This window comes from Myxococcales bacterium, assembly GCA_016712525.1.
Taxonomy (GTDB): domain Bacteria; phylum Myxococcota_A; class Polyangia; order Polyangiales; family Polyangiaceae; genus JAAFHV01.
The window spans coordinates 288,358-403,700 of sequence record JADJQX010000008.1; the positions used below are offsets into that span (position 1 = coordinate 288,358).

The 115,343-nt window shown below is 70.0% G+C and carries 94 protein-coding genes (2 of these 94 only partly in view); 54 read left to right on the forward strand and 40 right to left on the reverse strand.

Going from position 1 to position 115,343, the window contains the following annotated elements; genetic code table 11:
• The 4 genes from IPK71_30645 to IPK71_30660 form a co-directional block, all read right to left on the reverse strand.
• On the reverse strand, positions 1-208 hold the beginning of the coding sequence (locus tag IPK71_30645) for a hypothetical protein (GenBank protein MBK8218109.1). It extends 1,553 nt beyond the left edge of the window; 208 of the gene's 1,761 nt are visible here — the first part of the coding sequence; the start codon lies at positions 206-208; its stop codon lies off the left edge, out of view.
• A 210-nt stretch (positions 209-418) separates the two neighbouring features.
• The gene (locus IPK71_30650) at positions 419-2,074 is read right to left on the reverse strand and encodes a VWA domain-containing protein (protein MBK8218110.1); all 1,656 of its coding nucleotides are present in this window, start codon (positions 2,072-2,074) and stop codon (positions 419-421) included.
• 192 nt (positions 2,075-2,266) lie between these two features.
• Positions 2,267-3,850 (reverse strand): M81 family metallopeptidase, encoded by a 1,584-nt coding sequence (locus IPK71_30655; protein MBK8218111.1) that lies wholly within the window; start codon positions 3,848-3,850, stop codon positions 2,267-2,269.
• A gap of 77 nt (positions 3,851-3,927) precedes the next feature.
• A complete protein-coding gene (locus IPK71_30660; GenBank protein MBK8218112.1) occupies positions 3,928-4,584 on the reverse strand; it encodes a TetR/AcrR family transcriptional regulator in 657 nt (218 codons plus the stop codon).
• 158 nt (positions 4,585-4,742) lie between these two features.
• Between IPK71_30660 and IPK71_30665 the strand changes: the two genes are divergently transcribed.
• Entirely contained in the window at positions 4,743-5,594 is an 852-nt protein-coding gene (locus IPK71_30665; GenBank protein ID MBK8218113.1) for an SDR family NAD(P)-dependent oxidoreductase, read from the forward strand.
• An 81-nt stretch (positions 5,595-5,675) separates the two neighbouring features.
• On the opposite strand, the gene lexA is transcribed toward IPK71_30665, so the two are convergent.
• The 8 genes from lexA to IPK71_30705 form a co-directional block, all read right to left on the reverse strand.
• Positions 5,676-6,353, reverse strand: coding sequence for a transcriptional repressor LexA (gene lexA / locus IPK71_30670; protein MBK8218114.1), 678 nt, complete (start codon positions 6,351-6,353; stop codon positions 5,676-5,678).
• A 281-nt stretch (positions 6,354-6,634) separates the two neighbouring features.
• Entirely contained in the window at positions 6,635-7,885 is a 1,251-nt protein-coding gene (locus tag IPK71_30675) for a Zn-dependent hydrolase (protein ID MBK8218115.1), read from the reverse strand.
• Between the two features lie 187 nt (positions 7,886-8,072).
• A complete protein-coding gene (locus tag IPK71_30680) occupies positions 8,073-9,698 on the reverse strand; it encodes a serine/threonine protein kinase (GenBank protein MBK8218116.1) in 1,626 nt (541 codons plus the stop codon).
• A gap of 55 nt (positions 9,699-9,753) precedes the next feature.
• A complete protein-coding gene (locus IPK71_30685) occupies positions 9,754-12,759 on the reverse strand; it encodes an FHA domain-containing protein (GenBank protein ID MBK8218117.1) in 3,006 nt (1,001 codons plus the stop codon).
• 106 nt (positions 12,760-12,865) lie between these two features.
• Positions 12,866-14,179, reverse strand: a complete 1,314-nt coding sequence (locus tag IPK71_30690) for a protein phosphatase 2C domain-containing protein (protein ID MBK8218118.1) — start codon at positions 14,177-14,179, stop codon at positions 12,866-12,868.
• The gene (locus IPK71_30695) at positions 14,176-14,625 is read right to left on the reverse strand and encodes an FHA domain-containing protein (protein MBK8218119.1); all 450 of its coding nucleotides are present in this window, start codon (positions 14,623-14,625) and stop codon (positions 14,176-14,178) included. Before IPK71_30695 ends, IPK71_30690 begins: the two co-directional genes overlap by 4 nt.
• Before the next feature lie 320 nt (positions 14,626-14,945).
• Positions 14,946-16,874, reverse strand: a complete 1,929-nt coding sequence (locus IPK71_30700; protein MBK8218120.1) for a hypothetical protein — start codon at positions 16,872-16,874, stop codon at positions 14,946-14,948.
• A gap of 64 nt (positions 16,875-16,938) precedes the next feature.
• Complete coding sequence (locus IPK71_30705; GenBank protein MBK8218121.1) at positions 16,939-17,829, reverse strand: cation transporter; 891 nt, start codon at positions 17,827-17,829, stop codon at positions 16,939-16,941.
• A gap of 54 nt (positions 17,830-17,883) precedes the next feature.
• Here IPK71_30705 and IPK71_30710 point away from each other — a divergent pair, with 54 nt between their 5' ends.
• Positions 17,884-18,066 carry a hypothetical protein gene (locus IPK71_30710; GenBank protein MBK8218122.1) on the forward strand — a complete coding sequence of 61 codons (183 nt, stop codon included), beginning with the start codon at positions 17,884-17,886 and terminating at the stop codon, positions 18,064-18,066.
• Positions 18,067-18,218: 152 nt separating this feature from the next.
• Positions 18,219-19,262, forward strand: coding sequence for a c-type cytochrome (locus IPK71_30715; protein ID MBK8218123.1), 1,044 nt, complete (start codon positions 18,219-18,221; stop codon positions 19,260-19,262).
• Between the two features lie 37 nt (positions 19,263-19,299).
• Here IPK71_30715 and IPK71_30720 read toward each other — a convergent pair whose 3' ends face one another.
• Together IPK71_30720 and nifJ are read right to left on the reverse strand one after the other, a co-directional pair.
• Positions 19,300-20,313 (reverse strand): dihydroorotate dehydrogenase-like protein, encoded by a 1,014-nt coding sequence (locus IPK71_30720; protein MBK8218124.1) that lies wholly within the window; start codon positions 20,311-20,313, stop codon positions 19,300-19,302.
• A complete protein-coding gene (nifJ, locus tag IPK71_30725; protein MBK8218125.1) occupies positions 20,306-24,109 on the reverse strand; it encodes a pyruvate:ferredoxin (flavodoxin) oxidoreductase in 3,804 nt (1,267 codons plus the stop codon). The genes IPK71_30720 and nifJ overlap by 8 nt, the downstream gene beginning before the upstream one ends.
• A 163-nt stretch (positions 24,110-24,272) precedes the next feature.
• On the opposite strand from nifJ, the gene IPK71_30730 reads away from it, so the two are divergent.
• From IPK71_30730 to IPK71_30755, 6 genes are all read left to right on the forward strand, one after another.
• On the forward strand, positions 24,273-25,268 hold the full coding sequence (locus tag IPK71_30730; protein ID MBK8218126.1) for a fasciclin domain-containing protein: 996 nt from the start codon (positions 24,273-24,275) through the stop codon (positions 25,266-25,268).
• Positions 25,269-25,395: 127 nt separating this feature from the next.
• Entirely contained in the window at positions 25,396-25,947 is a 552-nt protein-coding gene (locus tag IPK71_30735) for an RNA polymerase sigma factor (protein ID MBK8218127.1), read from the forward strand.
• The gene (locus IPK71_30740) at positions 25,944-26,543 is read left to right on the forward strand and encodes a hypothetical protein (GenBank protein ID MBK8218128.1); all 600 of its coding nucleotides are present in this window, start codon (positions 25,944-25,946) and stop codon (positions 26,541-26,543) included. The genes IPK71_30735 and IPK71_30740 overlap by 4 nt, the downstream gene beginning before the upstream one ends.
• Before the next feature lie 215 nt (positions 26,544-26,758).
• Positions 26,759-28,057, forward strand: a complete 1,299-nt coding sequence (locus tag IPK71_30745) for a protein kinase (GenBank protein MBK8218129.1) — start codon at positions 26,759-26,761, stop codon at positions 28,055-28,057.
• A 33-nt stretch (positions 28,058-28,090) separates the two neighbouring features.
• On the forward strand, positions 28,091-29,257 hold the full coding sequence (locus tag IPK71_30750; GenBank protein MBK8218130.1) for a PEGA domain-containing protein: 1,167 nt from the start codon (positions 28,091-28,093) through the stop codon (positions 29,255-29,257).
• Positions 29,254-30,168: a hypothetical protein gene (locus IPK71_30755; GenBank protein ID MBK8218131.1), complete on the forward strand. Its 915-nt coding sequence runs from the start codon at positions 29,254-29,256 to the stop codon at positions 30,166-30,168. Before IPK71_30750 ends, IPK71_30755 begins: the two co-directional genes overlap by 4 nt.
• Before the next feature lie 19 nt (positions 30,169-30,187).
• Here the strand turns inward: IPK71_30755 and IPK71_30760 are convergent, their stop codons facing one another.
• The gene (locus IPK71_30760) at positions 30,188-30,364 is read right to left on the reverse strand and encodes a hypothetical protein (GenBank protein ID MBK8218132.1); all 177 of its coding nucleotides are present in this window, start codon (positions 30,362-30,364) and stop codon (positions 30,188-30,190) included.
• Between the two features lie 246 nt (positions 30,365-30,610).
• Here IPK71_30760 and IPK71_30765 point away from each other — a divergent pair, with 246 nt between their 5' ends.
• The 6 genes from IPK71_30765 (at position 30,611) to IPK71_30790 (ending at position 38,926) form a co-directional block, all read left to right on the forward strand.
• The gene (locus IPK71_30765; protein ID MBK8218133.1) at positions 30,611-31,999 is read left to right on the forward strand and encodes a HAMP domain-containing histidine kinase; all 1,389 of its coding nucleotides are present in this window, start codon (positions 30,611-30,613) and stop codon (positions 31,997-31,999) included.
• Positions 31,996-33,366, forward strand: coding sequence for a sigma-54-dependent Fis family transcriptional regulator (locus IPK71_30770; GenBank protein MBK8218134.1), 1,371 nt, complete (start codon positions 31,996-31,998; stop codon positions 33,364-33,366). Before IPK71_30765 ends, IPK71_30770 begins: the two co-directional genes overlap by 4 nt.
• A 206-nt stretch (positions 33,367-33,572) precedes the next feature.
• Entirely contained in the window at positions 33,573-34,076 is a 504-nt protein-coding gene (locus tag IPK71_30775) for a response regulator (GenBank protein ID MBK8218135.1), read from the forward strand.
• A gap of 10 nt (positions 34,077-34,086) precedes the next feature.
• Entirely contained in the window at positions 34,087-36,186 is a 2,100-nt protein-coding gene (locus IPK71_30780; GenBank protein ID MBK8218136.1) for an ABC transporter ATP-binding protein, read from the forward strand.
• A complete protein-coding gene (locus tag IPK71_30785) occupies positions 36,183-37,514 on the forward strand; it encodes an HlyD family efflux transporter periplasmic adaptor subunit (GenBank protein ID MBK8218137.1) in 1,332 nt (443 codons plus the stop codon). Before IPK71_30780 ends, IPK71_30785 begins: the two co-directional genes overlap by 4 nt.
• On the forward strand, positions 37,511-38,926 hold the full coding sequence (locus tag IPK71_30790) for a TolC family protein (protein ID MBK8218138.1): 1,416 nt from the start codon (positions 37,511-37,513) through the stop codon (positions 38,924-38,926). Before IPK71_30785 ends, IPK71_30790 begins: the two co-directional genes overlap by 4 nt.
• Before the next feature lie 219 nt (positions 38,927-39,145).
• Here IPK71_30790 and IPK71_30795 read toward each other — a convergent pair whose 3' ends face one another.
• Together IPK71_30795 and larC are read right to left on the reverse strand one after the other, a co-directional pair.
• Positions 39,146-40,141, reverse strand: a complete 996-nt coding sequence (locus tag IPK71_30795; protein MBK8218139.1) for an FHA domain-containing protein — start codon at positions 40,139-40,141, stop codon at positions 39,146-39,148.
• A gap of 149 nt (positions 40,142-40,290) precedes the next feature.
• A complete protein-coding gene (gene larC / locus IPK71_30800) occupies positions 40,291-42,651 on the reverse strand; it encodes a nickel pincer cofactor biosynthesis protein LarC (protein MBK8218140.1) in 2,361 nt (786 codons plus the stop codon).
• Between the two features lie 204 nt (positions 42,652-42,855).
• Between larC and IPK71_30805 the strand changes: the two genes are divergently transcribed.
• Entirely contained in the window at positions 42,856-43,398 is a 543-nt protein-coding gene (locus IPK71_30805) for a hypothetical protein (GenBank protein MBK8218141.1), read from the forward strand.
• Between the two features lie 39 nt (positions 43,399-43,437).
• Positions 43,438-44,199: a hypothetical protein gene (locus IPK71_30810; GenBank protein ID MBK8218142.1), complete on the forward strand. Its 762-nt coding sequence runs from the start codon at positions 43,438-43,440 to the stop codon at positions 44,197-44,199.
• A 33-nt stretch (positions 44,200-44,232) separates the two neighbouring features.
• Here the strand turns inward: IPK71_30810 and IPK71_30815 are convergent, their stop codons facing one another.
• On the reverse strand, positions 44,233-45,213 hold the full coding sequence (locus tag IPK71_30815) for a PEGA domain-containing protein (protein ID MBK8218143.1): 981 nt from the start codon (positions 45,211-45,213) through the stop codon (positions 44,233-44,235).
• A 98-nt stretch (positions 45,214-45,311) separates the two neighbouring features.
• Between IPK71_30815 and IPK71_30820 the strand changes: the two genes are divergently transcribed.
• Positions 45,312-46,148: a trypsin-like peptidase domain-containing protein gene (locus tag IPK71_30820; GenBank protein ID MBK8218144.1), complete on the forward strand. Its 837-nt coding sequence runs from the start codon at positions 45,312-45,314 to the stop codon at positions 46,146-46,148.
• 71 nt (positions 46,149-46,219) lie between these two features.
• Here IPK71_30820 and IPK71_30825 read toward each other — a convergent pair whose 3' ends face one another.
• Complete coding sequence (locus IPK71_30825; protein MBK8218145.1) at positions 46,220-47,713, reverse strand: serine/threonine protein kinase; 1,494 nt, start codon at positions 47,711-47,713, stop codon at positions 46,220-46,222.
• 220 nt (positions 47,714-47,933) lie between these two features.
• Positions 47,934-49,790, reverse strand: coding sequence for a hypothetical protein (locus IPK71_30830; protein ID MBK8218146.1), 1,857 nt, complete (start codon positions 49,788-49,790; stop codon positions 47,934-47,936).
• A 141-nt stretch (positions 49,791-49,931) separates the two neighbouring features.
• On the opposite strand from IPK71_30830, the gene IPK71_30835 reads away from it, so the two are divergent.
• The gene (locus IPK71_30835) at positions 49,932-50,351 is read left to right on the forward strand and encodes a hypothetical protein (GenBank protein ID MBK8218147.1); all 420 of its coding nucleotides are present in this window, start codon (positions 49,932-49,934) and stop codon (positions 50,349-50,351) included.
• A 31-nt stretch (positions 50,352-50,382) separates the two neighbouring features.
• Here IPK71_30835 and IPK71_30840 read toward each other — a convergent pair whose 3' ends face one another.
• Positions 50,383-51,177 (reverse strand): endonuclease/exonuclease/phosphatase family protein, encoded by a 795-nt coding sequence (locus IPK71_30840; protein ID MBK8218148.1) that lies wholly within the window; start codon positions 51,175-51,177, stop codon positions 50,383-50,385.
• 60 nt (positions 51,178-51,237) lie between these two features.
• On the opposite strand from IPK71_30840, the gene IPK71_30845 reads away from it, so the two are divergent.
• The 5 genes from IPK71_30845 to IPK71_30865 all read left to right on the forward strand — a co-directional run bounded on the left by IPK71_30845 (position 51,238) and on the right by IPK71_30865 (position 57,011).
• The gene (locus tag IPK71_30845) at positions 51,238-52,515 is read left to right on the forward strand and encodes a hypothetical protein (GenBank protein MBK8218149.1); all 1,278 of its coding nucleotides are present in this window, start codon (positions 51,238-51,240) and stop codon (positions 52,513-52,515) included.
• Between the two features lie 10 nt (positions 52,516-52,525).
• Positions 52,526-53,176: a hypothetical protein gene (locus IPK71_30850; protein ID MBK8218150.1), complete on the forward strand. Its 651-nt coding sequence runs from the start codon at positions 52,526-52,528 to the stop codon at positions 53,174-53,176.
• A 13-nt stretch (positions 53,177-53,189) separates the two neighbouring features.
• A complete protein-coding gene (locus IPK71_30855) occupies positions 53,190-54,065 on the forward strand; it encodes a hypothetical protein (protein ID MBK8218151.1) in 876 nt (291 codons plus the stop codon).
• An 18-nt stretch (positions 54,066-54,083) separates the two neighbouring features.
• Complete coding sequence (locus IPK71_30860) at positions 54,084-55,040, forward strand: DUF882 domain-containing protein (GenBank protein MBK8218152.1); 957 nt, start codon at positions 54,084-54,086, stop codon at positions 55,038-55,040.
• An 837-nt stretch (positions 55,041-55,877) separates the two neighbouring features.
• Complete coding sequence (locus tag IPK71_30865) at positions 55,878-57,011, forward strand: protein kinase (protein ID MBK8218153.1); 1,134 nt, start codon at positions 55,878-55,880, stop codon at positions 57,009-57,011.
• Between the two features lie 11 nt (positions 57,012-57,022).
• On the opposite strand, the gene IPK71_30870 is transcribed toward IPK71_30865, so the two are convergent.
• Genes IPK71_30870 through IPK71_30880 form a run of 3 tightly spaced genes read right to left on the reverse strand, consistent with a single transcriptional unit; the run spans position 57,023 to position 59,153 of the window.
• Entirely contained in the window at positions 57,023-57,502 is a 480-nt protein-coding gene (locus IPK71_30870; protein MBK8218154.1) for a hypothetical protein, read from the reverse strand.
• A 31-nt stretch (positions 57,503-57,533) separates the two neighbouring features.
• Entirely contained in the window at positions 57,534-58,196 is a 663-nt protein-coding gene (gene tmk, locus IPK71_30875; protein ID MBK8218155.1) for a dTMP kinase, read from the reverse strand.
• 60 nt (positions 58,197-58,256) lie between these two features.
• Complete coding sequence (locus tag IPK71_30880) at positions 58,257-59,153, reverse strand: pantoate--beta-alanine ligase (protein ID MBK8218156.1); 897 nt, start codon at positions 59,151-59,153, stop codon at positions 58,257-58,259.
• A gap of 214 nt (positions 59,154-59,367) precedes the next feature.
• On the opposite strand from IPK71_30880, the gene IPK71_30885 reads away from it, so the two are divergent.
• Entirely contained in the window at positions 59,368-60,003 is a 636-nt protein-coding gene (locus IPK71_30885; GenBank protein ID MBK8218157.1) for a hypothetical protein, read from the forward strand.
• Between the two features lie 175 nt (positions 60,004-60,178).
• Here IPK71_30885 and IPK71_30890 read toward each other — a convergent pair whose 3' ends face one another.
• Both IPK71_30890 and IPK71_30895 read right to left on the reverse strand, forming a co-directional pair.
• Complete coding sequence (locus IPK71_30890; protein MBK8218158.1) at positions 60,179-62,059, reverse strand: hypothetical protein; 1,881 nt, start codon at positions 62,057-62,059, stop codon at positions 60,179-60,181.
• Positions 62,060-62,207: 148 nt separating this feature from the next.
• A complete protein-coding gene (locus IPK71_30895; protein MBK8218159.1) occupies positions 62,208-62,516 on the reverse strand; it encodes a helix-turn-helix transcriptional regulator in 309 nt (102 codons plus the stop codon).
• 62 nt (positions 62,517-62,578) lie between these two features.
• Here IPK71_30895 and IPK71_30900 point away from each other — a divergent pair, with 62 nt between their 5' ends.
• Positions 62,579-65,008: a hypothetical protein gene (locus IPK71_30900; GenBank protein ID MBK8218160.1), complete on the forward strand. Its 2,430-nt coding sequence runs from the start codon at positions 62,579-62,581 to the stop codon at positions 65,006-65,008.
• Here the strand turns inward: IPK71_30900 and IPK71_30905 are convergent.
• Together IPK71_30905 and IPK71_30910 are read right to left on the reverse strand one after the other, a co-directional pair.
• Positions 64,976-65,794, reverse strand: a complete 819-nt coding sequence (locus tag IPK71_30905) for a metal ABC transporter permease (protein ID MBK8218161.1) — start codon at positions 65,792-65,794, stop codon at positions 64,976-64,978. The genes IPK71_30900 and IPK71_30905 overlap by 33 nt on opposite strands.
• Positions 65,795-65,914: 120 nt before the next feature.
• The gene (locus tag IPK71_30910) at positions 65,915-67,624 is read right to left on the reverse strand and encodes a hypothetical protein (GenBank protein ID MBK8218162.1); all 1,710 of its coding nucleotides are present in this window, start codon (positions 67,622-67,624) and stop codon (positions 65,915-65,917) included.
• Between the two features lie 253 nt (positions 67,625-67,877).
• Here IPK71_30910 and frr point away from each other — a divergent pair, with 253 nt between their 5' ends.
• The 7 genes from frr (at position 67,878) to IPK71_30945 (ending at position 74,641) form a co-directional block, all read left to right on the forward strand.
• A complete protein-coding gene (gene frr, locus IPK71_30915; GenBank protein ID MBK8218163.1) occupies positions 67,878-68,435 on the forward strand; it encodes a ribosome recycling factor in 558 nt (185 codons plus the stop codon).
• Positions 68,436-68,699: 264 nt separating this feature from the next.
• Complete coding sequence (locus IPK71_30920; GenBank protein MBK8218164.1) at positions 68,700-69,623, forward strand: Stp1/IreP family PP2C-type Ser/Thr phosphatase; 924 nt, start codon at positions 68,700-68,702, stop codon at positions 69,621-69,623.
• 132 nt (positions 69,624-69,755) lie between these two features.
• Positions 69,756-70,445: a DedA family protein gene (locus IPK71_30925; protein ID MBK8218165.1), complete on the forward strand. Its 690-nt coding sequence runs from the start codon at positions 69,756-69,758 to the stop codon at positions 70,443-70,445.
• 101 nt (positions 70,446-70,546) lie between these two features.
• Positions 70,547-72,310, forward strand: a complete 1,764-nt coding sequence (locus IPK71_30930) for a methylmalonyl-CoA mutase family protein (protein ID MBK8218166.1) — start codon at positions 70,547-70,549, stop codon at positions 72,308-72,310.
• Positions 72,311-72,511: 201 nt separating this feature from the next.
• Complete coding sequence (locus tag IPK71_30935; protein MBK8218167.1) at positions 72,512-73,570, forward strand: L,D-transpeptidase; 1,059 nt, start codon at positions 72,512-72,514, stop codon at positions 73,568-73,570.
• Positions 73,571-73,609: 39 nt separating this feature from the next.
• Positions 73,610-74,218, forward strand: a complete 609-nt coding sequence (locus IPK71_30940) for a hypothetical protein (protein MBK8218168.1) — start codon at positions 73,610-73,612, stop codon at positions 74,216-74,218.
• 90 nt (positions 74,219-74,308) lie between these two features.
• A complete protein-coding gene (locus IPK71_30945; GenBank protein ID MBK8218169.1) occupies positions 74,309-74,641 on the forward strand; it encodes a hypothetical protein in 333 nt (110 codons plus the stop codon).
• Positions 74,642-74,651: 10 nt separating this feature from the next.
• On the opposite strand, the gene IPK71_30950 is transcribed toward IPK71_30945, so the two are convergent.
• Positions 74,652-75,437: a hypothetical protein gene (locus tag IPK71_30950; protein MBK8218170.1), complete on the reverse strand. Its 786-nt coding sequence runs from the start codon at positions 75,435-75,437 to the stop codon at positions 74,652-74,654.
• 610 nt (positions 75,438-76,047) lie between these two features.
• Here IPK71_30950 and IPK71_30955 point away from each other — a divergent pair.
• From IPK71_30955 to IPK71_30995, 9 genes are all read left to right on the forward strand, one after another.
• A complete protein-coding gene (locus tag IPK71_30955) occupies positions 76,048-76,329 on the forward strand; it encodes a hypothetical protein (GenBank protein MBK8218171.1) in 282 nt (93 codons plus the stop codon).
• A gap of 103 nt (positions 76,330-76,432) precedes the next feature.
• A complete protein-coding gene (locus tag IPK71_30960; GenBank protein ID MBK8218172.1) occupies positions 76,433-77,146 on the forward strand; it encodes a hypothetical protein in 714 nt (237 codons plus the stop codon).
• A 199-nt stretch (positions 77,147-77,345) separates the two neighbouring features.
• Positions 77,346-79,415 carry a sodium-translocating pyrophosphatase gene (locus IPK71_30965; protein MBK8218173.1) on the forward strand — a complete coding sequence of 690 codons (2,070 nt, stop codon included), beginning with the start codon at positions 77,346-77,348 and terminating at the stop codon, positions 79,413-79,415.
• Positions 79,416-79,733: 318 nt separating this feature from the next.
• Positions 79,734-81,752 (forward strand): CocE/NonD family hydrolase, encoded by a 2,019-nt coding sequence (locus tag IPK71_30970; protein MBK8218174.1) that lies wholly within the window; start codon positions 79,734-79,736, stop codon positions 81,750-81,752.
• Between the two features lie 41 nt (positions 81,753-81,793).
• Positions 81,794-82,759 carry an acetyl-CoA carboxylase carboxyltransferase subunit alpha gene (locus tag IPK71_30975; GenBank protein ID MBK8218175.1) on the forward strand — a complete coding sequence of 322 codons (966 nt, stop codon included), beginning with the start codon at positions 81,794-81,796 and terminating at the stop codon, positions 82,757-82,759.
• Positions 82,760-82,941: 182 nt separating this feature from the next.
• Positions 82,942-83,700, forward strand: coding sequence for a glucose 1-dehydrogenase (locus IPK71_30980; GenBank protein ID MBK8218176.1), 759 nt, complete (start codon positions 82,942-82,944; stop codon positions 83,698-83,700).
• 121 nt (positions 83,701-83,821) lie between these two features.
• Entirely contained in the window at positions 83,822-85,351 is a 1,530-nt protein-coding gene (locus IPK71_30985; protein ID MBK8218177.1) for a serine/threonine protein kinase, read from the forward strand.
• A 27-nt stretch (positions 85,352-85,378) separates the two neighbouring features.
• Positions 85,379-86,734 carry a hypothetical protein gene (locus IPK71_30990; protein ID MBK8218178.1) on the forward strand — a complete coding sequence of 452 codons (1,356 nt, stop codon included), beginning with the start codon at positions 85,379-85,381 and terminating at the stop codon, positions 86,732-86,734.
• Between the two features lie 79 nt (positions 86,735-86,813).
• Positions 86,814-87,728 (forward strand): DUF952 domain-containing protein, encoded by a 915-nt coding sequence (locus IPK71_30995; protein ID MBK8218179.1) that lies wholly within the window; start codon positions 86,814-86,816, stop codon positions 87,726-87,728.
• Here the strand turns inward: IPK71_30995 and serA are convergent.
• A complete protein-coding gene (serA, locus tag IPK71_31000) occupies positions 87,721-88,947 on the reverse strand; it encodes a phosphoglycerate dehydrogenase (protein ID MBK8218180.1) in 1,227 nt (408 codons plus the stop codon). The genes IPK71_30995 and serA overlap by 8 nt on opposite strands.
• A 140-nt stretch (positions 88,948-89,087) precedes the next feature.
• Between serA and IPK71_31005 the strand changes: the two genes are divergently transcribed.
• The 3 genes from IPK71_31005 (at position 89,088) to IPK71_31015 (ending at position 92,023) form a co-directional block, all read left to right on the forward strand.
• On the forward strand, positions 89,088-90,107 hold the full coding sequence (locus IPK71_31005; GenBank protein MBK8218181.1) for a hypothetical protein: 1,020 nt from the start codon (positions 89,088-89,090) through the stop codon (positions 90,105-90,107).
• 120 nt (positions 90,108-90,227) lie between these two features.
• The gene (locus tag IPK71_31010) at positions 90,228-90,875 is read left to right on the forward strand and encodes a hypothetical protein (protein ID MBK8218182.1); all 648 of its coding nucleotides are present in this window, start codon (positions 90,228-90,230) and stop codon (positions 90,873-90,875) included.
• On the forward strand, positions 90,872-92,023 hold the full coding sequence (locus IPK71_31015; GenBank protein ID MBK8218183.1) for a hypothetical protein: 1,152 nt from the start codon (positions 90,872-90,874) through the stop codon (positions 92,021-92,023). Before IPK71_31010 ends, IPK71_31015 begins: the two co-directional genes overlap by 4 nt.
• Before the next feature lie 189 nt (positions 92,024-92,212).
• Here the strand turns inward: IPK71_31015 and IPK71_31020 are convergent, their stop codons facing one another.
• Both IPK71_31020 and IPK71_31025 read right to left on the reverse strand, forming a co-directional pair.
• Entirely contained in the window at positions 92,213-93,454 is a 1,242-nt protein-coding gene (locus IPK71_31020; GenBank protein MBK8218184.1) for an MFS transporter, read from the reverse strand.
• A 101-nt stretch (positions 93,455-93,555) separates the two neighbouring features.
• A complete protein-coding gene (locus tag IPK71_31025; protein MBK8218185.1) occupies positions 93,556-93,924 on the reverse strand; it encodes a hypothetical protein in 369 nt (122 codons plus the stop codon).
• Between the two features lie 220 nt (positions 93,925-94,144).
• Between IPK71_31025 and IPK71_31030 the strand changes: the two genes are divergently transcribed.
• Both IPK71_31030 and IPK71_31035 read left to right on the forward strand, forming a co-directional pair.
• Positions 94,145-94,639, forward strand: a complete 495-nt coding sequence (locus IPK71_31030) for a hypothetical protein (GenBank protein ID MBK8218186.1) — start codon at positions 94,145-94,147, stop codon at positions 94,637-94,639.
• The gene (locus IPK71_31035) at positions 94,636-95,304 is read left to right on the forward strand and encodes a DUF1345 domain-containing protein (protein MBK8218187.1); all 669 of its coding nucleotides are present in this window, start codon (positions 94,636-94,638) and stop codon (positions 95,302-95,304) included. Before IPK71_31030 ends, IPK71_31035 begins: the two co-directional genes overlap by 4 nt.
• Before the next feature lie 40 nt (positions 95,305-95,344).
• Here IPK71_31035 and IPK71_31040 read toward each other — a convergent pair whose 3' ends face one another.
• On the reverse strand, positions 95,345-97,354 hold the full coding sequence (locus tag IPK71_31040) for a potassium transporter Kup (protein ID MBK8218188.1): 2,010 nt from the start codon (positions 97,352-97,354) through the stop codon (positions 95,345-95,347).
• A 99-nt stretch (positions 97,355-97,453) separates the two neighbouring features.
• On the opposite strand from IPK71_31040, the gene IPK71_31045 reads away from it, so the two are divergent.
• On the forward strand, positions 97,454-98,365 hold the full coding sequence (locus tag IPK71_31045) for an acyl-CoA desaturase (protein MBK8218189.1): 912 nt from the start codon (positions 97,454-97,456) through the stop codon (positions 98,363-98,365).
• A gap of 381 nt (positions 98,366-98,746) precedes the next feature.
• Positions 98,747-99,751: a fatty acid desaturase gene (locus IPK71_31050; GenBank protein ID MBK8218190.1), complete on the forward strand. Its 1,005-nt coding sequence runs from the start codon at positions 98,747-98,749 to the stop codon at positions 99,749-99,751.
• A 99-nt stretch (positions 99,752-99,850) separates the two neighbouring features.
• Here the strand turns inward: IPK71_31050 and IPK71_31055 are convergent, their stop codons facing one another.
• The 3 genes from IPK71_31055 to IPK71_31065 form a co-directional block, all read right to left on the reverse strand.
• Complete coding sequence (locus IPK71_31055) at positions 99,851-100,765, reverse strand: M20/M25/M40 family metallo-hydrolase (GenBank protein MBK8218191.1); 915 nt, start codon at positions 100,763-100,765, stop codon at positions 99,851-99,853.
• A 200-nt stretch (positions 100,766-100,965) separates the two neighbouring features.
• Entirely contained in the window at positions 100,966-101,781 is an 816-nt protein-coding gene (locus tag IPK71_31060; GenBank protein MBK8218192.1) for an alpha/beta fold hydrolase, read from the reverse strand.
• Between the two features lie 108 nt (positions 101,782-101,889).
• On the reverse strand, positions 101,890-103,743 hold the full coding sequence (locus IPK71_31065) for a DUF4091 domain-containing protein (GenBank protein ID MBK8218193.1): 1,854 nt from the start codon (positions 103,741-103,743) through the stop codon (positions 101,890-101,892).
• Positions 103,744-103,848: 105 nt separating this feature from the next.
• Here IPK71_31065 and IPK71_31070 point away from each other — a divergent pair, with 105 nt between their 5' ends.
• Entirely contained in the window at positions 103,849-104,832 is a 984-nt protein-coding gene (locus IPK71_31070) for a pyridoxal-phosphate dependent enzyme (GenBank protein MBK8218194.1), read from the forward strand.
• A 49-nt stretch (positions 104,833-104,881) separates the two neighbouring features.
• Positions 104,882-105,589 carry a crotonase/enoyl-CoA hydratase family protein gene (locus IPK71_31075; GenBank protein ID MBK8218195.1) on the forward strand — a complete coding sequence of 236 codons (708 nt, stop codon included), beginning with the start codon at positions 104,882-104,884 and terminating at the stop codon, positions 105,587-105,589.
• A 72-nt stretch (positions 105,590-105,661) separates the two neighbouring features.
• On the opposite strand, the gene IPK71_31080 is transcribed toward IPK71_31075, so the two are convergent.
• Complete coding sequence (locus IPK71_31080; GenBank protein ID MBK8218196.1) at positions 105,662-107,206, reverse strand: hypothetical protein; 1,545 nt, start codon at positions 107,204-107,206, stop codon at positions 105,662-105,664.
• A 42-nt stretch (positions 107,207-107,248) separates the two neighbouring features.
• Positions 107,249-109,378 (reverse strand): transglycosylase SLT domain-containing protein, encoded by a 2,130-nt coding sequence (locus IPK71_31085; protein MBK8218197.1) that lies wholly within the window; start codon positions 109,376-109,378, stop codon positions 107,249-107,251.
• A gap of 195 nt (positions 109,379-109,573) precedes the next feature.
• On the opposite strand from IPK71_31085, the gene IPK71_31090 reads away from it, so the two are divergent.
• The gene (locus IPK71_31090) at positions 109,574-110,452 is read left to right on the forward strand and encodes a lysophospholipid acyltransferase family protein (protein MBK8218198.1); all 879 of its coding nucleotides are present in this window, start codon (positions 109,574-109,576) and stop codon (positions 110,450-110,452) included.
• 10 nt (positions 110,453-110,462) lie between these two features.
• Here the strand turns inward: IPK71_31090 and IPK71_31095 are convergent, their stop codons facing one another.
• Entirely contained in the window at positions 110,463-112,004 is a 1,542-nt protein-coding gene (locus IPK71_31095) for a VanW family protein (protein MBK8218199.1), read from the reverse strand.
• A 206-nt stretch (positions 112,005-112,210) separates the two neighbouring features.
• Here IPK71_31095 and IPK71_31100 point away from each other — a divergent pair, with 206 nt between their 5' ends.
• Both IPK71_31100 and IPK71_31105 read left to right on the forward strand, forming a co-directional pair.
• Positions 112,211-113,950, forward strand: coding sequence for a serine/threonine protein kinase (locus tag IPK71_31100; GenBank protein MBK8218200.1), 1,740 nt, complete (start codon positions 112,211-112,213; stop codon positions 113,948-113,950).
• A complete protein-coding gene (locus IPK71_31105; protein MBK8218201.1) occupies positions 113,947-115,233 on the forward strand; it encodes a phosphoenolpyruvate kinase in 1,287 nt (428 codons plus the stop codon). The genes IPK71_31100 and IPK71_31105 overlap by 4 nt, the downstream gene beginning before the upstream one ends.
• A gap of 10 nt (positions 115,234-115,243) precedes the next feature.
• Here IPK71_31105 and uraH read toward each other — a convergent pair whose 3' ends face one another.
• Positions 115,244-115,343, reverse strand: the final stretch of a protein-coding gene (gene uraH / locus IPK71_31110) for a hydroxyisourate hydrolase (GenBank protein ID MBK8218202.1). Its footprint extends 239 nt past the window's final position; the window shows 100 of its 339 coding nt (coding positions 240-339); its start codon lies off the right edge, out of view; its stop codon occupies positions 115,244-115,246.

The window sequence follows — 115,343 nt, forward strand, 5'->3', positions numbered from 1 at the left end:
CGCCGCAGGCCGCGAGGGCCTTTTCGAGCTTCTCCTTCGCCTTGGCGAACTCGGTGGCGAGGTAGTCCTCTTCCATGGCCTTCTTTTGAAGGGCCTTGGCGCCGGCTTCGGTCTTCGGGTCGGCGAAGGCGGGCGAGTCGCCGATCGCGAACGTGAGCCCGATGGCGAGAGCCGCTGCGGTGACAAGCTGACGAGTGCGTCGTTCCACGTGTTTCTCCGTTCGGAAGAGCCCTTACAACGATTTGACCCGGCTCGTCTCGAAAAGTGAAAAAACTGCGGTCGCGGCGGAAGCGCGAGGCACGCCTCGAGCCTCGAACGGTGAACACACGCCCAGGCCCGAGCCCCATCTCTCGTGCCTCGAAATGGCGACGCGGGCCCCCCGAGAGGAAGACCCGCGCCACGTCCCCACGGGACTCGATCACTTCGTGACGACGCCGCCCTTCGGCGGGACGAGGAAGAGCACCTTGCGCTCGTCGAGCTTCACGTTGCCGGGCACACCGACCACGTCGAGGAAGGCGTTGAAGAACTGCGCGGCCACCTGAGGCTCGACCGTGGTGTTCGTTTGGGGGATGACCTCGAAGCACACGGGCGTGCCCACGGTCACCTGGGTGAAGGTGTCCTTGATGCCGTCGCCGTTCGTGTCCTTCGCGGGGTGCGCGGGGCACTGCTGGCTCGGGTCGCCCTCGTCCTTCGCGCGAAGGGCCTTGATGAACTTGGTCGCGTCGACGCCGCCTTCGTTCGCCGGGTCGTTCCGCGGGATGACCGTGACGTCGTAGGTGGAGCCCACGGCGATCGCCTTGATCGCGTTGACCACGCCCTGCCCGATGTTGGGGCTCGACTTCGCGTACTTGAAGTTCAAGCGGCAGCGCCCTCCCGGAGCCGAGGGAGCACGCGCGGCGTTGTTCACGCCGGTGCAGCACTGGCCCGCCGTGCACCCGGAGAAGGCCGACGCGGGCAGGTTCGAGCTGGTCGCGTCGGAGAGGGCGTCGGCTTGGGTCTCGTTGCCCGGGCCACCCGAGTCGCTCGTCAGAGAGACGAAGCGGGCGCTCGCGCCGGTGAACGCGCTCGTGACCTGCGCGGTCGTGATGCCTCCGCGCGTCGCGTGCCAGCTCGCGTCGGTCGTGAGGACGACCACGGGCACCGCGCCGGCGCGGAAGCGCACCGCGCCGCGGGTACCGGCCGGGGGCGTGACCGCGGGGACGCCCGTGACGGCCCCGCCCGTGAGGACGTGGAACATGGCAGGCACCTGGCCCTCGGGCGTGTCGCCGCCGCCGCTCGCGCCGAGCTGGCCCGCGGCGGTCTGCGCCTGCGACAGCGTGGTCGTCACGGGAGAGAGCACGCGCACGAGGTTGCCGTTTCCGTCGGTCTCGTCTTTGTGGCTGACGATAGCGATGCCGACGTTCGGGATCGCGGCCTGGAGCTGCGTGAGGAGGTTGCCCGCGAGCGCGTTCCGAATGCCCGTGATCTCGTCGGACATCGAGCCCGTCGTGTCGGTGACGAAGGCCACGTCGACCGACTGGATGTTCGTCTTGAACTTGAGCACGTCGTTCTGCGGCGTAGGCGCCTCGTTGAACGGCTCGACGAAGAAGAAGTCGCGGTTCTCGCTGCCGCGGCGGAGCGCCACGATGGTGATTTTGCCGCCCGTCGACCCGCCGTCGGCCTTGACCGTGACCCCCGTCGTCTGGCCGAGCGGGCCGGCCGGGAGCGTCGCGACCGACGTGAAGGTCGCGCCGTTGAACGCGCCGAGCTCGGGGCGCTCGAGGGTGAACGTGGCCCCGGCCGTCACGTCGCGGTCACCCGCCGGGTCCTTGCGGATCACCTTGAAGCCTTGCGTGGCGGGGGTCGGCGGGTTCGTGGACGTGTCGATGAAGACGACGGCGTTCACGGGGTCGAGCTGGAGACCGTTCGTGTTCTCGCCGCCGAACACGGGGCCCGCGGGGCCGCCATCGGGGGACGTGCCGGGCGGGACCGCCGGGTTCTGAGCCGGGTCGAAGATGGCGTCGCGCTCGGACGAGCCACAGGCGAACGAGGCGGCGAGCGACAAGACGAGCGTGAACGAGACGGGTTTCTTCATGGCGGCCTCCGTTGCCTACGACTCACGCAGGCTGCCATGGCCCATGCACGATGCAAAGCTTCCAACGCCGAAACTTCCTAGCGTAGGGCCATCCCACCTTTCCGTCCATCGTCTCTTTCGCTAGGGGATTTTCCTCCCGTCTCGCCGCTCGACTCGCTCGCCCCGCGCGACTCGCTCGAGACGGACGCGCCGTCAGGCTTCGGCGGGCGCCGTCGCGGCGTCGAGGGGGCGCTTCTTCGGGGCGCGCAGGATCGGGTCCGACGGGCGCCAATCGGACGGCATGGCCTTCGGCACCATCGGCACGACGTAGGCTGCGTCGCGCACTTCGGCGAGGCTCGTGGCGCCGGAGGTCACGACGGGCACGTGCTTGAACGAGATGGCCGCGTAGAACATGCGGTAGTGGAAGAAGTTCTTCTGGACGATGACGTTCGCGTCCCGCGCGCGGAGGCCCAAGGCCGACCAAAAGCTCGGGTGAATGGGCAGCGGCGCGCGCTCGGCGACCACCACGTGAACGCTCCCCACGTCGAGGCGGAGCGTACGGCCGAAGTCGGTCGTCGCCCGGGCGCGCACGACGGCGCGGGCCGAGACCTCCGGGCAGCCGTAGCCCGGGGTGCCGCGGAACACGACGTCGCGTGTGTCCCCGTCCCGTGACGAATCCCACAGCTCGGCGACGAGCGCGGGATCGTGGAGGGGCACGAACGCGACGAGCCCCGCGCCCCGCGCGACGAGCTCCGCGAGGATGCGCGTGTTGCCTCCGGGTGCGCCGGCGCCCACGACGTCGTCGCAATCGACGAACGTGACGGGTCCGAGCTTCGACAGCACCCCTCGCCTCGCCTCGGCGATGGCCTCGGCCGGACCGAAGAGCTCGGGGAGGCCCTTCGTGCGCTCTTGCCACGCCCTGTCGGCGAGCTTGTCGGCGAGCTCCGCGGCGAGGGCCGGATCTCCGTCGGTCGTGACGTGCACGGCCCAGCCGAGGTGCTCGGCCTGCGTGTAAGGGTGCACCATGAAGAGGCTCGCCGAGACCACCCGAGGGTCGCGCTCGAGGTCTTTCATGAAGCGGAAGACTCCGCGCATCGGGTCGAGGAAATCGATCGTGGTGCCGCCGGCGATCACGATCGGCAGCTTGCGCCACGCGGACACGGGGCGAATCTCCCCGCGGAGCGTACGAATCAGGCGATTTCCCGCGCGGAACCCGGTCGGAAAGAGATCCCAATGCGGGTTCGTGCGGTAGCCCACGAGCACGTCGACCGGCTCGACGAGGCCCGCCGAGAGGTTCGCGTGGAGGTCGTAGCTCACGGCGACGCGGACGTTCGGACCCACGAGCTCGCGGACGCGACGGAGCAGGTTCGCCTCGGGCGCCCCGTCGAGCCCCGCGACCTCCATCGAGCCGTGGAGCGCCAAATACACCCCGTCGAGGCCGCCCTCGAGCGCCCGCGCGAGCCGCTCGAGCAGATCGCCCACGAGCTCCTCGAAACACGAGAGAGAGAGCGGCCCGCCCGGCACGGCGAGCGACGACGCGAGCGGCACGCACGTGACCCCGCCGGCGAGGCGCGCGGCCTGCCGGAACCCCGTGAGCTCGGCGTGGGGCATGAACGACTTGAGCTCCACCCCGGAGAGCGTGGTCGCGCGCTCGAGCTCGTCGCCGGCCATGTGATGCATGCGGTCGAAATCGCCGCGCTCGGTGAGCACGGGGCTCTTCGCGTTCGCCTCGTGGAAGAGGCGCCCGTAGGCGATGCGGAGCGGCTTTTTCCCACGACCGAGAGAGATACCGAACATCGGGAGTCCTTTTCCGTCGCGGCGCCGACGGTGCGAATGCGGAACACAGGGGAGACGAAGACGCGAAAACGACGGGCTCAGGCGCGGCGCGCCTTGGGCTTCTTGGGCGGGGCCTTGGGCTCCTTCGGCAGGGCCTCGTTTGGCCGCTCGATCTTGAGCGGGGCGAGCAGGTGCGTCCACACGAGCTCGTGCGACGGGCCGAGCGCGATGCCTTGGGTGACCCGCTGGAGCATGAGGCCGTCGGTGAGGGCACGCATGGTCGTGACGAGCGCGTCGGCGTCGCACGGGGCCACGATGCCGGCCGCGATCCCCTCGCGCACACGGTCGGCCGCGGCCTTCCGGAAGGCCTCGAACACCTCCGCGCCGCGGCTCACGATCTCTTGCACCCTCGCACCCGACGTGGCGGCGATCGCCTGCGACAAGAACACGATGCGCGACTCACGCCCGTGGTGGAACGCGTGCACCGCGCGGAGCTGCGCGTAGAGGCGATCGATGGGGTGCGTGTGCCGCTCGACCTCGGCCATGACGACCATGGCCTGCTCGGTGAGCGTGGCCACGAGCGCCGCCTCGACGATGTCGGCGTACGTGGGGAAGTGATAGAGCAGCGTGGGCCGCTTCATGCCAAGCTCGGCGGCGAGCTTCTCGGCCGAGATGCCGAGGCCCTCGCGCTCGAGCACCAGGGCGGCTCTGCGGGCGAGGTCGAGCCTCTTGTCGGGTTCGGAGGGGCGGGCCATGTTCGACGAATCGTCAAATAACATTTCCTGACGTTCTGTCAATTCATAGACCACAAAGTGATGCCGAGAGCGCGATCGATTCGTGAAGTCGTCCCACCGAGCGCCGAATGCGCCCCTCATTACTTGACAGTTCGTCAACTCGGACTATGCCATGGCGCATGAGCAAAACCGAGCGGGTCGTCGTCGTCACGGGTGCCAACACGGGGATCGGGGCGGCCTTCGCCAAGGAGATCGCGAGTCCAGGGGTGCACCTCGTGCTCGCCTGCCGGTCCGAAGAGAAGACGGCGCCCGTCCTGCGTGAGCTCCGAGCGAAGGGGGCCCGTGCGTCGTTCGTCGCGCTCGACCTCGACCGCATGGCGCGCGCGCACGAGGCCGGAGAGCGCATCGCGAAAGAGCACCCACGCGTCGATTGGCTCGTGAACAACGCCGGCGTCGCCGGGGCGCGCGGCCTCACGGAGGACGGCTACGAGCTCGCGTTCGGCACGAACCACCTCGGGCACTTCGCCTTCACCATGCCGCTCCTCGGCGCGGTGCTCGCGGCGAAGGGCCGCGTCGTCAACGTGTCGAGCGGCAATCATTTCCAGCCCCGCTCGCTCGACCTCGGGCGTGTCACGCAGCCCACCTCGAGCCGCACCGGGCTCGACGAGTACGGCGTCTCGAAGCTCGCGAACGTGCTCTTCACCGCCGAGCTGCGGAGGCGTTACCCCGGCCTCGAGGCGGTCGCGATGAACCCGGGCCGCATCGCGAGCGACATCTGGCGCAAGGTCCCCTCGCCCGTGCGCGCCATCCTGCCGTGGCTCTTGCGGATGGGCTCGGTCGAGGCGGGCGGCCACACGATCGCGCACGCAGCGACGGCCTCGCTCGAAGGCGACACCCTCTACTTCCACAAGCTCGAGCCCAAACGGCCGAGCCCGCTCGCCCGCGACGCCGCGCTCGCCGAGCGGCTCTGGTCCTTCAGCGAGCGTGCCCTCGAGCGCGCCACCCAGGAGCCCGAGCGCGGCGCGGCTTGAGCCTCTCGACGCATGGAACGGCGCGAGGCCACGGGCGCGATCGCCGCGTGGCCTCGTTCGTTTCGTCCGCTCCGCTCCGCCTCAGAGGCGTCGGAAGACGCCCACGACCACGCCGAGCAGCATGGTGGGGCGGAAGTCGACCGCGCGCACCAGGATGGGGGCCATGGTTTTGTTGGCGGGCTGGAACCGCACGTAGTCCTTCTCGGGGTAGTAGTACTTCACCGTGGCCTCGTCGCCGATGAGGGCGACCACGATGTCGCCGCGGCTCGCGGTGAGCTGCTTCCGGACGAAGATGTAGTCGCCGCTGAGGATGCCGGCGTCGATCATGCTGTCGCCCGAGACACGCAGGCCGAACACTTCGCGCCCGCCGCGGAGGAGCCCGCGATCGACGCGAACCGTGTCGATGACGTTCTCTTCGGCGAGGATGGGGAGGCCCGCGGCGACCCGACCGAGCACCGGGATCTCGACGAGATCGTCGTCGTCGAAGGTCGTGCGACCCTCGTCGTTGGACGCTTCTTCGGTCACGGCCGAGGGCGGGAGACCCGCAGGCCCCGTGGGGCGGAGCGCGCGGCTCTTCATGTCCTCGCGCGTGAGGTAACCCTTCCGCTCGAGCGCCCGGAGGTGGTCGTTCACGCCGTTCGTCGACCGGATGCCCATGCGGGCCCCGATCTCCCGAAGCGTGGGCGGGTACCCCCGATCTTGGATCGACTGCTTGATGTAATCGAGCACCATCTGCTGCCGCTGCGTCAGCCCTTGCATGATGCATGGAACAGTACTGAACGCACGTTGCACGGTCAAGATTGCGGGTTCGATTTGTTCGTAACCCCTCAAAATGACGGCATTTCCTGCCGAGCCAAGGTGGGGCCATGTAGGTCGAAAAACGACCTCCGCGAGGGCCTCCGAGACGGGCCAAACGAGCGGCGGATCGCATGCACCGGGAACACACGGCCACCCGCGGGGCCGGGCCTTCGAGTGCCGAAATGACCACGGCGCGGGCCCCTTCCGAGAGCCCGCGCCGCCTCGCCCCACCCCGGTTCGCGTCAGCGCATCGCGTTCGCGCGCTCGATCATGGCGTGGAGGAGCACGTTGCAGCCCGCGGTGATGTGCTCGGGCTTGGCGTCCTCGATCTCGTTGTGGCTGATGCCGTCCTTGCAGGGGATGAACACCATGCCGGCGGGGGCGAGCCGCGCCACGTAGACGGCGTCGTGACCGGCGCCCGAGACGGCGTCCATGTGCGAGTAGCCGAGGGCCTTCGTCGCCTTCTCGACGGCCTCGACGCAACCCTTCTCGAACTGGCACGGCTTGAAGTACGAGACCTGCTTGAGCTCGATCGGGAGCCCGGTCTCCTTGGAGGTCTTCTCGATGAACGCCTTGATCTCGGCGTCCATGGCGTCGAGGTTCTCGTCGTCGATGTTGCGGAGATCGATCGAGAACTTCACCTGCCCCGGGATCACGTTGCGGCTGTTCGGGTGGACCTGCACGAAGCCGACCGTGCCACGACCGTGCGGAGGCCTGCGGTTCGCGATGGCGGGCACCTCCTGCATGATGCGCGTCGCGACCTGGAGCGCGTCCTTGCGGAGCGCCATGGGCGTGGGCCCCGCGTGCGCCTCCATGCCGGTGACGACACAGTCGTACCAGCGGAGACCGAGCACCCCGCGCACGACGCCGATCGTCATGCCCGCGTCCTCGAGGACGGGCCCTTGCTCGATGTGGGCCTCGAAGTAGGCGCCGACGGGGTGTTTTCCGGGCTCCTCGTCGCCGACGTAGCCGATGCGGCGGAGCTCGCCCTCGACCGTCTTTCCGTCCACGTCCTTCGCGGCGTACGCGTGCTCGAGGGTGAACGCGCCGCAGAAGACGCCCGAGCCCATCATGACGGGCACGAACCGCGAGCCCTCTTCGTTGGTCCAGAACGCGACCTCGATGGGCGCCTCGGTCTCGAGTCCCGCGTCGTTCAACGTGCGCACGACCTCGAGGCCTGCGAGCACGCCGTAGTTGCCGTCGAACTTGCCGCCGGTGGGCTGCGTGTCGATGTGGCTGCCGCACATCACGGGCGGGAGGGCGTCATTTTTGCCCTTTCGGCGCATGAACACGTTGCCGATCTTGTCGACGGTGATGGTCATGCCGGCCTCTTTGGCCCAGCCAGTGACGAGGTCGCGCCCCTGCTTGTCGAGGTCGGTGAGGGCGAGGCGACAGACGCCGTCCTTGGCCGTCTTGCCGATCTTGGCGAGCTCCATGAGCGACGTCCAAAGGCGCTCTCCGTTCACGGTGATGGGCTTCTTGGTGTCGGTCATCGCTGTCTCCTGGAGGTCTTGAGGGTCTTTCCGGCGCGGCGAGCGCGGGCGCGACTTCGCGGCCCGTCCTTCTTCGCCGCGGCGAGGCCCCGGAGCATGACAAGCCGCGAGGCGCGCGTAAATGACTCTCGCCGAGCCTTCGACGCGCCCGACGCGCGCCGCCCTGCGTCACACGAGGAGGCCGAGCTCACCCGCGAAGGAACACGAGCGCCCCGCCTGCCGCGGCCAGCACGAGCACGAGCACGACCACGACCACGACGACCCACCCTTTGCCCGACGACGGCTCTTCGCGTCGCGTGGGGGCAAGCATGACGGTGGCGTCGTCTTTGCGGCTGCGGGGCGGAGGGGCGTGCCCGAGGGCGCCGTACGCACCCGAGGACTGCGCCGAGGAGGGAGTGATCGCGCCGAACGGCGTCGGGCTCGGGCCGAACGCATGGGGCGTCGCTTGGGGCGCGAAGGGAGGATGGGGAGCTTGCGGCGCAGGAGCCGCAGGAGGCGGCACGGGCGTCGCGTTCACGATGATCGACGCTTCGTCACGGGGCACCTCGGGGCCACGGCGCGGCGGAAACATCGGGACGAGGGCAGGCTCCGGAGGAGCCGGAGCGGGCTTCGGCTGCGGCGGCTCGTCGGCGACGGCAGGCTCGGGGGCCCCGGGCGCACGCATGCGCATCGTCCTCTTGGGGGGGACGGGAGCCTGCCCGGGCACCGTCAGGCCCGCCTCGCGAGCGGCCTCGATCACCGCAGCCGGCACGGGGATCGTCGGGTCGACGGGTTCCTCTTCGTCGGCCAGGATGGGCGCACGGGAGGGGCGCTTCGACTTTCGCGTCTCGATGCCCTGCGCGGCCTTCAGGTGCGCCAAGAGCTCGGGCTCGAGCTCGGGCCCGCTGTTCCAGGTCGGCTCGTCGTCGCCCGGGTCGTCGTCTCCGGGGTGCGCTCCACCGAGGCCCTCGGAGGTGGCCTGGGCGAGCGCCTCGGCGAAAGCCCTCGCATCGAGCCAACGCTCTGATTTTCTTTGAGAAAGCGCGCGATCGACGAGCTCGACGATGGCGTCCGGGGCCACGTCGCTCGGGACCGCGGCGCGGAGCGAGCGTGGCTTCGTTTTGGTGGCCGCGAGCAGCTCGGAGAACGGGCGGGGCCCCTCGTTCGCGTCGTACGGGCCGCGCCCGGCGATGAGCCAAAAGAGGATCGCTCCGGCACAGAAAATGTCGGTCTGAGCGTCGACGAGGAGCGGATCTCCGATGGCCTCCTCGGGGGCCATGAAGGCGGGCGCGGAGAGCACGTACCCGAGCCGGGCGAGCTCGGCGTCGAGGCCCGGCGTCGCGCGAGGGGTGACCCTCCCGAAACCGGTGACCTTGATGCGCCCGCCGGGGCCTATCACCAGGTTCTCGGGGCGGAGCTCCGGGTGCACGAGGCCGATGTCGTGCGCCGCCGCCAGCACGCCGAGGAGCTGGGCCACGAAGTCCACCGCCACGTCGAGTGGGAGCTTCCCTCCCCACGCGCGACGGAGCGCCACCAAAGGTTCGCCCTCGACGTGCTCCGTCACGAGGAACGGCCGCCCGTCGCTCGTGGTGCCGTCGTCGAGGGTGCGCGCCACCTCGGCGCTCGGGATGGCGTTCGCGGCGTACGCGTCGGCACGGTACGCCAGCGCGAGCTCGTGATCCCGGCCCACGTGGGGATGGGCCACGGCGAGCCCCACCTTCGCGCCGTCGCTCGTGCGTACGGCCTCGTAGTGGCAGGCCGTCGCCGTGGTGAGGACGAGGCGCGAGACCTCGTACCCCACGCCCACGGTGGAGCCGGGAGAGAGCGCGGTCAAGCCGTGCCCCCGAAGGCCGCCTTCGCGACCGCACTCCCCGTGGAGCGCCGGGCCCTCACACCGGGTCGCGCCGCTTGAGGAGGATGAGGAGCGCGACGAGCATCAGCGCCGTCATGCCGTAGAGGACCACGAGCGGGAGCCAGAGGTCCGCGTAGTTCACGAAGCCCCACCCACCGGCGAGGTTGTCCGAGGCCATTTGGGCGATGGCGCATTTGAAATGACCATTTTCCACGAAATCGGGCGCGCTCGAAAGGCCTGGCTTCTTGAGGTCGATGAACCAGGCCGGATCCTTCTGGATGGCGTCGCGCTCGTGCGTGATCGATCCCTCGAAGCCCCAGCGCGCCGGCATCACGTACATGAGCGGCTTCAGCATGGGGTTCGTGGTCATCGGCACCATGAGCCCACCCAAGACCACCTGAGGGATGAGCGCGATCGGGGTGAGCGCCATGGCCGCCTCGGCGGAGGTCACGAGCGTCGAGATGAGGAGGCCGAGCGCCGTCGCGTTCATGCTCACGGCCACCATCACGAGCAGCTCCATCAGGAACGCGAGGGGCCCGCCGTGAAACCCGAGCGAGAAGAACACGATGCCCAGGAGCATGGTGCACTGCAGCACGCAAATGAGCGAAAGGATGATGTATTTCGAGAATACGTAGTTGAAGAGCGAGAGGTTCACCATGCGCTCGCGCAGGTAGATCGCGCGCTCGGTGACGATCTCGCGGGCCGAGTTCGAGGTGCCGAACCACACGCAGCTCACGACGACGAAGAAGAGCGCCGCGGTGTGGTCGTTCGTGGGCTTCATCTGCGCGAGGAGGTCAGCCGAGCCCGTCGCGTTCGTCTGTCCGCGCTTCGACAGCTCCTGCAGCGCGCCGAGGCACCAGAACGGCACGGCCTCCTTCTGCCCGGCGAACACGAACGCAAGCATGATGCCGATGATGGGCGCCTGGAGGAACATGATCGCCGCGCCGGCGCGGTCGCGGATACGCACCTTCCAGTAGCGCGACATGAGCAAGAAGAGCTGGCTCATGAGCGCGATCTTGGGCGCGTGGGGGACGCCGCGCGCCGCCGCCTGCGTGCCTACGGCGCGGTTGCCCGAGAACATCTGCTGGAAGACGGGGTTCTCGTTGCGGAAAAACTCGTTTCGCCAGTGCCGCGCCGCCTCGAGCCTCGCGGGGTTCCTCGGCGTATTCGGGTCGACGCGCTTCATGTCCTCGAGCACGGCGCGCTCGCGCACGTTGAGCATGTCGAACATGTCGCGTGGGTTGTCGATGCGCTTGCCCGCATGCTGGGGCGCGAGGGCCACGAAGGGACTGTTCGGGCGCTCGATGAGGTTCGCGAAGAAGCGGTACGAGGGCTCGCCCGTAGGGCCGTAGTACGTGGGGATACCGCCGTAGCCCATGATGAACGTGAGGTTGAACTTCTCGTATTCGTCCTTCGCGGGCTGGTGGATCGTCATGATGATCGTCTTGCCCGTCTTCTTCGTGAGCTCGGACAAGAGCGTGATGAGCGCGGTGGTGTCGTCCGCCGCGAGGCCCGAGGTGGGTTCGTCGAGGAAGAGGATGACCGGGTCGGTGACGAGCTCGAGCGCGATGTTGACGCGCTTTCGTTGGCCGCCCGAGAGCACCTTCTTCTCGGGCTTTCCGATCTCGAGGTTCTTCAGCGAGTCGAGCCCGAGGTCTTTCAGGGTCTGCTCGACGCGTTGGTCGATCTCGGCCTCGGAGTAGTCGGGCGGGAGGCGGAACCGCGCCGAGTACTTCACCGCCTCGAAGACGGTGAGCTCGGGGTGCACGATGTCGTCCTGCGGGACGTAGCCGATCGAGCCGCGGAGCGCGTCGTAGATGGCGTAGAGGTCTTCGCCGTTGATGCGCACCTGCCCGCTCGAGGGAGGGAGGTACCCGTTCAGCGTCATGAGGAGCGTGGTCTTGCCCGCGCCCGACGGCCCCATGAGCGCGATCATGTCGCCCGGGTTCGCCTTGAACGAGACCCGATCGAGGAGCACTTTCATCTTCGACTTGTCGTCGCGGTCGGGCACCTCGAGAGAGAGATCCCAGGCCTCGATGTCGTAGAGAGGCTTCCCTGCCCACGACGCCTGCTGGTCCTCGACGGCGAGGCCGAGCTGCTGGCCGGCCAAATGGAGGAGCACCGGCATGGGGCCGATGAAGATCTTCTCGTTGTGCTGGACGGGCACACGTTGACCGGGCGCGAGCCTCTGACCGCGCACGAACGTTCCGTTCGCCGAGCCCTTGTCCTCGAGGAAAAACTCGTTGCCCTGCTTCATGAGCACGGCGTGCTTCGAGCTCACCTGCGGGTGAGGGACGACGATTTTGTTGTCGGGGGTTCGGCCGATCGTGACGATATTTTGGGCGAGATCCGCGAGGTTCAGCTCACCGATGACGGTGCGGTGCTTTCGAGGCGCCTCGCCCCCTTGCGGCGGCGGCTGTTGCGGCGCGCCCTGGGCTTGGGGTGGCGCTCCCATGGGAGCTCCGGCGGGCGCGCCTTGTGGAGCGACGCCCATGGCCTGCCCGAGCTGCATGAGCACGCTCACCGGAACCGGAACGGGCCCGAACGTGAGCACCCCGTTCGGGTCGAGCGGCACGGGCTGTTGAGGCGGGAGCCGCTGACCGTTCTGGTAGGTGCCGCTCGTCGAGCCGTTGTCGACGACGTGCATGCGGTCGAGCATGACCGTGGCGTGGTTTCCGCTCACGGCGGCGTTCGCGAGCACGAGGGTCGCCATGCTCGCCTCGCGACCGACCACGAGGTGCCCACGAGGCGCCTGGGCCTGGCCGTTCGACATGGCCATCAACGCGAGCGCGGGGTGCGCGAGCGGGAGGGGCGTCTGCCCCAAGACGATCGCCGTCCGGAAGTCGAACGGGACGGGCTGGTTGGGAGCGACCGGAGCGCCGTTCGCGAACGTCTGCGCGGCGCCGTTGTCGAAGAAGACGAGCTGCCCGCCCTGCTTCACGATGCGGGCGTGCTTCGGTGCGACCCCGGGCCCTTGAACGACCACGTCGTTGTCGGGCGTGGAACCAACGGAGATTTGCTCTTTGCCGAAGCCGGGAATCATCGCGCACGATGGTACACCGAGCGGGCCCGCGTCCGCGAGAATCCGACATGCGCCAAACACTCGGATCTCTTCGCCAATTCGCTAGGCGACGGGCAGCGCGCCAGAGCTACTCCCTGCGGGGAGAGGGCGGCGCGTGTGTGCCTTGCGGTTTCGTTGGTGGAGGCACCGCGAGCGGGGGTGTCTCGGGCGGTGGCTCGGAGCCCGTCGGCTCCGGGTCCGGATCGGGGGCCTGGGCCGCGCTGCCCGCGTCGCCGAGCGCGCCGAGCGGCACGATGATCGTGGGATCTTTGTGCTTGGTTCGCTGGAGCTGACCGTAGATGGCGTAGCCCACGCCCCCGAGCACCGCGAGCGCCACGACCACCACGGCCACCACGAGACCGGCGGAGAGACCTCGGGCCTCTGCGGCGGGGGGCTCCGACGGCTGGGCTCTCGGCGCGCTCGGGACCGGCGGCACGACGGCGGGCCCCGAGACGGCCAACGGAGGCGCGAGCGCGGTCGCGGGGGCGCTGCCTTGTTGCGCGTTCGGGAGGGTGATCGGGAGGGGCGCGGCGAGGACCGTCGCCGGGGACGCACGGCTCACGTCGATCGGATCGACCGCCGTGACGGGCACGGTCTTCGACGACGAGGCCTTCGGAGCGTGCGCATGCGACCCCTCCCGCATGCGCGCAACGACGACCGTGATGTTGTCGTGCCCGCCACGCGCGTTGGCGAGATCCACCATCTGGCCGGCGGCCTGCTCGGGAGGCAACGTGCCCACCATTTGCAGGATCTCGGCCTCGCTCACGAGGTCGGTGAGGCCGTCGGAGGCGAGCACGAAGCAGTCGCCGGGCCCGAACGTGAGCGGCTCGGGGCGGAGGTCGACCTCGACCGTGGGCGCGATCCCGAGGGCGCGCATGATTTTGTTCGCGTCGGGGTGCGTCGCGGCCTCTTCGGGCTTGAGCATGCCCGCCTCGACCATGAGCTGCACCATCGAGTGATCGCGCGTGACTTGAGCGACCGTCCCCCGGGAGACGAAGTAGACGCGGCTGTCACCGACGTGCGCCACCTCGGCGCCGTGGGGAGTGACGAGCACGGCGACCACCGTCGAGCCTGCGCGCGCCTCGCCGCTCCTCGAGGGGAGCGCGCGTACGCGGTCGTGGCCCAAGGTGATGCCGACGCGAAGGAGATCGCGGCCGACGCTCCCGTCGGGGGCCCCGTCGAACGTCTCTTCGATGGCTGCGACCGCCGCGCGCGACGCCTCTTGCCCGTTCGCGTGGCCGCCCATGCCGTCGCACACGACGAGCAACGTCCCGAAGCGGGTCACCTTCGTGAAGCCCGAGTCCTCGTTGACCTGCTTCTCGGGATCGCGGCCTGGATCGGTGCGGAGCGCGATGTCCACGTCGATGGGTGGCTCGACGACCGTGTCGTGCGCTGAGGTCATGGCGTCACCGCGAAGCTCACGGGTCCGAAGCGTAGCTCGGCGCCGGTGCGAACGGGAACCCACACGTGCGCGGCGATGCGGCTCCCGTCGACGAACGTCCCGTTGTTCGAGCCCTCGTCGCGCACGTGGAGGAGCCCACCGTCGAGCTTGACCGTCGCGTGCAGGCCGCTCACCCTCGGCTCCGCGAGGAGAATGCCGCACCGCGCCGGATCACGCCCGACGCCCATCTCGGCGCTCGAGACGCGGGTCTCGCGCCCCTCGCCGACGAGCCCGATCCCGGGTTTGGCGTACGGGTTCACCGGCATCGACGGGGCCTCGGGCATCGCACCCGTGAGCGCGTACGACTCGGGCGCGCGAGGCTGTGCGGCGGCGGGCCTCGACGCGTCGATCGGCTGTCCGCACGAAAAACAGACCGAAACGACCCCCGGCGTAGCCATCGTGGGCATGCCGCACGACGGGCACGCCACCTCGCTCACGATGCCGACCGCCTCGGTCGCACCCTTTCGCGCGGCTGGCGCGACGGCCGGCGCCGCTGGAGGTGCCACGAACGCTGGCGCGACGGCCGGCGCCGCTGGAGGTGCCACGAACGCCGGCGCGACGGCCGGCGCCGCTGGAGGTGCCACGAACGCCGGCGCAACGGCTTGGGGAGGGCCCGCGGGCGCTCCACCGAAGGCCGCGATCGGAGCACCGAACGGCGTCGCCGCGAGGTCGGGCGGAGCCTTCGCTTGGGGCCCGACCGCCGACGCGAGGGGCGCCGGCGCCGGGCTTACGCTAAAGGGCCCGCGGGCGGCGCTGCACCGTAGCCTCCGCCACCATATCCGCCGCCCGGAGGCGCACCCCCACCGTACGGAGGAGCTCCGTACCCGCCACCTGCCGGCGGGCCACCGTATCCGCCGCCACCGTAGGGAGGCGCCGCGACCACCGGAGCCGGGGGAGGAGCCGCCCCCCTGCCCTTCTTGCCGCCGCCACCGCCACCACCGCCGCGCGCGATGACGACGATGAGCAGGATGACGACGACGACGCCGCCACCGATGCCCGCGATGAGGAGCACGTTGAATGGCTTTTTCTGGGCCTTCAGCGTAAGCACGGTCTTCTCGTCGTAGCCGGACGCACGCTTCGCCCGGTTGTCGTAGACGACGAGGCGGGTCACCATGGCGTCGCCGTTGCCCTCGAGGATCTTTTCGTCCTCGGGCACTTGGAAGAGCACGAACGTGTCGGACGCCTCGACCGCACCGCCGCGCATGTTCTGGGCGATGAGGGTCTGCATCGCCTGCGACGCGACCTTCGGGTCGTTCTTGTTCACGTTCGGATCCGGGCGCGTACCCGCCGGGACGAAGTAGGCCTCGGCGCGCGACTTCTCGCCGCCCCAGCAGAAGTTGCCGTACACGCGGAACGTGCCGCCCGGGTAGACCGGGTTGGCGTCGGCCTCGGCCTTGGTCTGCGCGAGGTTCAGGTCGAGCGGCCACTGCGTCGGGTTCACGCCGATGGGCACGTCCTTGAAGGTCTGGTCGGGCTTGATCGGGGGCTTCGTGTTGTCGAACGCGAGCGTGAACGACTGCTCGACCGTGGGCGCGAGGCACGAGAGCTTCCACTTGACGAGCCAGAGCTTGTCGAAGCGATCGTTGACGAGCTTCACGATCGTGCGCGCCTTCTCGACCGACTGCCCCGCCTGGATGATGTCGAAGAACCCGCCGATCTCCGGGTTCGCGATATCTTGCATGTACTGGAAATCGTTCAGAGAAAGCTTGTCGTTGACGAAGCCGCGCGCGTTCGGGAAATAAATCGAGATGACGGGGAGCGGCGTCTTCGGGGCGGCGTTGTTGTCCTCGGGGAAGCGGCCCTTGTTGAAGAACTGCTTCATCACCTCGGCCGTGGCCGCGACGCTCCCTCCGTCCTCGCGGCCCGCGCCGTTCGAGAGGAGCACCATCGCCTGCATCATCGGGATGTTCTGGATGCTGCCGCTGTTGCCGAGGTCACCGAACGCCTTGACGATGCCCTTCACCTGGCCGCCGAACGGGCGACCGCTGCCGCTCGATGGCGAGGGACCGGGGTTCGCGGCGAGCACGGCGATGAGCTTCGACTTCTCCTTCGCGGTGACCCACTCGGTGTTCGCCCGGTACGCGTTGAGCTTGTCGTCGAAGATGATGAGCTTCGCGATGTCGTTCGGGCCCATCGAGCCGATGAACTGGTTCGCGACCTCGCGGGCGTCTTGGTAGCGCGCGCCCATCATGCTCGACGCGTCGAGGGCGATGAGCCACGCGGTGCCGACGAGAGGGTCCTTCTTGGACTGGCCCCAGGCCGTCTTGCCGGCGAACGTCGCGAGGTTCTCGCCGCCGTCCACGCGGACCATGAGGCGGGCCTGCGCGTCGGGGAACGGGAACGGCTTCGCGATCGCGCCCGGCTTCTCGACGGCCGTGCTGATGCAGGCGAGGAGGGCATCGCCCTTCAAGACGCCGCAGCCCGCGTTGCTCACCACCTCGCTGAGGGAGGAGAACTGCACGAGCTCCACCACCGACGTAAGAACGGGGGTCCCTTCGTTGACGCCCGCGCGCGGGTCGATGCGGAGGAGCCGCGTCTCGACGGCGGCCTCCGCGCGGCGACCGAGGCCCACGAGGGCGAGCACGATCGCGACGAAGAGAACGAACGGGGCGTGGGCGAGAGCGGGGCGCGCGGGCGCCCGTCGATTCTGAGCCATCGCGTCGAGGAAATAGCAAGGTTCGGCGAGAAAGGGGAGATTCGCGACCCACCAAGGGAAAAGCTCAGCGTTTCTCGGCCTCGGCTCCCTCGTCGGCCCCTTGCCCCGTGGGCAACGCGCGGCGCGTGAGCCGGCTCGCGGAGAGCAACGCCCCGTGGGCGCGGGCTTCGGGCTGGACGGTCGAGTGGCGGATGCCGAGCTCTTGCTCGAGCGCACGCCGCACGAGGGTGACGACCTCGACCCCATGCGCCCCCTCCGCGAGCACCACGTGCACCGTGACGAGCGGCTCGCCCTCCGAGATCTCCCACACGTGGAGGTCGTGGAGCTCGCTCACCCCGGGAACACGGCGGACCACCTGGTCGACGTTCGCCGCGAGACCTTCGGGTGCCGCCTCCATGAGCACACGCGACGACGCGACGACGACCTTGCGTGCGCTCGCGAGCACGAGCGCGCCGATGAGCACCGACGCGATCGTGTCGGCGCGGGCGTACCCCGTGCCGAGGACGACGGCTCCCGCGACGATCGCCGCCGCCGACCCGAGCGCGTCGGAGAGCACGTGAGCGAGCGCGGCCTTCACGTTCGCGTTCTTGCTGCCCTCTCCCGTGGACAAGAGCTTCGCCGCCACGAGGTTCACCACGAGGCCTGCGACGGCGACGACGAGCATGGGCAGCCCTCGCACCTCGGACGGGCGGGACCAACGCTCGATCCCCTCCCGAAGAATGAGCAGCGCCGACAGCCCGAGCGCGAGGCCGTTGACGAGCGCCGCGAGCGTCTCCGCGCGCCGGTAGCCGTAGGTCCACTTCCCTTCGCGAGGCCGGTCCGCGAGGCGCTGCGCGACGAGCGCCAAGGTGAGCGCCGCCACGTCGGTCAGCATGTGGGCGGCATCGGACAAGAGCGCCAAACTCTTGGACAAAATGCCGACGACAACCTCGACACCGAGGAACCCGGCCGTCACGACGAGCGCCTGCGTGAGCCTGACCGCCGACGCCCCCGCGAGCCGCCTCGGCCCGTGATGATCGTGATCGTGATCGTGATCGTGATCGTGATCGTGATCGTGATCGTGATCGTGATCGTGATCGTGATCGTGATCGTGATCGTGATCGTGATCGTGGTCGTGATCGTGATCGTGATCGTGATCGCCAGGCTCACGAGCGGGGGTGCTGCCCGAGGCCTGCGCCGTGCGCGTGCGTGAAAGAGGCTTCATGCCTTGGTTTCGATGCCTCCGCGGGTCGAATTAGTCTTTCGGAGCGGCGCGGACAAGGAGGGCTCGGGTGTCGACGTCACGGGGCGCCCAGCGGTCGCTCGGGGCTTGGGGGTGCTGTGGCGAGCGACTATGCTGCGCGCATGCGTCGCGCGACCGCTACGACGGTGCTGGTGATGGCCCTCGGGGTCGGCGAAAGCCTCACGAGCTGCAGCCCACCGCCCGAGCCGACCGTGGCGGAAGGCCGCCTCGCGTACGCCAAGTACTGTGCCCTCTGCCACGGCGCGAACGGGGAAGGCTACGTCGCCGACGAGGCTACGAGGCTCGCGAGCCCGACGATGCTGTCGCTCGCGAGCGACGCGTTCTTGGAGCGCGCGATCGTGGACGGGCGCGCGGGCACCACGATGAGCGCATGGGGGACGACGCACGGCGGTCCGCTCGACCCCACGGGCACGCGCTCGGTCATCCTCTATCTCCGATCGCTCGCGCCGCACACCTACCGTGACACGTCGGCGATAGGCGTACGTGGAGATCGCGAGGCCGGCGCGAAAGCCTACGCCACCCATTGCGAGAGCTGCCACGGAACGAACGGCGAGGGAGGCCGCTACGTCGCGCTCGCGGGGCCCTCCTTCCTCGCCACCGCGAGCGATGGCTTCTTGCTCGCGTCGATCGACGAAGGCCGCCCCGAGACGCCCATGCCCGGGTACGGACGCACGCTCCCCGAAGCGACCCGCAGAGACCTCGTCGCCCTCCTTCGGAGCTGGCAACGCCCGGTCGAGTCTCCCCTCCCCGCGCCTCCACGTCCGGGCTCCCTCGAGCGCGTCGTCATCGGCGAGGGCGCTCCGAACGCCGAATTTCCGCCCGGAAGGTTCGTTCCGGCCGACACGGTGAAGGCCGCGCTCGACGCTGGGCGTCGGATGGTCATCCTCGACGCGAGACCTCCATCGGACTACAGCCGCGCACACATCGCTCACGCCATCAGCGCGCCGTTCTACGAGACCGCGGACTACGCCGCGCAGATCCCGAAGGACGCGCCCGTGGTCACCTACTGCGGCTGCCCTCACGCCGAGTCCGGCGTCGCCGCCGACACGCTCCGAGCGCGGGGCTACACGACCTTCGTGCTCGACGAGGGGTTCACCGTCTGGCGCGAACGAGGATACCCCGTGCGCGGAGGGCCGAGGCCCTGACGACGAGGGCGTGACCCGTGCACGGGCACGGGGTGATTCAATCGTCGAGATCGGTGCGCCGCCTCCCCGACCACCCACCGAGCACCCGCGCGTAGTTGAGGCGCTCCCACGCATGGGCGTCGGGCGCCGAGCGGAGATCGAGCACCGAACGGGCGTCTTTGACCATCGTGTACCCCTTCTCGTCGAGCCACGCCCCGAGCTCGCGCACCACGGTGCCGATGTGGGACACCCCCCGCTCCAGGAGCGCCGAGGTCATCTGCACGACGTGGGCCCCGGCCAAGATCGCCTTGGCGGCGTCGAGCCCGCCGTGCACTCCCCCCGAGCACGCGAGGGAGAGGCCGACCTGGGGCGACAGCACGGCCAACGCGTGGAGCCGGAGAGGCAGCTCGGCGGGCGTCGAGAGCACGACCCGCCGGTCGACCTCGAGCGTGTCGAGGACGACGTCGGGCTGGTAGAAGCGGTTGAACACGACGACCCCCGCAGCGCCTGCCTGCTCGAGCGCACGGACGAACGCCGGCACCGAGGCGTAGTGCGGCGAGATCTTGACCCCCACGGGGATCGCGACCGACGAGACCACGGCCCGCACGACCTCGAGCTGCCTCGCCTCGACCTTGTCCGACGTCTCGTCGCACGACGTCACCACCTCGTACAAGTTCAGCTCGATGGCCGAGGCTCCGGCGCTCTCGAGCCGCTTGGCGAAGCGCGTCCACCCGCCTGCCGTGGTGCCGTTCAACGACGCGACGACCGGGACGTCGACCTTCGCGCGGAGGCTCTCGAGCTCGCGCAGGTACGGATCGCCGTCGAGCGAGAAGACCCCCGTGAGGACGGAGCGCGCCTCGGCGTCGCGATCGACGTGGGCGTCGACGAAGGCGTGCGCGGCCATCTGCTCGGCCACGACTTGCTCCTCGAAGAGCGAGTGCATGACGATGGCCCCCGCCCCCTCGCGAACGGCGAGCGCCGCGGACTCGGGGTTGTGCGAGATCGGGCTCGCGCCGACGACGATGGGAGACGCGATGCGCATCCCGAGCCACGTCGTTTCCAGATCAGCCATGCGCGGTCTCCTTGGGCATATGGATGCGAGCGAGCTGCTCGTAGAGTGCGCGGCGACGCCGTACCCCTTCGCGGGCAGCGGCGACGAGCTCCTGGTAACGCTCCTTCGACCGGAGCTCGACGAGCCGGAACCGCGCCTCTTCTTCCATGTAGGCGCCGACGTCGAGCTTGGGTGCCCCGGAGTCGAGCACGAGGGGGGACTCGCCGTTCGCGAGCCTCCGAGGATCGAACCGGTAGAGCGGCCACACTCCGCTCGCGATCGCGCGCTTCTGATGCTCGACCGAGTGGACGAGGTCGTACCCGTGGGCGATGCAGGGGCTGTGGGCGATGAGGATCGAAGGCCCTGGGTGACGCTCGGCCTCCAGCATGGCCTCGACCGTGTGCGAGCTCTTCGCCTGCATCGCCACCTCGGCGACGTACACGTGCCCGTAGCTCATGGCGAGGAGGCCCAGGTCCTTCTTGGGGACGGCCTTTCCGGCCGCGGCGAACTTCGCGGTCGCTCCGAGCGGTGTCGCCTTCGACTGCTGCCCTCCGGTGTTCGAGTAGACCTCCGTGTCGAGCACGAGCACGTTCACGTCGGCGCCCGAGGCGAGCACGTGATCGAGCCCGCCATAGCCGATGTCGTAGGCCCAACCGTCGCCCCCCACGATCCACACCGAGCGTGGCACGAGCGCCTCGGCCACCGCGTCGAGCGCGCGCGCCTCCGCCGAGCCGTCCGCCTTGAGACGAGCGCGAAGGTCTCCGACCGCGCGGCGCCGCTCCGCGACGAACACGTCCCCGTGCCCGCTCGACGAGAGGGCCGCGACGAGCGTGGACGGGAGGGCGGGCGCATACCGCGCGAGCAAGGCTTTGGCGCGATCGGCGCGGACGTCGACCCCGAGGCGAAGCCCGAGCCCTACCTCGGCGTTGTCCTCGAAGAGCGAGTTGATCCACGTCGGCCCTCGGCCGGCCGCGTCGACCGTGTACGGCGTCGTCGGGAGGTTGCCTCCGTAGATCGACGAGCAGCCGGTGGCGTTGGCCACGAGGAGCCTATCGCCGAAGAGCTGCGTCAAGAGGCGTATGTACGGTGTTTCACCACACCCGGAGCAGGCCCCCGAGAACTCGAAGAGCGGGAGGCGAAGGGCCGCGCTGCGTTTGTCGACCGGGACCCCATCGAGGCAAACCGAAGGGATCGACTCGAAGAAGGCGAACGCGTCGCGGTCGGCCTCCCGTCGTGGGGCGAGCGGCTCGGAGACGAGCGCCTTCCTACGAGGGGCGTGTTTGTCCTTCGCGGGACAGACCTCGATGCACAAGCCGCAGCCGGTGCAGTCCTCCGGCGCCACCTGCACCGCGTACCTCTGACCCGAGAACGCAGGCTCGAAGGTCTCGGGGACCGAGCGAAACCCGGCCGGGGCGCCTTCGGCGTGCTCCGGCGCGAAGACCTTCGTGCGGATGGCCGCGTGAGGACAGACCATCGAGCAAAAGTTGCACTGTACACACAAATCGGGCTGCCACACCGGGATGTCCCGGGCGAGGGCGCGCTTCTCGTAGCGGCTCGTGCCCGTGGGCCATGTGCCGTCGACGGTGAAGGCGCTCACGGGCAGGTCGTCCCCGCGGCCTTCGAGGAGGGCCCGGGTGACGTTTCGGACGAACGCGGGGGCGTCGTCGGGGACCGTGGGCTTCCTGGGCCGCGCGGGACCGAGCTCGCCCGGGACCTCGACCTCGGTGAGCAGACGCGCGGCGCCCTCGATCGCCCGTACGTTGCGGCGCACCACCTCGTCGCCACGTTTTCCCCAGGTGCGCTCGATCGCTCCGACCTGGAGCGCCAAGGCCTCGTCCTCGGGGAGCACGGCGGACGCGGCAAAGTAGCAGGCCTGCATCACGGTGTTGATTCGGCGGCCGAGCCCCGCCTCCTCGGCGACCTTGCTGGCGTCGATCACGAACAGGCGAATGCCCCGCGCCAAGAGGTGCGCTCGGACGTGCTCGGGGAGCGTCTCCCACACACGGGGGGCCGGCACCTCGGTGTTGAGGAGCACCTTCGCACCCGGCATGGCCGCGGCGAGCACGTCGCGCCGCTCGAGCAGCTCGGGATCGTGCACGGCGACGAGCTGCGCCTTTCGGATGCGGTACGTCGACCGGATGGGGCGGGGGCTCATGCGCAGATGCGACACGGTGATCGACCCGGATTTTTTCGAGTCGAACTCGAAGTGCCCCTGCACGAAGAGCGGAGTGCCCTCCCCGACGATGGTCAAGGTCGCCTTGTTGGCGGACACGGTGCCGTCGCTGCCGATGCCGAAAAAGAGCGCGCGGGACACGTCCTCGGGCTCGATGTCGAACGTCTCGTCGTACGGGAGAGACGTCCCGGACACGTCGTCGTGGATACCGACGGAGAACCGCCGACGGGGCGCGGGAGTCGCCATGTCGTCGAGCACGGCCTTGATCATCGCGGGCGTGAGCTCCTTCGACGCGAGCCCGTAGCGACCGCTCGCGAGGCGTGGGATCGAAGCGAGACGCCCGTCGGCGTGGGCATCGACGAGGGCCCCAACGACCTCTTGGTAAAGGGGCTCCCCCGAAGCGCCGGGCTCTTTCGTGCGATCGAGCACCGTGAGGCTCGCCACGCTGCGGGGCAGGACGCGCGTGAAGTGCGCGACGGAGAAGGGGCGGAGGAGCCGCACCTTGACGAGCCCGACCCGCTCCCCGCGCGCGACGAGATGCTCCACGGTCTCGTGGGCGCACTCGGCGCCGGAGCCCATCATCACGACGACGCGCTCGGCCTCGGGGTGACCTACGTAGTCGAACAGGCGATACCTGCGGCCGACGAGGCGACCGAGCGTCTCCATCGTCTCGGCGACGACGTCGGGGAACGCGGCGTAGAAGGGCTCGACGGCCTCTCGAGCCTGGAAGTAGGTGTCGGGGTTCTGGGACGTGCCACGGAGCACGGGGCGATCGGGATCCATCGCACGCGCGCGGTGCGCCTCTACCGCGGAGGGCTCGACGAGGGCGCGGAGGACGTCGTCCGAGAGCGGCTCGACGCGGGTCATCTCGTGGGATGTTCGAAATCCATCGAAGAAGTGGATCACGGGGATACGCCCGCGCAACGTGGCCGCGTGCGCCACCGCGGCGAGGTCTTGCGCTTCTTGAGCGGACCCGGAGGCGAGGAGCGCCATGCCCGTGCTCCGCGCCGCCATCACGTCGGAGTGATCACCGAAGATCGAGAGCGCGTGGGTCGCGACCGTGCGCGCCGCGACGTGCATGCAGAACGGGAGGAGCTCCCCTGCGATCTTGAAGAGCTCGGGGATCATGAGGAGGAGGCCCTGGGACGCCGTGAAGGTCGTCGCGAGCGCACCGGCCTGCAGGGCTCCGTGCAGCGCTCCCGCGGCCCCCGCCTCCGACTGCATCTCGACGACCTTGGGGACGACGCCGCCAAGGTTCTTTCGACCCTCGGCCGCCCACGCGTCGGCGTGCTCGCCCATCGCCGACGCTGGAGTGATTGGGTAAATCGCGACGACCTCCGAAAGTCGGTAGGCGACGTCGGCGACGGCAGCGTTCGCGTCGACGACCCGGCTCACGAGAGCCCCCTTCGAGCCGAGCCACGCGGCCGTTGCTGCGTTTGCGCGGCAGCGTGCACCGTTTGCACGACAGCGCGCGGCGAGCCTCCTTCGCCGCGAGGGTTTTGCGCGAGAACGGGCGGAAAACGAAGAGAACCGGCGGATCGAGGAGACGGGCGCACGCCATCGCGTCTGCACGCTTCGGGCCACCACGAGGGCCCGCACGGGGCTCGCGCAAGTCTCGCGAAACGGCTCACGCCCTCCGAGCATCGGAGCGGAGTTTGTGCTCGCCACGCCCTCGAAACCGCAGGAAAAATCGACACAAAACGAACGTCGAGCGAATCCGAGACGGCCCGAGCCCCGGAAGGTCCAGTGTCGCGGCGACGTGGGGTCCCGCGCAAGAACTTCCCCGCCTCTCGTCTACGGAGACACCATGAAAAACCTTCGTTCCTTCGCCTTCGCCGCTGCCTCCTTGGCCCTCTTCGCCTGCTCCGACGACGCGAACACGACGCCCGCTCCCGCGCCGTCCCCCACGCCCACGACGACGACGCCCACGCCCACCCCCACGACCACCGGGACGACGCCGACCCCTGGCCCCCAGAACATCGTCGACACCGCCGTCGCCGCGGGAAGCTTCAAGACCCTCGCGGCCGCGCTCGGCGCCGCTGGCCTCGTCGACACGCTGAAGGGGCCGGGCCCGTTCACGGTCTTCGCGCCGACGGACGATGCGTTCGCCAAGCTCCCGGCTGGCACGGTCGACACCCTGCTCAAGCCCGAGAACAAGGCCGCGCTGACCGACATCCTTACGTACCACGTGGTGTCGGGCAACGTGAAGGCCGCGGACGTCGTCAAGCTCAAGTACGCCGAGTCGCTCCAGGGTGGTGACCTCAAGATCAAGGTCTCGGGCTCCGACGTCTTCATCAACGACACGATCAAGGTCACGAAGACCGACATCGTCTGCACGAACGGCGTCATCCACGTCCTCGACGCGGTGCTCGCCTCGCCCCCGAAGAACGCGATCGACACCGCGAAGGCGGCGGGCTCCTTCACGACCCTTCTCGCGGCGGTCGACGCCGCTGGCCTGACGGAGACGCTCAAGGGCAAGGGCCCGTTCACCATCTTCGCGCCGACCGACGCCGCGTTCCAGAAGCTCCCGGCGGGCACCGTGACCAACCTTCTTCTCCCCGAGAACAAGGCGCAGCTCGAGTCGATCCTCAAGTACCACGTGGTGTCGGGCAAGGTGCGCTCGGACAAGGTCGTGACCCTCACGAAGGCGCCGACGCTCCTCCCGATGGAAGAGGTCACGATCAAGGTCGATGCCGGCAACGTCTTCCTGAACAACGACGTCAAGGTCTCGGCGGTCGACGTCGACGCGTCGAACGGCGTCATCCACGTCATCGACTCGGTCCTCCTTCCCCCGAAGAAGTGAGCTTTGCCGTGGACGGCCCCTGGATGTGCACAATGTGACTCCAGGGGCGCATCCAAAGGCGAACGAGGCTCGGAGAGAGGTCATGGTGATGGCCCTCCCGAGCCTTCCTCGGTTAAAGGTCGCGGCGATGTCCGACGACTCGGCAGCGCCACGTTCCGGAGCTCGGGTCGAGCCCCTCCTCCCGCGCGTTGCCTCGGGCGACGAGGGGGCGGCCCGCGACTGCATTCGCCGCTACGGCCCGCTCGTCGCGGCCATGGCGCGGAGGCTCTGCCCGAACGAGGTCGACGACGCCGTCCAGGACGCCTTCGTCGAAATCTGGAAGAGCGCGCGGAGGTTCGATCCCGCTGCCGGTGAAGAGCACGTGTTCGTCGCGACCGTGACGCGCCATCGCCTCATCGATCGGCGGCGCGCGAGCCAAAGGCGCGGCCCCACGCTCGATCTGCCCGACACGTCTCCCGACCGAGGAGCGCCCGCGGACGTGCTCGCGGATCTGAAGCGATGCCGCAGCGCTCTCGAGGGGCTCGAAGAGGGCCCGCGCCAGGTCGTGCTGATGGCGTGCGAAGGGCTCACCCACGAAGAAATCGCCGAGGCGACCCAGATGCCTCTCGGAACCGTCAAATCGCACGTGCGTCGAGGTCTCGTGGCCGTTCGTCGCGTACTCTTCGGAGAGGAACCATGACCTCGCAGTTCAAGCCGAGCCGCTCTCGCACGCACTCTTCCCCGTCGGACGACGACGTCCTCGGGCTCGTCGCGGCGGCGACCGCGCGCGACCTCGAGCCCCTCGACTCGGCCATGGAGGAGCGCCTCATGGGCCAGTTTCGTGCGTCGCGTGGGCGGGTGGGCGTATCGACCACCGGAGCCGGGACGCAGATCGTGGAGCTCCCGGACGCTCCTCCCGAGCCGGTCGCACCGCGCGCGCGGGTCCTTCCCTTTCGGCGGGTCGCGCCGCTCGCGTTGGCGGCCGCGGTCTTGCTCGCGCTCGGAGCACGGTCCTTCGTCTCGCGGAGCGAGGGTTCTTCCGCGGGCACGTCGGCCGCAGCCTTCGGCCGAACGCCGGCGGGTGCCCTCACGGTCGCCGTGGCGTCGGCTCCGCGCACGGTGTGGCTTTTCCGTATCGCCCCCGATGGCCGGTCGACGCCGCTCGGGCGCGTCGAGCTCGGAGAGGATCGTTCCGTTCCTGCGAGCGCTGTCCAAGGTGTCGAACGTGGGGCGGTCGTGCGCGTGGCGACGACGCCGGATGGGCTCTCCGTGTTGGCCGAGGGCCCTCTTCCTTGACGGCACGAGCCCCGAAGGTGGCCCTGACTCACCTCACATCCTTTTGAAATTGCTTCACTAATAGCTGAGCTGTTTTTCCTTCGCCGCTCGCTCGCGGTCGACACGGCTCGAGGGACGGCTCGCCGGTGCAACCCACGGGCGGAACGCCGCATCGGACCGAGCTAAGCGCCATGCTTGGAATCGGGGCATCTCCGACTAGACTCGGCCTTGCCGGGATGAGCGAAGGTTCTGCGAGCAGGGACGTGACGGAGCGCGCTTCGGGCGAGCTCGCGATGCCGCAGGCAGGAGACCGGATCGACGGAAAGTACGTCGTAGGCGAGGCGATCGGCGAAGGCGGGATGGGCATCGTCTTCGGCGGCGAGCACGCGCGACTCCGACAGGCCGTAGCCATCAAGGTCCTCGCCCCGAAGTATGCCGCCGACGGCCAATGCCGTGCGCGTTTCCTCCGCGAGGCGAGGGCGGCGGCGAGCCTTCGCTCCGAGCGCACGGTCCGCATCTTCGACGTGGGCACCACCGAGAGCGACCTGCCCTTCCTCGTGATGGAGCGGCTCGTCGGCGAGAGCCTCGAAGCACGACTCGAGCGGGGCATCCTCCCGGTCGACGTCGCGCTCGACATCTGCGGCCAGGCGCTCGAGGCCCTCTCCGAGGCCCACACACGCGGGCTCGTGCACCGCGATCTGAAGCCGGGAAACCTCTTTCTCACCCCGAAAGACGACGGCGCCGTGGCCGTGAAGGTGCTCGACTTCGGCATCGCCAAGTCGTTGACCGAGGTCGACGCGTCCACGAGCGACGTCTCGCTCACGGCGCCGCGGACGCTCCTCGGCTCTCCGCTCTACATGTCCCCCGAGCAGCTCCGTGACGCGAGCGGCGTCGACGTTCGCGCCGACGTCTGGGCCATGGGGGTCGTGCTGTTCGAGTGCCTCACGGGCAGGGCTCCCTTCGAGTCGGCCTCGGTGCCCGAGCTCTACGCCAAAATCTTGAACGAGGCCGCGCCGAGCGTTCGCTCGCTCGTCCCCGGGGTCCCCGCGGCCGTCGATGCCCTCGTCGCGCGCTGCCTCGAGAAGGACCGTAGCGCACGCTTCGCCGACGCCACCGAGCTCGCTCGCGCGATCCAGGCCTTGCCGCGCGACAGGAGCGCCTTCGTCGACACCCTGCCGGCCGGCGCGCGAACGCTCTCGGAGATGCCTCGGGGTCGCGCCCTGGCCCTGCGCGTGGGAGCCGTCGCCACCCTCGTCGTCGCCGCCGTCGCAGGCATCACGGTCTACCGAGGCCACGAGGAGCCCCCTCGTCCTACCGCCTCACCGAGCGCCATCCCACAGCCCCGTGCATCCGATTCCGTCCCGCCGACGGACAGTGTTCCGGAGCCTTCGGGATCCCCCCCCGCATCGACCTTCGCCTCGGCCGAGCCCGTGAAAGCCGACGCGGTGGGGCTTCGCGACGGAGGCCCCACGACGGCGAAGCCGACGGCTCCCCGTCGGGTCAACGATCTCAAGCAGATCAAGCTCATCGAGTAGAACGACATGTCGCACCGTATCTTCCCATTCGTCATGGCCTGCGCCCTCGTCCTGGGCACACCATCGGCGGTTCGGGCGGCCCCCCAAGCTGCGGCGAAGTCGACGAAGGTGCGTGACGCCCTGTCCGGGCCGGCCCGAGAGGCGTTCGACCGGGCGAGCGCGCTCTTCGCGAACGAGGACTTTGCTGGCGCCAGGACCGAGTTCGAGCGCGCGTTCGAGCTCTCGCAGGACGCGAGGGTCCTCTACAACGTGGCCGTCTGCGACAAGTCCCGCCACAGGTACGCGTCGGCGATGGCAGCGCTCGAGAAGAGCCTCGCGCTCGGCGGCGACGGGCTCCCGAAGGCCTACGCCGAGCGCGTGCGGGACACGCTGGCGACGCTCGCGCCGTTCGTGGCCACGATCGAGATCCACGTCTCGGAGCCCGACGCGAAGGTCTATCTGGACGACGAGCCCGTCCCCGCGGACAAGCTCGGGCGCCCGCTCCGCGTCGACGTGGGAGATCACACCGTCTCGGCGAAGAAGCCGGGGTACCTCGACGAGCCCCGAAAGGTGCGCGTGACGAGCGGGATCTCCGAGAAGGTCGTGATGAGCCTCGAGCCGCAGCAGAAGCGCGCCGACGTCGTGGTGGTCGCGACCAAGGTGCAAAAGGCACGTGTGCTGGTCGACGGGGTCGACCTCGGCCCGCTCCCCTTCTCGGGTGTCCTCGAGGTCGGCAAGCACGCCATCACCGTGCGTGCGCCCGGCCACGCCTCCGAGACGCGGACGGTCGACGTCACCTATGGAAAGCCGCTACGGCTCGAGTTCGACCTCGCCCGCGAGGCCCACGAGGCACGCCTCCGCGTCGTCACGACGAACGACGCCGACACCATCTCGCTCGACGGGAGGGTCATCGGCAAGGGCGGCTTCTTCGGCGCGGTGCCCGCGGGCGAGCACGTGCTCCGCGTGAGCCGCGACGGGGCAAAATCCCGGACGGTCGACCTCGTGCTCCGGGACGACGAGACGCGGTCCCTCGACGTCACCCTCGACGAGGCGAAGGGAGGCCTCCCGACGTGGGTCTGGATCGTCGGCGGCGTCGCGCTCGCTGGCGCCGCCACCACCACCGCCGCCGTCATCGGCACGCAGTCCACGTCGTTCCAGGGGAGCAACCCCGGGACTCTCGACCCCCGCGTCGTGCTCGCGGGCCGAGGAGCGCCACGATGAGCCCGTTCGTTCGTAAGCTCGCCTTCGCGTCAGCGACCACCCTCGCCCTCCTCGCGTGTCGAAGCGAGGACCGCACGACCCAAGTCACGGTCGCCATCACCTCGGAGACCGAGATCCCGAAGGAGCTCGACACCCTCGAGGTCGTGGTCATCGACGCGGACGGATCCGAGTCGAGCCGGGTCCTCCACGACGTACAGAATCCGCGTTTTTTCCCCGCGACGCTCGCTGTCGTGCCTCGCTCGTCACGCTCCCTCGAGGGCTCCCTGACCGTCGAGCTTCGAGGCTACCTCAACGGCAAGGACGCCCAAGTGTTCCGGCGTGCGGTGGTGTCGTACGTCGAGGGCCGCACCCTGCTCCTCCCGATGCCCCTCCGGATGGCCTGCTTCAACTTCCGCGGCTGCGGCGCCGACGAGACGTGCTCCGGGGGCACGTGCCAACCGGCCCGTGTCGAAGCGAGCTCGCTCGCCGACTACGACGATCGGAAGGTCTTCGGGCGAAGCGCCCCCGAGTCGTGCTTCGACGAGGCCACGTGCATCTCCGGCTCGCAGAAGGTGCCCGTCCGCCCCGAGGACTGCACGTTCGCGTTGCCGGAGGGCTCGTCGCGCGAAGGAGAGCGGCCACGCGTCAACGTTTCCATCCGGTGGAAAGCCGCACCCTCGCGCGTGATCGTCCTCGACGTCGACGACCCCATCGAAGGATGGACCGTGGTGGGCGGCGACCGCGGCAAGCTCAGCGCCGGAGTGTGCGCGTCCCTGCTCGACCCAGAGCCGGACCCGAAGAAACGGCAGATCTACGACCAAGCCCTCGACGTGTGGGTGTCGACTCGCTGCGCGGCCAAGACAGGAACGCAGCCGTATTGCACCTCGAACGACGGCCACGTCGGCATCGGGGCCACGCTCACACCTCCGTGAGCGTGGCCTCTCGGCAGAGTCAGTCGACGACCGTCGGGGCCGAAAATTCGTGGGTCTCTTCCGGGACGAGCCAGCTCGCGAGGACGACCGTGCCCGAGAGACCGAACGCGATGGCGGACGCGAGCACGGTCGCGAGCACGAACGCACCGAGAGCGGATCGATGAAGCGCGACGAACGAGAGTGCGGGGCGGGGCATGAATGAGACCTCCTCGCCGGTGGAGAGCAGATCGCGTGCCAGGCCCCTTGCCGCTTCATGAAACGGCACTATCGAAAGGCGCCCGCGATTTCAGGCGATCCGCGCACGTCGAGCGAGGCACGTCGCATTTCGCGCGGCCGTGGCAAAGTGCGACGCAGGTTCTCACGCGAACCTCCGGATGAGCCGAGCGTCATGGCAAGGCTCGGTCGGTACGGGGTGTGCAGGGGGATTTGACGGAGCCATGAAATGAAGGTCGTTGCCCGATTCGCCGCCGTCTTCTTCGCCGTGACATGCGTCTGGCTCGCCTTGACGGGCTGGTTCTCCGCCAAGCGCGAGGCCCAGCACGCCGCCGAGCGCATCCGAGCCGACGTGCTGTCGCTCGCGGATGCCCTCGAGGCCGGAATCGCGGTCGCCCACGCGACGGGCGGACCGAAGGCCGTCGACCAGGTCGTGACCGCGATGGGGGAGCGAAGAGCGAACGTGGCCGTGCGTCTCCTTCCCGAGAAGGACGCTCAGCCTCCCGGAGTCGTGGTTCGCGAAGGTGAGTCGCGGTCCCTCGCGTTCACGAAGCGCATCGTGGTCGGCACGGCCGAGATCGGGACACTCGAGATCGTCCACCCGCTCCCGAGCGAGTCTTCGCTCGTTCGTGCCGCGCTGCTCGAGGAGCTCGCGTTCGCCCTCGCCCTCGGGCTCGTCACGGGAGGGCTCGCGCTCGGGCTCGGGAACGTGCTCATCGGCCAGCCCCTCGAGCGCGTCGTCGCTCAGGCCCGCAGGATCGCGGCGGGTGACTTGTCCGGACGGCTCGCCGAGGATCGGACCGACGAGATCGGCCACCTGAAGCGAGAGCTCAACGTCATGTGCGACAAGCTCGCGAAGGCCAAGACGGACCTCGAGGACGAGGCGACGGCACACGTCGAGACGCTCGAGCAGCTCAGGCACCTCGACCGCCTCCGTACGGTGGCGACCCTCTCGTCGGCCGTGGCGCACGAGCTCGGCACGCCGTTCAACGTGGTGCTCCTCCGCGCCCAGAGCCTCGTCGACGAAGGGGTGAGCGACGAGGACCGGCGGGACGCCGCTCGGGTCATCGTGGCGCAGGTGGACCGAATGAGCCGTATCGTACGGCAACTCCTCGACTTTTCGCGCTCGGGAGGTCCGAGCAAGGGGCCCCTCTCGCTCGGCTCGGTGCTCTCCGACGTCCGTCGTCTCCTCGGACCGCTCGCGAAGAAACACGGCGTCTCGCTCGAGGCGCGGCAGGACGCCGACGTCACCGTCGACGCCGATCCCCTCCGCCTCGAACAGGTGGTGACGAACCTCGTCATGAACGCGATCGCGGCGATGCCGGAGGGAGGGACCGTGGAGCTCCGGCTCACGACGGATGACGTCGCCCGTCCGGGGCAAGATCTCCACTTGCGGGCCGCGCGGATCGACGTGGTCGATCAGGGCACGGGCATCTCCAAAGAGGGGCTCTCCCGGATCTTCGAGCCGTTCTACACGACGAAATCGGAAGGCCGTGGGACGGGGCTCGGGCTCTCCGTGGTCACGGGAATCCTCGAGGAGCACGGCGGCTGGCTCGCGGCGAAGAGCGAAGAGGGACACGGATCGACGTTCTCGGTCTACCTTCCTCTCGCGACATGACCGAACGCATCCTCGTCGTCGACGACGACACCGATTTTTGCGCCGAGCTCGCGCGCACGCTCGGGAGGCGGGGCTACGAAGCCACGACCTCCGTCGACCCGGACGAAGCGCTCGCCCTCGCCCGCGACGGGGACTTCGACCTCGTCCTCACCGACCTACGAATCGGCCGAAAGTCGGGCATCGAGCTCTGTCGCCGCATCGCGAGCGTCCGTCCCGACGTCCCCGTGGTGGTCGTCACCGGCTTCGGCTCGATGGAGGCGGCCGTGGAGACCCTCCGCGCCGGGGCCTTCGACTTCATGACCAAGCCGTTCTCTCCGGCCCAGCTCGAGCTGGCCGTGAAGCGCGCGCTCGACAAACGAAGGCTCGAACGCGAGGTCAAACGGCTGCGCAGCGAGGTCGCCGGGGCGCGGCCCTCGTCGCGGGTGGTCGGCCGGAGCCGCCCGATCCTCGACGTGCTCGAGCTCGTCGCGCGGGTGTCCTCGACCGACGCGACCGTGCTCGTCACGGGCGAGAGCGGCACGGGCAAAGAGCTCGTCGCGCGGGCGATCCACGAGTCGAGCGCGCGAGCGAGCGGCCCCTTCGTGGCCATCAACTGCGCCGCGTTGCCCGAGGCGCTCCTCGAGAGCGAGCTCTTCGGCCACACGAAGGGCGCCTTCACCGACGCCAAGACGACCAAACGAGGGCTCTTCCTCGAAGCCGAACGAGGCACTCTCTTCCTCGACGAGATCGGCGAAATGCCCCTCACCATGCAGGCGAAGATCCTCCGCGCCCTCGAAGATCGGGCCGTGAGGCCCGTGGGAGGGAGCGCCGAGATCCCGTTCGACGCCCGCGTCGTCACGGCGACGAACCGCGATCTCGAGACGTGCGTCGCCGAGCGAACCTTCCGCGAGGATCTCTACTACCGCATCAACGTCGTCCACATCGAGCTCCCGCCGCTCCGGAGCCGAGGCGACGACGTGCTGATGCTCGCGACGACGTTCCTCTCCCGCTTCGCCGAACGCCACGGCAAGAAGGTCTCGTCGATCTCCCCCGCCGTCGCGGAGCGGCTCGTCTCGTACCCGTGGCCGGGCAACGTTCGCGAGCTGCAGAACGCGATCGAGCGCGCCGTGGCGCTCGCGAGGCTCGACGAGCTGTGCCTCGACGATCTCCCTCCGCGCATCCGGGATCACCGGTCGACGAACGTGCTGGTGGCGGCCGACGACCCGAGCGAGCTCTGCACGATGGAGGAGGTCGAGCGGCGGTACATCGCGCGCGTCATGGAGGCCGTGGGCGGCTCCAAGTCCGAGGCCGCGAAGGTCCTGGGCCTCGACCGCTCCACGCTCTACCGCAAGCTCGAGCGGTACCGGATCGGGTCGTCCGGAGCCTGATACCCCGGTCGGCGCTCGAGCCGGCGGACGAGCTCGGCCCGCCGCCTCGGGCCGCGCGAAGGCCGTGTGGCATTCTGCGACGCCGTCGCAAATCGCCGGACGTCGCCTGGTCGAGCGACGACGCGAGCGGGGATTTTCGCGGGTTCGATGAGCTCGAGCGCCTGGCACGTCGGCTGCAATCCGGAGCTTGACCGCACGCGTGTCGCGTGAGGACCAAGACCGGAGAGAGCATGAGCCCGACCACGACCGACGACTGGGACGACGACGAATCACCGCGGACCGTTCGCTCCCAGCGGCTCGACCGTGCACGGATCCTCATCGCGGACGACGACGGGGAGATGCGACGTGTCGTCGTCGATACGCTCCACTCCGATGGGTACGAGGTCCGACAGGCGGCCTCCGGACGAGCGCTCCTCGAGACCGTGAGCCGCATCGATACGCACGCGTTCCCTATGGACGGCGTCGATCTCGTGCTCCTCGACCACCGCATGCCCGGCATGACCGGGCTCGACGCCGTCAGGACCCTGCGTGGGTGCGAGCGACGAGTCCCGGTGATTCTGATGACGGCGTACCCCGACGCGCGCCTCGAGGACGAGGCGAAGACCCTCGACGTCACGGTGCTCCCGAAGCCGTTCACGCGCGCCGAGCTGAGCCGGACCGTGCTCGCCAAGCTCCTGGGGCGGACGCCATCGCCTCGCGCGGAAGGGTGATCGAAGCCCCATGTCGCTCTCGTCCCCCTTTCCGCACCTCTCGGCCCCGGGCGTCCGCAACCCTCTCCCCGTCCGTGTCGGGCTCGCCGAGGAGTGCCTCGTGGACCTTCTTCGGTGCGCCGCGGCCGCCTGCAAACGCGAAGTGACGGACCGCCAGATCGCCGATGCCCTCGAGGGCAGAGAGCCCCTCCGGCGGCGCCTGTCACGAGCCGCGACGGCCCTCGGGATGCGGCTCTCCTCCGTCACGTTGACGGTCAGCGAAGCCATCGACCATTCCGACGACGCTTCACCGCTCTTCGCCGTCGTCGGCGAACGCGAGTTCCTCGGCCTCGCCGGGGGCGAAGGGGACCGGGCGCGCGTGCTCGATCGCGGAGGAAACGTCTCCCTCCTTGCCTACGACGTAGCCGCCAAGAAGCTCGGGCTCGTAGGGTCGAACGACGAAGCCGTCTTCTTCGCCTTCGAACCCGTGGCTCTCGACGGCGAGATCCACGGCGAACACGGTCACCACGTGACCCCGTGGCAGAGGCTCGCCGCGCTCGTCACGATGGAGCGCGCCGACCTCGGCGCGGTCGTCGTCTACGGGGTTCTCGTCGGCGTCGCGTCGCTCGCCGTCCCCGTGACTGCGCAGGCGCTCGTCGGATCCGTCGCGATGGGGACCTTGCTCCAACCCGTGGTGGTGCTGTCGACGGTGCTCGCCGCGGTGCTCGTGTTCTCGGCCGCCGTTCGCGTGGCACAGGTGAAGCTCGTCGAGCGCCTCCAGGAGCGCGTCTTCGTCCACACCGCCGTACGCCTCGCACATCGTCTCACCGCAGCACGGCGCGACGCGTTCGGCAACGAGCACGGCCCCGAGCAGGTGAACCGCTTCTTCGACGTGCTCACCATCCAGAAGGCCGCGGCGGCCCTTCTGCTCGACGGCCTGGCGATCGCTCTCCAGCTGGTCGTCGGCCTAACCCTGCTCGCGTTCTACCACCCGATCCTGCTCGCCTTCGACGTCGTCCTCGTCGGCGCTCTCGTCGCGATCGTATGGCTCTTGGGTCGAAGCGCGGTCGAGACCGCGATCGACGAGTCGAAGGCCAAGTACCGCGTCGCCGCGTGGCTCGAAGAGATCGCCGCCAAACCGAACGTCTTCCGAGGTCAGTCCGGGTCCCGCCTCGCAGACCAAAGGAGCGACGCGCTCCTCCGCGCGTACCTCGAGGCGCGTCGCGCCCACTTCGCCGTCGTGCTCCGTCAGACCATCGGGGTGCTCGGGCTGCACGCCTTCGCGAGCGCGGCCGTGCTCGGGATCGGTGCGGCCCTCGTCATCGGTCAGAAGCTCACGCTCGGGCAGCTCGTGGCGGCGGAGATCGTCGTCAACACCGTGGTCGCCGGGATCGCGAAGCTCGGCAAGTACCTCGAGTCGACCTACGATCTCCTGGCGGCGGTCGACAAGATCGGCCACCTCGACGACCTCTCGGAGGAGCGTCGTGACGGCGCCCCCCTCGAGCACGACGCCCACTTCGAGGTCTCCGTCGAGACGGGGGACGTGAGCTTGCTCGTCGCGCCCGGAGAGCGGGTCGGTCTATCGGGGTCGGCGAGCGAAAGGCGAGCCATCTTCGAGGCGCTCTACGGCGCGAACGACGACGTGCCGCCTCGCGTCGACGGGGTCCCCGCGAGCGAGCTCTCGCTCCGCGCCTACCGCGACGCCGTGGTCCTCGTCCAAGGGCCCGAGATCTTCGGCGGCTCCGTGCTCGAGAACATCCGCGCGGGGCGGGACAACGTCTCGATCGCCGACGCCAGGAGGGCGCTCCGAACCGTCGGGCTCGACGACGCGGTCTCCCGGCTGCCCCATGGAGTGCACACGGAGCTCCGTACCGACGGCGCGCCGCTCTCGGCCGACGAGGCCACCTGCCTCACCTTCGCACGCGCCCTCGCCGCCCGTCCCCGCCTCCTCCTCGTAGACGGCGCCTTCGACAACCTTCCGCCGGCCCTTCGAGCGAAGCTCGCCGACGCCGCGACGAACGTGGGATCTAGCCTCGTCCTGGCCACGCACGACCCGGCGATCCTCGCCCGCTGCGATCGCGTCGTCGGACCTACCCTCTCCCCCTCGAGCCACGCCCAGGAGATGCGATGAGCGCCCATGGTCCGTACCGTACGTTCGCCCACATCGACGAGGGCCACGTGTCGGCGCTCCGGATGGTTCGCCGCGACCCGCGCACGAGGAGGCTCTCCCGGCTGATCGCCTCCATCGTCGCCGCGATCTTCGCGTCACTCTTCGTGATTCCGTGGCAACAAACCTCGCTCGGACGTGGGCGAGTGGTGGCCTTCGCTCCCCTCGATCGGCGGCAAAACGTCGAGGCACCGATCGAAGGACGGATCGTCACGTGGGAAGTGCGCGAAGGCACGAAGGTCAAGCAGGGCGACGCCATCGCCCTCATCTCCGACAACGACCCCGAGCTCCTCGCCAGGCTCCGAATGGAGCGAGCCGCGGTCGAAGACAGGCGCGAGGCCGCGAAGTCTCGCGTGCGTTCGCTCGAAGATCGCATCTCGGCCCTCGAGACGTCGCGGACGGTCGGGCTCACCGCCGCGGGATCCCGCGCGCGCATGGCGAAGGAGCGCCTCACCGCTTCGGAGCGAGCCCTCGACGCCGCGCTCGGCGCCGAGCGCACCTCGAAGCTCAACTTGGATCGGCAGAAGGCCCTCGAGAAGGACGGCCTCACCTCCCGGCGCTCGGTCGAGCTCGCGGAGCTCGAGATGCTGCGCACCACGACGGACGTCGAGCGCGCGCGGGCCGCGGTGAGCGCCGCGAAGAGCGAGGAGATGGCGCTCCTCTCGGACCAAGGGAAGTTCGCCTCCGACGCGGCCGCCCAGATCCGAGACGCCGAAGCAGGCAAGGCGTCGGCCATGGCGGAGGTCGCCAACGCCCAGGCCGAGCTGACCCGCGTCGAAACCCGACTCGCGCGTCAAGCCACTCAGAAAATCCTGGCCCCACGTGACGGAACCGTCCTCCACCTTCTGGTCGCACAGGGAACCGAGATGGTGAAGGCCGGCGACCCGATCGCCGTGCTCGTCCCCGAGACGGAGGAGCGCGCCGTGGAGCTCTATGTCGATGGCAACGACCTGCCGCTCATCACCGAGGGAAAGAAGGTTCGGCTCCAGTTCGAAGGCTGGCCCGCCGTGCAGTTCTCGGGGTGGCCGCAGGTCGCCGTGGGCACGTTCGGAGGCGAGGTCGCCATCGTCGACGCGACCGACGACGGCAAGGGAAAATTCCGCGTCGTCGTGCGGCCCAGCGAGGGCGAAGCCTGGCCCGAGACACGGTTTCTCCGCCAGGGAGTCCGCGCGCAAGGCTTCGTGATCCTCGGGCGGGTGACCCTCGCGTACGAGCTCTGGCGGCAGCTCAACGGGTTCCCCGCGTCGGTCGACGGGCCCCCGAAGACCACGGTGGAGGGCAAAGGCAAATGAAGCGCATCCCCTTCCTCATCGCGTGCTTCACCTGGCTCACGCTCGGCGCGGTTTCGTCGAATGCTCGCGCAGAAGGCGCCGCCGAGACCGGTCCTCTCCGTGTCGACGAGGTGCTTCGCTCGGTCGACAAGACGCACCCTTCGGTCGTTGCCAGCCGACGTGAGCTCGACGTCGCTCGAGGCGAGCGCACCTCGGCCGACGGCGGGTTCGACACCTCGTTCCGCACACGCGCCGCGGGGACTCCGCTCGGATACTATCGCTCCTTCCGCGTCGACTCGTTCGTCGAGCAGCCGACGTCCCTTTGGGGTGCGACGGTGTTCGGAGGGTACAGGCTCGGGCGAGGTGACGTAGCCGACTACGACGGGAAGCTCCTCACGAACGAGCTCGGCGAGGCCCGGGCCGGCGTCGTGGTGCCCATCCTCCGCAACGGACCTATCGACCGTCGAAGAGCGTCACGCGCACGAGGCGAACAAGGAGAGATCGGCGCCGAGGCAGGGGTCAAGGCCGCGGCCCTCGACATGAAGCGGCTCGCCTCGCTGCGGTATTGGGAGTGGACGGCAGCGGGCGCGAGGCTCGTCATCGCACGCCAACTGCTCGACATCGCCCTCAGACGCGATGCCCAGATCTCGGCGCGCGTCGAACGTGGAGATCTGCCCCCCATCGAACGCGCCGAGAACGCCCGCGCGATCCTTCAGCGCCAGTCGCAGAAGGTCGGCCAAGAGCGCGCGTTTCAGCAGGCCGCCATCGAGCTGTCTCAATACCTGCGGTCCGCGAGCGGCGTGCCGATCGTTCCAGGCGAGGAGCGCCTCGCCACGCTCACCGAGCCCGCCTCGTGGCCCGTCGACGGGTTCGACGCGGCGATGACCAAGGCCATCGCGAGGCGCCCCGACCTCGCGCGACTCGGTGTCCAGAAGGCCCAAGCGAAGATCGAGGCGGAGCTCGCCGAAAACCAGAAGCTCCCCGCCCTCGACGTCCAGCTCTCGGCCTCGAAAGACTTCGGCAACGGCCTCGCGTCGCGGAGACCCGTCGAGCTCGAAGCCCAGGTCCTGCTCGACGTCCCGATCCAGAACCGCGTCGCGAAGGGCCGGAGCGACGCCGCACGCGCGCTCGTTTCTCGCATCTCCGAGCAAGAGCGGGGCGCGAAGGACCGCATCGGCGCCGACGTCCGCGACGCGATGAGCGCGATGGACCTCGCGCGGGCTCGGCTCGGGATCGCGAAGAACGAGGTCGACGTCGCCGAGTCCCTCGAGAAGGCGGAGTGGAACCGATTCACCGCGGGAGACTCGACCCTCTTGGTCGTGAACCTCCGCGAACAGGCGACGTTCGACGCGCGGCTCCGCGAGGTCGACGCCAAATTCGAATGCCAGCGGTCTCTCGTGCTCTTCCGAGCCGCGACGGCCGACCTTCCGTGAGAGATCGGCTTCCGGCGAAGAGGCCGTGAGCCATCGGGGGAGCGAGACTCGCCCTCCACGGAAAGGAAATGTACGTGCGTCTCCGACGTAGCATGACCTCGTCCGCGGAGCCTTCCGTATCCAGCCGAGCGCGGCGCACAAAGGGAAGCGGCGGGGCTCCATCGAGGCCCGCCGCTTTTTGCCGTGTTCGTGTGGGGCGCTCGCCGGCGCCGCTCGCATTCAGTGCGTGCGGGTCACGACCTTCACGAACGCCACGTAGCCGCCGAAACGGAGCTTGTCGCCGTCCTTCAGCTCGCGGCGACCGTTGAAGCCGATGTGCTCCTCGTTCACGAACGTCCCGTTCGTCGACCCGGTGTCCTCGAGCGTGATCGTCCCCGACGTGCCGTCGACGGTGATGGCGGCGTGCCTCGAGGAGGTGGTGGCGTCGGCAAGGGGGATGTCGACCTGCTCGCCCGAGTTCGCGCGGCCGATCACCTTTCGCCCGCCCGTGAGCGGCCAGAAATCACCGGCCGGGTTCGCCTGGTACGAGAGCACGAACCCGCGCAGCGCGTTCGCAGGGAGCGGCTGCGGGGGCGGAGGCTGGTACGCGGGAGCCTGCTGGCCCTGGGCCGCCTGCGGGGGCGCCTGGGGCTGCTGGGGCTGGGGCTGGCCGTACGGGTTCGGATCGAAGCCCTGTCCGCCGCCGTATCCGGGTTGCGGTTGGCCACCCTGCGGGAAGCCGCCGTACGCGGGCTGGGCAGGGGCTTGTTGGCCGAACCCGCCACCACCGAACCCACCTTGTTGGGGCTGGCTACCGTACGCGCCGCCGAAGGCAGGCTGGGCCGTTTGGTCTTGGAACCCTTGGGGCTGGCCGAAGCCGCCACCTTGGGGCTGACCGAAGCCGCCGGCTTGATCGTACCCACCGAAGCCGCCACCTTGCTGCTGGGGCTGGCCGAAGCCGCCAGCGCCCGCCGGATAGCCACCCGATTGCGCGAAGCCTCCCCCTTGCTGCTGAGGGTTGCCGTACGCGTCGTTCGTGAACGGCATGGAGTCGATCGGAGGGAGCCCGCCGCCCTGCGGGTTCCCGTAGCCGGGCTGGGCGCCGTACTGAGGCTGCCCGCCGAAGCCACCCCCGGCCGGGGCGCCGAACGGGGACGGTCCGAGGGAGAAGCCACACACGTTGCAGAACTTGTCGGAGGTCTGAGGAATCGCGCCGCACTGCGGACAGGGGTTCATGGCTTTCTCTCCAGTCGACCGGCTCCCGAGCCGGCGTGCAGGGGCTCTCGTAACCCCGCTGTTCGATCATATCCGACATCGCTCGCAAAGGGCGAGCTTGCGACGAAATCTTCTGGTTTTGCCACGAAACGGGCCCGCGGAGGCCCCGCTCAGCCGGCCTCGGGACGCGCGCGAGCCGCCTCGAGCGCCGCCGCGAGGACCTCACGGACAGGCACACGATGAAGCGTCGCCGCACGCACGCAGTCGTCGAACTCGGGTTTTTGCTGCGGCGAACCGAAGGGGCCTTCGCTCGTCTTCACCGAGATGGGGCCATAGGAGGTCTGCACGATCACCTCCTTGCGTGGGCGAACCACGCGGGACACGTCGTGCCGACGGACCCCGATCGTCGTGCTCTCGCGGAGGAGAGCCGCGGTGAGCCGATCGGCGAGCGGGATGGGGACGAGGCACGCGAGCACGATGCCCGGCCGCCCCTTCTTGGTCGTGCTCGGGATCGCCCAGGCATCGAGCGCACCTTCACGGAGCACGGTCTCGATGCAGTATCCGACGAGCTCCCCGGTGGCGTCGTCGAGGTTGCACTCGAGCACCGAGTGCGTGGCGACCGCGTGCCCCGGGCTCGCGCCATGCTCCTCGGACACAGGGCCGAGCACCGCCCGGAGGAGGTTCGGTCGGTCCGGGAGCGACTGCGTCCCGACACCGAAGCCGACGCGCTCGATGCGCAGGTCGGGCCAGCGCGAAGCACGCGCGGCGTTGGCACCCACGATGGCCGCCCCCGTCGGCGTGACGAGCTCGCGGTCGATCCCCGCATCGTACGTGGGGAGGCCGGCCAAACACTCCACGGTCGCCGGCGCAGGGAGCGGCAAGACCCCGTGGCGCGCACGAACGAAGCCACGGCCCATCGGCAACGGTGACACCACGAGCTCGGCGCCGAGGTACTCGAGCGCGGCCGCCGCACCCACCACGTCGCAGAGGGCATCGACCGCCCCCACCTCGTGGAAGTGGACGTCGTCGATCGGCATGCGATGGACCTTGGCCTCCGCGCGGCCGAGGCGCTCGAAGACGAGGAGGGCGCGGTCCTTGACCTTCGGAGGGAGCTCCGACTCGAGGAGGAGCGCGCGCACGGCACGAAAAGTCCGTTCGGGCTGGGGACCATCGACGTGGACGTCGAAGGTCGTCGCCACGATGCCGCTCTGCTCCCGCCCCCCGAAGTGCACGTGGAAACCTGCGAGACCGAGCTTTCCGATCGCGTCGAGCACGATCGACTCGGGCACGCCGAGGTCGACGAGCGCCCCGACGATCATGTCGCCCGCGAGCCCCGCCGGCGCGTCCAGGAAGAGGACCTTCCCGCGGCCGGAGCCCAGGGCGAGCTCGTCGCGATGGAGCTTGCGATCCGACGCGTGCGCGTGGCCATGCGCGTGCCCCGCCGCGTGGGCCGGGGCGTGATCATGCCCATGCTCGTGTGCGTGAGCGTGGTCGTGCGCGTGCCCCGCCGCGTGGGTATGGGTAGGAGCATGTGGCGCGAGGTGCGGCGGTGAAGTCGTGACGTCCGGAGCGGCCGGCGTCGAAGGGCGGGGGCGCGGAACGATCGGCTCGAGGGCAGGCCTCGAAGGCGGCGACGAAGGCCGCACGGCGCGGAGCTCGGGCACGCGCAGGGCTGCGTTCTCGAGCGTGGACTCGACGAGCGCGGCGACGTCGGTCGGGAGCGACGGGGGAGGAGGCGTGTCGAGCCGGGGAGCGCTCGGTTCGGCCGGCGCGAGGTCAGGCACGCTCCCGCTCACGACGCTGGGCGTGGGCTTCGGGAGGTCCTCCGGCCGAGGGGTCAACGGCTCCGAGTCGGAGGCCGCTTCGGCAGCGAGCGCATCGAACTTGTTCTTCCGTTCGGTGGGCGGCCCCTCCTCGGGAGCCCGCGGCGCCTTCTGCTGGTCCACGATCCTCCGGATCTTCGGCCGAGAGAGGGTCGGCGGCTCGGTACGGAAACGCGTCTCCGTACCTTCGCGAGGCGGGCCGAAGCCCCCGTCGCGAGGCGGCCTTCGATCGTCGCCGGGCCGCCCGGACCTGTCGTCGCGTCCGCCCGAGAAGCCGCCCTCGCGCGGCGGACGGCGGTCGTCGCGGCCTCCCCCGAAGCCGCCGTCACGCGGCGGACGGCGATCGTCGCGGCCTCCCCCGAAGCCACCCTGCGGCCTGGGCGGCCCGAAGCCCCCCTCCCGCGGTGGACGACGGTCGTCGCGGGGACCACCGAACCCGCCTTGTCGCGGCCGGTCGTCACGCCCCGCGGGACGCCGCGCTCCCGGCCCACCTCGGTCCTCGCGCGCTCCGCCCCCAGGAGGGCCGCCCCCTCCTTCACGACGAGGCCGCGAGTCACGGGTGTCGTCCCGACGTGGCCCGCCGAACCCGCCGCGCGCGCGATCGCCTTCGCCTTCGCGGCCCGGCCCTGGCCGACGGTCACCCCGCGCGCGAGGTTTCTCGCCCTGGGCCTTTTCCTCGCGTTTTTTGGGCTTTTTCTCGTCGCTCATCGTACCCGGACCTTCTTCGTTTCGCGGAGGCCCCGAACGACGGGGTGGCCGCTCGGGAGAACGTGGGGACCGAAGGCACGGAGCGTTCGCCTTCGTGGCACCGCGCCGCGCGAGCCTCGAGGGCTTCGTGTGGCTCGGCCGCGCCCACGGGACTTACGCGTATAGCAGGCAACGTGCCCCGTGGGGATGCTAGGAATCTCGGGCGTGCCCCTGCTCTTCGCTCCCGTCGTCGCGGTCTTGTTCGGCTTCTTGCTCGCGTACTACGGCCGCGCGGAGCTTGCGCTCTCCGATCGGACGGCCGTCGGGACCCGCGCGTTCTCGGTCACGCTCGCGTTCACCGTGACGACGTTCGTGCCAACGCTCGGCTACTTCGCCGCCTTCCACGGCGACTGGGCGTACCTCTACCTCGTCCCGCAGGCGAAGGTCCCATCGGCCGTCGATCTCACGCTGGTCCTGTTCGCGGCCTCGCTCGTCCCGGGGACGGTCGCGTTCGCCGCGCGCGCCCTCGCCGAGAAGCGCGCCCACGTCCTCGTCCGCGTGGCCATCGGGCTCGTGGCGCTGCTCGCTCTCGGCCTCGCGCTCGCCCACGGGAGGCTCGCCGTGAGCGCTAGCCACGCGCAGTACCGCGGCGGCTTCGGCACGGTCCCGATCGGCGCGAGCCCGCTCGGCCGAGGTGTCGTGCTCACGTGGCTCGCGCTCGTCTCCGGCGCCGCGCTGGCCCGCGCGGCACTTCGTCGCGTCGCGTGAGGCTTGCGTCGTCCGACTCTCGATGGGAAAAGTGAGCCCATGAAGGCCTTCGGCGGATCGGTCGCGCTCGTCACGCTCGTCTTCCTAGGCGCGGTCGCCTCCCCTGGCTGTGCGGCCGAGCGGGTCACCATCGAAGACGACGCGGACGCCACGTTCTCACGTCCCTTGAAGGACGGTCAGGCCGCGGTGGACGCTCCCATCGCCGAGAAGGACGCCTCCGAGAAGGACGCCGCGACGGCCGACGCGACAGCCGACACTGCCCCCGCCGACGCGCGCACCGACGCGGCGCCTCCCGGGAAGATCGTCATCTCGGAGATCCTCGAAGCCGACGTGCTCTCGAGGCGCTACGTCGAGCTCGCCGGCCCGGCCGGAGCCACGCTCTCCGACCTCAAGCTCCGCATCGTGGGCTCGAACGGCGCGGTCCTCGTGACCGTCGACGTCGCGAGGAGCGCTGCCGACACCATGCCCGCGCGCGGCACCTGGGTCGTCGGCGGAATCGCCGGCACGAGCGTCGACAACGGGTACTTGGTGTCGCAGTGGGACTTGCCGTCGAGCAGCGGCACGGTGCAGCTCGTCCGCGTCGCAGGGAGCACGGTCACGCTGGTCGACGTGGTCGGCTACGGCACACCTGCGGCCCAAGTCGTGTCGGCCCCCACCGAGACACGCCGCGGCCAACCCGCACCGGATCCCGCGGGCAAGGCGCTCCTCCGAAGGCCGCCCGGCATGGACACGATGAACAACGCCGCCGATTTCTGTCGAGGTGTGGCGAGCCCGAACGGCGCCAACGTCTGCGACCCCTAAGCAAGCGACAAGCTTACAAGATATTCTGCGCGCCTAAAACCGTCCGGTGCAGGCCATGCCCGGCGAGCCGAGCGAAGGTGCACACGCGATCTCCGCCCCACCTCCGGGCTTCGCGCTCGGGGAGAGCAAGACGAACGCCGCCCCCGCGAGGGTGAGCACCCCCGCGCCGACGAACGCGCCCACGCCGACGGTTCGCCACGTCGACCGGGTATCGAGGATGGACTGGCATTCCCCGGGTTGGGTGGGGACGTTCGCACCCGGGCAGTCTTTGCGATCGTTGTAGCGGCCCGTCTGGATCTCGGCGACGAGCATGCCCACGCCGCCGAACGCGGCGAGCCCGACCCCCGTGCCGACGAGCACCCACCCCACGGTCCGAGGCACGTTCGACGGCTCGGCCGCGGGACGGGGCGGCACGGGATCGCGGCCGCGCGGCGCGACGACGACGACCTTGGGCTCCTCGGGGAGAGGCGCCAGCGTGAACGTCTCGCGCGACATGCCGTCGACCGAGACGGAGACCGTCCGAGAGACCGGGTGGTGCCCGGGCGCGCGCACCTCGACCTGGCGCGGACCGACCTCGACCCGGAGCGGCGTCGGCCGAGGGAGGGTGCCCGCGAGGGAGCCATCGACGTACACCTCGGCGTGGCCCACGTTCGAGCGCACGTCGAGGCTACCCACGTGCTTCTGGATGGTCGCGAGCGCGCCTTCGAGCGGACCACGGTTCTTCTGGATCCACGGGTCGTCATTCGCCTCGAGGGCGGCGGTGAGGTGCGTCTCGGCGAGCACCCACATGCCGAGCGCTTGTTCGGCGAGCGCGACCTGCGCGGTGGCGCGGGGCGTCTTCGATTTGGCCTCCGCGCGCCGGAACACCTCGAGCGCTTGATCGTCCTTGCCCTGCTCGCGCAAGGCGACCCCCTGCGCGATGAGGGCGTCGGCCTCGTCGTTCGTGCCCGCCCACGCCGACGACGAGAGCGCGACGACGAGTCCGAGGATTCCGCACATGATCCGTGGCTTCACGACTGCGTAGCATATCCCGGATCGGCCCGACGGAACGCCGATCCTCGCCCGTCGCCGCGAAGCGCCCCGAAGCGCGATCGAGGTGATAGGCTCTATGTGTGAACCCTTCCATCTCGCCGCGGTGGGCGTACATCGCTCCGGTCGTCGCTTCGCTCGTTGGCTGCGGGCACGTCGGCTTCGTGAACAACGAGCGCCCCGGCCTGTCGGGCACCCACCACGTCGCGACGGTGAGCGCCCCCCCCACGGACGACGGCGACGACGAGAACGGCGACGAGCCGTCGCATCCCCTCGTGGACACGCCCTCCGAACGCGTGATGGCGCACGTCCACTCCGGCCCGAACGCATGCGCCGGGGTCGTCGTCGGGCCTCGCGTGGTCGCGACGTCACGAAGGTGCCTCAGGCAAGGGCAAGGCGCACACACGTTGGAGAAGGGCGAGGTGCGCGTCGAGCTCCCCTCGAGCTCCCTCACCTGGACCCAACGCGCGGGCTCGCACGTGCTCGTGCCTGCCTGCGAGCGGCGCGATCTCGACGTGGCGGTCGTGGTGCTCACCGAGCCCGCGAGCTGGATCGAGCCTCTCCCTCTCGCCAGCACCCCGGGGCCCGGCGGCGCCGTCGAGGCCATCGGCTTCGACAAGTGCAACGGTGACGCAAAAGAAATCAAGCGCGCTCATGTGGTCGATCGTGAGGCTTCGGACGTCGTGCTCGACCGCGTGCTCTGCCGCGGCGACGTGGGCGGCCCCGTGGTCGACGACGGCGGGAAGACCCTCGTGGGCATCCAGTCACGGCGGCGCGGGCCCCGCACCTCGCCGCGCAAAGAGACGGTCGTCACGCGCTTCGACACGACGCCCGTGAGGCAGCTCTTCGAACAGGCGAAAGCCGTCTCGGAGGGCGCCGACGTAGCCAAGCTGACCCCCGTCACCTGCTCGGCCAAATAAAGAGGGCGAAGGCGGACGGGCCGAGGACGAATCGTCGTCGGCCTCTTTCCTGCCCGAGGCGCTCGCGGCGCTCAGCGGAGGATCGGGGATCCGTTCACCTTGGCGCTGACCGTCGGAGGCGTGGACGGGGCGGGCACGGGCGCGGGTCTCTCCGAGGCGCTCGGCTTGGGTGGGGAAGAAGGCGGCGCGACGGACGGGACGCGCTTCCCCGACGGGGCGACTATGGCGCTCGGCAGCGCGGACGGCGGAGACGACACGACGGCGCCCACGGAAGGCTCGACCCGAAGGGCGCTCGGCCCCGACGCGAGCGCAGACGGCGGAGGCGCCGGGGACACGGGCTCGGTAGGCACGACGGTCGCCGCGACCGGCTTCGATCCGGCCCCCGAGACGACGCGCAGACCGACGGCCACGACCGCGACGAGCCCGAGGACCGCGCCCGCGACGCCCACGTACGTTCGGCGGCGTCGCATCCCACTCTGGGTGTTTCCCCAGGTCGATTGCGTGCTCTCCTTCTCGAGCTGGGCGCGCTCCCGATCGAGCGACGCCTTGCTCGACACGCTCCCGCGGTTCGACTCGGCGAGCGCCACGGCCTCGCGGGCCTCGGCGAAATCGCCGGAGGTGGAGGCGTCGGCGGTGTCCGAAAAACTACGCCACGCCCTCAACTGGACGCCCTTCTCGGCGCTGCGGGAGAAGGGCTCGAGCGCGTCGGCGAGGGCGGCCACGCTCGCGAACCGTTCGTTCGGTTCTTTGGCGAGGCAGCGATGCACGACCTCCGCGAGCGCCGCCGGCACGTCTCCGCGGAGCTCGCTCACCGGCGTCTCTTTCTCGATGACGACCTTCAGGCAAAGCTCGGTCACCGTCTCGCCGTCGAAGGGGACCTTTCCGGCGAGGAGCTCGTACAGGATCACGCCGAGCGCCCAGATGTCGCTGCGCGCGTCGACGCTCCGGGCCGACCGCATTTGCTCGGGCGACATGTAGAGGGGCGAGCCGAGCACCGTGGCCGAGTCGGTCAGGTTCATCTGGCCGACCGCAGCCGCGCCCGTGGCCTTCGAGATCCCGAAATCGAGGATCTTGACGAGCGGCGCGCCGTTCATGCGGCGGGTCACGAAGAGGTTCTGGGGCTTGAGATCGCGGTGCACGATGCCGGCCGCGTGCGCCTCGACGAGGCCCTCGCACGCCTGGAGCACGTACTCGACCGCGTCCGGCACGAGCAGGCGACCGATACGACGGCGGAGCTGCGAGAGGTCGGCGCCGTCGAGCAGCTCCATGACGATGTACGGGGCCCCCGACTCGAGCGTGCCGACGTCGTGGACGCGTGTGATGTGCTCGTTCGTGAGCTTGGCCGTGGAGCGCGCCTCGCGAAAGAACCGCTCGACCGACACGTTCCCCGACAGCATGTGCGGGAGCACGAACTTGAGCGCGACCCGCTGGTCGAGCTGAGCGTGGGTGGCCGCGACGACGACGCCCATCCCTCCCGCGCCAATGACGCGGTCGACCCGGTACTTGCCGGCGACGACGTCGCCCGGTTCGACCGGGGAGCGCGGGGGTTCTTGGGACGGGTGCATGCCGTGAGGAGCGTAGCAGATTCCGGCCCGGTTCCGAGCGCATGGAGGACCCATTCGGTCGTCGAGCGCCCGTTCGGTCTGGCTCGGGAGCTCGACCTCCCCTCCGGTCCGCCGAATGGCGGATGCCGATCCGACATCACCGGCCCCATGGCCTGACCTCACGACGAATCGTGGGTCCGCCTCTCTTCTACCCGACGCTCCCGCGGCAGCCGCTCGCGCTTCAGATCCCGCCGAAGCCGAAGGCCTGCTCGAAGGCGACGTAGAAATTGAACGGGTCGATCGGGGCCGTGCGCGCGCCGAAGGGGCCACGCTCCAGCGGGAAGCCGATGTCGGCGCGGAAGACCGCGCGGTTGAACTGCGGGAGCAGCACGCGGAGCCCCCCTCCGAGCGACTGTTTCACGCGCAGGTTGTCGAAGCCGTACATGGCGTCGCCCACGTCGTAGAAGACGACGCCGCCGACCTGAAGAGACAGGATCTCGACGGGGCGCGAGCGGTACTCGAAGTTGGCGACGACGTAGTCTTTGCCGCCGAAGAAGTTCGTCGGATAGCCGCGGAGGCGACCGTCTCCGCCCAAAAACACCTGGCTATTCAGGTAGTTCCGGTAACGGTTCGAGGCCGTCGCGCTGAAGAGGAGGCGCCCTACCGGCAGCCGCGGCGTGACCACGTGGAGGCCGCCACTCAGCGACGCGTCCGTGACACGCTGCTCGCCGTCGCCGCCTTGGAGCTGCACCTCGCCGAACGCCTCCGAGAACACGCGGACGAGGCCGTCACGGAGGGCCCACGTGTATTGTGCACCCGCCGACCACCCGGTGAGCGCGCGGGTCGAGCCAGGGAGCACCGTGACGGGAGCCACGTAGACGTCGTGCCCGAGGCGCACGTCCTCCTGGAGGCCCAAGGTCTGGAAGTTCGTCAGGGTGACGAAGTTCGTGGTGTAGCTGCGGAGCTGGAGAAAGGGCCCGTAGCGCGTCTCGCCGATGGGGAGGTTCCTGCGGCCGAACTCGCTCACTTTCGCCGGGTCGAACCCCGCGCGCTCGGGGACCTCGTAGCGCGCGTGCGAGAACGACACGCCGAACGACACGTCGAGCTTGTATTTCCAGCCGAAGCTCCGCACGAGCGAGAGCGAGCCGCTGGCCGAGGAGCTCCGGTACTCGAACGGCACACCGGTCCGCGGATCGGGGTAGACCTGGGCGTTCGAGTAGCGCCGCACGAAGCCCGTCGAGCCGCCTAGCGAGGCCCCCCACGACCAAGGCGTCCGCGTCGAGTAGAGCGGCTGCCCCGCGCTCACCTTGGCCACGCCGCCCTCGAGCTCGCCGCTCCTCCGGTTCACGATGATGCCGCCGTCGGTCGTGGCGCCGACCCACGAGTACCCGAAGCGAGGAACCTTGTATCCTGCACCGAACGTGAGGCTCTCGGGCTGGTAGACGAACTGCGTCCGGGCCGTGTGGTGGAGCCCCGCGACGTTCACCTCTTGCGGCACGAGCGTGAACTTCTCGACGCCGCCGGACGTGGCCGCGAGGTCCCACGAGAGCCGGAGCGACCAGACGTCCTTCGTGATCATGAGCACGCGGACGTGGTCGTCGTCGGAGCCTTTCACGGGGACGACGAGCACGAGAGACACCTGGAAGATCGTGCGGAGGTTCCGCTCGGTCTCGTCGGCGACGACCTGGAGGTAGCGCTCGCCGGGCCGGAGCAAGGACTCGCGCCGAATGACGAAGTCCTTCGACGTGGCGTGGAACGCGTTCAGGAACTGCGGGAGCGGGTCGCGGTCCTCGATCACCTCGAGCCGGACGACCTCGATCGACTCGACGATCTTGCCCTCGGGGGCGACGTCGGCCGCGAGCCCCGTCTTCTTGAGCGCGTCGCGTATGGTGGCCTGCTCGTACGGCGAGTACCCGACGCGCGTCGAGGTGGGGGCGCCGGCGAGCGCGGACGTGGACGGCGCGGACGCCTGCGGGGAGACCACCGGGGAGGCCCCTGCGCCCTCGGCGGACCGCTCGGCCACGAGCCCCACGACGAGCGCCGCGGCGAGGGCCGAGGAGACGACGGCGAGGCGCTTCCCAACGCCAGGTGAACGCACGAACCGTAGGCTACCGGCCTTTCTGGGGCCGCGTCCGGCAAAGTGAGGGTCGGGGCCGGCGGAAAGGTGCGACCTCCTGCCACAAATCGGCGCCCCCGTTCGTTGCCGCCCGAAAGGCATCTGGCATAAGGTTCGCCTAAGATGAGCGTCTCGAAGGGCTTCCTTGGTACACTGATGGTTTTGGCTTCGTTCTCGCTCGGTCTCGGAGCGTGCGCGAAGGGCGCCGAGGTCGCCGACGAGGACGAGAGCGAGGCGGTCTCCGCCGACGCCGCCGCCGACACCTCGAAGCCGTCGACCACGCCCGCGCGCGACGCCGCCACCGACTCCGCGCCCCCGAAGGACGCGTCCATCCCGGATACGGCCACCGTCGACGCGACGCCTCCTCCCCCGCCGCCGCCCGACGCGAGCACGGGCAACCCGCCCGCCACCTGCACGGACAACCTGATGCTCGCCAAAGGCGTCACTCAGTTGGCCGCTGGAGACACCCCGCCGTGCGACGGCACGTGCCGCGGATGCTGCAATCCGGCCCCGTTCGTCTTCTGCGTGAAGCCGATCTTCTGAGCGCTCGAGACGGGCTCGCGCGCGGGCACGCTCAGCGCACACGCACCGTGGCAAGCACGCCGAAGTGATCCGATGGAAAGACGCCCTCGTGGGGCTCGTCCAAGACGATGCGCGCCTCGAGCACGTCGCCGTGGCGCTTCGGATCGTCGTGCCCTCGCACGAAGACGTAGTCGATGCGCCTCTCCGGCTCACGGAGCGGCTCGGCGAAGGGGTTTCGGGTCGAGAACGTCGTCCCGTCGCCGCGACCTCGGACGCCGAACGCGTCGATGAAGTAGACCGAGCGCCCGCGGAGCGCGGTGAGGCCGCGCAAGAAGCGGATCTCGTCGGAGTCGGGCTCCGCGTTGAAATCGCCCATGAGGAGCGGCGATAGGCCCTCGCGCGAGGGCGCGTACGACTCGACGAGCTCGGCCACGGCGCGCACCTGCTCCTCTCGGACGTGGCCCTCGTCGAGCCGCCACGACAGATGCGTGGAAAATACAGGCAACGGTCCCCAAGGGGTCGCGAGGCGCGCGGCGAGGAGCACGCGGCGGTCGCCAGGATCCCGCGAGGGGAGCGAGAACGTCGTGTGCTCGAGGATCGGGTAGCGCGAAAAGATCCCATTTCCGACCTCGACGTCGCCCTCGACGTACGCCGGTCCGAACGCGACCTCGTAGTCCCCTCGGCAGAGCTCCGCGGCTTGATCGAGGTCCTTGGCGACCACGAGCTCTTGGACACCCACGATGTCGGGCGAGAGCGCGACGAGGCCTTGCCGGAGGGCCACGAGGCGCGCTTCCCATGGGCCGAAGCGGTTCCAGAGGTTCAGCGTGAGGGCGGTGTAGGTTCCCATGCCGAAAGACGTAGCGTTTCCGCTCGCGGCGCGCCGCTCGAAGCGTACGATCGACGACGGATGCGCGCCGTCGTTCACGCTCCTCACGTCCCCACGCGGCTCCTCGCTTCGCTGGTGGGGCTCGCCGCCACCGGGCTCGCTCTTGCCGTCGCGGTGGGTGTCCTCTTCGGCGTGAGCGCGGCCGTGTCGCTCGGTTTGCTCTCGATGACGTTCGCCGCGCTCGCGCTCGTGCGGCCCTTCGGGTTTCGCACGCGCACGCTCACGATCGACACCGAGCCTGGCCGTGTGCACCTGCGACGTGCCATCGGCGGCGTTACGATCGACCGGCGCGACGTGGTGGGAGCGACGACGTGCCACCACGAAGGGCGGGTCGTGATGAGCCTCACCGTGTCCGTGTGGCGGGGTACCACCACCGTGACCCTCTCCTTCGACGACGAGGCCTCCGCGGAGCGTGTTCGCGCGGCGCTCGGCCTCCCCCGCGAGGGCGCAGGAGAGACGTGCTTCGCCGTGTCCCCGTCGATGGTCGACACCACGACCCGCGTCGTCTCGGGGTTCGTGGCGTTCGGCTCGCTCCTGGCGTTCCTCACGCCGGTCGAGCCGGGCAGCGCGGCGTTCCACGAGCTCTACGCCTACGTGTACGGCGGGCCCGCCCTCGTCTTCGCGCTGGTTTTGTCGTTGGTGGGCCATGTCCCCGCGTCGCTTCGGCGACGGATCGCGCTCCGGCCGGAGGCCGCGTACTTCCCGGGCGACGTGGGGCCCGTCGCCGTCCCGTACGACCGCATCGTCGGCGCGACGCCGCAGAAGAAGGGCCTCGAGCTTCGCGTCGAAGGCGCGCCGCCCGCGTTCCTCGCGCTGCCTGCCTCCCACGCCGAGCTCCGCCTCGTGGCGGCGCACCTCGACTCGGCGGCACGAAGGGCCCGCGGCGAAGGCCGAAGAGCCGACGATCCGGGCGAACGCATCGCGAGGCTCGCGCGGTCTCGGGGCGAGAGCGTGGAGCAATGGCTGACGCGGCTCGATGGCGTCGCCGCCACGCTGGGGAGCGGTTACCGAGCCGCCGAGCTCGCGCTCCCCGATCTCGAGCGCGCGGCGCGCGACATCGATCTCTCGACCGACCTACGGCTGGCGGCCGCGCGGGTGCTCCGAAGGGCTCCGGGGCAGGCCGGCACGCGCATCGACCCGGCCACCCTGCCGTCGTCGAGCGAGGAGCACGCCGCCCTCTTTCGCGTCGCCGACGGCCCGGTCGACGCGGTCGCGCGCGCCTACGAAGCGCTCCCCGAAGAGACGAACGACGAGGCGGCGCGCGCCGAGGGCGTGGGTGCGCGCGCCGAGACCGTGTAAGGGAGACCCGATGACACTCCTGCTCGTCGGGGCCTTCGCGCCCGAAATCGCGCCGTTTCATGGGCGGCTCCCCGAGGGCGTGGAGGCGCGCGCCGTCGGGATCGGCCTCGTCGACGCGGCGCTCGGTGCGGCCCGCGTCATCGCCGAGCTCCGCCCGTCCGCGGTGGTGCTCGTCGGCTCGGCGGGGGTCCTGCCGGGGTCGAGGGTGGACCTGCTCGAGGTGGTCGCCATCGGGAGCACCGTGCTCGCCGACCTCGCCGCCGCCCGAGGGGAGGCGAGCCTCCTTCCCCGCATGGCCGAGGTCCGCGAGACGAGCGCCGAGCTCACCGCGGCGCTCGCGCCCGAGGCTACCCGCGTGTGTGCGTTGACCACCCTGACCGTGACCACGTCGGACGAGGCCGCCGTGGCGCTCGCGGAGGCGCACCGCGGGCATGCGCCGCTCGTGGAGAACCTCGAGGCCTACGCGGTCGCGCGCGCGGCCGAGGTCGCCGGGGTTCCGTTCGCCGCGGTGCTCGGCGTGACCAACCGGGTCGGGAGCCGAGGGCGGGCCGACTGGGCGCAACATCATGAAAAGGTAGCCGAATTAGTCTGCGACCGGGTCCTCTCGGGCCTCGCGCGGGCGGACGCTCTCCCCCTTGCCGCGGCTCCCAGGGCCGACTAGTCTGAAGAGAGCCATGGGTCGCCCTCGGAAACTTCCCCTCCGCTCGCCCCTCACGTGGGGGTGTGCGCTCGGCGTGGCCTTCGGCGCTCTCGGCTGTTCCGTCACCGCCACGGCCGACTCGTCCGACGCGTCCGACGTGAGCGCCTCGCAGGCGGCCCTCGTGACCGTCGAACGCACGAGCGACCCGGCCAAGACCGAGGTCGTCGCGCGGCTCGTTCGTGTCGTCGGGCCCGGCACCCTCGACGAGCCCGCGCTCCGCTTGGCAGGCCTTTCCGACGACCTCCCTGGCCTCGGCACCTGCGTGGCCCCCTCGGCCCGCGCCCAAGCCTCGGCCGTCCGAAGCCTCGAGCTCGCCGACCTCGGCCAGGTCACGGCGGAGCTCGGCGGCGCGCCCGTCGGCCTCACGGCCCGCCATGTCCCCGATCCGGCCGGAGTGCTCTCGGGTGTCGTCTACAACGCGCGCCTCGTCGAGCCGAGCGCCGGCGAAGGCCGCAAGCTCGTCGTCCGAACGGCGCCGAGCGATCCCGAGGCCGCGTTCGTCGCCGAGGTTCGTGTCCCGGCCGACGTGAGCGACCTCCGCATCGGAGGGCAAGACCCCCGAGAGCTCACGGCCGCCCCCGGCCCCGCCGAGCTCACCTGGCTCGCGGGCGAGCCCGAGGACGTCATCGTGGTCGACGTGCGCGCCCAAGGTCGGGCCGCCGTACGCTGCGCGTTCCCCGATGCGGGCCGTGGTGTCCTTCCGCTCCTCGGAGACGAGGGAACGCTCGTCGTGCATCGCGTCCACCGCGAGCGATTCCGCCTCGACAAGTCCCGCCGGGACGACGGCGAGATTCGCTTCGACACGGCAAAAACCTTCGTCTTTTCGCGCACTTCGAGGGAAGGGCGGTAACACCGCCCGTCGGCTCGCATGGCGTGGCGAACCGAGCCTCTCGCGCGTGCCCTCCGCGCCGCGGTGCCTCCCGTCGTAGCCCTCGCCGTGCTGTTCGTGGCGGGCCACGCTCCGGCCGCCCCCAAGGTCGCCAAGCCGCAAGCCCCCGCAAAGGCAAGCCCCCCGCAGCCCGCCAAGGGCGGCCCTGGCCAAGGCAAGGGGAAGCCGGGCAAGAAGGCCAAGCCCGAGCCGCCCATCCCCAAGGGCTACGCGAACAGCGTACGCGCGTGGCACGCCGCGATCCCCGGCAAGTCCGCCCCGAACGACGATCGCGGCCGCCCGAAGCTCGTGCTCTTCGCCTTGAACACGCAAGAGCGCGTGGAGCTCACGGCCCTCTCGGATACGGGAGGATTCTCGGGCTCGGACCTCGAGCGCGCCGCCCAGCTCCTCCGTGATCCCCGCACCGGCAACGAGCACCCCGTCGAGCCCCGCCTCCTCGACTCGGTCTACCGCATCGCCCGAAGGTTCTCCGCGCACGAGATTCGTGTGGTCTCGGGCTACCGAACGCCCAAGCCGGGGACGCACTCGAACCACGGGCGTGGCCGCGCCATGGACCTCATCGTTCCCGGGGCGACCGACGAGGACGTCGCCAAGTTCGCGCGGGAGGCTGGCTTCGCGGGCGTAGGCATCTACCCCGTCTCGGGGTTCGTGCACGTCGACGTGCGCGAGCACTCCCACTTCTGGGTCGACACCACGGGCCCCGGGAGAAAGAGCCGCGACCGGGGCATCCTCGCCGACGTCGCCGCGCGCTCCGACAAGGCCGCGCTCGCCCGAGGAGACCGCCCCATCGGCCCCTTCACCCTCCTCCCCGACGTCGACGGGGCGCTCGCATCGCGCGAGAAGGCGCTCGGCGCGGCGCATACGCCCTCCGATCCCGATGGTCACCCCCACGACGAGGACGAGGACATGGAGAACGTGGGCGGGGGCGCCGATTGAGCCCCGAGGTCGCGGCCCTCGTACGCGAAGAGCGCCTGCTCGAGGCGGCCGAGCTCGCGAGCCGAGGAGGGGACCACGCGACGGCCAAGAAGCTCTTCGAGCGGGCCTGCGCGTTCGGGAGGGCCGCGAAAGAAGCCCTCTTGGCGTCGTGCCCGGAGGACGCCATCGGGCTCGCCGCCGAAGCCCGCGACGAGGACCTCGTCGAGGCCTCGCTCGTCGCCCTCGAGGGGTACGGCGCGGCTCGCGAGCGCCTCGCGCAGAACCTCGAGACACGTGGCCACGCTCGCGTCGCGGCGCGCCTCTACGAAGCCGCGGGCAAGCCGAAAGACGCCGCCCGCGCTTACGACAAAGCGGGAGACGCGCGACGGGCCGCGCGCATCCTCGAGGCCGAGAACGACGTCGTCTCCGCGGCGAAGGTGCTCGAGTCCGCGCTGCGGCGCACACCGGACCAGTACCCGCTCCACGTGGCCTACGGGGCGCTGCTCGTCCGCTACGGGAAGACCGAGCACGCCGTCCGAGCCTTGCAGAAGGTCCCCGCCACGGCCAAGGAGCGGAGGCTCGCGCTCACGTGGCTCGTGAGGGGCCTCCGGGAGCTCGGGTACACGCAGGCCGAGGCCGAGGCCGAGCACGAGCTCGCCACGCTCGGGGGCCCCGCCGACGTGACCGACGACGCTCCACAAACCAACGTAAAATCTCGCCTTTTCGGCAGGTACGAGGTGGTGCGAGAGGTCGCGAGCTCGCCGTCCGCGCGCGTCGTCGAGTGCATCGACGCGGTGCGCGCCGAGCACGTGGCCGTGAAGATCTTCGCAGCCTACGACGCGCGCGGAGCCGGGCGTGATGCGCTCGCGAGGTTCGAGCGCGAGGTCCGGGTGCTCGGGGCGCTCGATCCCGAACGTGCTCCCCCTCCGCGACTACCTGCCCGAAGGTCCGGCGCTCGTGCTCGCGTGGATGAAGGGCGGGACCCTGGACGACATGCTCCGCAAGGAGCCCCTCGCCCCGGCGCGCGCCGTCGAGATCGCCGTCGCGGTGCTCGCGGCGCTCGGAGAGGCCCACAGGCTCGGCGTGCTCCATCGTGACGTGAAGCCCGCGAACGTGCTCTTCGACGACGCGGGCGTCGCGCGCCTCGGAGACTTCGGCGCAGCCCACCTCGGAGATCTCTCGGCCACGGCGACCGCAGGCCTCATCGGCACGCTCGCGTACATGAGCCCGGAGCAGCGGGAAGGCCGGCCGGCGACGGTCAAGAGCGACCTCTACGGCGTCGGCGCCATTCTTTGGGAGATGCTCACGGGCGAGAAACCCGAGCTCCCGAAGGCCGTCGACGACGCGCCCCTGTCGACCACGCGGCCCGACCATCGCACGCGCCCGAGCGGCGTCCATCGCGACCTCGACCTCCGGCACGACCAGGTCGTGCTCCGCCTGCTCGACCCCGATCCGGAGCGCCGACCGGCCGACGCCTTCGCCGCGCGGCGCGAGCTCACCGCGCTCACCTGGCCCGCGACGATCGAGCGCACCCCGCTTCGCAAAGCCTCCGAGCATCCCCACGCCGCGCCCTCGGGGGAGGCGCGCCTCGTCGCCCGGGCGGACGGCGTGCTCGTCGACGTGTGGCTCGAGCGACCGGTGGAGCGCGTGGCCCTCGCCGACGTCGCGCTCACGAGGGCGCGCGTGCTCGCTCGCCTCGACCACCCTGCCCTCCAGCCCGTGCTCCGGGTCGATCGCGACGACGGCGCCATCTGGCTCGCCGATCCGGACGCACGCCCGCTCGCTCGTCCGCTCGGACCGCACGAGGTGTCTCAACTGAAGGACGCCCTGGCCATGCTCCACGCCGAGGGCCTCGTGCACGGCTTCGTCGACCCGGAGCACGTGCGCGAGCGCCGGGATGGCTCCGTGTTCCTCACGTTCACGCCGAGCCAGGGCCCGACGGGCACGGTCGACACCGATCGCATCGGCCTCGCGCGCCTCGCGGGTGCGTAAGGCGCCGCGCCTCAGTCGACGATAGGCAGACGAATCGTCTGGGGCTTGCCGCCCCGCTCGTAGTCGACGACGAGCTCCTTCGCCTTGGGCAGCGCTTGGAAGACGGCGAGCGCCTCCTCGGGGTGCTCGATGGCCTGGCCGTTCACCCGCACGATGACGTCACCGGGCTGAAGCTCGGTAGCCTCGAGGTCGCCGCGCAGCTCGACCACTCGAAACCCAAGGAATTTTCCGTTACGAAACGCGGGGTTATCGTCGAGAGTCACGTCCTGGAGGAACCGCCCGATCCCGCCGCGCACCGTCTCCTGCACGCCCGCCCGGGAGAGCTGCGTGACCTTGGCCCGAGGCGCCTTGGGCGGTGGCGCGACCTGCGCCGCGTTGGCCGGGGTCAGCGGCTCTTTGCCGAGCTCGTTCGGCTCTCCACACGCCACGAGCGCGAGCGACGAGGGCAAGGCGAGAGCGAGGACGAAGGGAGCGAGACGGGGGCGTGCCATACCCCTCCCATGCCCCGCGGCTCACCGACCGTCAACTTTGCGGCAAGCCGCAGGTCGTCGCGATCGCCGCGTAGATGCGCTCGTGCACGTCCTCGACGGAGCCGACCCCGTCGACCACCACCACCCGGTCGTCGGGCATGTGCGCGCCGAGCCCGCGGTAGAAGTCGGAGAGCGAGCGCTGCACCTCGTTCTGCTCGTAGAGCTGCGCCGCCTCGCCTCGCGCTTCACGGCGCGTCGCCGCGAGATCGGCCGCCACGTCGACCACCACGATCACGTCGGGGCGCACGGCGTGGCGGTTCAGCGCGCGGATCCACTCGACGGCCTCGGGGCCGCCGCGCCCGCTCGTGACGCTCTGGTAGGCGAGGCTCGACGCGTCGTACCTGTCCGACACGACGATCCCACCTCTCTCGAGCACGGGCTCGATCTCGGCTTCGACGTGGTCGAGGCGGTCTGCGGCGAAGAGGAGCGCCATGGTCGCCCAGCCGGGCGCGCGCCCCGACGGCAGCACGAAGCGCCCCCCGAGCACCTGACGGATCATCGTGCCAACCGGCCCGTCGCTCGGCTCGCGCGTGCCCTTCGCGAAGTGCCCCTCGCGCTTCAAGCGCGCGACGAGGAGCGACGTTTGGGTCGTCGTGCCCGCGCCGTCGATCCCCTCGAGGACGATGAACCGCCCTTTGTGCGAAGCTAAACCCATAGACCCTCCTCGCTCACAACCACTCGAAACGGTTACACATTTACAGACGGGAAGGGCCGCTCACGCGGCGCCGAGGCTCTCGGGAGGGTCCTCGCCGAGGACCACGTTGTCGATGAGACGGGTCTTCCCGATGCGGCACGCGAGGGCGACGAGGGTCACGTCGTCGACCGGGCCCGCGTCGGCGAAGGGGGCGAGGGTCTCGGGGTGCGCCACCTCGACGTAGTCGACGGCGTCGGCGACCCGGGAGACGTGACCGAGCACGAGCTCGCGGAGCTCCCGCGCACGACGCTCCCCCGCCGTGAACGCGCCATACGCCGCGCGGAGGCCACGAGACAGCGCGAGCGCGCGCTCGTGCTCTTCGGGGGACAAGTAGGCGTTGCGGGAGCTCATCGCGAGCCCCGAGGGCTCACGGACGATCGGGTGCCCGACGACGGTGACCGGAAAGAAGAGGTCGCGCGCGAGCCGACGAATGACCGCGAGCTGCTGAAAGTCCTTCTTTCCGAAGATGGCGTGCGCCCGTCCGAGCAACGAAAAGAGCTTCGACACGACCGTGGCGACCCCCTCGAAGTGACCGGGGCGGTGCGGGCCGCAGAGGCCCGACGTGAGCTCGTCGACGCGCACGCGCGTGCGCTCGCCTTCCGGGTACATGGCCGTCGCCTCGGGGCAGAAGAGCACGTCGCAGCCGGCGGCCTCGAGCTTCGCGGCGTCGCCGTCGAGATCGCGCGGGTAGCGAGCGAAGTCCTCGTTGGGGCCGAACTGGGTGGGGTTCACGAACACGCTCGCCGAGACGAGCCCGTCGTCGCCCACGAGCTTGCGCCCCTCGCGGACGAGCGCGAGGTGCCCGTCGTGGAGCGCGCCCATCGTCGGCACGAAGGCGACCCGCGAGCCTCGGGCGACGCGCGCGGTGTCGAGCGCGCTGCGGAAATCCTCGGGGCGAGCGACACGAACGATGGGCATGGGGACCTCGGGGGCGAAGGACGGAGCGAGACCACACGAGCCGGAGCACGGCTCCCGGGGCGCGCGTGGGCCTTCCTTACCCTGGAATCGCCGACGTCGGGCCCCCCTTTGCGCAGGATTCGCAGAGGGACTGTCCGAAGAGGTCGCCCCTCGGAACGCCCGACGGCGCGCGGTCGTGGGTGCCTTCCCGCGTGGCTTTGCTAAGCTCCGGGCCATGTCGCCCAGGAACGCTCGCCTCGTCGCCGTGCTGCTCCTCTCCGCCGGACCCGCCGCGGCGTGCGGAAGCCGTGGTCCTCTCGACGGCGCCGACCCGGCGGCCGAAGCCGACGCCGCGCCCCTCCCGTCGAGCACGGGCACGATCGTCCCGATCGACGCCGCGCCCACGTCGACGGGCCCCGACCTCCCGCCCATCGTCGACTGCAGCCTCTGCCTCATCGGCGAGTGCAGCCAGCCGATCGTCCAGTGCGTGACGAGCCCCACGTGCCAGGCGGCCTTCCAGTGCGTGCTCACGCAGTGCGGGGCCGGGCTCGACACCGCCTGCATCTTGGGGTGCGCGCAAGGCTCGCCGCAGGGGGCCCTCCAGCTCCTCTCGATCCTGCAGTGCGTGACCGGGAAGTGCGGCGAAGACTGCACCGACATCCTCTCGCAGCTCGGAGGAGGCCTCGGCGGAGGTGGAGGCAATCCGCCGCCTCCCACGCGCGACGCGGGCCCCGTCCCTCCCCGCGACGCGGGTCCACCCCCTCGTGACGCCGGCCCGCCGCGCCCCTTCGCCACGCCGACCCCGCGCACACGCGAGGCCATCGAACGCGCGTTCTCTCCTTGGCCCGAGCTCGTCACCCCGTCACGCTGACCGCCCGAAACCGAACGATCGACGAAGGAGAACGGCACACCTAAGTGCTCGTTCTCCTTCGGCATTTTGAGACTTTACGGACCGACGGCTCCGGCCCGGATAGGGCGCGACGGGCCCCGCCCGAGACGTGCGGGGCCCATCGAGAGGAGCCGTCGTGCGGGCGTGCGACCGTGTCTCAGGGCCCGCAGAAGCGGGCGCCGACCGCCGAGAGCCACGCACCGTAGTTGAAGCCGTACGATTGCGGGTTGCACAGCGTGGAGGGACCCGAGAGGAGGGCGAGCCCTCCGCACTGAGCCGCTTGTGTCGACGTGGCGAAGCACTGGGTCCCCGCCTGGGTCACGCCGGAGCGGCACTGCGCCGTGGCGCCCTGGGGGCACTGCGTGCAGCTCGTGTCGAGGCAGTCTTGCGAGCAGCCGAGGCTCCTCCGGCACTCGGCCGAGACGAACGGCGCGACACACGCCGAGATGCCCTTGCCGAAGGTGGGGAAGTTCGGGTCGAAGAACGCGCTGCGGAAGTTGCCGAGGCACGAGCCGCACTGGGGCTCGACCGCCGCGAGGAAGGCGAAGAACTGTGTACACTGCACGCTGTCGTGCCCGTTGGCGCAGGCGGCCTGCGCGTTCTGGAGGCTCACCGCCGAGCACACGTTCGTGTTCTGCGGGAGCACGACCTGCGACACGCCCGCGTTGCAGCCGGGGTAGGTGGCCGGGCAGGTCGACGGGATGCCGCACGCGCGCGGGTTCGCGAGGGTGTTGCACGTGGTGCTCGTGGCGAAGCAGTCGGCGCACGCCGCGCCTCCCGATCCACACGACCGGTTCGTGAAGCCCGCGAGGCACTGGTTCCCGTTGCAGCAGCCGGGGCAGTTCGCCGGGCCGCAGGCGGGGTTCGAGCACGTGCCCGCGTTGCACGCGCCGCCTGGACCGCACGCGCGGCAGGCGAGCCCGCCTTGCCCGCACATGGCCGCGTCCGTGCCCGGCATGCAGGTGTTGCCGTCGCAGCAGCCGCGGCAGTTCGCGGGGCCACACGTCTGGCCGCCCTGGCATACGCCGCCGGCGCCACACACCTGGTTCAGTCCCGCGCAGTTGGTGCACTGCGTGCCCGCCGCACCGCACGCGGTGTCTTGGGTGCCGAGCGTGCAGCGATCCCCGATGCAGCAGCCGGCGCAGTTCTCGGGGCCGCACGGGGGCGGCGTGATGCACGTGCGCCCGTTCGGTTGATCGCGCGGCGCGCACACCTGGGCGCGGCCCGTGCAGTCCTGGCAGGCCTCACCGCCGCGACCGCAGGACGTGCTGTCGATGCCCTCGGTGCAGGTACCACGCGCGTCGCAGCAGCCTCCGCAGTTCTGCGGGCCGCAGCGCCCGATGCCCTGGCACTGCCCGCCTCCGCCGGCCGACGGCCCGCAGGTGGTGCCCTGCGCCGTGCAGTTCTGGCAGGCAGCCCCGCGGTTGCCGCAGGCCTGCCCGTCGGTCCCGGTGAGGCACTGGTCGCCGACGCAGCAGCCGGCGCAGTTCGAGGCGTCGCACTTTCGAGCCGCGTTGCAGGTGCGGAGGCGGCTGTCGCACGCTTGGCCTTGGCCCGCGCAGTCGGTGCAAGAGGCCCCGCCTTGCCCACACGCCGTGGCGTCGGTCCCGGGCAAGCACACCCCGGTGCCGCCGGCCGTCACGCAGCAGCCGGCCGCGCAGCTCGTGGCGTCGCACGTGGGGACGCGTTTGCCACACGCCTTCCGCGAGGGCTCGCACACGTCTTGGCCCGCCGCGATGCAGTCGGAGCACTTTCCGCCGAGCCCGCCACACGCCTGCACGTCGGTCCCGACGCGGCACACGCCGCGCACGTCGCAGCAACCGTTGGGGCACGTCGACGGGCCGCACGTGCCCGCGTCTCCGCCCGAGTCGGTCTTCGCGTCGGTGAGCGATGCGTCGAGGATCGGCTCCTCGAGGCTCGATCGGCCACACCCGGAGCCCGCGGCCGCCACCGCGCTCCCGAAGAAGGCGAGCGACGCCACGAAGCGCGCGACGCGGGAGAAGGACGATGGCGGTGAAGCGAAGACAGGTTCTTTCATGGCGTGCCGGCCGGAGGGCCGCTCCTCGAGTTCCCGCGTGGCGAAGGGCACGCCGCGGGCCGCTCGAAAGCCTAGTTTGGTGGGACCCATTCCGCAATTCCGCGGAGGCGTTTTCGCCCGTCGGAGGAGCGGCGCCCCCTCTATACGTTTACGTATATCCCTGGCCGCGCCCGCCGCGTCCCTTCGGCTCTCCGGAGGTGCTCCGCGGAGACGCAGCCGTCGCCTCGATCGTGACGCCGAGCGCCGCGCATAGGCGGAGCGCGACGTCGAGAGAGACCCCGAGCTCGCCGCGCTCGACACGCGCCACGGTGTTGGGCGCGAGCCCCGCGGCGAGCGCGAGCTGTACCTGTGTCCAGCCCTTCACGGCGCGGGCGGCGCGCACGCCGGCACCGAAGCGCGACGCGAGCCCGTCGTCGCCCTCGCCACGCGCCTTCCTCGGGGTGCGGTCGTGCCCCATCCCGCTCGACCATACAGGTCACCGCGCTCGAACCGCGCGCGGAATCGACGTAGCCTCGTCGCATGATCTCTCTCGGCGAGCTCCTGCGCGCCTTCGCCGAGCCCGTAGCCCCGCTCGTGCGAGAGCGCCTCGTGCGGGCCCTGCCCGAAGGGAGCCGGCTCGACGAGCTTCGTGTCGATGGTTCCACCGTCACCGTGGGCGGCCTCCTCCTGCCCGCGGGCCCGCTCCGTGTCATGGTGGACCACGCGCGGGCGCACGTCTCGGCGCTCGGCTTTTTGCGCGGCGCGGCCGTCACGCTGGGGGACGCCCACGGGACGATCGAGATGGACCGCGAGACGCGCGGGGCATTCCGCTTCACGTCGAGCGGGGGCGAGCGCGCTTGGGCCACGGGCGCCCTCGTCGTCACGTTCGGAGAGCTCCGCGCCGAAGCGCGGGTCGAGGTCGCCGACGGTCGCGTCGTCCTCGAGGCCCTCCGTCTCGTAGGCGAAGGAGGGACGAGCCTCGTGGGCCGTCTCGAGCTCCGTGGAGCTCGGCTCGAAGGTACGCTCGTGGGCACGGCGGCCCTCGTCGATCTTCTCGACGTCACCCGCACGGGGTCTCCCCTCGGGCTCGACCCGACCGGCGTCTCTGCCCACGTGGAGCTGCGGGTCTCCGGCACGAGCGAGGCGCCCGTGGTGAGCGCCTCCCTCCGCGCCGGCGCGATCCCTCTACGGCGCCCCGGGCACAAGCGATTCGTGCCCTACGCGAGCGCGACGGACGTCACCGCGACGGCGCGTATCTCCCCGCGATCACGCACGTTTTCGGCTGAGTGCGAGCTTTGTGTACCCGGGGCATCCCGCGTTCGCGCGAGCGCCGCGCGGGGCGTCGACGGAGGCACCGTCTCGCGTCTCCGTATCGAGCGGCTCGGTCCGGCGGCCATTCGCCCGCTGCTCGCGCTCTTCGGTGTCGACGGGCTCGGCCACGCGCGCGGCGAGGTGTCGGGAGAGCTCGTCGTCCGTGCTCCCCCCGAAGGCCCCGCGTTGCTCGAGGGCGACCTCGCGGCCCCGGAGCTCGGGCTCACGGTAGGCTCGCTCGAGCTGCCCATCGAGAGCTGCGCGGCCACCCTCTCCGGGAGCGTCCGAAGGCCGAGCTTGCGCGTCACCGGGACGTTCGAGGGGGGCGCGCTCACGCTGACGAAGGGCGAGGACGGACGCCTCGACGTCGCGCTCCGAAACGCACGCGCGAGCGCCCTCGTGCGCCTCTCGCAGGCCGCGCCCGAACGCGCCAGGGCCGCCCTCGCAGGCACGGGAGAGAACGCCGCCTTCTACCTTCCCGAGGAGCTCGCCGTCGACCTCGATCTATGCCCCGCGAAGGGCGCGACCGACGCGCGTATCACCATCTCCGGGCCTGGCACACGACTCGTGACCACGATCTCGGTCCGCGAAGGAAGACACGTGGGCTCGCGCGCCGAAGGGCAGATCGCGATGGCCCACGCCGCGATCGTGCTCGACGCGGGCTCGCGCCTCCCTGCCGGCGCCCGCATCGAAGGCGGCTCCATCACGCTCGACCTCGGCCTGGAGGGAGACGTCGCGTCGACACGAGCGCTCGGAACGATCGGTCTGGACCCGACGGTCCTCACCCTCGGAGAGAGAGCGATGCGCCTCGGCGCCGCGCGCGCGAGACTGCACGTGACCCGTACGTTCGTGGCCCTCCACGACGCGCACGTCGAGGTCGGCGAGGGGCGCGTTGCGCTGGCCGGCTGCGCGATCCTCGGGGAAAACGTGCGCGCGAGGCTCTCGGTCTCGGCGAGGCGAGTCGCCGTCGACGCCCTCACCCTCCTCACGGACGCGCCCCTGCGCGGCGACGTATCCCTCTATGGGGACGCCTCGATCCACGCGGGGACCGTGCTCGCGTGGGCGAACGCGCGGGTCGACGCGCCGACCTACCCCGCGCTGCCGCGGGCGACCGAGCGCCTCGAAAAGCTCGGCCTCCCTCCCCTCGCCACCGAGGGAGACGGCCCGCTCGAGCTCGTCTGTGGCCTCGAGGCCGGCGTGGTCACCGTGCCGCGCCTCCGGTTCGCCGTCCCGGGCCTGCGCATCGGCGCCCGCGGCCGCGCGACCCTCCGCGGCGAGGAGCTCCGCGCCACGGCCACGGTGTCCGCGCAGCCCGCGTGGCTCGCGCGAAGTCGCCTTCTTTCCATCCCGGCGACGCTCGCGGGCACCATCGAGGTCCCCGTCACGGTCGAGGGCTCCCTCTCGAGCCCCGACGCCAAGAGCCCCGTGCTCGCGGCGCTCCTCACGAGCCTCCGCCGCGGCATCTTTCGCTCGCGAGGCCCTTCGCCCCTCGCGCTCCCCGAGCGGCCCATGCCCGTCCTCGAAGCCCCTTTCGAGGCGGCCCCGGACGACGCGCTGACGATCGCCACGATCGCTCGGGGCACCTTGCCGCACGAGCACACCGAGCAGCTCGCCCTCGACTTCGTGTCAGCGCGCCCGAAGAGCCCTCACCCCGAGTGACGCCGCGAACACCGCCGCGAGCACGAGCACGATCGACGCCCCCTCGGGCCAGGCGAGCGCGTGACCGAGCAAAAAGCCCAAAAACACGCCCAAAACTCCTGCCCCCATCGCAAAACCCACGACCCCACCGAGCCCTCGCCCGAGGGCCCGCCCGGCCGCCGCCGGGATGACCAAGAAGGCGCTCACGAGCACCACCCCCGCGAGCCGAATCGCCGACACGACCACCGCCGCGAGCAGCGCGAGCAGCGCGCTCTCGAGCCACCCGACCTCGATGCCCGAGAGACGCGCGAGCTCCTCGTCGAACGTCGCGTACGCGATCCGCGTCCACGCGAACGCGAAGAAGACCGCCGTGATCGCCGCGATCCCGACGACGACGACCAGATCGTCCGAGCCGACGAGCAGGATGTTCCCGAAGAGGAGCTGCTCGGGATCGAACGCGCCGGCCGTGCGCGGGGCCTTGCGCAGCAGGATGACACCGAACGCGAAACACACGGCAAAGAGGATCGCCATGGCCACGTCGGAGCGGAGACCACCACGCCTCCGGAGCGCCCCGATCGCGACGGCCGCGAGCGCCGTGAACGGGATGGCCACGACGAGCGGCGCGTGGAGCCCCAAGAACATTCCGAGCGCGATCCCCCCGAAGGCCGCGTGAGAGAGCCCGTCGCCCAGGGTGGCGAGGCCACGGGCCGTGACGAGCACTCCGAGCACGGCGAGCAGCGCCGCGAGGATCGAGCCCGCGAGGAGCGCGCGTTGGAAGAGCGGGATCGCGAGAAAAGAGAGGTCCATCGGAGGCGGGTAGCGGCGAGGTGCCCTACGAGCGCGAGGAGAGCACGATTCGGACGGCCTGCCTCGCCCTCCCTCGACGCTCAGAAAACACCAATAGTTTCATGCATATGCCGATTGCCGTCACAAACCGAGCTGCTTCTTGAGGAGCTCCCGGAGCACGAGATCCGACACGTCCACACGCGCCCAGCGCTCCCCCGCGCCCGCGCCCTTGCCCCACGAGACGACCGCGGGCGACGGCGCGACCGGATGGCTCGGGTCGACCAGGAACGGCTGGGCGAAGAAGACGAAGCTCACCTCTTTGCCGAGGGCGCTCACGTACGTGGCGAGGGACTTGTCGTCGGCGAGCTTGCGCGGGGGCTTCGTGCCACGCACGAGGAGATCGAGCGGAGAGTCTCCGACCGCGGCGACGAGGCGCCCCCCCTCCGCGTTCCACGCGAGCCCGAGCTTCGTGTCGGACAGCTTTCCTTTCCCCTCGATCGAGAGATCGAGCACGTCGCACTTGCCGACGCCGGGGGCGTCCCCGGTCGATCGGAGGGTCTGCTTCAGGTGGAAGGGCTCCTTGAACACGGGCGCGCGGAGGAGCTCGGCCACGTCTCCCATGGCGCGAGGTGCGAGCCCTCCGTCACGGGCGTCGGTCCTTAGGACGAGCCCCTTGCCTACCCCCTTGTCCTTGTCCGCGCCGCCGAGCGCGAAGAGCGTGAGCGCGTCCCCTCGCCCTTTGGCGAACCCGTCGATCGCGCCGTGGAGCTTCTTCCCTTCGGCCTCGGGCAGGCGGGCGCCGAGCGCGGCGACGATGGCGGCCTCGACGTCCCGCGCGTCGGCCACACGTTCGTCGGGGGCGCTCCGCGACAGCACGGCGAAGATGGCGTCTTGGGGCACTTCGAAGATCGGGGCGACGTCACCGACGGTCATCGCCTCCACGCCACCGTCGCGCTCGGGCCCGGTCGCCGTCACGCGGACGTGCACGTCGCCTACGCCCGTGTCGACGTCGACGCTCGCCTTCGTGAGGCTCGCGAGGGTCGCCATCCGGCGCTGCACGAAGGCGTCCACGATGGCCACGACGGCCTTCGGATCGCCGAAGTCGGGGGCCCTGCCCCGGGCGTCGCGCATCTTGGCGTCCGCGGCGAGCAAGTCGACGGCGTAGGCCTGCCATTGCCGCTCGAGGAAGGGGCGCACCTTTCCCGATATGGCCGTCGGGGCGAGCTCGACGTGCACCTCGGACTTGGGGAGCGGGGCCTTCGCGAGGGTTCGTGCCGCGTACGGCCCGAGGCGCTTCACGGTGGCCTCGTCCTTCGCGACGACGAGGTACCCCGACGGGTCGAGGGCGAGCCCGACGCCGGCGCGCGTGTCTCCGCCGCCCTTCGGGGACAGCACCGTCAAACCTGCTTCGTCACGCGCCGAGAGCCTGGCCGTCTCGGAGTCGACGAGGGCGTCGCGCGCCTTGCGCTTGTCGAGGAGCTTCACCGCCACGGCCCAGCTCGGCTCGGTAGGCTCCCCTGCGAGCACCACGAAAACCGGTGATTTTCCGTCGATTTCGGCCCCGACGCCGAGGTCGAGCCCCGCGAGCGACGCGACGAGCCCGCCCGCGGACTGGGGCATGAGCCCGATGGCCCCACCGATCCCCGTTTGGACGCGGCGCCAGGACACATCGGGGGTGAGGAGGGTCACGTCCGCGACGAGGTCGTCCGGGGCGGGGACCTTGGCGAGCTCGGGCTCTTGAGCGTCTCGCGCCTCGGTCTCGGTCTTTCCGCAGCCCCCGCACCCCGCGAGCCCGAGCACGAAGAAGAGGCCGACGGAGAGCCCACGAAACGAGCGGAGCTTCGAGATCATCGCCCCGCTTTTACCAGCGAAGGCCGAAATCTCCACGGCAGGAACGCGCCGCTCGGGTCCGGCGCCGACGCGCATTCAGCTTGAAATATACGCCAAACGCCTACCCCAAAAAGGGCGTCTGGCCGGGGTGGTGCGGCTCGGCTGGCAAGTGGGCGTTGAAGTCCGCGGGAGGCGGCTGGTAGAGTCGCGCGCCGCGCCGCGAGTGACCGCGCGCTTCTTCCCGCACAGCGGCTCGGAAGGCGACCGTGACCCCATGATCGACGACGTCCACAAAGAGTTCCTCTCGGCGGCCGCCAAGGCCCACGACGCCCTCAAACGCGACCTCGCCAAGCTGCGTGCCGGCCGCGCCAGCACGAACCTGCTCGACGGGGTACGCGTCGACTACTACGGCACGCCCACGCCGCTCGCGCAGATGGCGAACATCGCGATCCCCGAGGCCCGCATGATCACGGTCAAGCCGTGGGACAAGTCGGTCATCAAGCAGGTCGAGAAGGCCCTCCGCGAGAACGACCTCGGCCTGAACCCCCAGACCGACGGCGATCTCATCCGCATCCCGCTCCCGCCCCTCACGGAGGAGCGCCGCCGCGAGTTCGTGAAGATCGCCAAGAAGTACGGAGAGGAGTGCAAGGTCACCCTCCGGAAGGCCCGCCACGAGGCCCTCGACATGCTCACCGAGATGGACGACGAGGGCGAAGCCAGCCAGGACGACGTCGAACGCGGAAAAAAGAAGGCGGAAGAGCTCGTCTCGGAGGCCGTGAAGCTCGTCGACCAGCTGGTCGCAGCCAAAGAGAAGGACATCATGGAGGTGTGACTTCGGGCCGCGGTTTCCCCGCGGTCGGCCCGTTCTTCGCAGACGACCGGGTCGGAGCCCGAAACGTGCGGTACTTGGCGCGAAATCCGCCACCTTGACACCACCGAGCGACGATGAAAGCCTGGACGAAATGACGACGCGCGGGCAGTGGAGCTGCCCCCCTTCGGCTCCCACCAAGGAACGTGAAACGCGGCACCCCTCTGCGCTCGGGTCCGCGCGCGCCGTGTGCAAAAGGCCCACGCCATGAAAATCGAAGCATCCCCGATGCGCGCGATCGCCGCGGGCCTGAGCGACGTCGGACTCCAGCGCGAGCACAACGAGGACTCGTTCGTCGTCCTGAGCGAGCACGACCTCTTCGTCGTCGCCGACGGGATGGGCGGGCATCGCGCAGGTGACGTGGCCTCCAAGCTCGCCACCGAGACGATCTCCGAGTTTTTCCGGTCGACCGCGAACGAGGACGTGACCTGGCCGTTCCACTTCGACACGAACCTCTCCGAGGAGGAAAACCGTCTCTTGACGGGCATTCGTGTCGCGAACCGCCAAATCTTCGAGCGGAGCTCGCGCTCTCGCGAGTGCCACGGCATGGGCACCACGGTCGTGGGCGCGATGTTCAGCCCGCGAAAGCGCCGCATGTACATCGGCCACGTCGGGGACTCGCGCTGCTACCGCGTCCGCAACGGGCAGATCCAGTGTTTGACGCGCGATCACTCGCTCATCAACGACTACCTGCTCGCGATGCCGGACCTGACGGAAGAGCAGCGCAGCGAGCTCCCGAAGAACGTCATCACCCGCGCGCTCGGCATGCACGATCAGGTCGTCGTCGATCTCCAACACGACGATCCCCGGAACGGCGACATCTACGTGCTCTGCTCCGACGGCCTCTCCGGCATGGTCGAGGACGCGGAGATCCTCGAGCTCGTGAAGCAGTCGAACGACATCGGCGAGCTCTGCACGGCCCTCATCGCGAAGGCCAACGAGCACGGCGGTGAGGACAACGTCACGGCCGTCGTGATCAAGATCGAGGTCCCCGACGAGCCCACGGTGCAAGACGGCGAGCCTCAAGAAGAGGTGACCATGTCGGGCGTCCTCCATCGCGACTCGGCCGGCGTCGAAGACCTCGCGACCCGCGAGACGGCCCTCCCCGATCCGGCGCCCGAAAAGACCCCGCGGGCCCCCGAGTCGAAGTAGCGCGGCGCGCGCGCACCGTACGGGTGTCGACCGTCTCCGGCACGGCGCCGTGGCCGTTCGCTTGCGTCTTTGCGCCGGGCATTCTATGCGAAGGCACCTTGGGCCACGTCGGCCCTCCCCTTAAGAGCACCCATGGATCTCAAACAAGCCATCGACACGGTCCGCCACCTCGACAAGTTCCTCGGCCAAATCACCCAGGAATACGGCACGGCGACCTACGCGATCTTGGCAGCCGTGGTGTTCTGCGAGACGGGCCTCGTGGTGCTCCCGTTCCTCCCCGGCGACTCGCTCCTCTTCGCGTCGGGCGCCGTGGCGAGCCTGCCCAACTCCGGCCTCAACGTGGCCTTGCTCGGGCTCATCCTGATCGCCGCGGCCATCGTCGGCGACACGGTGAACTACCATGTGGGCAAGGCCATCGGCCCGCGCGTCATGACGTCGTCCACGTCGAAGATCTTCAACAAGAAGCACCTCGATAAGACCCGGAAATTCTTCGACAAATACGGCGCGAAGACGATCATCCTCTGCCGCTTCGTCCCTATCGTCCGCACGTTCGCGCCCTTCGTCGCCGGCGCGGGCACCATGAACTACGGCAAGTTCATCACGTACAACGTGATCGGAGCGGTGGCCTGGGTGGTGCTCATGATGGGCTCGGGCGTGCTCTTCGGTCAGCTCGACATCGTGAAGAAGAACTTCGAGCTCGTGGTCATCGGCATCGTGGTGCTCTCGGTCATGCCGATGGTGATCGAGTGGTGGAAGAACCGCGGCAAGAAAGACGACGGCGCCGAAGAGAAGCCCGCCGAGGCCGTCGCCGCCAAAGACTGAGACGGGGCGCTGCCATTTCGCGGCGCGTCGCGCTCCGTTATCCTTTCGATTTCGTGCGCGAAACCGTCGCCTCGGAGCGAACGCCGCACTAGGCTTCGGGCATGGCTCAGAACGCGCCCGAACCCTCCCCGAAACGCCCCGAACCTCGCACCGAAGGGAAATCCTCGGGCGAAACCGCGTCGATGGGCGAGGTGCCCGGCGACCTCGCGGCGCTCCGAGAGGCGACCCTCGCGTGGCGAAACGGCCCCGTCGCCAAGAGCTCGGCGAAGATGCCCCCTCGCCTCGCGCGGTTCTCCACGTGGAGCGACGCGGACGTGGCCGACCTCCGCACGCCGGCCGACGTGCCCATCGACTACATGCGTGATCTCGGCCTCCCCGGCGAGTACCCGTTCACGCGCGGCGTGCAGCCGACGATGTACCGGAGCCGCCTCTGGACGATGCGCATGTTCGCGGGCTTCGGCACCCCCGAGCAGACGAACGAGCGCTTCAAGTTCTTGCTCGAGCAAGGGCAGACCGGCCTCTCGACCGCCTTCGATTTCCCCACGCTCATGGGCTACGACTCGGACTCGCCGCGCTCGCTCGGCGAGGTGGGCATGTGCGGCGTCGCGGTCGACACCCTCCGGGACATGGAGGTCTTGTTCGACGGCATCCCGCTCGACAAGGTGACGACCAGCATGACCATCAACGGTCCGGCGATCGTGCTCCTCTGCTTCTACATCGCGCTCGCCGACAAACGCGGCATCCCACGGGACAAGATCGGCGGCACGGTCCAGAACGACTGCCTGAAGGAGTTCATCGCGCAGCACGCGTGGCTCGTCCCGCCGCGGCCCGCGATGCGCATCGTCACCGACATGATCGAGTTCTGCTCGACCGAGGTGCCGCGCTGGAACACCGTCTCGATCAGCGGCTACCACATCCGCGAGGCCGGAGCGACCGCCGCCCAGGAGCTCGCCTTCACGCTCGCGGACGGCGTCGGCTACGTGGAGAGCTGCCTCGCGCGCGGGCTCGACATCGACGACTTCGCGCCGAGGCTCTCGTTCTTCTTCGACGTCCACAACGACTTCTTCGAGGAGATCGCCAAGTTCCGCGCCGCGCGCAGGCTGTGGGCGCGCCTCATGAAAGAGCGGTTCGGCGCGAAGAAGGCCGAGAGCATGAAGCTCCGGACGCACGCGCAGACCGCGGGTGTCTCGCTCACGGCGCAGCAGCCCTACAACAACGTCGTGCGCGTCGCGCTCCAAGCGCTCGCCGCGGTCCTCGGCGGCACGCAGTCGCTCCACACGAACAGCCTCGACGAGACGTACGCGCTCCCCACCGAGGACGCCGTCACCATCGCGCTCCGCACCCAGCAAATCATCGCCGAAGAGACGGGCGTGCCGAGCACGATCGACCCGCTCGGCGGCTCGTACTTCCTCGAGGAGCTCACGACCAAGATGGAGGAGGAGGCCCTCGCGACCATCAAGCGCATCGACGAGATGGGCGGCATGGTCGCGGCGATCGAGAAGGGCTACCCCCAGCGCGAGATCGCGGCGAGCGCGTACCGCTTCCAGCGCCAGCTCGAGACGGGCGAGCGCGTGATGGTCGGCGTGAACAAGTACGTGTCGGACGAGCAGGGGTCGGCCATCCCGCTCCTCCGCATCGACGAGACGGTCCAGAAGACCCAGGTCGAGAACCTCCAGAAGGTCAAAACCTCGCGTGACGCCAAGGCCGTGGAGAGCTGCCTCGCCGCCGTGCGCAAGGCCGCCTCCGAGGGAGCGAACCTCATGCCGCCCATCATCGAAGCGGCCAAGGCCTACGCCACCCAGCAAGAGATCTGCGACGTCCTCCGGGACGTGTTCGGCACGTACACCGACCCCGCCGAGTTCTGAAAAACCTCGAGAACAAATGGGTTTTCGGGCGTCTCTCCCTCGGGAAAGGCGCCCGAGGTCGTTCCAGGCCCCGAAAAGCCGCGATTTTCCCGGGGACAAGGGCCAAAACCACTCCGAAACCCGCCCCGAGAAGTCAAGAAAACGACATGTAGTACCCCGTATGACCTTGTCGTTGACGCGGCGCATGCTAGAGCGGCGCGCATGATGACGACGACGTTCCGTGCGGCCCTGGTCTCGCTCCCGCTGCTCGCTCTCGCGGCCCTCTCGGGGTGTGCCGCCGAGGCGTCGGACGAGCCCGAGGTGACCGAGTCGGAGGACGCGCTCGCCGCCAAGGCCGACGAGCACTGGTTCTACAATGGCGCGCTCCCGGCGCTCGAGCAGCCCGCGGTCACGGTGTCTCTCAAGGGGCACACGGCCCGCCTCACGGGCCTCCTGCCCACGGGCAAGGAGCTCCCCGCGCTGCCCCACGTGAAGACCTCCGTCGAGAACGGTCGGGTCCGCGTCGACGCCGTCTACCCCATCGCGACGGCGCGCCCCGGCAAGTCGAACTCGCGCCCGGGCACCTACGCGTTCCACTGGGCGAAGCCCTACCGCCCGGACGGGTCGGCCTTCACGCAGGACGAGGGCGAGCACTTCGTCCCCTGGGGCGGGTTTCCGTTCATCGCGTACGACGGCGGCATCGCCCTCCACGGGCCCATCACGGCGACCGACAACGCCGCTCCCGGCGAGCTCTCGGTGTGGGTGCTGAAGCGCGGCACGGTGTCGGGCGGTTGCAACCGCATGCTCGGCGAGCACGTGGTCGAGCTCACGCACGCGATCGGCGTCGACATGCGCAAGGTCTATGGGGCGAACGTCGGCTTCCGCCCCGCGACCCCGGCCAAGGTCACCGTCGTCGCCGACTACGACAAGTACGACGGGAAGCTCGTGGACGTGGACTACCCGACGGACGTCGGCGTCGTGCGCCCGGGCAAGGTCGTGGGCGCCGACAAGGTCGCCATGTTCGGCTCGTGGGTCGCCTCCGAGCTCCCGAACGGCCAGGATCTCCCCCCGAACATGAAGTGGGAGGGCGGGGTCGCCAACGATTGGTACGTGTTCGCCGAGCACGTCCTGCCGAACACGGTGTGCTCGGCGCCGAAGAGCGACCTCACGAAGCTCAAGGCGTTCGTGGCCCGAAAGGGCGGCGTTCCGATGAACTTCTGCGCGAAGAAGGCGTGCTACCTCGACGCGATTCGCGCCGGGCGCGAGCCTTCGTGCCGGTGAGAGCGGGAACGTAGCTCCCCGCGAGGTGTCGGAGCCGGGATGCGCGCTCGCTCCGTCGGTCTTCGTGTCGTCGCTCGGCTCTTCGTCGTCCTCGTGGCGAGCGGCTGCGGAGCCTCGTCGCGCGAGACGCCGGCACGTGCGCCCCACCCGAGCGCGGCCCTCGGGGACGAGCCCTCCACGGCACAGCCCACGACGCCCAGCGCTTCGTCACCTCTCGAGACGAAAATCGAAGCTCCGAGCCCGTCGGCCTCGGCCTCGGCGATCGCGCCCGAGGGCCCCTCGAAAACCGTGTGCGTGGGGAAGGCCCGCCCCGCGCGACCCGCGGCCGCGACCTGCTGCTACCCGGCGATGGAGCCCATTCGTGCCGCCATGCGCGCGCTACGCCCCCGCTTCGTCGAGTGCCTCACGCGCCACGGCGACCCCGAGGGCCGCGTGCTCCTGCGCATCGCGGTCGGGACGAGCGGCGAGCCGGACGAGGTCTGCGGCGAGAGCACGATCGTCGATCCGTCCGGCGCTTTCCTGCGATGCGTGGTCGAGGCCGCTCGAGCCGCGCGGCTTCCCGCGTCGAGCGACGCGCAGGAGCGCGTGTGCGGCTCGATGCGACTCGCCTACCCCGTCCAATTTTCACGAAGCATATCCAGCCCTTAGAAAAATCGACGTGGCTTTCGAAAGTGGGCGCCCTCCGCCGACGACACGGAGGCATGGTCGGCGTATTCCCGCCGGCCGAGGAGCCTCTCGATGAACGACTCGACCCTCGCGCCCGTGCCCTCGTCCCCCAAGTCCGACACCGGCTGGCTCTTGGCGATCGCGCACTTCGGCACCTGCTTCTCGTGGTTCTTGGCGCCCCTCTTCGTGTGGCTCTACGTGCGGAGCGCGGCCCCGGAGCTCCGGACGCGCGCGCTCGCGGTCCTGCTCTGGTCGCTCCTCGGGACGGCCCTCGCCGCGGTGACGTGCGGTCTCGCCGTGCCGGTCTTCCTCGTGGTGCACGTGTGGGCCGGAATCAAAGAGCTCCGCGACGAGCCGTTCGAGTACCCGCTCGCGTCCGACTTCGCGCGGAGGCTCGAGGCCTGAGCGCCGTCCCTTACGCGACGATGACCTCGGCGACGCTCTCCACGCGGGAGGGCGTCGCGAGGAGCGCGGCCATCGCGGGGACCAGGATCTCGCGAAACGTGGATTCCCGCAGCCTCGCGACGTGCGAGGCCCCGAGACGACCGTGAGCCTCGAGCATGCTCGCGGCGTCGTCCCCTTCGGAGGCTGGCACGTGGGCGGCGCGGCGCGCTTCGTCGAACGCGGATTGGGCGGCATCGCGCGCCGGTGCTCCGCCCACGCCGATCGCCCACGCGACGACCCGGAACGCGAAGGCGGCGTGGACCCTCTCGTCCTCGGCGATGCGCGAGAGCACGGCGCGCGCACAAGGTTCCGTGCAAAGGAGCGCGCTCTCCGCCGCGACGAGCGCCGCGAACGACTCCCCGACGCAGCCGTCACGGACCGTCGCGGCGACGAGCTCTTCGAGGGTGGTCGCGAGACCTTCCGACCCGGCGAGGGCGAACGGCGCAGGTCCCATGGGCGACGAGGACGGGTCCACCGCGCGCGCGAGGCCGAACGCGAGGCGCGCGTGCTCGATCTCGTCGAGCGCGGCCTCGTGGGCGCCCCGGACCAACGAGGGCGGCGCCCCGAGCGCTACGAGCTCCAGCGAGAGCCGGGCGAACGACGCGATCGACGCGTGCTCCATGGCGGCGTCCGCGAGCCACGCGTCACGGAGCCGAGCCGCGAGCGCACCCTCGAGCGGCGCGACGACCTTTGCATCGAAGAGCCCCCAGTCGCCGCGAGGAACGAGCCGAGGGACCCTCGGGATCCCCTCGACCACGAGAGGCCCCCACAGGGTGGGACAGGCCCCTGACAGATCTCGTAGCAGCACTCCCCTTTTCGCGCGAAAGGCCCTTTCAGCAGGGTCATCCCGCTGCACGACGTCGGCATTTCGGAGCGCGCGACACACCCTGCCGCATCGTAGCGCGTGGTGTCCCGAGCGCCGGGAGGCGGAGCCGGCACGTTGGCGAACGTGGGCGGCGGCCGATACGACGGGATGCAGTACGACGTCGTGGCCTTGCACCACGACGGCTTCGGCGTGGGAGGCTCGGGGGGCGCGGGAGCCTGCACGACGGACGGCGTGGGTGTGGGCGTGGGCGTGGGCGTGGGTGTGGGCGTGGGCGTGGACGCGACACTCGCTACGACGGGGGTGACCCGCGGCTCCAAGGCAGCTCCTGCATCACCGGGCTGCCCCTCGATCGCGGCGATGCCGCCGTCGGGTCGCGCCGCCTCGGCCGGCGGAGGGAGCGGCGCCGGGGCCTCGGGTTCCTTGCATCCTACATACAACGCCGGGCTCACCGCGAGCGCGGAGAAGATGGCACATCGGATGATCTCGGCGGACATGCGCGCTCCTCTCGATGGGGGTGACCGCATGGTACCATCGTGCCCACGTGAGCGAGCTACGGACCCACGGCGGTGACGAGGGACCGGCCCGCTGCGCCTTCTGCGCGGCCGAGGCGGCGGGGCCCTGCGCGTCGTGCCTCACCCCCGTGTGCGGGAGCTGCTGCACGCTCACCGAAGGGACGTCGCGCCCATGGGCCATCTGCCTCGAATGCGACAGAAAGAAGGGGCGGAGCCTCGCGGCGTCGTGGGCTCGGTTCGGGGCATTTTTGCTCGGCATCCTCGCCGCGCTGGGGCTCGCGGTCGCGGCGCTCCACGCCTTCGCGCGCTGAAGGCCCGAGCCACGATTCGCCGTCGGCCAGGCGCGTCGCCCGACAGGATGACGCGCGCCGATTCTCCCTTCCCCGCGCGCCGCACCCGCCCCACCCTGGAAGCATGACCACCGCGGGCACGAACGGGACCTTCGCCACGACGAGCCTCGCGAAGCTACGGCTGCCGAGGCGCGGCCTCACACGAACCCTCGCGAGCCTGTTCGTGCGCTACCGCGTCGCGCGTCGCGCGGAGGCCGGGGAGGCCGCGACCTACCGCGTGTCGGCTCGCCCGACCGAGTCCGGACAGCTCGCAGTACCCGAGGTCGCGCGCGCCGCCGAGCGGCTCGGTCTTCGGTACCTCGGGGTCTCGGAGTTCCTCGGGCTCGTGGGGTTCATCCCGCGTGACGTGTGGGTGTCCGAGTGCGGCCGGGTGCTCGTGTCGGCGCGGCGCGCGACGGCAGGCGGTATCGAAGGTCAGATGTCGCCGTACATCGTGAGCTCGGTGCTCGACGATCGCACGGCGCTCGAGACCTACGGCAAGTCGCCAGCGCCCATCCCGTCGTCGGAGAACGTGCTCGTGCTCGGGGGTCGCGGAGACCTCGAGGCGGACGTCGCGCTCCACCTCACGATGCTGAAGGACCAGATGGACGCCCACCCCGAGGCCTCCCCCGTGGTGATCCACACGATCGACGAGGCCGTCGCGCTCTGGAACGTGTGGGACGTGGACATCGGCTCCCTCGCCTGCGCAGAGCAGATCGTCAGCGTGCGCCTCACGGCCTACGGAGCGGTGGTCGGGCTCGTCTTCGCGCTCGTGTGGGCCCTCACCCACGTGCGCTAGGTTGCGCAAAATTTTCGCGTTCGAAGAACCTCGGTTCTCGTCGGGGAGGCGGAGACCCTCTTCTCCCTTGACCGCAGGCGCAAAATCCTATTTCTGGCGCGAGCTTGTCCTCGCGAGCCGTTGGCGCGAGGCGGCGTTCGGTGCCGCGGCATGAGGCCGCGCGTGTCGCCCAAGGCCCTTCCGAAGGAAGCAACGTTTCGTGGACTTTTTGCCCCATTCCGCCATCGGCACGGGCGTGCTCGCCCTGGTCGTCGCGCTCGGCCTCTACTTCCGCGTCAAGTCCGTCCCCGAGGGGAACGAGCAGATGGCGCGTATCGCGCGCTACATCCGCGAAGGCGCGATGGCGTTCCTCGTGCGCGAGTACAAGGTCCTCGGGATCTACGCCGCCGTGGTCTTCGCCGCCCTCGCCGCCGCTCTCAGCGTCGAAGCGGGTCTCGCCTTCCTGTCGGGAGCGTTCTTGTCGCTGCTCGCCGGCTTTTTCGGGATGAAGGCGGCGACGTACGCGAACGTGCGCACGGCCGAGGCGGCCCGCTCGAAGGGCAAGGCGGAGGCGCTGCTCACCGCGCTCGACGGCGGCGCCGTCATGGGCCTCTGCGTCGCGGGGCTCGGCCTCATCGGCATGGGCATCGTCTACCTCGTGTACCGTAACGCCGAGGCGCACAAGCTCGGCACGGTCATCCACTCCTTCGCCGTCGGCGCGAGCAGCATCGCGCTCTTCGCGCGCATCGGCGGCGGCATCTACACGAAGGCGGCCGACGTCGGCGCCGACATCGTCGGCAAGGTCGAGGCGAACATCCCCGAGGATGACCCGCGTAACCCTGGCGTCATCGCGGACAACGTCGGCGACAACGTCGGCGACATCGCCGGCATGGGCGCGGACATCTACGAGAGCTACGTCGCGGCCGTGGTCGCCGCGATGGCCCTCGGCCTCACCATTCCCCAGGCGGAGCTCCAGTCGCTCGCGCCGGGCGAGACGGACGAGAAGAAGCTCCGCTTCATCGCGGTGGCCCTCCCGCTCCTCCTCGCGACGGTCGGCCTCGTCGTGTCGATCGTGGGCATCTTCATCACCCGCGCGATGAAGAACCTCCCGCCGGCCCGCGTGCTCCGCCTCGCGCTCATCGTCCCGCCGTTCCTCGTGATCGCGGCGTCGTTCCCCGTGCTCGGCAAGCTCGGCATCAGCCAGACCGCCGTCATCGTGCTCGCCGCTGGCGCGCTCGGCGGCGCCATCGTCGGCCTCATCACCGACTACTACACGTCGATGGGCCCCATCGAGCGCATCGCCAAGGCCTCGCTCACCGGCCCCGGCACGAACGTGATCTCCGGCCTCGCGGTCGGGCTCGAGTCGGTCGCCATTCCGATCCTCACGCTCTGCATCGTCGGCGCGGTCTCGAATCACTATCTCGGCCTGTACGGCATCGCCCTCTCGGCCGTCGGTATGCTCGCCGGCACCGCCATCGTCATGACGGTCGACGCGTACGGCCCCATCGCCGACAACGGCGGCGGCATCAGCGAGATGAGCGGCCTCGGCAAAGAGGTCCGCGACATCACCGACGAGCTCGACGCCGTCGGCAACACGACGGCCGCCGTCGGCAAGGGCTTCGCCATCGGCTCGGCCGTGCTCACGGTCGTCGCGCTCTTCGCGGCGTTCAACATGGAGGTCAACGCGGTCCGCAAGGTCAACCATATGGAGGGCCTGTCGCTCAACATCACCGACGCCAAGGTGCTCATGGGCATCCTCTTCGGCGCCATCCTACCGTGCCTCGTCGGCGCCACCACGATGACCTCCGTCGGCAAGGCCGCCGGCGCCATCGTCGAGGAAATCCGTCGTCAATTCCGTGAGATCCCGGGCCTGCTCGAGGGCAAGCCGGGCGTCGATCCGGAGCCCAAGAAGATCGTCGACATCGCGACCACCGCGGCCATCAAGGAGATGATCCTCCCGGGCGCGATCGCGGTGCTCGCCCCGGTCGTCGTGGGCTACGCGTTCGGACCTCAGCTCCTCGCGGGCATGCTCGCCGGCTCGCTCGCCGTCGGCGCCACGCTCTCGCTCATCATGGCGAACGGCGGCGGCGCGTGGGACAACGCCAAGAAGTACATCGAGAAGGGCGGCCTCGAGGGCCACAAGAAGGGCTCGGACGCGCACAAGGCGGCCGTCGTCGGCGACACCGTCGGCGATCCCTTCAAGGACACCTCGGGCCCCGGCATCGCGATCCTCATCAAGGTCATGGGCGTCGTCTCGCTTCTGATTGCGCCGCTAGTCGCCCTCCGCTAGGGACGTCGGCGCTTCGGGGCGATACCTTCGGGAGGCCGGCGTCGGGCGTGCTCGCGTACGGGAGTACGCTCCGCGCGACCCTCCTTGGCCTCCCTCGGTCTCGCCCCGAATCGCTCGACGTCCCGGCTCCCGTTGGGTTGTTGGAGAGAGAGAGCCCCGACTTGCGTCGGGGCTTTTCTTGTTTGGCGCGTCGCTTTGCTCGCGCCCGCTTGCGCCTTCGGCGGCTCGCGGGGGCCGCTTGCGCCTTCGGCCTCGCGCCCGCTTGCGCCTTCCGCGGTTCGGGCTCCTCGCGTGGGCGGGCTCGGTGTAGAGCGAGGCATGCTCAAGCTCTCGCTGTCTCCCGAAGGGCGACGACGGACGACGTCGTTCCTCGCGCTCGCGGCGCTCGCTTCGGCGTCTTGTGGCGCTCTGCCGCCGAGGCCGAAGGGGGAGGCTCCGGCGAAGAAGTCGCTCGCGACGGCGGCGCTCGTGCCCTTCGAGGTCGCGAACGACGAGGACGTGGCTCGGGCGATACGTGAGTATTACACGAAGTTCGAGTACCGGATCCCGATGCGGGACGGGGTGAAGCTCCATACCCATGTGTACGTTCCGAAAGACGACGCCCACGTCTTTCCGATGATGCTCCAGCGAACGCCGTACGGCGTGCCCCCGTACGGTGTCGACAATGGGCCCGTGGCCTCGAATTCTCGGGTGCTTCGGCGGTTCGCGCCCCACCCGGCCATGATCCGCGAGGGTTACGTGTTCGTGCACCAAGACGTGCGCGGAAAGATGATGAGCGAGGGAACGTTCGTCGACGTGAGGCCACACCGCGCCGCCGGCGCCAACGGCCCGAACGACGTGGACGAGACCACCGACGCGTTCGACACCGTCGATTTCCTCGTCAAGAACGTGCCTCGAAACAGCGGCGACGTGGGCGTGTGGGGCATCTCGTACCCCGGCTTCTACGCGGCGCAGGCGGCGATCTCCGGCCACCCCGCGATCAAGGCCGTCTCGCCTCAGGCCCCCGTTACCGAGTGGTTCCTCGGCGACGACTTCCACCACAACGGCGCGTTCTTCCTCGCCGAAGCGTTCGACTTCTACTCGAGCTTCGGCAAGGTGCGCCCCAAGCCCGTGCCGAAGGCCACGTGGGGCTTCGACTACGGCACGGGAGATCTCTACGACTTCTTCCTGCGCCTCGGTCCGCTCGCGCGCACGAACGAGGTCCATTTCGAGGGCAAGCTCCCCTTCTGGAACGATCTCTTCGCCCACGGCTCCCGCGACGACTTCTGGAAGGCACGCGACCCTCGGCCCCACTACCGCACCGTCAAACCCGCCGTGCTCACAGTGGGCGGCTTCTTCGACGCGGAGGACCTCTGGGGCTCCCTCGAGACGTACAAGGCCTTCGAGACGCAGAGCCCGGGAGCCAAGAACCACCTCGTCATGGGCCCGTGGCGGCACGGCGGGTGGGCGCGCTCCGACGGCGACAAGCTCGGCGCCCTCTCGTTCGCCCAGAAGACCTCCGTGCAGTACCACGAGCGCGTCGAGGCCCCGTTCTTTCGTAAGTACCTGAAACACCAAGGAGATCTCGCGCTCGCCGAGGCCACCTGCTTCGAGACGGGCACGAACGAATGGCGGCGCTTCGACGCGTGGCCTCCGCGCGAGGCGGTCGCGAACCACGTGTACTTTGCACCCCAAGGCGCGCTGTCGACGAAGTCCCCCGGCACGGCCACGTCCGGCAGCGACGCGTACACGAGCGACCCGAAGAAGCCCGTTCCGTACCTCGGGAGGCCGTCCGCCGAGGTCGACGCGACCTACATGGTGGAGGACCAGCGCTTCGCGAGCCGAAGGCCCGACGTGCTCGTCTACGAGAGCCCGAAGCTCACCGAGGACCTGACCTTGGCCGGCCCCGTCGACGTCGACCTGTGGGTGAGCACGACCGGGACCGACGCCGACTTCGTCGTGAAGCTCGTCGACGTGCTCGGCGACGACGCGCAAGATCCGGAGCCGAACCCTACGGGCGTCAAGATGGGCGGATACCAGGCGCTCGTCCGGCTCGAGGTGATGCGTGGCAAGTTCCGCGACGGGTTCGACGCGCCGAAGCCGTTCGTGCCCGGGCAGCCCACGCGGGTTCGGTTCTCTCTCGCCGACGTGCTCCACACGTTCCGCCCCGGGCACCGGCTCATGGTCCAGGTGCAGTCCTCCCTCTTCCCGTTGGTCGACCGCAATCCGCAGACGTTCTGCGACATCTACGCGGCCAAAGAAGACGACTTTCGCCCGGCGACGCATACGCTGCTTCGCACCCCCGAGCACCCCTCGAGCCTCGGGGTGCGTGTGCTGCGCGGCAAGCTGCCGTTCTGACCCCGCCCGGGCGCGCCGGTGCTAAGGTGCCCGGCGCTGCCATGGCTGCCTACGTTTTTCCGTTCGAGAAGCCCATCGTCGCCATCGCCCAACGCGTGAGAGATCTCCGCGCGCTCACGGACACCGATCCCAAGCTCTTGCCCGAGCTCCGCAAGCTCGAGGACAAGGCGAACCGCCTCGCGCGCGCCCTCTTCAAGGAGCTCACGCCCTGGCAGAAGGTGCAGCTCTCGCGGCACCCGAATCGTCCCTACACGCTCGACTACGTGAACGCGCTCTTCACCGATTTCGTCGAGCTCGCCGGAGACAGGCTCTACGCGAACGACGCGTCGATCGTGGGCGGAATGGCTCGATTTCGTGGGCGCAGCGTCGTCGTCGTGGGCCACCAGAAGGGGCGCGGCGCGAAGGAGAACGTGAAGCGCAACTTCGGTATGCCGCACCCCGAGGGCTACCGAAAGGCCCAGCGCCTCTTCGACCTCGCGTCGCGTTTCGGCCTCCCGCTCTTCACCTTCATCGACACCCCGGGCGCGTACCCGGGCCTGGGCGCCGAAGAGCGCGGTCAGAGCGAGGCCATCGGCTCGTGCCTCGCGGTCATGAGCCGCGTGCGTGTGCCCATCGTCGCGACCATCATCGGGGAAGGCGGCTCGGGCGGCGCCCTCGCGCTCGGCGTGGCGAACCGCGTGAACGTGCTCGAGTACGGCACCTACAGCGTCATCACGCCCGAGGGGTGCGCGTCGATCCTCTGGAAGGACGGCGCGAAGGCCGAGCTCGCCGCCGAGAGGCTCAAGATCACGGCTCACGACCTGCTCGCGCTCCGCGTGGTGGACGAGGTCGTCGACGAGCCTCCGGGTGGCGCGCATCAAGATCCCGAGGCTGCCGCGAAGTCCGTGGGCGAGTCGCTCGCGCGCGCCCTCGTGGACCTCGATCGCCTCTCGCCGACCGAGCTCGTCGAACAACGCTACGAGCGGTTCCGAGCCCTCGGGACCTACGGCGGAGAGCTCACGCTCTGAACGTTTCGTCGTCGGACGAGGACGGGCACCCCACGCCCGACATGGTCACACGTCCGACCACCATGGACGACCCGTCGCGTCACGTCGTGTGGCGCGTTGCGGCGCAAAAAAAGGCACAAAACCTCGGAAATTCACCCGGGGTCACCTGTTCCGTGTCGTTCCGTATGCTATGAGCGGGGACAATGTCCGTAAGTCTCCCCCTCGATGGAACCGTCACGATCGTCACCGGCGCGAGCCGGGGAATCGGCGAGGCGATCGCCCGGGCCATCGTGGCGGCCGGCGGTAAGGTCGTGCTTGCGTCGCGCAAGATCGAGTCGCTCGAGCCCATCGCGCGCTCCCTTGGTGACGCGGCGTTCGCCGTGGCGGCGCACACGGGGCGCGAGGCCGAGTGCGACGCCCTCGTCGACGCGGCCGTGAAGAAGTTCGGCAAGGTCGACGGGCTCGTGAACAACGCGGCGGCGAACCCGTACTTCGGCCCCCTCGTCGACACCGACATGGGCGCCTGGGAGAAGACCTTCGAGGTCAACGTGAAGGGCTACTTCTGGATGGCGCGCGGGGTGATCCGGCACCTCCAGTCGCGCAGCGCGAAGGGCTCGATCGTGAGCGTCGCGTCGGTGGCCGGGCTCGAGGCCGCGCCGATGATGGGCGCCTACGGCATGACCAAGGCCGCCGTCCTGTCGATGACGAAGACCCTCGCCGTCGAGCTCGGCGGTCAGGGTATCCGCGTGAACGCGATCGCCCCGGGGTTCGTCGACACCCGCTTCGCCGCCGCGGTCGTCCAGAACGACTCGCTGCTCACCGAAGTGAAGAAAAAGACGCCTTTGGGCCGCGTCGCCGCCCCGGAAGAGATCGCCGGGGGTGTCGTCTTCCTCCTCGGAAACGGCGCCAGTTATTTGACAGGGCACACCCTTGTGATCGACGGAGGTATGACGGTGTCCTGAGAAGGCACCCCTTACCGCCTCTTCGAAGACCAACGAAAATCGAAACTCGAGGGCCGCGTGGCCCTCATGCAAGTCGCCCTCATCGGCAATCGGGGCGTGTGTCGGGGACGTCGTGGCAACCATGCAGTCGGGCCTAGTCATCGTCGGGAAATACCGCCTGAACCAGCTCCTGGGGACGGGCGGCATGGCCGAGGTGTGGTCGGCGACCAACGTGTTCACGGAGCGCGAGTTCGCCGTGAAGTTCCTGAGCCCCGAGGTCGCCAAGACCCCGGAGCACGCGGCCCGGTTCCTCAAGGAAGCCAAGGTCTCCGCGCGGGTCAACCACCCGAACATCATCGACATTTTGGACGTCGGCCAGACCGACGACGGCAAGCTCTTCTTGGTGATGGAGCTCCTCTCGGGCGTGCCGCTCGAGGTGGCGATGCGCCGCCAGACGCCGCCGATGACGATCCCCGAGCTCGTGTTCGTCATGACCGAGGTCGCCTCGGCGCTCGCCGCGGCCCATCGCGCGGGCGTGGTCCACCGCGACCTCAAACCGTCGAACATCTACCTCCACCGCGATCACAAGTCGCACGCGGCGGTGCCGAAGCTGCTCGACTTCGGCGTGAGCAAATTCCTCGAGGACGGCGGCCCCAACGTGGCCCTCACGATGGCCGGCACGGTGCTCGGCTCGCCCCTCTACATGAGCCCGGAGCAGGCCCGCGGAGACTCGAACCTCGACGGCCGCACCGACGTGTTCGCCTTCGGGGCCATCTTGTTCGAGGCCCTCACCGGTCAGCGCCCGTTCGACGCGGCGAACTTCAACGCGCTCATCGTCAAGATCGCGACGACCCCCCCGAAGGACATCGACGTGATCGCGCCCGAGGTGCCCGACGCCCTCCGCGACGTCGTGAAGCGCTGCCTCGAGCCGCAGCGCGACCACCGCCTCGCCACCTTCGAGGCCGTCGCCGAGCGCCTCGTCGCGATCCTGCCCGACCTCGAGAAGGACCCGCGGCCGCTCCCTCCTCCGCAGACGATCCTCTCGACGGACGACCCCGACGCCACGAACGCGCTGCCGATCGTGCGCCCCGGCGATCGCCCGCTGTCGGTCCCGCCGCCCCCGGCCGCGGGCACGCCCCACTTCTCCGCGTGGCCCACGCCCACGCCTCACCTCTCGTACACGACGTCACCCGCATCTTTCGCGCCTCCCGCGTCGGCCCCCGCCGCGCACATGCGCTCGATCTACGCGGGCGGAGCGGCGGCCGCGGCGGCCATCGTCGTGCTGCTCGTGCTCCTCGTGACGGCGCTGCGCCGCGAGCCCACGGTCATCACGGTCGCCGGGCCCGCACAGATCACGTCGGCCTCGGCCCCTGCCCCCTCGGTGAGCTCCGATCCGGCCGTTCCGACCGTGGCCGTCGATACGCTCCCGGTCGCGTCCAAGTCCACGATTCCACTCGAAAAAGGCAAAGGGCGCCTCTTCATCTCGGCGGGCCCGAGCTGGTGCACCGTCACCGTCGATGGGGTCTCCAAGGGGCCGACGCCGCTCCCCGCGCTCGATCTCGCCCCAGGCACGCACCAGCTCCGCTGCGACGCGCCGAGCAAGAAATCCAAGACCGTGAGCGTCGTCATCCAAGAGGCGGCGACGGCGAACTACAAGTTTTCGATCGACTGACCTTGCCTGCGCGCTACCGTAGGTGGCATGCGGCTATCGAAGGTCTCGGGGTCACTTTCGGCGCTGGTGCTCGTGTGGGGAGCGATGGCCTTCGCGGCCTGCGGCGACTCCCTGGGGACCGACCCGGGTGACGCCTCGGCCGACGGCGCACCCACCGCGACCGCCACGGGGACGACCACCACGACCGGTACGACCCCGGTCCCCGACGCGGCCACGCCCGACGCGGCCACGCCCGACACGGGCCTCAAGGACGCCACGAGCGACGGGTCCCTCGACGCCACGACCGACGCCGACACGGACGCCACGACCGACGCCGGAGCGGACGCGACGGTCGACGCGAGCGACGCGGGCCCGGTCGTGCCGCCCGCGGTGCGTTTCGTCGGGAGGTGGGACACCCGCAGCGCCGCGGGGCCGCGCGTGGCCTACCCGGGGGCACGCATCGTCGCGCGGTTCCAAGGCACCGAAGTGTCCGTGACCCTCGACAACACGACCGGCTTCGCGGGAGGGCCGAGCCGTTACGACGTCCTCATCGACGGCGTGCTCGAGCCCGCGCAGCTCGTGACCCAAGTAGGTCAAGTGACCTACCCGCTCGCGTCGGGCCTCGCGGCGGGCACGCACACGGTGGAGCTCCTGAAGCGCACCGAGGGAAACCTCGGCGTCACCACGTTCATGGGCTTCGATTTCGGCGCCGGGGGCGCGCTGCTCGCACCGCCGCCCACGCCCACGCGCCGCATCGAGATCATCTCCGACTCGACGATCGACGGCTACGGCATCGAGGGCATGGGCCCGGTGTGCCCGGCGGGGACGCTCGAGGCGAGCCACAGCGCGCGCCTCGGCCTCGCGGGTCTCCTCGCGAGCGATCTCGGCGCCGACGCCCACATGATCGGGTACTCGGGCAAGGGGCTCACCCGCAACAGCTACCTCCCCGACACGGCCACGATGGGCGTGCTCTATCCACGCGCCCTGCCCGACGACGCGACGAGCCTTTGGGACTTCACCACGTGGACCCCGGACGTCGTCGTCATCTCGATCGGCGGGACCGACTTCAACGCCGGCGTGCCGAACATCGCGACGCTCTCGACGAAGTACGACGAGCTCGTGCAGATGGTCCGCACGTACGCGCCCGACGCGCACATCTTCATGACGATCTACGCGCAGCTCAAGGACTCGTACCCCGTCGGGTACAACGTGCGGACGAACCTGCGGACCGCGATCCAGAACGTCATCGCGGCGAACCCCGCCGACACGAAGCTCCACCTCTACCAGATGACCGAGAGCGTGCCGTCCCAGGAGACGGGCTGCCAGTACCACGGCAACTTGGCGCTCCACAGGACCCTCGCCACCGCGTTCGTGCCCGTCATCCGGGCGGCCACGGGCTGGTAAACCTCCGGAACCACAAAGGTTTTCGAGCGAGCTGCGGGCGCCCTTCTCCGACCCGACGAGGTCGTGCACGATGGGGTGTATGCGCTGGCTCTACCACGCGTTGCCTCGCCACGAGGCCACGGCGGTGCTCTCGGGGCAAGGTCCGCTCGTGCCGGCATCGCTCGCGACCGAGGGCTTCGTCCACACGTCGTACCGTGACGTGGCGCGCGCCTCGGCCGAGCTCTACGTCGGCGGGGACGCCGTGGTGCTCGCGATCGATCCGAGGCGCCTCGGGCTCCGCGTCGAGATCGCCGAGACACCCCGCGGCCCGATGCCCCACGTCATGGGCCCTGTCCCTCGGGGCGCGATCCAGGGGGCGCTCGAGCTCTCGGAGCTCGCCTCCGCCGACGATCACGTGAAAGGTACACGTTTCGGGTTCGTCGCGTTCGAGGGCATGACGCTGCTCGATCTCGTCGGAGCGCTCGACCCGATCTCGCGGCTCGCGAGCATGGGCTTCGATCCGACGTCCACCTGCGAGGTCGTCGCGGGTACGCCGCGGGCGGTGGTGTGGTCGGGCAGCGCCGCATCGCTGTCGGTCACGCGCGTGCGCCCGGACCTCACCGACTTCGACGTGCTCGTCGTCCCCGGAGGGCCCGGGGCACGCGCGCTCGCGGACGACGCGGGCTTCCTCGCCTGGCTCGGGACCTTCCCGCGAGAGCGGCTCGCCACGTCGGTGTGCACGGGGAGCCTGCTCTGGGCCGCGGAGGGGCGTCTCTGCGGAAAACGCGCGACGACCCACGCCTCCGCGCGTGACACGCTTGAAGCGCTCGGCGCCACGTGGGAGCCCGGGGCCCGCGTGGTCTCGGATCCACCCTTGGTATCGGCCGCGGGAGTGACCGCGGCGCTCGACTTGGGCCTCGCGCTCGCGCACGCGTTCGGGGGCGACGAGGCCCTCGAACGCATCTCGCGTCAGATGGAGCTCCCCGAGGGTTACCCGCGCGCGCGGCTCACGTGAGCACGCGCGTCTTGATGCTCGTCGAGAGCGCCGAGATGTCGTTCTTCAGATCGAACGCGACGCGATCGTCGAGGTCCATGACGAGGTAGCCGACGTCCGTGTCGGTCGAGAGGACCTGGGCGCGAATGTTGGCGTTTCGATCGGAGACGATGCGGTTGATGTCGCGGAGCACGCCGGGCACGTTGCGGTGCACGTTGAGCAGGCGGTGGCCATCCCGGAGGGGAGCGACGTCGACCGGGGGGAAGTTGACCGTGCCCATGGTGCTGCCGTGGCGAGCGAAGCGAGAGAGCGCCGAGCCCACCTCGCGGCCGATCGACTCTTGCGCCTCTTCGGTCGAACCGCCCACGTGGGGCGTGAGGATCACGTTGCCGAGGCCGCGGAGCTCGGTCTGGAAATCGTCGACGTTGCCCTCGGGCTCGTGCGGGTAGACGTCGATCGCGGCGCCGGCGAGGTGCCCCGAGCGCAGCGCCGACGCGAGCGCCGGGATGTCGACGACGGTGCCGCGGCTCAGGTTGAGCAGGTAGCTCCCACGGCGCATGAGGGCGAGCTCGCTCTCGCCGATAAGGTTCTTCGTTTGCGGCGTCTCGGGGACGTGCAGCGTGACGAAATCGGACGCGCGGAGCAGGTTCGAGAGCGTCTCGGTCGCCTTGGTGTTCCCCATGGGGAGCGTCGCGCGGATGTCGTACGTGATGACACGCATGCCGAGCGACTCGGCGAGCACGCCGACCTGCGAGCCGATGTGCCCGTAGCCGACGATGCCGAGCGTCTTGCCGCGCACCTCGTAGCAGCTCGTCGCGACCTTGCGCCACTTGCCCTCGTGCACCTCGCGCGAGCGATCGAAGAGCTGACGCGCGAGCGCGATGACCTCGGAGATGACGAGCTCGGCCACGCTCCGGGTGTTGCTGAAGGGCGCGTTGAACACGGGCACCCCGGCGCGCGCCGCGTGCGAGAGCGCGATCTGGTTCGTCCCGATGCAGAAGGCGCCGATGGCGATGAGGTCCTTCGCGGAGTCGAGCACCTTCGGGGTCACCTTGGTCTTCGAGCGGATGCCGAGGAGCTGCACGCCCGGGAGCCGCGCGACGAGCTCGTCTTCTTTCAACGCGGACGACACCGTCTCGACCACGATGCCCTCGGAGCGGAAGACGTCGTGCGAGCTCGGGTGGATGTTCTCGAGGAGGAGGGCGCGGATCTCCTCACGGCCTTGGACCGGGTTCGACATGGCGCGGCATCATAGCAGGGAGCGACGCGTTTGACGCCGGACGTTAGAACCTCGCAACCGTATGAAACCATTGCAGTTTGCGATTTTCCCGGCGCGAAGGAAGGTCCGCCCGCGGGCTTACGTAAGACCCGAGTGAAGCCATGAAACTCTCCGCGCTTCTCCGAACCCTCGCCCTCACGGCCCCCTCCCTCGCCTTCGCCAAGGTCGCGTTCGCGGCCGACGAGTTCGAATCCCTCGGTTCGTTCGCCGAGGACGGCCAGCTCCTCCGCGCGACGCTCTCGCCGAACGGGATCTTCGGGACGGCGCTCTCGCCCATCCAGGGCGCCATCGCGACGGGGCTCTGTGTGTTCGCGGTCGGGTGCGCCGTGGCGCTGCTCGTGGCGCGCAGGGTCGACCGCGCTCGTGAGGCCTCGGAGCCCGAAGCGTTCGACGCCGACGGCTCGCGCGAGGTCCCGGCGCTCTACTCGTTCCAGCCCGGCGCGGTCCCCCCGGCGGACGTGCTCGCGGCCCGCGCGCCCCTCGCGCTCCCCGAGGCCCAAGCGCCTGTTCTCGCGGCTGCCCCCGCGCCGCTCCGTCTCCTCCCGCCGGCGCCCGCGAGCGCACCGACGCTCCCCGGCGCCTCGAGCGTGAAGCTGCGCGCCGCCCAGCTCGCCACCGACGACGGCTCCCCCGAGCCCACGCTGGTCGGGTGGCCGCCTCCTGCCGAGCTCCCGGTCGATCGTTCGTCCCAGAACGACACGCGCGTCGTCGAACGCTCGGGGGTCGTCCCCGCGTCGACCGCGGCCACGATTTCGGTTTCCGAGCGCGCCCAGCTCCTCAAAGATCTCCCGTTCGAGGCCGACATCTACGCCGCCGGCGCCGACCCCGACGCGACCGTGCAGTTCGTCCGTGGGCGCACGCCCGAGACGACCCGTCCGACGCTCGTGAGCGCGCCGCGACCGCGCACGCTCCTGCCCCCAGCCATCCGCCCGATCCCCATCAGCCCGCCGCGCGCGGCCAACGTCTCCGAGCTCTCGTTCGACGACTCGCCCACCGAGATCGGCGCGCCCTGCTTCGAAGAGGTGCAGCGCGAGCTGTCCCGGTCGAGCGAGATCCGCGCGGCGAGCGCCGTGAACGACCCGAACGCGACGCAGGCGTTCCTCCTCGTGAAGTCGAGCTGATTTCGATCGGCGCGGCCCGTCGCACGCAAAAGGCCTTGTGTACGACGCGAGAAGGCGCATGTTGGTGCGCGCGTGTGCCCCTACTGTCAAACCGATGCGCCCGTCGTCTACCGCGGGGTCATGGCGTACTGCACGGCGTGCGGCGCGCTCCGGCCTCCCGTGCTCCCGACCGACGCGGTCAACCTCGCCGGTCAGCCGTCCAAGGTTGGCGGTATCCTCGCGAAAGTATTCGGTTCTCTCGTCCTCTTCGTGGGGCTTAGCGTGGCCCTCGCGCTCGGCGCGATCTTTCAGGCGATCTTCCCCGAGGGGGTCGTCGGGTACGCGCTCGGCGTCCCTACGGCGCTCGTCAGCCTCGCCGTGGGGGTAAGCCTGCTCCTCGGCGGCAAGTCGCTGTCGAAGAGCGGCGCGCGCACCGAGCTCGAGGTCCGTGACAAGGCCATCCGCGCGCTCGCGGCCACCCACGGCGGCATCCTCACGAAGGACGACGTCGCCCGCGCGATCTCGGTGTCGCCCGCCGAGGGGGATGCCTACCTCACGAGGCTCGCGAAGGAGTCCCCCGACGAGGTCGCGGTCGACGTGGACGACTCCGGCAACGTGCTCTTCCGCTTTCGTGCGCTGGCGGCTCGGCCGAGGGTCGGCGTGCGCGTCGACGTCGCGCGGGGCCCCGTGACCTCGACTACGGGGGCCACGTCCCGCGCGTACGAAGAGGCGCTGCAAGCCGAGGCCGAGGCCGAGCACGCGGCCGGCGCGACGAGACGCGCGCGATGAGGGGTGTGCGGGCGGCCGTGGTGTGGGCCGTAGCCGGGGTCACTCTCGCGGGCTCTGCCGCGTGCCACGGCAGCGTCGAGGGCGCCGAGAAGACCCCGAAGCCGAGCGACCCTGGGCCCCGAAGCGCGCCCCCCGCCGACGCCGAAACCACGACCAAAGACGCCTCTCCGCCCGCCCCACGCGCCGACGAGCCACCCCCTCCCGAGCCCGACGACAGGCGCGCGCCACCGGCCATCACGCTCGCGATGGCCACGACGACGCTCTTCGGGAGCGCCGTGCCGCCCGAGGCCGGCGCGTGTGCCTCCCTCGGGGCCGACACGAAGGCGCGCGTTCGGTGCCTCCTCGGCGTTCGGTACGATGGCCACGAAAAAGAGAAGGCTCTCGTGCTCGACCTCTTCGACCGGTTCGGCACCGTGGTCGGCCAAGGTGAAGCCGAGACGATGGACGGCGGGTACCGCGGCACGATCCGCCTGCGCCCCACGCTGCCCGTGGGCGCCGACCAGAAGCACCTCGTCTGGCTCCACGGCGCGCTCGTCGCCATCGACGACGTGATGAGCAAGCTCGATGCGCGCGCCGCGCAGAAGGGATCTCCTCCGAAGCGCGTCGCGTACCGGTACGCGCCGGTGCTCGTGAAGTTCGTTCGCTCGCTCGACGGCAAACGCACCCCCTCGGGCTTCGCGAACGCGTGGACCTACTCGTACAACGTCGAGGGGTCGCTCAACACGTCGGCCGAGGCCGTGCGCTCGCTCGCCGTGCACGAGATCTTCCACCTGAACGACACGACCCTCGGGGGAGGCGCGTGGTCGCACGAGGCGCTCGGCGAGGACGTGCGCGCCATCATGGCCCGCTGCAAGGTGCCGAACCAGAAGGCCGCCGGAGCGGCGACGCCGTGCCTCCGCCCCTATTCGCCCACGCCGCTCGAGGTGCGAGGGGGCACCTTCTACGCGTTCCAACCCGGCAACGACGTGGTCATGGAGTACGCGGCGGAGCTCGCCACACGCGTCTTCGACGAGGCCCGCACGACGCTCGCGGGCGGCCGCGTGGCAGCCCCCTTCCGCTGCGGGCCCAAGGAGAACGCGCGGGCCTACGCGGCCATGGTCGAGAGGTTCTTCGGCGGGGTGGATCTCGCCCCGGCGTGCCCGCCGTAAACCCGAGTATTTTCAGGCACTTCCAAGTTTTTTCTTTCTCCGGGGAAGCTGCCTACGCGCCCCGTCGTACGAGAGGGCATGGAAACGGCGCAGTCCCCCTCGTCGCTCTCGTTCGGCATGACGGTGCTCTTCGGCCTCTTCGCCGTCGCGTCGATCGCGGCGTGCGCGAACGCCGTGCTCGGCTGACCTTCAGTCGCCGTCGCCGTCCCCCTCGGTGAGGCGATCGATGCGCCGCAGGTCGGGGAAGAAGATCGCCCACGCGAGCACCACGAGCAGCGTGCCGATGCCTCCGACCACCACGGCCGTCTCGGCGCCGAGCCAGTGCGCCGTGAGACCCGACTCGAGCTCGCCGAGCTCATTCGACGCGCCGACGAACACGTCTCCCACGGCGTAGACGCGGCCGCGCATCGCGTCCGGCACGCGCACCTGGAGCAGCGTGCGCCGCACGACCACGCTCACCATGTCGGCCGCGCCGAGCACGACGAGGCAGAGGAGCGAGAGGGCGAAGCTCTTCGACAGGCCAAAACCGATCGTGGCGAGCCCGAACACCGCCACGGCCACCAGCATGCGACGCCCCGCGAACCTTCGGAGGGGGCGGACCCCGAGAAAGAGCGCCGTCGCCGTGGCGCCGACGGCCGGCGCGCTTCGCAAGAGGCCGAGGCCCAAGGGCCCCGTGCCGAGCTTCTGCGCGAACATCGGCATGAGCGCCACGGCGCCACCGAGCAGGACGGCGAAGAGGTCGAGCGAGATCGTGCCCAAGATCGCGCGCTCGCGGAACACGTACACGAGCCCGGCGAACACCTTCGCGAGCGCTCCCTCGGCGGCGGGCGGCGCCTTGGGAAGAGGGTCCTCGGGCGCAGGCGGCAGGGGCTTCGTCGCGAGCACGCAGAGCGCCGCGAGCACCACGAGCGCGATCGACACCGACAGCGCGAGGCGCGCGCCCCCGACGCCATAGAGGAGACCACCGAGCGCCGGGCCACCGATGGTCGAGAGCTGCCACACGGTGGACGACCACGCGACGGCGCGCGGCACGAGCGCGCGTGGCACGAGGTTCGGGGCGAGCGCTTGCGACGCCGGCCCCGCGAACGCACGCGCCGTCCCGAAGACGACGAGGAGGCCGTACACGGTGCGGAGGCCGTGCGTCCCCCCGCTCCCGATCGCCGCGAGGAGGAGCGCCGAGGTGAGCGCCTCGACCACGAGGCACACGACCACGATGGCCCGGCGATCGAACCTGTCGACCACCTGCCCCGTCACGAGCGACAGCGCGAACGCGGGCACGAACTGCGCGAGGCCCACGTACCCGAGGTCGAGCGCGCGCCCGGTGAGCGCGTACACGTGCCACCCGATCACCACCGAGAGCACCTGGTAGCCCAAGATGCCCGCGGCGCGAGACAGCAAATAAATCGAATAGTTACGAGGAGGTAGGATCATCTTCGAGGCGCGTTCACGCGTTCGTGCGCGAGCCCTGGGGCGACCCTATCAGCCCGAAGCCACGCCCCGAAGAAACCCGGCCCCGACGGCGACCCCGCCCGTCACCGTCGAAAGACGCCGCCGGAGCTCTCGCACGTACGCTGCCCGGCGACGCCCGGGGGAAGGCAGAGCGCGTGGCACAAGGTCACCGTCGCGACGCCGACGTTGCCGAGGCCGATGGCTTGACGCTGCTCGGTCGCCTCGTCCTTGCCGACGACCTTCTCGTCCTTGAAGAGCACGCAGGTGTCGTTGCCGTAGTAGGTCGCCGAGTACCCGCCACCGAAGGGGACGATGCGGGCGACGCCGTATCCGTTCATCTCCTTCGACACCTCGGCGGCCGTCATGCCCGGCGCGACGTTGCCGTACCCTCCGCACGCGGCAGCGAGGCACGCGATCACGGCGAAGACACCGACCCACGAACCTTTCATCATCGACTTCCTCTCCACGGTCTGCATCGCGCCACAAGGTACTCGGGTCACTCGGGACGATCTCGACTTTCCTGTCCCAACGAGGTCTCGCCCCGGCGCCCCCTTCGTTCCGGCATGCCGCGCCGTGGGATCCCCCGAAAAAGGCTGGCCCGGGCGCCCGGCAGGCCCCTCGGTACGAGAAAATCAGGTGCAGGGTGCACGCCCATCGGACTAAGCGGGGGGCATGCCCATCGACCCCGAGTTCGTCGCCGACTGCCCCTACGGCCCCGGAGGCCTCCTCATCGACGAGGTCCTCGAGATCGACAAGGAGACCGGGCGCGTCGTGGCGCGCATGCCCACGCACGAGGACCTCCCCCTCACGCGCGAGCAGCGGGCCCACCCCGTGCGCCACCCGCGCCACGTGTCGGGCGGGCTCATGGTGCACATGACCGGCATGGTGGGCTTTCTCCACGCCTACTACGTGCTCGGCCTCCGCCACGCGGACGGGTGGGTCGGCTACGGTGGGCGCATCCACATGGCGAAGTTCTTGGCCCTCGCGAGCATGGGCGAGCCGCTCATTCTGGAGGGCAAGCCGACGCAGGTGCGCAAGATGCAAAAGAGCATCTTTTGCAGGTACTCGTTCGTGTTCACCCAAGGCGCGACCCGCATCTACGAAGGAGATCAGAGCGCCATGTGGGTGCGTCCCGACGAGGCCGTGGCGCTCCTCGGAAAGGCATGAGCGCGGGGGGGGCGCGGCGCTCCTTCGTCGACCCGCGGAGGGCCTCGGGGAGGCTCCTCGTCGCCACGGCGTTCGGCCTCGCGTGCGCGGCGGGCGTGCCGGGTCCGTGCCCCTTTCACCTCCGTGGGCTCGTGTTCTGGGACACGGGCTCTTTCGTGCTCCTCGCGCTCGCGTGGAACGTCATCTTCCGCTCGACGCCGGAGCTCACCAAGGCGCGCGCCGAAGAAGAGGACCCGGGCCGCAACATGGTGTGGGTCATCGCGGTCGCGTCGAGCCTCTTCTCGCTCTTCGCGGGCGTCGTGGTGCTTCGAAATGCGCACGCAGGGCCCGGCGGCTCCACCGTGTGGACGGTGCTCGCGCTCGCGGCCGTGGGGCTCTCGTGGTCGCTCGTGCACACGTCGTACACGCTCCGGTACGCGCGCCTCTTCTACCGAAAGGCGCACCCCGAAGGGGGCCTCGTGTACCCGGGCACGGCGCGCCCCTCGGACATCGACTTCGCGTACTTCGCGTTCGGGATCGGCATGACCTTCCAGACGGGCGACGTGCAGGTCACGGCGTCGCGCGTGAGGCGCACGGTCATGTTCCACGCGCTCATCTCGTTCGTGCTGAACACCGTGATCGTGGCGCTCGCGCTCAACGTGATGGTGGCGTTCCTCGCGCGGTGAGCCGAGGCCCGACGCACGAAAGTCGAGCCTATTCGGGCACTTACAGGTCGACCAACGTCCCGAGCTCGACGACACGATCGGTGGGGAGCTCGAAGTAGGCCGTGGCCGGGCGGGCGTTCCGCGAGAGCAGCGCGAAGAAGGACTCGGCCGTGGCGCCCATGTCTCCCGCCGAGGAGGCGACGAACGACTCGCGCCCGAGGAAGTAGGTCGCGTTCTCGATGTCGACGCGGAGGCCGTGGCGCTTCTTCGCGAGGGCGAGCGCGGGCGGGACCTTGGGCTGGTCCATGAAGCCGAAGCGGAGGTTCACGCGGTAGACACCCGGGCCGAGCTCCTCGACGGTGACGCGGTCCTTGTTCTCGACGTACGGATCACGCGTGATGTTGACCGCGACGAGCACGAGCTCCTCTTCGAGCACGCCGAGGCGCGTCGCGTGGATCGCGAGCACGGTGGGCACGCCCGTGGGGGTGGCGCCCATGAACACGCCGCAGCCCTTCTTTCGTTGGAGGCCGGGCAGGCTCGCGAGGAACGCCTCGGTCGACTTTCCCTTCTTCGCGATGATGCGGCCCAAGAAGAACCGGCCGCGGCGCCACGTGATCATCACGACGAGGAAGGCCGCGGCGATGACCACGGGCACCCACCCGCCGTCGAGGAATTTGAGCGCGTTCGCCCCGAAGAACGGCAGATCGAACGCGAGGAAGAAGACGAGCACGGCGCTCGCGACGGGGAGCGGCCACTTCCAGTTTTCGCGCATGACCGTGAAGAACGCGACGCTCGTGATGGCCATGGTGCCCGTGACGGCGATGCCGTACGCCGCGGCGAGCCGGCTCGACTCTCGGAACGCGAGCACGAGCACGATGCACGCGACCATGAGGAGCCAGTTGATCTCGGGGACGTAGATCTGGCCCTCGGCGTCCTTCGAGGTGTGCTTCACGGTGACGCGCGGGAAGTACCCGAGGCTTATCGCCTGCTGCGTGAGCGAGAACGCGCCCGAGATGAGCGCCTGAGAAGCGATGACCGTCGCCATGGTCGCGAGCACGACGAGCGCGACCGTGTACCGGCCCCCGGGGGACATGGCGAAGAAGGGCGCGTCGGCCGCCTCGGGGCGCGCGAGCAAGATGGCCCCCTGCCCGAAGTACGCCAGGACGAGGCACGGGAGCACCATGGCTACCCACGCGATACGAATGGGCTTTTTTCCGAAGTGGCCCATGTCGGCGTAGAGCGCCTCGCCGCCCGTGACCGCGAGCACGACCGACCCGAGCACGAGGAAGCCGTGTTTGCCGTGGTGCGCGAAGAAGCCGACCGCGTGCGCCGGGTTCAGCGCGGCGAGCACGGCGGGGTTCTTCGACGCGTGGTAGAGCCCGAGGCCCCCGATCGTGAGAAACCACGTGGCCATGACGGGCCCGAAGAGCACCCCCACGGTGCTCGTGCCGCGGCTCTGGATGGAGAAGAGCGCGACGAGGATGACGACGGTGATGGGGATCACGTACGGCGTGAACGCGGGCGACACCGTCTTCAGCCCCTCGACGGCCGAGAGCACGGAGATGGCGGGGGTGATCATGCCATCGCCGTAGAGGAGCGCGGCGCCCGCGATGACGAGCACCGCGAGCCAGGTGATGGGCCTCTCCTTCGGGGCACGAATGCGCTCGGGGAGGAGGGCGAGGAGCGCCAAAATGCCGCCCTCGCCGCGGTTGTCGGCCCGCATGATGAAGACGAGGTACTTCACCGTGACGACGAGCATGAGGGCCCAGAACACGAGCGAGAGCACCCCGAGCACGTTGTCGTGCGTGGGCGGCACGGCGTGCGGGCCATGCGTGCACTCTGCAAGCGTATAGAGCGGGCTCGTCCCGATGTCTCCGAAGACGATGCCGAGCGCGCCGAGCACGAGGGCGCCGACGCTCCCGTGCGGGGCGTGACCGTGCTCGGACGGCGGCGGGAGCGACGGTGGCGGAGAGGAAGGAGGATCGTTCCGTTCCCCTTTGGCGGGGGACGGGAGCTCGCTGGCTCCCGGCGTTTCGTCGGTCTCGGGCACGGGGGGCGCTTCGGAGGACATGGACGGGCCCAGGGTAGTGGGTGCGGCCTACCTTTCGCGTCAAAAATCGTGGAGGAAGGCTGACGGTTTCGTGACGGGGCGAGACCTACGGTGCCTCTCATGAACGCGCCGAGCGCCCTGCCCCAAAAGCCCACGTACTCGCTCGTGAAGAGCGGCCCCTTCCTGCTCGTGCACCTCGTGGCGCTCGTCGGGCTCGTGCTCATGCCCTTCTCGTGGAAGGGGCTCGCGCTCGCCGTGGGCTTCTACTACCTGCGCATGTTCGGCGTGACGGCGGGCTACCACCGGTACTTCTCTCACCGCACGTTCCGCACGAGCCGCGTCTTCCAGTTTTTACTCGCGTGGCTCGCCGAGACGAGCACGCAGAAGGGCGTTTTGTGGTGGGCCGCGCACCACCGGCACCACCACAAGACGAGCGACAAGCCGGGCGACGTGCACAGCATGGCGCGCGACGGCTTCTTCTGGTCGCACGTCGGCTGGATCTTGGCCGACACCCACGACAAGACGGACGAGAAGCGCATCTCCGATCTCACGCGCTACCCCGAGCTTCGTTGGCTCGACAGGTTCTACCTCGTGCCCGTCGTGACCTTGTGCGTGGCGCTCTTCGTCGCCGGCGGCTGGAAAGCGCTCTTCTGGGGCTACTTCGTGTCGACCGTCATGCGCTGGCACGGCACCTTCACGATCACCTCGCTCTGCCACTATCTCGGGAAGCCGCGCTACCGCACGGGGGACGAGAGCAAGAACAGCCTCGTCCTCGCGATCGTGACCATGGGCGAGGGCTGGCACAACAATCACCACTACTACCCGCGCTCCACGGCGCAGGGCTTCTTCTGGTGGGAGATCGACGCGACGTACGCCATCTTGAAGCTCATGTCGTTCGTGGGCATCGTCTGGGACCTTCACGTGCCGAGCGACGAGGTGCGCAAGAAGAACCTGCTCGCGACCCCCACCCCGGAGCCGCACGTGACACCTCACCCGCTCGTGGCCGAAGCGAGCCTCTCCGACGCCGAATAGCCCTCCCCGCGAGAGCCCCCGACGCCCCCTTCGCCCACGCGCGACGGGGGCGTCGTCGTGTCCGGCGTCGTGTCCGTCCGGCTCCTCGCGGACGGAGCGCGGCGGAGGGCCGGCGGGGGCGCCGGGAGCGCGTCCCGAGGCGCACGGACTGCGCCCTGCAACCATTGAAAATCATGAGGCATTTTACCGCAAAACGGCGTTCGCAGGTGCGCGTCGTTTACGCACCTCGAGGGCGCGTCGGAATCGCGCTTCCGTGCTTGGTGCGCAGAGAAAAAAGGCGCTAAGACACGCGCGCTCGACCTCCCGGCCACGCCGCCGTGATCTTCGCGAGAAGGCACGGACCTCGCAAGGCCCGGGGCAAGAGCGAGCGCGGAGAGACGCATGTCCACGACGACGAATCCTCAGGCCCCTACGCGAACCGAAAAAGAGCTCATCGCCGCCTCGCGCCCCTACGCGAGCGAGTCGAAGGCCCAGAGCTGGACGGCCGTCCTCGTGACGCTCGTCGTGCTCGTGGGCTTCTGGTCCGGCGCGGCGCTCGCGCCTCACTGGGCGCTGCGCCTCGTGTTCGGCATCTTGGCCGGGCTCACGATCGTGCGGATGTTCATCCTCTACCATGACTACATGCACGGCGCGATCCTCCGCGGCTCGGCGCTCGCGAAGGCGCTCTTCTACGTGTACGGCGTCGTGGTGATGACGCCTCCGCGGGTCTGGCGCGACACGCACAACTACCACCACGCGAACACGGCGAAGATCATCGGCTCGCACGTGGGCTCGTACATGATGGTGACCACGGGCATGTGGGCCAAAATGAGCTCGCGCGAGCGCTTCATGTACAAGGCGGTGCGGCACCCGCTCACGATCCTCTTCGGGTACTTCACGGTGTTCATGCTCGGCATGTGCGTGTCGCCGTTCGTGCGCGCGCCGAAGAAAAACTGGGACTCGGCGGTCTCGCTGCTCCTCAACTGGACGGTGACCGCGCTCGTCGTGTGGAAGCTCGGCGTGCTCGCGTTCGTGCTGGGATACTTCGTGCCGCTCGCGGTGGCCATGGCCTCGGGCGCGTACCTCTTCTACGCGCAGCACAACTTCCCCGAGATGAACGTGCAGCCCCGCCACGAGTGGACGTACGCCCGCGCGGCGCTCGAGTCGTCGAGCTACATGAAGATGGGCCCCGTGATGAACTGGTTCACGGGCAACATCGGCTACCACCACGTCCACCACCTGAACCAGCAGATCCCGTTCTACCGCCTGCCCGAGGCCATGGGCTCGATCCCCGAGCTCCAGAACCCGCCCACGACGACGCTTCGTCTGTCGGACGTGGTCGCGTGTTTCAAGCTGAAGCTCTGGGACCCCGACAGCGGCAAGATGGTCGGCTACCCCGAGGCCTGAAGGTCGCGGATACGACGACACCGAGGGCGGCCGCGAGATGCGCGCCGCCCTTCGTCATTTCATGGACGTGGTTTCGAGGCGCGACCCTGGTGAGTGTCTTCAAGGCACGACGGCGAGCGAGCGCACGACGGCCTCGAGCCCGCGCACGACCCGCGCGAGGCGTACGTAGTCGAGCGTGGCCGGGGTGTCGGTGACCTTGTGGTAGTTCGGGTTCCGGAAGGGCGCCGTGTCGGTGACCATGACGCCCGGGTACCCGGCCTGCCAGAACGACCACTGGTCGCTCCACCCGACGCCGGCGATGAACGCGGGGAGCGCCGCCCCCTCGGACGGCATGTCGACCGCGCCGCGGAACACCTGGAGCACGTTCCGTGTGAGCGAGCGCGACGACGTGTTGCCCACGAAGCCGATGAAGTCGGCCCTGTCGGGGTAGAAAAAGCTCAAGGGTGGCGGGTACTTCTGGGTACCTGCCTCGGTGCGAAAGTAGCCGATCGTCTCGAGGCTGAGCATGCCGACGACGTCCTCGTCGCGGGCGCGGCACGCCTTCGCGTAGACGAGGCTGCCCATCTTCTCGGTCCAGAAGCGGGGCGGCTCTTCGTTCACGAACGCGACGAAGCGGAGGGTGCGCTCGGGCTTCGTCTTGGCGAAGGCCTTGGCGAGCGCGAAGAGACCGGCCACGCCGCTCGCGTTGTCGTCCGCCCCGGGCGCGTCGTAGGCCGAGTCGTAGTGGGCGCCGACGACCACGATCTCTTTCTGCCGCGCGCCCCCGGGGATCGACACCTCGAGGTTCGCGACGTTTCGAATGCCGATGTCGTAGCCGAGGCGCTGGGGCGCGTAGCCGAGCTCGGTGAAGCGCGCGGTCACCTGCTTCTCGGCGCGCTGGAGCGTGCCCTCGAGCTCGACGTTCCTCGCCCCGATGGTGCCCGCGAGCGCGACGACGTCGGCCTCGAGCTCCTTCGCGAGGCGCTCTTCTTCGGGCGTGCCCGCGACGGGGCCGACGTAGCTCTTGCCCGGCATGCAGGTGCAGTAGAAGAGCCCCGACACGCCGAAGACGAGCAGCGTGGGGTAGAACGCGAGGCGACGTTTGTTCGCTCGCGAGAGGCCAGGACGGCGCTCACGGACGTTGCGCCGCGAAGGCCTGTCTTCGGGGATCTTGCGCCGCGAAGGCCTGTCTTCGGGGAGGTCGCGCGGCGGCGGATCGCTCGAGCCGTCCTCGCTCACGAGGCGCCCGCCTCGGCCTCGGCCACGTGCAGGCGGATCGCGTGAGAGACCTCGTCGGCGCCCTGGAAGATGACACCGTGGCCCGCGTCGGGGACGGCGTGGAGCTTCGCGCGACGAATGCCCCGGGCGAGGCGGTTCGAGTGCGAAGGGCGAACGAGGATGTCGCGATCGGGGCGGACGACGAGGGTCGGCGCGTCGATCGCGTGGAGCTTCGCGCGGGTGTCGTGGCGAGCCACCGCGCCGAGCTGGCCGAGCAGCGTGCGAGGTGCCGCGCGCTCGCCGAGCTGGAGCTTCATGCGCGCGTCGAGGCGCGCCGGATCGACCGTGGCCAAGAACTCCTCGGGGTAGAGCAGCGCCTTCATGGCCTCGAGGCGCCCTTCCCGCGGCCCGACGAGCGAGCGCACGAACGCGACGACACCGGAGAGCCTCGGCACGAGCCCGAGCGGCCCACCAGGGTGCGTCGCGATGAGCGTGAGCGACGCGACGCGCCCCTTCTCACGGAGCGCGAGCTCCTGCGCGATCATGCCCCCGAGGCTCACGCCCACGAGATGGAACGTGTCGAAGCCGCACGCGTCGGCCACCCGGAGCGCGTCGCCCGCGAGGTCTCCCATCGTGGGAAACCCCACGAGCGCGGCGCTCTTGCCGATGCCGCGGTTGTCGAAGATGGCCACCCTGTGGTCGCGCGAGAGCTCACGGACCTGGGGCTCCCACACCTTCCCCTGCATGCCGAGGCCCATGACGAGGAGCACGGCCGGGCCGCTCTCGCCGACGCGTTCGTAGTGCAGGGAGGGCTCGCTCGTCGTCTTCGGCACAGCTTCTTTTCGCGCGCCTTCGGGGCTTCGGCAAGCGCCGGACCGGAAAATCGTGCGGCGCCGTAGCCACGACAAAAACCCTATCGAATACGGACGGTTACACGAGAGTCACTTCGAACGACGCGGGCGCGCCGGGACGAGGCCGAGGGCGAAGACGAGCGCGGCGAGGCCGAGCACGGCGGCGAGCCGGGCGGACCGCGACACCTCGCCGGGGCGCACCGGGACTGCCGAAGGAGCGCGCGCGAGCGGCGCGGGGACGACACCGTCCGAGCTCCGTCCGACGAGCTCGAACAGCTCACGCCGCGCGTCGTGGAAGGGGCGAGGCTCGTCGGGCCAGGAGGGCCCGGCCGCGCCGTCGGCCTCACGGAGGGCGCGAGGCACCAAACGCGCGACGATGGCGTCGGCTTCGCGCGGGAACGAGGCGCGCGCGAGCCGCACGTACCCCACGTCTTGGATGCCTCGGCGAATGGCCTTGAGGCGCACCGAGGGGTACACGGTGTCCTCGCCGAACGAGCGCATCCCCGGCACGATTTGGGTCGCCGGGTAGACGAGGATACCGTCGCCGTTCGAGTGGTCCCCGTCGCGGTTCTTGAACGACTCGGCGACCACGAACGGATCCGTGTCGCCGCCGACCTTCCCTCCCCCGTACGAGGTCCAGCTCGTCGCCTCCCAATAGAACCACCGCGCGATGCCGTAGCGAGCGGCGATCCAACCGTTGGCGACGAGGTCCGTCGAAGGTACGTCGACGACGGGCGCCCCGGAGTAAGGCCTCCGACCGTTGTACGCCCAGACGGCCTTGGCTCGCTCACGCGCCGGCGCGACGCGGGACGGGTCGAGCTCCTCCGGGAGCTGGATGACCACGTCGGCCGCGTGCGCGAGGGGGTCCGTGCCGCACGTCGCGCCGACGGCGAGCTCCTTGGCGGCGCTCTCGGCGAGGAGCCGCTTCCACTCGGCGGGCCACGGGCTCTTGCACTCCTCGTCGACCGCGTAGAGGAAGGTCTCGAGCCGTGGATCCAGGGCCTTTACGCGACCATGAAGCCTCTCGACGAGCGGCACCTTGTCGCGCTTCGGCTCGCCGAGATCGCCGTACGAGCCGAGCACGACGATGCCCTCGCCCCGCGCCTCTCCCGGCCCCGTGTATCCTGCACCTTTCGTGAACGCCTCGCCGGTGAGGTAGGGGGCCTCGGCCTCGAGCGCCTTCTCGTCGAGGACGGGGCGAATGCCGGCGGCGTGATGGGCGTGGAGGAGCCGCCTCAGCGAAGGCTCGGCGCGGAGGCCCCCCATGCGGCGGCGGAGCGCTTCGGGCTCGTAGTAGATCATGACCGGCTGCGCCGCGAAGGGCATCTCGTGTGCGCCCACCGCCACCCGAACGACGACCTCGGCTTCCACGCCCCGGGCCGAGACCACTTGGAGCTTCGACTCGGCGAGGCCCGGCGTCGCGCTCTCGGGCACGTGCACGTCGACCCAGAGCGCCGCGCGACGCCCGCGCTGGAGCACGATGTCGGAGCCCGGCACGAGGGGATCCGCGAAGGCGCCGAGCATGGCGGGCCTCGGCTTCGCCGAAGGGGTGAAGGCGAGCGAGTCGTCGGGGCGATGGTCGTTGCCCGACGTGCGCTCGATCCGCAGGAAATGCTCGACGAACGGGGTCGCTTCGAGAGAGCTACCCGTGAAGGGGGAGAGGACCGCGTGCGCCGGGACGGGGGCCTCGGACGAGCCCGCAAGGACCACCTGGAACGCGACGGTCTCGCCACGCAGCGCGAAGAGCTCGACGCTCTTCCCGGGAAACGGCGAGGGGGGGAGCGCTCGCGCGGGGTCCTCGGGGACACGGAGACCGTCGTCGAAGAGGGCGACCTCGACGCCTACGCCCGGCGGCTCGGCCCCCCCGTCGGCCGCGAGCGCCGCGGCAGGAGAGAGCACGAGCCCCGCGGCGACGACGAGGGAAGGAAACGGGCGCGTGGACACGGCGAGACGGTACACAGGCCTTCGGGAGGGAGCGAGCGCGAAGTGTCCGGGGGCGCACGCGCGGAGAGACGTGCGAAAGATCCGGGTTCGGGGCATGGTCGTCGCATGACTCGCCTCGTCGTGCCCCGCCTCGCCCTCGGCGACTACCCGACCCGGGTCGAACGCATCGATGCACTTTGCACGGATCGGTGCGCGCTCTACGTGAAACGCGACGACGCGGCGAGCCCCGTCTACGGCGGAAACAAGGTGCGAAAGCTCGAGCCCATCCTGGCGGACGCGAAGAGGCGCGGCAGCCGGCGGATCGTGACCGTGGGCGCGGCCGGCAGCCACCACGTGCTCGCGACCACCCTCTTCGCGCGGGAGCACGGCCTGCGCGCCGCTGCGGTGCTCGTCCCACAAAGACGTACCCCGCACGCCGTGACCAACCTTCGTGTCGCGATCGGCGCAGGGCTCGAGCCGTTCGTCGCCACGGGGTACCCCGACGTCCCGCTCCGCGTCCTCGCCGCGATGCGCGCCGACAGCACGTTCGTCGCCCTAGGAGGCTCGAACGACCTCGGGACCCTCGGCTACGTGCTCGCGGGGCTCGAGCTCGGAGACCAGGTCGCGCGCGGCGAGCTGCCCGAGCCCGACCTCGTGATCGCGCCGCTCGGCTCCGGAGGGACGGTCGCGGGCCTCGCCGTGGGGCTCGAGGCCGCGGGGCTCCGCACGCGTGTCATGGGCGTCGCCGTGTCCGCGCCCGAGGGCATGTTCGGGGCCATGGCGAGGCGCCTCGTCGCTCGCGTCGCGCGCCGTGTCGGGGTCGCGAAGGGCGCCGCGCAGAAGCGCATCGCGGTGGTGGGGACCGAGATCGGCGAAGGGTACGGCATCCCCACGGCGCGAGGCGACGAGGCCACCGCGAGGGCCCGCAGCGTGGGCCTCACGCTCGATCCGACGTACACGGCGAAGGCGTTCGCGGCCACCCTCGACGAGGTCGCGCGGGGGGAGGCGAAGACGGTCGTCTTCTGGCAGACCCTGTCCTCGGCGAGCCTCGAGGCGCGCGCTCGAGAGGCCCCGGCCCTGCCGCGCGATCTCGACGACCTCTTCGTGTGACGGAGGCATCGCCGACGTGCCTCGGGCGAGGTGTGGTACCGTCCTCGTCGTGAGCCCATCTCCCCTCTCCTACACCCTCGAAGGCAAGACCGCGGTCGTCCGCATGGACGACGGCAAGGCCAACGCTCTCTCGTCCGACATGATCGACGCTCTGCTCGAGGCGATCACACGCGCCGAGGGCGAGGCCTCGTCGCTCGTCCTCACCGGCCGCAAGGACAAGTTCTGCGCCGGCTTCGACCTCAAGGTCATGATGAGCGGCCCCGAGAACGCCAAGGCCCTCCTCCGCCGCGGGTCGAACCTGCTCATGCGGCTCTATGGCTGCCGCGTCCCGCTCGTCATCGCGTGCACGGGGCACGCCCTGGCCGGCGGCGCGCTCGTGCTGCTCACGGCCGACACGCGCATCGGGACCGAAGGCGCGTACCGCATCGGGCTCAACGAGGTCGCCATCGGGATGCCCGTGCCCGTGCTCGCCATGGAGCTCGCGCGCGACAGGCTCGATCCCCGCGAGCTCGGCAAGGCCACGCTGCTCGCCACCATCTACGATCCGAGCGAGGCCGCCCGCGTCGGCTACCTCGATCGTGCGCTGCCCGAAGCCGACGTGCTCGGCGCGGCACTCGAAGAGGCCAAGAAGCTCGAGGCGCTCGCCCCGGCCGCGTTCGCCGCCACGAAAGACCGCCTGCGAGGCCGTACGATCGCCCACGTGAACGACACACTCGAGGCCGACATGCAGGCCCTGCTCATGCCCGTCGCGGGCTGAGCCAAGACGCCGAATTTCACAATATTTTCGACAACCTATACACGCTCGGCGATCCGCTCGTGAGGCGGCTCGTCAGAGCGTGTAGCCCATTTGGATGGTCGTCGTGCCGCTCCGCGCGGGGAACGTGAGCGCGCGGACCTTCGCGAGCGCGCACGACTCGACCGCCTTCGACACCGTGGAGCTCACGGCGGTGGCCGAGGTGACCTTGCCCGAGGCTGCGACCTCGATGCGCACCTGGAGCGCGCCGCCCTTGGCGTCTTTGCAGGAGCGCACCTGGGCGGACGACGCGTCGAGCACGCTCCGCATCGCGGACATGTCGCTCGGCCGCGTGGGCTGCGCCGCCGAGCGCCCATCGAGCTGCTTTTCGCCCGTGGTCGTCCCTTCGGCCACGTCGAACCGCGACGGGTTCGAGGCGAACGTGAAGGCCGGAGAGCCCTTCACCTGGCTGCCGGCGGTCACGCGGACCTCGGCGCCCGTCTTGCCCTGCACCGCCGGGCCTGCGCTCTCGACCGTGGCTCCGTCCACCGTGAGCTTCAGGTTGTAGTCGGCCGTGATGCCGAGGGCGTCCCCCTTCACCTGAGCGCCCTTTCGCAGGCGGAGCTCGGAGTTGCCGCCCAAGCGGAGGCCGGCCTCGTGACCTTCGATCTTGGTGTCCTCGATCTGGAGCTTGGACGTCGAGCCTTTGCACGAGACCGCGTCGCCCTTGGTCGACGCGATCGAGGACTTCTCGGCGAGCTTCACGTCGGCGCTGTGCTCGAGCGAGAGGCCCACGTCGCCGGACTTGATGGTGGTGCTCCTCGCGTCGAAGCTGCCGCCGGAGCTCTCGAGGACGACGCCGGCCTCGTCGGAGGTGATGGTGCTGCCCTTCGACGTGATCTTGGCGCCCGACGTCGAGTGGATGCCGTGCTCCTTGCCCTTGATGGTGGCGGAGACAAGCGAAACCTTCGCGTTGCTGCCGAAGGACAGGCCATCTTGGCCACCCGACACGGTCGAGTCCTTCACCTCGAGCTCGACGTTGTTCTCCCCATGGAGACCGGCCTCGTCGCCGTGCACCTCGCTCTTGTCGCTTATCCAGACCTTGGCGTTCGTCGCCGAGAGGTCCAGCGCGGTCGCCTTGCTCGTGAGCTTCGAGTTGACGATGCGGAGCTCGAGGTTGATGCCACCTTTGACGATGGGCTCGGTCGAGGTGAGCGTGCTGTCCTTGATGGTGATCTTGCAGTTTACGCCGGCCACGATCGGCGTCTCTTTGCCGTCGTACTTCTTGCCGGAGATCGTGATCGTCTCGTTCGGGCGGCAGGTGACGGGCAACGACACGAACCTTCGACCGAGCGCCGAGATCGCGCCGACGAGGGCGACCACGATGACGATGACGAGCGGGATGAGCGCCGGCAGGACGGACGCGCCGACCGTCGCCGCGGTCGGGATGTAGAGGACCGTGGAGGGGACGTGCCCAGGGGAGCCGAAGGTCGTCACCGGGGGAGCGACGCGCCCCTTCTGGCGCTGGATCGAGATCGAGTTGCCGCAGTAGCGGCACGTGACCGTAGCGTCCGCAGCTCCCACCTGGAGGGGGGCGTTGCACGACGGACACCGCTGCTCGGAAAGCTTCACCGCGCTCATGCGCGGTAGTCTGTCACAGATTGGCCTCGAGCAAGAGGCCGCTCAGGGTGGGGGCAGCGCCGAGGCCAAGGGTTTCCCCTCGCCGTCGCCGCGGGAGGGCGTGGGATCGGTCGCCGGGACGTAGAGCACGACGCTCTCGCCTTCGCGGAGAGGCTCGTCTTTGGCGCGACGGTTGATGCGCTCCATGAGCTTCGCGGTGACGCCGTGCCGTTTGCCGATCGCCTCGAGCGTCTCGCCCGCCTTCGCCGAGACGACGATCCGCTTGCGCCCCTTCTCCTCGAAGTGAGCGAAGAACGCCTCGCTGCCCGAGACCACCACGTCCACGTCCGACTCGGCCAGCGTGCGCGCGCGCTCGAGCACCTTCGGATCCCGGACGAAGACCTGGAGGGTCATGCCCTCGAGGAGGCGCGCGCGGAGATCGATCGCGTTCCACCGGCGGAGCTCGTCGAGCGCGACGCCGAAGGTCTCGGCGAGCTTGTCGACCGTGTCGCCCGCCTTGACCCTGTAGAATACACGCGTCCGATCGGGATAGACGAACACGTCCGCGGGCACCACGACCACGGGGCGCTCGGGTCGCTTCGTAACATCTCGTTTCGTATCCGTTTTTTGGCCGTCGTCCCCCTTGGGGACGAGGAGGACGGTGCCGCCGTGCAGCACCTCGCCGGGGGCGATCGCGTTCAGCTCGACGAGCTTCGACGTCTGGACCCTGTGGCTCTCGGCGATGTCGGAGATCGACTCGCCCACCTTCACGACGTAGCGGTCGGCGGGCTCTCCCTTGCCTTGGGCCTTCGCGAGCTTCTCGGCGCACTCGGGGCCTTTGCCGGCGGGCACACGCACGACGTAGAGGCTCCCTGGCTCACCGGGTGGGGTGCGTTGCGCGCGGAGCTCGGGGTTCAGCACCTCGACCTCCTTGGGCTTGACGCCCGCGGCCTGCGCGACGCTCGAGAGAGGAGTCCCCGAGGGTACTCGCACCTCGTCGGCCGCGATCGGCGGATCGACGACCACCTGCGCGAAGCCGAACTTGGCGAGGTTCTTCGAGACGATCGCGCACGAGAGGATCTTCGGCACGTAGAGGGTCGTCTCCCACGGGAGCGAGCCTTCGAGCTTGGAGAGCGCGAAGTAGTCGTTCGTGTTGTACTTTTTGACGACCTGCGTGATGCCGCCGTACCCCATGTTGTACGCGGCCATGGCGAGCTCCCAGCTCCCGAAGCGGCGGTAGAGATCGGCGAGGAAGTCGGCGGCCGCCTCGGTCGCAGACTGGACGTGGATGCGCTGGTCGGCCCAGCGATCTTGCGAGAGGCCGTAGACCTTGCCCGTCTCGGGCATGAACTGCCACATGCCGAGCGCGCCCACGGGAGAGCGCGCGGTGGGCTCGAAGCCGCTCTCGACCATGGCGAGCCACACGAGATCCTCCGGGACGCCCTTCTTCGCGAACGTCTTTCGGATGGCTTCACGGTAGCGCCCGGAGCGCTTCAGCCAATGGGCGAACATGGCGTGCCCGCGCGGATCGTTCTTCCAGAACTCGAGGTACCGCACGAGGCGCGCGTCCCACCGGACGGGCAGGTCGGGCATCTCGAGGCCTTCGAGCCACGTGAGGTCGCGCCCTGGCTCGCGCGGCGGCTCGGCCGGCGTCTCGGGGACGTTCCCCGAAGCGTGCGGGCGGGGAGGATCCCCTTCGCGCGGCATCGGGCTCGGCGTCGTGCTCGGCCACGTGCTCCCGAGCGGAGGCATGGCCGGCGGGAAGAGCTCGCGCTCCGCTTCTTGAAGGGCCGAAAGCTCCGGGGTCTCGGCGCCGAGCGAGGCCTCGTCGAAGGTCGGCCCTCCGGCGACGTGACGACGCCCCTTCGGATCCGCCTTTCGCTGAGGCGAGACCTTCCCCGCGACCTTCGGAGGTGCAGCGGGCTTCGGCGGCGAGGTCGGCTTCGTCTGCGCCGCGGGCTTGGGCGCGGCCTTCGGCGTGGGCGCGGGCGGAGAGGGCGCGGGCTTCGGCGTGGGCGCGGACGGAGAGGGCGCTTGCGGCTTCGGCGCTTGCGGCGACGGCAGCGGGAGCGGCGCGGGCGAGCCAGGCTTCGACTCGGGCTTCGTCGGCCCCGCTTTGGCCGGCTCGGACCACGCGGCCGGCGAAGCGCCGAGGGTGGTCATGACGAGCCCGAGCGCAAAGAACCGTCGCATGCCCACCTCCTCGCACTCGACCGGCAGGAGGTCAACCTTTCGGCGCCGTCCGCCGGCCGACCGCGCTCCCGGTCGAGGCCCCACCGAGCGAGCATGAGATCATCTCACAGATCCATGATTTCATTCATAAATATGACACGCGCCGCGCCCCGCGAAGAGGGCCGTTCCGAGCGTCACCCGTGCTAAAGGCGTCCCATGGCGGAGCGCTTCGGTCTCGACGGCTACTTCCTGCGAAAGCTCGCGATGCTCGGCGCGTCCAAGGGGCCCGAGTGGTTCCTCCGGTACACTCCGCCGGTCATCGGGCTCGCCGCGATGGCGCTCGTCCCCTCGGCGCGGCGGGCCGTCGTGCGAAACCTCCGGATGGCTCACGGAGAGCGAGCGACCGCGCTCGAGGCCGTCGACGTCGCGCGGACCTTCGGGAGCTACGCGGCATCCTTGGCCGAGGCCCTCGCGGCAGGCTCGAAGAACCAAGTCGACTTCCAGAGCCACAGCGTGGACGGCAAAGAGAACATGTACGCCGCGCTCGAGATGGGCAAAGGCGTGGTCGTCGCGAGCCTCCACTCGGGCGGGTGGGACGTGCTCGGCTCGCTCTTCGCCGATCGTGTGAAGACCCCTTTCACCATCGTCATGGAGCCCGAGCGTGACGCGGGCGCGCGGCGCTTCCACGACGAGCTGCGAGAGCGCGCGGGGGTCAAGGTCGCCCACGCCGGGGACGACCCGCTCGCGGCCCTCCCTCTCCTCCGCGACCTCAAAGACAAGGGGATCGTCGCGCTTTTGTGCGATCGCACGCCCCCCGGCATGAAGACCTTCGACGTCTCGCTCTTCGACCGACCGGGCAAGATCCCTCAGGGGCCGTTCCGCCTCGCGCAGCTCTCGGGGGCGCCGGTCGTCCCGCTCTTCTGCGCGCGCTCCGGCTTTCGCAGCTACCACGTGGTCGTGCGCCCGCCGATCGTGGTCCCGAGGCGCGCGACCCCCGAAGAGCTCGACGCAGCCGCGCAGGCGGTCGCCTCGGCCATGACCGACTTCGTGCGCGCCTACCCGACGCAGTGGTTCCACTTCGCGAGCGACGGCTGACCCGCCGAGGTCAGTGTTTCATCGTCACGGAGCGGGCCGGCGCCACCTGACCGGCCGTGGGCGCGTGGACACCGCGGGCCTCGACGAACTCCACGTCGGCGGGTTTGTCGCAGTCTCCCGCGCACGCGACCGCGCCGGGCGAGCTCGGCTTCGCGGCGACCGCGTCGGGGGTCGCGTCTCCCGCGGGCAAAGCGGGGAGCTTGGACTCGTCGAACCCCGCGGGAACACGATAGATTTCGGTGGTCGGCGGGTAGAAGTCGGTCGAGTCCTCGACCTTCTTGGTGCCGTCGGCGTACACGATCTGCCGAGTGCGCTTGATGCGGTAGCCCTTGATGCCGTGCTGCTTCACGACGACGCGGTTCGAGGGCAAGGTCGAGTCCTCGACCACCTTCCGCGTGTAAGGGAGCGTGGCCACCACGTCGCGACCGAAGGTGACCTTGACCGGCTTGGTCTTGCCGAGGAGCTCGACCCGCAGCGTGTTGCCCGAGGTCTTCGTGTGGACGACCACCGGGAACGGATGAGGGTTTCGGACCTTGAGGTCGACGGCGGGGTAGACCACGGTCGAGTCGAGCCCCATCGTGATGTAGTGGCTCGGGCGCGAGTGGGGCAGCCGCTCGAGCACCTCGAGACCACCGAAGAACACGGCCGCGTGAAAGGTGGAGGCGACCTGGCACGTGCCGCCGCCGACCCCTTCGACCATCTCGCCCTTGAAGATCTCCCAGCTCTTCTGGAAGCCGTTCGCCTCACTGCGGTCCCCGACCACCTCGTTGAAGCTGACGAGCTGGCCCGGCGAAAGGATGAGGCCGTCGAGCTTGCCGGCGGCGACGTCGATGTTCCGTCCGCGGCGGGCCTGCTCTCCGCCTCGCGAGAAATGGGTCTCGAACTCGCTCACGACGGCGGACACGTCGAGCGAGTCGACGAAGGCCGTCGACACCCGAGGAGGGACCGCCACCGTGACGAGCGGCGCGGAGTCCACCGTGTTCGTGTACCCCGCGGAGGCGAGCGCCTCGACCCGCGCGAGCGTACCGTCGACGTCGATGTAGGCGCCGTCTTTCCCTGGGATCGTGGCGTGGGCGTCGAGGTCGAGCTTCGCGGCGACGGGCGCGCGGTCGAGCTCCGCCTTGAGCGCTTCGAGCTTCGCGAGCCCGACCTCGCGCTTCACGTCGAGCGCGAGGGGAACGTCGACCTCACCCCGCTCGGCCTTGCGGGTGGCCGTGACACGCTCGACGAGCGAGCCCTCTTTGCCGGCGCGCGAGAGGATCGCGAGGGTGCGCTTCTCGTCGACCGTGATGCCGAGCTCGGCGAACGAGACCGACGCGACCTCGTTCGCCCCGAAGACGAGCGAAACCCGACGCGCCTCGAACGCGGCCTTCCGCGCGGCGACCTCGGCGCTGCCGTCTCCGCCTCGCGGGACCACGGCGCCTGCGACCCGAGTGCCCGGGAGGACCGGCGCGTCCGGCAAGAGCCGCGGGCGCGCGACGGCCGCGGACGCGCCGGACGCGAGCAGAACGAACGAGACCACGAGGAGGCGTGCGGGGGTGGGAGTGCGCATGTCCGATGGGGAGAACGCTCGAGACCGAGCGACCGCGTCCCGGGATCGCGGAGGGACGCGGCCCGCACTATGACGCGAAATCCGGCCCACGACCGCATTTTGGCCGAACTGAGCAGACGTTCATCTCACACCGGGCGCGCTCGGCGCGAGCCTTGCGGTATGCTCGGCGCACGCTCGGCCCCCGCCGGGCGACGACGGAGCCGCGAGTGAAGAGGTGCCCCCGCTGCCATCTGCCGTTCGAGAACGCACTGACGACGTGCGTCTTCGACGGGAGCACGCTCGAGCGGATCCCCGACCCGCGCATCGGCACGACGATCGCCGACCGCTACCTCGTCGGGCAGGTCATCGGCGAGGGTGGGATGGCCACCGTGTACGAGGCCACGAACAAGGTCACCGGCAAGACCGTGGCCGTCAAGGTGATGAACCCGCTGCTCGCGAGCGATCCGGTCGTGCGCGAGCGGTTCCGGCGCGAGGCGAAGAACGCCCAGAAGCTCACGCACCCGAACATCATCGAGATCTTCGACCAAGGCGACACGGAGGACGGGACGGCCTTCATCGCCATGGAGCGTCTGCACGGCGCCCCCCTCTCGGCGACGATCGGGGCTCGCACCATGACGCTCCGGCGCGCGCTCCACATCATGGTGCAGTGCGCACGAGGCATCGCCCGCGCCCACGACCTCGACGTCATCCACCGCGACATCAAGCCCGACAACATCTTCCTCTGCCACCGCGAGGACGGGAGCGACCTCGTCAAGCTGCTCGATTTCGGCATCGCGCGCTCGCGCCACGACAGCCGCCTCACGGGCCAGGGAGAGCTCTTCGGCACGCCGCAGTACATGGCCCCGGAGCGCATCAAGAGCTCCGACACGGGCCCGTCCGCCGATCTCTACGCGTTCGGCGTCGTCTTCTACGAGCTGCTCACCGGCGAGCTCCCGTTCGACGCCCCCGACATCGCCACGTTCTTCGTCAAACACCTGCGCGACATCCCCGGGAAGCCGAGCGCGAAGAACCCCGAGGTGCCCGAGGAGCTCGACGCGCTCGTGCTCTCGATGCTGGCCAAGGAGCCCGACCAGCGCCCGGTCGACGGCCACCGTATCCAATCGATTTTGCTCGGCATTTTGGAGAAGCTCGCGCTCGATGCGCCCCCCTCCCCGGAGACGCTCAGCGAGAGCTCGGGGCCACGCATCACCCTCGAGCCGGCGAGCCCCGACGTGTGGAAGCGCCGCACGAGCCTGTGCGACGAGATGCTCGCCCTCGCCTACGGCCAGAAGGAGGCCGCTCCGTCGGAGCTCCTGGACGTGCTCGCCAACATCCACGAGCTCGTCGCCCGCCACGACTACGCGAAGGCCGCGCACGCCGACGCACGCCACGCCGTCGAGGACGCCGAGCAGCGGGGCCGCGACAAACGCCTCCAGCTCGGCTTCGCCGTCGACCAGCTCGGCCAAGACGCCTCCCGGGCCAAGGAGGAGTCACGCGCGGCCGCGGCCCTCGTGGTCGCAGCGCGCGCGGCCGACGCCGAGCTCCCGAAGGCCCTCCCCGCCCTCCAGAAGGAGCTCCTCTTCTGGGAGGGGCGCTGCGCCTTCCGCGAGCCCTCCGCCGACCTCGCCGCCGCGTACGAGGCCCTCGGCAAGACGATCCGCGACTGGCTCGAGTCGCGCGCGAACGTCGCGGTGCTCGAGGCGGCGACGGCCGGGAAGGAGGCCCGTGTGTCCGACATCGACTTCCAGATCCGGGAGCTCCGCGCCGCGCTGGCTCGCGCCGAACAAGAGGCCGAGGACGAACGCGCGCGGGAAGAGGCGCGGGCGCGCGAGCTCGAGGCGACACGGGAGCTCGTCGAGCGCGAGCTTCAGGCCGAGATGCAGAAGTTTTGCCTCCCGCTCAAACAGCGCCAGGAGCTTCGCCCGCTCTTCCGCGAGCTCGAAGGCGGCGAAGGGGCCCACGCGTGAGCCTCCCTCCCGAGCTCGCCGCGCTCGTCGAGTCGGCCCGGACGGTCGAGCGACGCCCGAGGCTCGAAGGGCCGGTCTCGGTGCTCTACGGAGGCGCCCACCTCTTCCGCGCAGGCTCCTTCGAGAAGCTCGGCGCCCTCGCCCGCGCGACGTTCGCCGACGTCGTGCGCGACGAGAGCGACGTGTGTGCGATCGTCGGCGAAGGTGCGCTTCCTCACGCGGCCGCCATCCGCCGGAGGGTCGAGAAGAAGCTCGCCGAGGCGCCCCTCGAGGACGTCCGCGTCGACTTCGAGGACGGCTACGGCCTCCGGTCGGACGACGAAGAGGACGCGGACGCGACGCGCGTGGGCGCGGTGCTCGCGAGCCGCCCGGCCGCGGCTCCGCGCTGGGTGGGAGTGCGCGTGCGAGCGTTCGAGCGCGCGACCGCCGAGCGCGCCGCGCGGACCCTCGTGCGTGTCGCCCGCGAGCTCGATCGCGCCTCGCTTCCCGAGCGGTTCGTGGTCACGCTCCCGAAGGTGCGCGGACCGGAGGACGTGGCGAGGTTCACGAGGCTCCTCCTTTGGATCGAACGGGACCGTGGGCTCCGTGAGGGGAGCCTCGGGCTCGAGCTCATGATCGAGCTGCCGAGCGCGCTCGTCGCGCGGGGAGGCCTCGCGCTCGGCGCCCTCCTCGACGCGGGAGAGGGCCGCGTCACGTCGGTGCACCTCGGCGCCTACGATTTGCTCTCCGCCTGCGACGTCGCCGCCTCGTTCCAGTCTCTCGCCCACCCCCTCTGCGACCTCGCGCGTGGCCTCATGGTGCTCGGCGCGGAAGGCCGCGTGCGGGTCGCAGACGGCGCGACGACGCGCCTCCCCCTGCCCGTCCATCGCGGCGCGCTCGACCCCGGTCAGGTCGAAGAGAACCGCGTCGCCGTTCGCGACGCGCTGCGCGCTCACGCGGCGAACGTCAGGGCCGCCCTCTCGACGGGCATCCACCAAGGGTGGGATCTGCATCCGGCGCAGCTCGTCGGCCGCTACCTCGCCCTCGCGGCGCACTACGAGGCGAACCTCCACAGGTCCGCCGAGCGCCTCGCCGCCTTCGTCGATCAAGCGGCGAGGGCCCGCGCCTCGGGCCAGACGTTCGACGACGCGGCTACCGCGGAGGGGCTCCTCGCGTTCTTCGCGCAGGGGCTCGCGAGCACCCTCCTCTCCGAGAGTGATCTCGCCCCCACGGGGATCTCGGCGAGCGACCTTTCGACGCTCGACTTCGCGCGCCTCGTCGCAAAATACGGCGCGCGCGGCTGACCGCTCGACCTCAGCTCCCTCGGTACGTCGAGTAGCCGAACGGGCTCACGAGGAGCGGCACGTGGTAGTGGGACTCTGGCTCGCGAATCTGGAACACCACCGAGACCTCC

Bases quoted from the DNA above. Each gene is read 5' to 3' on its own strand.
- IPK71_30650 (MBK8218110.1), bottom strand. From the start codon at position 2,074: ATGAAGAAACCCGTCTCGTTCACGCTCGTCTTGTCGCTCGCCGCCTCG.
- IPK71_30655 (MBK8218111.1), bottom strand. From the start codon at position 3,850: ATGTTCGGTATCTCTCTCGGTCGTGGGAAAAAGCCGCTCCGCATCGCC.
- IPK71_30660 (MBK8218112.1), bottom strand. From the start codon at position 4,584: ATGGCCCGCCCCTCCGAACCCGACAAGAGGCTCGACCTCGCCCGCAGA.
- IPK71_30665 (MBK8218113.1), top strand. From the start codon at position 4,743: ATGAGCAAAACCGAGCGGGTCGTCGTCGTCACGGGTGCCAACACGGGG.
- lexA (MBK8218114.1), bottom strand. From the start codon at position 6,353: ATGCAAGGGCTGACGCAGCGGCAGCAGATGGTGCTCGATTACATCAAG.
- IPK71_30675 (MBK8218115.1), bottom strand. From the start codon at position 7,885: ATGACCGACACCAAGAAGCCCATCACCGTGAACGGAGAGCGCCTTTGG.
- IPK71_30685 (MBK8218117.1), bottom strand. From the start codon at position 12,759: ATGATTCCCGGCTTCGGCAAAGAGCAAATCTCCGTTGGTTCCACGCCC.
- IPK71_30690 (MBK8218118.1), bottom strand. From the start codon at position 14,179: ATGACCTCAGCGCACGACACGGTCGTCGAGCCACCCATCGACGTGGAC.
- IPK71_30695 (MBK8218119.1), bottom strand. From the start codon at position 14,625: ATGCCCACGATGGCTACGCCGGGGGTCGTTTCGGTCTGTTTTTCGTGC.
- IPK71_30700 (MBK8218120.1), bottom strand. From the start codon at position 16,874: ATGGCTCAGAATCGACGGGCGCCCGCGCGCCCCGCTCTCGCCCACGCC.
- IPK71_30715 (MBK8218123.1), top strand. From the start codon at position 18,219: ATGCGTCGCGCGACCGCTACGACGGTGCTGGTGATGGCCCTCGGGGTC.
- IPK71_30720 (MBK8218124.1), bottom strand. From the start codon at position 20,313: ATGGCTGATCTGGAAACGACGTGGCTCGGGATGCGCATCGCGTCTCCC.
- nifJ (MBK8218125.1), bottom strand. From the start codon at position 24,109: ATGCTCGGAGGGCGTGAGCCGTTTCGCGAGACTTGCGCGAGCCCCGTG.
- IPK71_30730 (MBK8218126.1), top strand. From the start codon at position 24,273: ATGAAAAACCTTCGTTCCTTCGCCTTCGCCGCTGCCTCCTTGGCCCTC.
- IPK71_30735 (MBK8218127.1), top strand. From the start codon at position 25,396: ATGTCCGACGACTCGGCAGCGCCACGTTCCGGAGCTCGGGTCGAGCCC.
- IPK71_30740 (MBK8218128.1), top strand. From the start codon at position 25,944: ATGACCTCGCAGTTCAAGCCGAGCCGCTCTCGCACGCACTCTTCCCCG.
- IPK71_30745 (MBK8218129.1), top strand. From the start codon at position 26,759: ATGAGCGAAGGTTCTGCGAGCAGGGACGTGACGGAGCGCGCTTCGGGC.
- IPK71_30750 (MBK8218130.1), top strand. From the start codon at position 28,091: ATGGCCTGCGCCCTCGTCCTGGGCACACCATCGGCGGTTCGGGCGGCC.
- IPK71_30755 (MBK8218131.1), top strand. From the start codon at position 29,254: ATGAGCCCGTTCGTTCGTAAGCTCGCCTTCGCGTCAGCGACCACCCTC.
- IPK71_30760 (MBK8218132.1), bottom strand. From the start codon at position 30,364: ATGCCCCGCCCCGCACTCTCGTTCGTCGCGCTTCATCGATCCGCTCTC.
- IPK71_30765 (MBK8218133.1), top strand. From the start codon at position 30,611: ATGAAGGTCGTTGCCCGATTCGCCGCCGTCTTCTTCGCCGTGACATGC.
- IPK71_30770 (MBK8218134.1), top strand. From the start codon at position 31,996: ATGACCGAACGCATCCTCGTCGTCGACGACGACACCGATTTTTGCGCC.
- IPK71_30780 (MBK8218136.1), top strand. From the start codon at position 34,087: ATGTCGCTCTCGTCCCCCTTTCCGCACCTCTCGGCCCCGGGCGTCCGC.
- IPK71_30785 (MBK8218137.1), top strand. From the start codon at position 36,183: ATGAGCGCCCATGGTCCGTACCGTACGTTCGCCCACATCGACGAGGGC.
- IPK71_30790 (MBK8218138.1), top strand. From the start codon at position 37,511: ATGAAGCGCATCCCCTTCCTCATCGCGTGCTTCACCTGGCTCACGCTC.
- IPK71_30795 (MBK8218139.1), bottom strand. From the start codon at position 40,141: ATGAACCCCTGTCCGCAGTGCGGCGCGATTCCTCAGACCTCCGACAAG.
- larC (MBK8218140.1), bottom strand. From the start codon at position 42,651: ATGAGCGACGAGAAAAAGCCCAAAAAACGCGAGGAAAAGGCCCAGGGC.
- IPK71_30810 (MBK8218142.1), top strand. From the start codon at position 43,438: ATGAAGGCCTTCGGCGGATCGGTCGCGCTCGTCACGCTCGTCTTCCTA.
- IPK71_30825 (MBK8218145.1), bottom strand. From the start codon at position 47,713: ATGCACCCGTCCCAAGAACCCCCGCGCTCCCCGGTCGAACCGGGCGAC.
- IPK71_30835 (MBK8218147.1), top strand. From the start codon at position 49,932: ATGAGCGTCTCGAAGGGCTTCCTTGGTACACTGATGGTTTTGGCTTCG.
- IPK71_30840 (MBK8218148.1), bottom strand. From the start codon at position 51,177: ATGGGAACCTACACCGCCCTCACGCTGAACCTCTGGAACCGCTTCGGC.
- IPK71_30845 (MBK8218149.1), top strand. From the start codon at position 51,238: ATGCGCGCCGTCGTTCACGCTCCTCACGTCCCCACGCGGCTCCTCGCT.
- IPK71_30850 (MBK8218150.1), top strand. From the start codon at position 52,526: ATGACACTCCTGCTCGTCGGGGCCTTCGCGCCCGAAATCGCGCCGTTT.
- IPK71_30855 (MBK8218151.1), top strand. From the start codon at position 53,190: ATGGGTCGCCCTCGGAAACTTCCCCTCCGCTCGCCCCTCACGTGGGGG.
- IPK71_30860 (MBK8218152.1), top strand. From the start codon at position 54,084: ATGGCGTGGCGAACCGAGCCTCTCGCGCGTGCCCTCCGCGCCGCGGTG.
- IPK71_30865 (MBK8218153.1), top strand. From the start codon at position 55,878: ATGCGCTCGCGAGGTTCGAGCGCGAGGTCCGGGTGCTCGGGGCGCTCG.
- IPK71_30870 (MBK8218154.1), bottom strand. From the start codon at position 57,502: ATGGCACGCCCCCGTCTCGCTCCCTTCGTCCTCGCTCTCGCCTTGCCC.
- tmk (MBK8218155.1), bottom strand. From the start codon at position 58,196: ATGGGTTTAGCTTCGCACAAAGGGCGGTTCATCGTCCTCGAGGGGATC.
- IPK71_30880 (MBK8218156.1), bottom strand. From the start codon at position 59,153: ATGCCCATCGTTCGTGTCGCTCGCCCCGAGGATTTCCGCAGCGCGCTC.
- IPK71_30885 (MBK8218157.1), top strand. From the start codon at position 59,368: ATGTCGCCCAGGAACGCTCGCCTCGTCGCCGTGCTGCTCCTCTCCGCC.
- IPK71_30890 (MBK8218158.1), bottom strand. From the start codon at position 62,059: ATGAAAGAACCTGTCTTCGCTTCACCGCCATCGTCCTTCTCCCGCGTC.
- IPK71_30895 (MBK8218159.1), bottom strand. From the start codon at position 62,516: ATGGGGCACGACCGCACCCCGAGGAAGGCGCGTGGCGAGGGCGACGAC.
- IPK71_30900 (MBK8218160.1), top strand. From the start codon at position 62,579: ATGATCTCTCTCGGCGAGCTCCTGCGCGCCTTCGCCGAGCCCGTAGCC.
- IPK71_30905 (MBK8218161.1), bottom strand. From the start codon at position 65,794: ATGGACCTCTCTTTTCTCGCGATCCCGCTCTTCCAACGCGCGCTCCTC.
- IPK71_30910 (MBK8218162.1), bottom strand. From the start codon at position 67,624: ATGATCTCGAAGCTCCGCTCGTTTCGTGGGCTCTCCGTCGGCCTCTTC.
- frr (MBK8218163.1), top strand. From the start codon at position 67,878: ATGATCGACGACGTCCACAAAGAGTTCCTCTCGGCGGCCGCCAAGGCC.
- IPK71_30920 (MBK8218164.1), top strand. From the start codon at position 68,700: ATGCGCGCGATCGCCGCGGGCCTGAGCGACGTCGGACTCCAGCGCGAG.
- IPK71_30925 (MBK8218165.1), top strand. From the start codon at position 69,756: ATGGATCTCAAACAAGCCATCGACACGGTCCGCCACCTCGACAAGTTC.
- IPK71_30930 (MBK8218166.1), top strand. From the start codon at position 70,547: ATGGCTCAGAACGCGCCCGAACCCTCCCCGAAACGCCCCGAACCTCGC.
- IPK71_30935 (MBK8218167.1), top strand. From the start codon at position 72,512: ATGATGACGACGACGTTCCGTGCGGCCCTGGTCTCGCTCCCGCTGCTC.
- IPK71_30940 (MBK8218168.1), top strand. From the start codon at position 73,610: ATGCGCGCTCGCTCCGTCGGTCTTCGTGTCGTCGCTCGGCTCTTCGTC.
- IPK71_30945 (MBK8218169.1), top strand. From the start codon at position 74,309: ATGAACGACTCGACCCTCGCGCCCGTGCCCTCGTCCCCCAAGTCCGAC.
- IPK71_30960 (MBK8218172.1), top strand. From the start codon at position 76,433: ATGACCACCGCGGGCACGAACGGGACCTTCGCCACGACGAGCCTCGCG.
- IPK71_30970 (MBK8218174.1), top strand. From the start codon at position 79,734: ATGCTCAAGCTCTCGCTGTCTCCCGAAGGGCGACGACGGACGACGTCG.
- IPK71_30975 (MBK8218175.1), top strand. From the start codon at position 81,794: ATGGCTGCCTACGTTTTTCCGTTCGAGAAGCCCATCGTCGCCATCGCC.
- IPK71_30980 (MBK8218176.1), top strand. From the start codon at position 82,942: ATGTCCGTAAGTCTCCCCCTCGATGGAACCGTCACGATCGTCACCGGC.
- IPK71_30985 (MBK8218177.1), top strand. From the start codon at position 83,822: ATGCAGTCGGGCCTAGTCATCGTCGGGAAATACCGCCTGAACCAGCTC.
- IPK71_30990 (MBK8218178.1), top strand. From the start codon at position 85,379: ATGCGGCTATCGAAGGTCTCGGGGTCACTTTCGGCGCTGGTGCTCGTG.
- IPK71_30995 (MBK8218179.1), top strand. From the start codon at position 86,814: ATGCGCTGGCTCTACCACGCGTTGCCTCGCCACGAGGCCACGGCGGTG.
- serA (MBK8218180.1), bottom strand. From the start codon at position 88,947: ATGTCGAACCCGGTCCAAGGCCGTGAGGAGATCCGCGCCCTCCTCCTC.
- IPK71_31005 (MBK8218181.1), top strand. From the start codon at position 89,088: ATGAAACTCTCCGCGCTTCTCCGAACCCTCGCCCTCACGGCCCCCTCC.
- IPK71_31010 (MBK8218182.1), top strand. From the start codon at position 90,228: ATGGCGTACTGCACGGCGTGCGGCGCGCTCCGGCCTCCCGTGCTCCCG.
- IPK71_31015 (MBK8218183.1), top strand. From the start codon at position 90,872: ATGAGGGGTGTGCGGGCGGCCGTGGTGTGGGCCGTAGCCGGGGTCACT.
- IPK71_31020 (MBK8218184.1), bottom strand. From the start codon at position 93,454: ATGATCCTACCTCCTCGTAACTATTCGATTTATTTGCTGTCTCGCGCC.
- IPK71_31025 (MBK8218185.1), bottom strand. From the start codon at position 93,924: ATGATGAAAGGTTCGTGGGTCGGTGTCTTCGCCGTGATCGCGTGCCTC.
- IPK71_31030 (MBK8218186.1), top strand. From the start codon at position 94,145: ATGCCCATCGACCCCGAGTTCGTCGCCGACTGCCCCTACGGCCCCGGA.
- IPK71_31035 (MBK8218187.1), top strand. From the start codon at position 94,636: ATGAGCGCGGGGGGGGCGCGGCGCTCCTTCGTCGACCCGCGGAGGGCC.
- IPK71_31040 (MBK8218188.1), bottom strand. From the start codon at position 97,354: ATGTCCTCCGAAGCGCCCCCCGTGCCCGAGACCGACGAAACGCCGGGA.
- IPK71_31045 (MBK8218189.1), top strand. From the start codon at position 97,454: ATGAACGCGCCGAGCGCCCTGCCCCAAAAGCCCACGTACTCGCTCGTG.
- IPK71_31050 (MBK8218190.1), top strand. From the start codon at position 98,747: ATGTCCACGACGACGAATCCTCAGGCCCCTACGCGAACCGAAAAAGAG.
- IPK71_31055 (MBK8218191.1), bottom strand. From the start codon at position 100,765: ATGCCGGGCAAGAGCTACGTCGGCCCCGTCGCGGGCACGCCCGAAGAA.
- IPK71_31070 (MBK8218194.1), top strand. From the start codon at position 103,849: ATGACTCGCCTCGTCGTGCCCCGCCTCGCCCTCGGCGACTACCCGACC.
- IPK71_31080 (MBK8218196.1), bottom strand. From the start codon at position 107,206: ATGAGCGCGGTGAAGCTTTCCGAGCAGCGGTGTCCGTCGTGCAACGCC.
- IPK71_31085 (MBK8218197.1), bottom strand. From the start codon at position 109,378: ATGCGACGGTTCTTTGCGCTCGGGCTCGTCATGACCACCCTCGGCGCT.
- IPK71_31090 (MBK8218198.1), top strand. From the start codon at position 109,574: ATGGCGGAGCGCTTCGGTCTCGACGGCTACTTCCTGCGAAAGCTCGCG.
- IPK71_31095 (MBK8218199.1), bottom strand. From the start codon at position 112,004: ATGCGCACTCCCACCCCCGCACGCCTCCTCGTGGTCTCGTTCGTTCTG.